General features: G+C 39.0%; 110 protein-coding genes, 1 tRNA gene, 1 other RNA gene, 1 riboswitch and 1 other annotated feature (2 of these 114 cut by a window edge). Of the genes, 63 read left to right on the top strand and 49 right to left on the bottom strand.

Going from position 1 to position 115,343, the window contains the following annotated elements; genetic code table 11:
• The 11 genes from BQ9859_RS11765 to brnQ form a co-directional block, all read left to right on the top strand.
• Window positions 1-994 carry the 3' portion of a YbjQ family protein gene (locus BQ9859_RS11765; protein WP_075878345.1) on the top strand. 128 nt of this gene lie to the left of the window's left edge, so the window shows 994 of its 1,122 coding nt (coding positions 129-1,122); its start codon lies beyond the left edge, outside the window; it ends in the stop codon at window positions 992-994.
• 35 nt (window positions 995-1,029) lie between these two features.
• A complete protein-coding gene (locus tag BQ9859_RS11760) occupies window positions 1,030-1,596 on the top strand; it encodes a DUF1294 domain-containing protein (protein ID WP_202613494.1) in 567 nt (188 codons plus the stop codon).
• Window positions 1,597-1,754: 158 nt separating this feature from the next.
• A complete protein-coding gene (locus tag BQ9859_RS11755; protein WP_075878344.1) occupies window positions 1,755-2,405 on the top strand; it encodes a hypothetical protein in 651 nt (216 codons plus the stop codon).
• A gap of 11 nt (window positions 2,406-2,416) precedes the next feature.
• Window positions 2,417-4,450 (top strand): BglG family transcription antiterminator, encoded by a 2,034-nt coding sequence (locus BQ9859_RS11750; protein WP_235846443.1) that lies wholly within the window; start codon window positions 2,417-2,419, stop codon window positions 4,448-4,450.
• Between the two features lie 83 nt (window positions 4,451-4,533).
• Window positions 4,534-5,007, top strand: coding sequence for a PTS sugar transporter subunit IIA (locus tag BQ9859_RS11745; RefSeq protein ID WP_075878342.1), 474 nt, complete (start codon window positions 4,534-4,536; stop codon window positions 5,005-5,007).
• Between the two features lie 21 nt (window positions 5,008-5,028).
• Window positions 5,029-6,438 carry a PTS ascorbate transporter subunit IIC gene (locus tag BQ9859_RS11740; protein ID WP_075878341.1) on the top strand — a complete coding sequence of 470 codons (1,410 nt, stop codon included), beginning with the start codon at window positions 5,029-5,031 and terminating at the stop codon, window positions 6,436-6,438.
• 18 nt (window positions 6,439-6,456) lie between these two features.
• Window positions 6,457-6,738 carry a PTS sugar transporter subunit IIB gene (locus BQ9859_RS11735; protein WP_075878340.1) on the top strand — a complete coding sequence of 94 codons (282 nt, stop codon included), beginning with the start codon at window positions 6,457-6,459 and terminating at the stop codon, window positions 6,736-6,738.
• Window positions 6,739-6,810: 72 nt separating this feature from the next.
• Window positions 6,811-7,680 carry a transketolase gene (locus tag BQ9859_RS11730; RefSeq protein ID WP_075878339.1) on the top strand — a complete coding sequence of 290 codons (870 nt, stop codon included), beginning with the start codon at window positions 6,811-6,813 and terminating at the stop codon, window positions 7,678-7,680.
• The gene (locus BQ9859_RS11725; RefSeq protein ID WP_075878338.1) at window positions 7,664-8,641 is read left to right on the top strand and encodes a transketolase family protein; all 978 of its coding nucleotides are present in this window, start codon (window positions 7,664-7,666) and stop codon (window positions 8,639-8,641) included. Before BQ9859_RS11730 ends, BQ9859_RS11725 begins: the two co-directional genes overlap by 17 nt.
• The gene (gene deoC / locus BQ9859_RS11720) at window positions 8,631-9,311 is read left to right on the top strand and encodes a deoxyribose-phosphate aldolase (RefSeq protein ID WP_075878337.1); all 681 of its coding nucleotides are present in this window, start codon (window positions 8,631-8,633) and stop codon (window positions 9,309-9,311) included. The genes BQ9859_RS11725 and deoC overlap by 11 nt, the downstream gene beginning before the upstream one ends.
• A gap of 58 nt (window positions 9,312-9,369) precedes the next feature.
• Window positions 9,370-9,602, top strand: a binding site (T-box leader).
• A gap of 32 nt (window positions 9,603-9,634) precedes the next feature.
• Entirely contained in the window at window positions 9,635-10,942 is a 1,308-nt protein-coding gene (gene brnQ, locus BQ9859_RS11715; RefSeq protein WP_075878336.1) for a branched-chain amino acid transport system II carrier protein, read from the top strand.
• A gap of 190 nt (window positions 10,943-11,132) precedes the next feature.
• On the opposite strand, the gene BQ9859_RS11710 is transcribed toward brnQ, so the two are convergent.
• Both BQ9859_RS11710 and BQ9859_RS11705 read right to left on the bottom strand, forming a co-directional pair.
• Window positions 11,133-14,153 (bottom strand): bacterial Ig-like domain-containing protein, encoded by a 3,021-nt coding sequence (locus BQ9859_RS11710; RefSeq protein WP_075878335.1) that lies wholly within the window; start codon window positions 14,151-14,153, stop codon window positions 11,133-11,135.
• Window positions 14,150-14,353 (bottom strand): hypothetical protein, encoded by a 204-nt coding sequence (locus tag BQ9859_RS11705; protein ID WP_075878334.1) that lies wholly within the window; start codon window positions 14,351-14,353, stop codon window positions 14,150-14,152. The genes BQ9859_RS11710 and BQ9859_RS11705 overlap by 4 nt, the downstream gene beginning before the upstream one ends.
• A gap of 251 nt (window positions 14,354-14,604) precedes the next feature.
• Here BQ9859_RS11705 and BQ9859_RS11700 point away from each other — a divergent pair, with 251 nt between their 5' ends.
• The 4 genes from BQ9859_RS11700 to BQ9859_RS11685 all read left to right on the top strand — a co-directional run bounded on the left by BQ9859_RS11700 (window position 14,605) and on the right by BQ9859_RS11685 (window position 19,198).
• Window positions 14,605-15,201 carry a TVP38/TMEM64 family protein gene (locus BQ9859_RS11700; RefSeq protein WP_075878333.1) on the top strand — a complete coding sequence of 199 codons (597 nt, stop codon included), beginning with the start codon at window positions 14,605-14,607 and terminating at the stop codon, window positions 15,199-15,201.
• A gap of 46 nt (window positions 15,202-15,247) precedes the next feature.
• Entirely contained in the window at window positions 15,248-15,952 is a 705-nt protein-coding gene (locus BQ9859_RS11695) for a response regulator transcription factor (RefSeq protein ID WP_075878332.1), read from the top strand.
• A 10-nt stretch (window positions 15,953-15,962) separates the two neighbouring features.
• Window positions 15,963-18,029: a sensor histidine kinase gene (locus BQ9859_RS11690; protein WP_075878331.1), complete on the top strand. Its 2,067-nt coding sequence runs from the start codon at window positions 15,963-15,965 to the stop codon at window positions 18,027-18,029.
• Window positions 18,030-18,145: 116 nt separating this feature from the next.
• Window positions 18,146-19,198 carry a metallophosphoesterase gene (locus tag BQ9859_RS11685; protein WP_075878330.1) on the top strand — a complete coding sequence of 351 codons (1,053 nt, stop codon included), beginning with the start codon at window positions 18,146-18,148 and terminating at the stop codon, window positions 19,196-19,198.
• Here the strand turns inward: BQ9859_RS11685 and BQ9859_RS11680 are convergent.
• Together BQ9859_RS11680 and BQ9859_RS11675 are read right to left on the bottom strand one after the other, a co-directional pair.
• Window positions 19,195-20,604 carry a DHA2 family efflux MFS transporter permease subunit gene (locus BQ9859_RS11680; RefSeq protein ID WP_075878329.1) on the bottom strand — a complete coding sequence of 470 codons (1,410 nt, stop codon included), beginning with the start codon at window positions 20,602-20,604 and terminating at the stop codon, window positions 19,195-19,197. The genes BQ9859_RS11685 and BQ9859_RS11680 overlap by 4 nt on opposite strands.
• Before the next feature lie 186 nt (window positions 20,605-20,790).
• A complete protein-coding gene (locus tag BQ9859_RS11675; protein ID WP_075878328.1) occupies window positions 20,791-21,633 on the bottom strand; it encodes a magnesium transporter CorA family protein in 843 nt (280 codons plus the stop codon).
• Window positions 21,634-21,779: 146 nt separating this feature from the next.
• Here BQ9859_RS11675 and BQ9859_RS12490 point away from each other — a divergent pair, with 146 nt between their 5' ends.
• Both BQ9859_RS12490 and BQ9859_RS11670 read left to right on the top strand, forming a co-directional pair.
• Entirely contained in the window at window positions 21,780-21,941 is a 162-nt protein-coding gene (locus BQ9859_RS12490) for a hypothetical protein (RefSeq protein ID WP_154666067.1), read from the top strand.
• A gap of 73 nt (window positions 21,942-22,014) precedes the next feature.
• Window positions 22,015-22,857, top strand: coding sequence for a polysaccharide deacetylase family protein (locus BQ9859_RS11670; protein ID WP_075878327.1), 843 nt, complete (start codon window positions 22,015-22,017; stop codon window positions 22,855-22,857).
• Window positions 22,858-22,900: 43 nt separating this feature from the next.
• Here BQ9859_RS11670 and BQ9859_RS11665 read toward each other — a convergent pair whose 3' ends face one another.
• From BQ9859_RS11665 to BQ9859_RS12395, 4 genes are all read right to left on the bottom strand, one after another.
• The gene (locus BQ9859_RS11665) at window positions 22,901-24,295 is read right to left on the bottom strand and encodes a 6-phospho-beta-glucosidase (protein WP_075878326.1); all 1,395 of its coding nucleotides are present in this window, start codon (window positions 24,293-24,295) and stop codon (window positions 22,901-22,903) included.
• A gap of 137 nt (window positions 24,296-24,432) precedes the next feature.
• On the bottom strand, window positions 24,433-25,287 hold the full coding sequence (locus BQ9859_RS11660; protein ID WP_075878325.1) for a MurR/RpiR family transcriptional regulator: 855 nt from the start codon (window positions 25,285-25,287) through the stop codon (window positions 24,433-24,435).
• 53 nt (window positions 25,288-25,340) lie between these two features.
• On the bottom strand, window positions 25,341-25,865 hold the full coding sequence (locus tag BQ9859_RS11655) for a GNAT family N-acetyltransferase (RefSeq protein ID WP_075878324.1): 525 nt from the start codon (window positions 25,863-25,865) through the stop codon (window positions 25,341-25,343).
• 273 nt (window positions 25,866-26,138) lie between these two features.
• Window positions 26,139-26,372, bottom strand: coding sequence for a hypothetical protein (locus tag BQ9859_RS12395; RefSeq protein ID WP_143404435.1), 234 nt, complete (start codon window positions 26,370-26,372; stop codon window positions 26,139-26,141).
• 454 nt (window positions 26,373-26,826) lie between these two features.
• On the opposite strand from BQ9859_RS12395, the gene BQ9859_RS11645 reads away from it, so the two are divergent.
• From BQ9859_RS11645 to BQ9859_RS11630, 4 genes are all read left to right on the top strand, one after another.
• Window positions 26,827-27,138 carry an ArsR/SmtB family transcription factor gene (locus BQ9859_RS11645; protein WP_075878322.1) on the top strand — a complete coding sequence of 104 codons (312 nt, stop codon included), beginning with the start codon at window positions 26,827-26,829 and terminating at the stop codon, window positions 27,136-27,138.
• A 74-nt stretch (window positions 27,139-27,212) separates the two neighbouring features.
• Window positions 27,213-28,223: a permease gene (locus BQ9859_RS11640; RefSeq protein ID WP_075878321.1), complete on the top strand. Its 1,011-nt coding sequence runs from the start codon at window positions 27,213-27,215 to the stop codon at window positions 28,221-28,223.
• A 14-nt stretch (window positions 28,224-28,237) separates the two neighbouring features.
• Window positions 28,238-28,582 (top strand): thioredoxin family protein, encoded by a 345-nt coding sequence (locus tag BQ9859_RS11635; RefSeq protein WP_075878320.1) that lies wholly within the window; start codon window positions 28,238-28,240, stop codon window positions 28,580-28,582.
• A complete protein-coding gene (locus BQ9859_RS11630) occupies window positions 28,575-28,988 on the top strand; it encodes an arsenate reductase ArsC (RefSeq protein WP_075878319.1) in 414 nt (137 codons plus the stop codon). Before BQ9859_RS11635 ends, BQ9859_RS11630 begins: the two co-directional genes overlap by 8 nt.
• 34 nt (window positions 28,989-29,022) lie before the next feature.
• Here BQ9859_RS11630 and BQ9859_RS11625 read toward each other — a convergent pair whose 3' ends face one another.
• Window positions 29,023-30,141, bottom strand: coding sequence for an SLC13 family permease (locus BQ9859_RS11625; RefSeq protein WP_075878318.1), 1,119 nt, complete (start codon window positions 30,139-30,141; stop codon window positions 29,023-29,025).
• A gap of 237 nt (window positions 30,142-30,378) precedes the next feature.
• Between BQ9859_RS11625 and BQ9859_RS11620 the strand changes: the two genes are divergently transcribed.
• Both BQ9859_RS11620 and ltrA read left to right on the top strand, forming a co-directional pair.
• Window positions 30,379-31,734, top strand: coding sequence for an NCS2 family permease (locus BQ9859_RS11620; RefSeq protein ID WP_075878317.1), 1,356 nt, complete (start codon window positions 30,379-30,381; stop codon window positions 31,732-31,734).
• Window positions 31,735-32,316: 582 nt separating this feature from the next.
• Entirely contained in the window at window positions 32,317-33,609 is a 1,293-nt protein-coding gene (gene ltrA, locus BQ9859_RS11610) for a group II intron reverse transcriptase/maturase (protein WP_075877859.1), read from the top strand.
• An 84-nt stretch (window positions 33,610-33,693) separates the two neighbouring features.
• Here ltrA and bsh read toward each other — a convergent pair whose 3' ends face one another.
• On the bottom strand, window positions 33,694-34,674 hold the full coding sequence (gene bsh / locus BQ9859_RS11605) for a choloylglycine hydrolase (protein WP_075878316.1): 981 nt from the start codon (window positions 34,672-34,674) through the stop codon (window positions 33,694-33,696).
• An 86-nt stretch (window positions 34,675-34,760) separates the two neighbouring features.
• Window positions 34,761-36,701 (bottom strand): NAD(P)/FAD-dependent oxidoreductase, encoded by a 1,941-nt coding sequence (locus BQ9859_RS11600; RefSeq protein WP_075878315.1) that lies wholly within the window; start codon window positions 36,699-36,701, stop codon window positions 34,761-34,763.
• A gap of 206 nt (window positions 36,702-36,907) precedes the next feature.
• Here BQ9859_RS11600 and BQ9859_RS11595 point away from each other — a divergent pair, with 206 nt between their 5' ends.
• Genes BQ9859_RS11595 through lon form a run of 3 tightly spaced genes read left to right on the top strand, consistent with a single transcriptional unit; the run spans window position 36,908 to window position 41,212 of the window.
• Window positions 36,908-38,125, top strand: a complete 1,218-nt coding sequence (locus BQ9859_RS11595) for a PucR family transcriptional regulator (RefSeq protein ID WP_075878314.1) — start codon at window positions 36,908-36,910, stop codon at window positions 38,123-38,125.
• Window positions 38,126-38,171: 46 nt separating this feature from the next.
• Complete coding sequence (locus BQ9859_RS11590; RefSeq protein WP_075878313.1) at window positions 38,172-38,732, top strand: TetR/AcrR family transcriptional regulator; 561 nt, start codon at window positions 38,172-38,174, stop codon at window positions 38,730-38,732.
• 59 nt (window positions 38,733-38,791) lie between these two features.
• The gene (gene lon, locus BQ9859_RS11585; RefSeq protein ID WP_075878312.1) at window positions 38,792-41,212 is read left to right on the top strand and encodes an endopeptidase La; all 2,421 of its coding nucleotides are present in this window, start codon (window positions 38,792-38,794) and stop codon (window positions 41,210-41,212) included.
• 180 nt (window positions 41,213-41,392) lie between these two features.
• Here lon and BQ9859_RS11580 read toward each other — a convergent pair whose 3' ends face one another.
• From BQ9859_RS11580 to BQ9859_RS11570, 3 genes are all read right to left on the bottom strand, one after another.
• Window positions 41,393-44,815 carry a leucine-rich repeat protein gene (locus BQ9859_RS11580; protein ID WP_075878311.1) on the bottom strand — a complete coding sequence of 1,141 codons (3,423 nt, stop codon included), beginning with the start codon at window positions 44,813-44,815 and terminating at the stop codon, window positions 41,393-41,395.
• 308 nt (window positions 44,816-45,123) lie between these two features.
• Window positions 45,124-45,720, bottom strand: a complete 597-nt coding sequence (locus tag BQ9859_RS11575) for a recombinase family protein (protein ID WP_075878310.1) — start codon at window positions 45,718-45,720, stop codon at window positions 45,124-45,126.
• 390 nt (window positions 45,721-46,110) lie between these two features.
• Window positions 46,111-46,383 (bottom strand): hypothetical protein, encoded by a 273-nt coding sequence (locus BQ9859_RS11570; RefSeq protein WP_075878309.1) that lies wholly within the window; start codon window positions 46,381-46,383, stop codon window positions 46,111-46,113.
• 463 nt (window positions 46,384-46,846) lie between these two features.
• Between BQ9859_RS11570 and BQ9859_RS11565 the strand changes: the two genes are divergently transcribed.
• A complete protein-coding gene (locus BQ9859_RS11565; RefSeq protein ID WP_075878308.1) occupies window positions 46,847-48,184 on the top strand; it encodes an IS4 family transposase in 1,338 nt (445 codons plus the stop codon).
• 171 nt (window positions 48,185-48,355) lie between these two features.
• On the opposite strand, the gene ssrA is transcribed toward BQ9859_RS11565, so the two are convergent.
• Window positions 48,356-48,738: a transfer-messenger RNA gene (gene ssrA / locus BQ9859_RS11560) on the bottom strand.
• 110 nt (window positions 48,739-48,848) lie between these two features.
• Here ssrA and BQ9859_RS11555 point away from each other — a divergent pair.
• Window positions 48,849-49,307 (top strand): Lrp/AsnC family transcriptional regulator, encoded by a 459-nt coding sequence (locus tag BQ9859_RS11555; protein ID WP_075878307.1) that lies wholly within the window; start codon window positions 48,849-48,851, stop codon window positions 49,305-49,307.
• On the opposite strand, the gene BQ9859_RS11550 is transcribed toward BQ9859_RS11555, so the two are convergent.
• Window positions 49,302-50,207: an RluA family pseudouridine synthase gene (locus BQ9859_RS11550; protein ID WP_075878306.1), complete on the bottom strand. Its 906-nt coding sequence runs from the start codon at window positions 50,205-50,207 to the stop codon at window positions 49,302-49,304. The two genes, BQ9859_RS11555 and BQ9859_RS11550, sit on opposite strands and share 6 nt — an antisense overlap.
• A gap of 308 nt (window positions 50,208-50,515) precedes the next feature.
• Between BQ9859_RS11550 and BQ9859_RS11545 the strand changes: the two genes are divergently transcribed.
• Window positions 50,516-50,773: a hypothetical protein gene (locus tag BQ9859_RS11545; protein ID WP_075878305.1), complete on the top strand. Its 258-nt coding sequence runs from the start codon at window positions 50,516-50,518 to the stop codon at window positions 50,771-50,773.
• 111 nt (window positions 50,774-50,884) lie between these two features.
• Entirely contained in the window at window positions 50,885-51,265 is a 381-nt protein-coding gene (locus BQ9859_RS11540) for a desulfoferrodoxin family protein (RefSeq protein ID WP_075878304.1), read from the top strand.
• A 75-nt stretch (window positions 51,266-51,340) separates the two neighbouring features.
• Here BQ9859_RS11540 and BQ9859_RS11535 read toward each other — a convergent pair whose 3' ends face one another.
• The 6 genes from BQ9859_RS11535 to BQ9859_RS11510 form a co-directional block, all read right to left on the bottom strand.
• The gene (locus BQ9859_RS11535; RefSeq protein ID WP_075878303.1) at window positions 51,341-53,212 is read right to left on the bottom strand and encodes a BglG family transcription antiterminator; all 1,872 of its coding nucleotides are present in this window, start codon (window positions 53,210-53,212) and stop codon (window positions 51,341-51,343) included.
• A 147-nt stretch (window positions 53,213-53,359) separates the two neighbouring features.
• Entirely contained in the window at window positions 53,360-54,649 is a 1,290-nt protein-coding gene (locus tag BQ9859_RS11530) for a PTS sugar transporter subunit IIC (protein ID WP_235846442.1), read from the bottom strand.
• A gap of 22 nt (window positions 54,650-54,671) precedes the next feature.
• Window positions 54,672-54,962, bottom strand: a complete 291-nt coding sequence (locus BQ9859_RS11525; protein ID WP_075878302.1) for a PTS sugar transporter subunit IIB — start codon at window positions 54,960-54,962, stop codon at window positions 54,672-54,674.
• On the bottom strand, window positions 54,959-56,374 hold the full coding sequence (locus BQ9859_RS11520; RefSeq protein ID WP_075878301.1) for a glycoside hydrolase family 1 protein: 1,416 nt from the start codon (window positions 56,372-56,374) through the stop codon (window positions 54,959-54,961). The genes BQ9859_RS11525 and BQ9859_RS11520 overlap by 4 nt, the downstream gene beginning before the upstream one ends.
• A gap of 1 nt (window position 56,375) precedes the next feature.
• Entirely contained in the window at window positions 56,376-56,696 is a 321-nt protein-coding gene (locus BQ9859_RS11515; protein ID WP_075878300.1) for a PTS sugar transporter subunit IIA, read from the bottom strand.
• 264 nt (window positions 56,697-56,960) lie between these two features.
• On the bottom strand, window positions 56,961-57,839 hold the full coding sequence (locus BQ9859_RS11510) for a hypothetical protein (RefSeq protein ID WP_075878299.1): 879 nt from the start codon (window positions 57,837-57,839) through the stop codon (window positions 56,961-56,963).
• A gap of 98 nt (window positions 57,840-57,937) precedes the next feature.
• Here BQ9859_RS11510 and BQ9859_RS11505 point away from each other — a divergent pair, with 98 nt between their 5' ends.
• A complete protein-coding gene (locus BQ9859_RS11505) occupies window positions 57,938-59,134 on the top strand; it encodes a cation diffusion facilitator family transporter (protein WP_075878298.1) in 1,197 nt (398 codons plus the stop codon).
• A 130-nt stretch (window positions 59,135-59,264) separates the two neighbouring features.
• On the opposite strand, the gene BQ9859_RS11500 is transcribed toward BQ9859_RS11505, so the two are convergent.
• Window positions 59,265-60,953 (bottom strand): IS1634 family transposase, encoded by a 1,689-nt coding sequence (locus BQ9859_RS11500; RefSeq protein WP_075878297.1) that lies wholly within the window; start codon window positions 60,951-60,953, stop codon window positions 59,265-59,267.
• A gap of 285 nt (window positions 60,954-61,238) precedes the next feature.
• Between BQ9859_RS11500 and pfkB the strand changes: the two genes are divergently transcribed.
• Together pfkB and BQ9859_RS11490 are read left to right on the top strand one after the other, a co-directional pair.
• On the top strand, window positions 61,239-62,171 hold the full coding sequence (pfkB, locus tag BQ9859_RS11495) for a 1-phosphofructokinase (protein ID WP_075878296.1): 933 nt from the start codon (window positions 61,239-61,241) through the stop codon (window positions 62,169-62,171).
• A 211-nt stretch (window positions 62,172-62,382) separates the two neighbouring features.
• Window positions 62,383-63,630, top strand: a complete 1,248-nt coding sequence (locus BQ9859_RS11490; protein ID WP_202613493.1) for a peptidoglycan bridge formation glycyltransferase FemA/FemB family protein — start codon at window positions 62,383-62,385, stop codon at window positions 63,628-63,630.
• A 122-nt stretch (window positions 63,631-63,752) separates the two neighbouring features.
• Here BQ9859_RS11490 and BQ9859_RS11485 read toward each other — a convergent pair.
• Window positions 63,753-63,828 (bottom strand) — tRNA-Thr (locus BQ9859_RS11485).
• Window positions 63,829-64,052: 224 nt separating this feature from the next.
• On the opposite strand from BQ9859_RS11485, the gene BQ9859_RS11480 reads away from it, so the two are divergent.
• The 5 genes from BQ9859_RS11480 (at window position 64,053) to BQ9859_RS11460 (ending at window position 69,660) form a co-directional block, all read left to right on the top strand.
• Window positions 64,053-64,568, top strand: a complete 516-nt coding sequence (locus tag BQ9859_RS11480; protein ID WP_075878294.1) for a TetR/AcrR family transcriptional regulator — start codon at window positions 64,053-64,055, stop codon at window positions 64,566-64,568.
• A 136-nt stretch (window positions 64,569-64,704) separates the two neighbouring features.
• Complete coding sequence (gene nagA, locus BQ9859_RS11475) at window positions 64,705-65,844, top strand: N-acetylglucosamine-6-phosphate deacetylase (protein WP_075878293.1); 1,140 nt, start codon at window positions 64,705-64,707, stop codon at window positions 65,842-65,844.
• A 145-nt stretch (window positions 65,845-65,989) separates the two neighbouring features.
• Window positions 65,990-66,547, top strand: coding sequence for a DUF1836 domain-containing protein (locus BQ9859_RS11470; RefSeq protein ID WP_075878424.1), 558 nt, complete (start codon window positions 65,990-65,992; stop codon window positions 66,545-66,547).
• Between the two features lie 30 nt (window positions 66,548-66,577).
• Complete coding sequence (locus BQ9859_RS11465) at window positions 66,578-67,915, top strand: RsmB/NOP family class I SAM-dependent RNA methyltransferase (RefSeq protein WP_075878292.1); 1,338 nt, start codon at window positions 66,578-66,580, stop codon at window positions 67,913-67,915.
• Window positions 67,909-69,660, top strand: coding sequence for an ABC-F family ATP-binding cassette domain-containing protein (locus BQ9859_RS11460; protein WP_075878291.1), 1,752 nt, complete (start codon window positions 67,909-67,911; stop codon window positions 69,658-69,660). Before BQ9859_RS11465 ends, BQ9859_RS11460 begins: the two co-directional genes overlap by 7 nt.
• A 24-nt stretch (window positions 69,661-69,684) precedes the next feature.
• Here BQ9859_RS11460 and BQ9859_RS11455 read toward each other — a convergent pair whose 3' ends face one another.
• Complete coding sequence (locus tag BQ9859_RS11455; protein WP_075878290.1) at window positions 69,685-70,362, bottom strand: uracil-DNA glycosylase; 678 nt, start codon at window positions 70,360-70,362, stop codon at window positions 69,685-69,687.
• 118 nt (window positions 70,363-70,480) lie between these two features.
• Between BQ9859_RS11455 and BQ9859_RS11450 the strand changes: the two genes are divergently transcribed.
• Window positions 70,481-71,344 carry a YitT family protein gene (locus BQ9859_RS11450; protein WP_075878289.1) on the top strand — a complete coding sequence of 288 codons (864 nt, stop codon included), beginning with the start codon at window positions 70,481-70,483 and terminating at the stop codon, window positions 71,342-71,344.
• 71 nt (window positions 71,345-71,415) lie between these two features.
• Here the strand turns inward: BQ9859_RS11450 and BQ9859_RS11445 are convergent, their stop codons facing one another.
• The 3 genes from BQ9859_RS11445 to BQ9859_RS11435 form a co-directional block, all read right to left on the bottom strand.
• Window positions 71,416-71,928, bottom strand: coding sequence for a YcxB family protein (locus BQ9859_RS11445; protein ID WP_075878288.1), 513 nt, complete (start codon window positions 71,926-71,928; stop codon window positions 71,416-71,418).
• A 115-nt stretch (window positions 71,929-72,043) separates the two neighbouring features.
• Window positions 72,044-73,015, bottom strand: a complete 972-nt coding sequence (locus BQ9859_RS11440) for an L-lactate dehydrogenase (RefSeq protein WP_075878287.1) — start codon at window positions 73,013-73,015, stop codon at window positions 72,044-72,046.
• Between the two features lie 113 nt (window positions 73,016-73,128).
• A complete protein-coding gene (locus BQ9859_RS11435; protein ID WP_075878286.1) occupies window positions 73,129-74,304 on the bottom strand; it encodes a S1C family serine protease in 1,176 nt (391 codons plus the stop codon).
• A gap of 376 nt (window positions 74,305-74,680) precedes the next feature.
• Between BQ9859_RS11435 and BQ9859_RS11430 the strand changes: the two genes are divergently transcribed.
• On the top strand, window positions 74,681-75,901 hold the full coding sequence (locus BQ9859_RS11430; RefSeq protein WP_075878285.1) for a hypothetical protein: 1,221 nt from the start codon (window positions 74,681-74,683) through the stop codon (window positions 75,899-75,901).
• A gap of 45 nt (window positions 75,902-75,946) precedes the next feature.
• Entirely contained in the window at window positions 75,947-76,480 is a 534-nt protein-coding gene (locus tag BQ9859_RS11425) for a metallophosphoesterase family protein (protein ID WP_075878284.1), read from the top strand.
• Between the two features lie 26 nt (window positions 76,481-76,506).
• Here BQ9859_RS11425 and BQ9859_RS11420 read toward each other — a convergent pair whose 3' ends face one another.
• Window positions 76,507-77,511 carry an isocitrate/isopropylmalate dehydrogenase family protein gene (locus BQ9859_RS11420; protein ID WP_075878283.1) on the bottom strand — a complete coding sequence of 335 codons (1,005 nt, stop codon included), beginning with the start codon at window positions 77,509-77,511 and terminating at the stop codon, window positions 76,507-76,509.
• A complete protein-coding gene (locus BQ9859_RS11415) occupies window positions 77,489-78,835 on the bottom strand; it encodes a citrate synthase (protein WP_075878282.1) in 1,347 nt (448 codons plus the stop codon). Before BQ9859_RS11415 ends, BQ9859_RS11420 begins: the two co-directional genes overlap by 23 nt.
• Before the next feature lie 119 nt (window positions 78,836-78,954).
• On the opposite strand from BQ9859_RS11415, the gene BQ9859_RS11410 reads away from it, so the two are divergent.
• Complete coding sequence (locus tag BQ9859_RS11410; protein WP_075878281.1) at window positions 78,955-80,880, top strand: aconitate hydratase; 1,926 nt, start codon at window positions 78,955-78,957, stop codon at window positions 80,878-80,880.
• Window positions 80,881-81,686: 806 nt separating this feature from the next.
• Here the strand turns inward: BQ9859_RS11410 and BQ9859_RS11405 are convergent.
• From BQ9859_RS11405 to BQ9859_RS11380, 6 genes are read right to left on the bottom strand one after another with little or no spacing between them, the layout of a single operon-like run.
• Window positions 81,687-82,364, bottom strand: a complete 678-nt coding sequence (locus tag BQ9859_RS11405) for an HAD family hydrolase (protein ID WP_161941301.1) — start codon at window positions 82,362-82,364, stop codon at window positions 81,687-81,689.
• Complete coding sequence (locus BQ9859_RS11400; RefSeq protein WP_075878279.1) at window positions 82,357-83,154, bottom strand: BtpA family protein; 798 nt, start codon at window positions 83,152-83,154, stop codon at window positions 82,357-82,359. Before BQ9859_RS11400 ends, BQ9859_RS11405 begins: the two co-directional genes overlap by 8 nt.
• 14 nt (window positions 83,155-83,168) lie before the next feature.
• The gene (locus BQ9859_RS11395) at window positions 83,169-83,987 is read right to left on the bottom strand and encodes a PTS system mannose/fructose/sorbose family transporter subunit IID (RefSeq protein WP_235846441.1); all 819 of its coding nucleotides are present in this window, start codon (window positions 83,985-83,987) and stop codon (window positions 83,169-83,171) included.
• Window position 83,988: 1 nt separating this feature from the next.
• Window positions 83,989-84,732, bottom strand: coding sequence for a PTS mannose/fructose/sorbose/N-acetylgalactosamine transporter subunit IIC (locus BQ9859_RS11390; protein WP_075878277.1), 744 nt, complete (start codon window positions 84,730-84,732; stop codon window positions 83,989-83,991).
• Window positions 84,733-84,744: 12 nt separating this feature from the next.
• Window positions 84,745-85,209: a PTS sugar transporter subunit IIB gene (locus tag BQ9859_RS11385; protein WP_075878276.1), complete on the bottom strand. Its 465-nt coding sequence runs from the start codon at window positions 85,207-85,209 to the stop codon at window positions 84,745-84,747.
• A gap of 4 nt (window positions 85,210-85,213) precedes the next feature.
• Complete coding sequence (locus BQ9859_RS11380) at window positions 85,214-85,633, bottom strand: PTS sugar transporter subunit IIA (RefSeq protein WP_075878275.1); 420 nt, start codon at window positions 85,631-85,633, stop codon at window positions 85,214-85,216.
• Between the two features lie 272 nt (window positions 85,634-85,905).
• Between BQ9859_RS11380 and BQ9859_RS11375 the strand changes: the two genes are divergently transcribed.
• From BQ9859_RS11375 to BQ9859_RS12390, 3 genes are all read left to right on the top strand, one after another.
• Window positions 85,906-88,335: a PRD domain-containing protein gene (locus BQ9859_RS11375; protein ID WP_075878274.1), complete on the top strand. Its 2,430-nt coding sequence runs from the start codon at window positions 85,906-85,908 to the stop codon at window positions 88,333-88,335.
• 88 nt (window positions 88,336-88,423) lie between these two features.
• Window positions 88,424-88,558 carry a hypothetical protein gene (locus BQ9859_RS12820; RefSeq protein ID WP_268874605.1) on the top strand — a complete coding sequence of 45 codons (135 nt, stop codon included), beginning with the start codon at window positions 88,424-88,426 and terminating at the stop codon, window positions 88,556-88,558.
• An 81-nt stretch (window positions 88,559-88,639) separates the two neighbouring features.
• Window positions 88,640-88,807 carry a hypothetical protein gene (locus BQ9859_RS12390; RefSeq protein WP_161941300.1) on the top strand — a complete coding sequence of 56 codons (168 nt, stop codon included), beginning with the start codon at window positions 88,640-88,642 and terminating at the stop codon, window positions 88,805-88,807.
• A 290-nt stretch (window positions 88,808-89,097) separates the two neighbouring features.
• Here the strand turns inward: BQ9859_RS12390 and BQ9859_RS12770 are convergent, their stop codons facing one another.
• Window positions 89,098-89,262, bottom strand: coding sequence for a hypothetical protein (locus BQ9859_RS12770; RefSeq protein WP_235846440.1), 165 nt, complete (start codon window positions 89,260-89,262; stop codon window positions 89,098-89,100).
• A gap of 52 nt (window positions 89,263-89,314) precedes the next feature.
• Between BQ9859_RS12770 and BQ9859_RS11365 the strand changes: the two genes are divergently transcribed.
• From BQ9859_RS11365 to BQ9859_RS12875, 5 genes are all read left to right on the top strand, one after another.
• A complete protein-coding gene (locus BQ9859_RS11365; RefSeq protein ID WP_075878272.1) occupies window positions 89,315-89,698 on the top strand; it encodes a hypothetical protein in 384 nt (127 codons plus the stop codon).
• Between the two features lie 147 nt (window positions 89,699-89,845).
• The gene (locus tag BQ9859_RS11360) at window positions 89,846-90,490 is read left to right on the top strand and encodes an ATP-binding protein (protein ID WP_328585274.1); all 645 of its coding nucleotides are present in this window, start codon (window positions 89,846-89,848) and stop codon (window positions 90,488-90,490) included.
• 118 nt (window positions 90,491-90,608) lie between these two features.
• Complete coding sequence (locus BQ9859_RS11355) at window positions 90,609-90,905, top strand: hypothetical protein (RefSeq protein ID WP_075878271.1); 297 nt, start codon at window positions 90,609-90,611, stop codon at window positions 90,903-90,905.
• Between the two features lie 84 nt (window positions 90,906-90,989).
• Window positions 90,990-91,217 carry a helix-turn-helix domain-containing protein gene (locus BQ9859_RS12930; RefSeq protein ID WP_083662889.1) on the top strand — a complete coding sequence of 76 codons (228 nt, stop codon included), beginning with the start codon at window positions 90,990-90,992 and terminating at the stop codon, window positions 91,215-91,217.
• A gap of 542 nt (window positions 91,218-91,759) precedes the next feature.
• Complete coding sequence (locus BQ9859_RS12875) at window positions 91,760-92,161, top strand: DDE-type integrase/transposase/recombinase (RefSeq protein WP_083662888.1); 402 nt, start codon at window positions 91,760-91,762, stop codon at window positions 92,159-92,161.
• Window positions 92,162-92,310: 149 nt separating this feature from the next.
• On the opposite strand, the gene BQ9859_RS11340 is transcribed toward BQ9859_RS12875, so the two are convergent.
• Window positions 92,311-92,763 carry an Rrf2 family transcriptional regulator gene (locus BQ9859_RS11340; RefSeq protein ID WP_075878269.1) on the bottom strand — a complete coding sequence of 151 codons (453 nt, stop codon included), beginning with the start codon at window positions 92,761-92,763 and terminating at the stop codon, window positions 92,311-92,313.
• Between the two features lie 150 nt (window positions 92,764-92,913).
• Between BQ9859_RS11340 and BQ9859_RS12670 the strand changes: the two genes are divergently transcribed.
• The 3 genes from BQ9859_RS12670 to BQ9859_RS11330 are packed head-to-tail and all read left to right on the top strand — an operon-like array spanning window position 92,914 to window position 94,687.
• The gene (locus BQ9859_RS12670; RefSeq protein WP_202613492.1) at window positions 92,914-93,102 is read left to right on the top strand and encodes a zinc-binding alcohol dehydrogenase family protein; all 189 of its coding nucleotides are present in this window, start codon (window positions 92,914-92,916) and stop codon (window positions 93,100-93,102) included.
• A complete protein-coding gene (locus tag BQ9859_RS11335; protein ID WP_202613501.1) occupies window positions 93,087-93,917 on the top strand; it encodes an NADP-dependent oxidoreductase in 831 nt (276 codons plus the stop codon). Before BQ9859_RS12670 ends, BQ9859_RS11335 begins: the two co-directional genes overlap by 16 nt.
• An 11-nt stretch (window positions 93,918-93,928) precedes the next feature.
• A complete protein-coding gene (locus tag BQ9859_RS11330; RefSeq protein WP_075878268.1) occupies window positions 93,929-94,687 on the top strand; it encodes a 4Fe-4S binding protein in 759 nt (252 codons plus the stop codon).
• A 31-nt stretch (window positions 94,688-94,718) separates the two neighbouring features.
• Here BQ9859_RS11330 and BQ9859_RS11325 read toward each other — a convergent pair whose 3' ends face one another.
• Genes BQ9859_RS11325 through BQ9859_RS11285 form a run of 9 tightly spaced genes read right to left on the bottom strand, consistent with a single transcriptional unit; the run spans window position 94,719 to window position 103,280 of the window.
• Window positions 94,719-95,264, bottom strand: coding sequence for a nucleotidyltransferase family protein (locus BQ9859_RS11325; protein ID WP_075878267.1), 546 nt, complete (start codon window positions 95,262-95,264; stop codon window positions 94,719-94,721).
• A complete protein-coding gene (locus tag BQ9859_RS11320; protein WP_075878266.1) occupies window positions 95,254-97,530 on the bottom strand; it encodes a xanthine dehydrogenase family protein molybdopterin-binding subunit in 2,277 nt (758 codons plus the stop codon). The genes BQ9859_RS11325 and BQ9859_RS11320 overlap by 11 nt, the downstream gene beginning before the upstream one ends.
• Window positions 97,514-97,990, bottom strand: a complete 477-nt coding sequence (locus tag BQ9859_RS11315; RefSeq protein WP_075878265.1) for a (2Fe-2S)-binding protein — start codon at window positions 97,988-97,990, stop codon at window positions 97,514-97,516. The genes BQ9859_RS11320 and BQ9859_RS11315 overlap by 17 nt, the downstream gene beginning before the upstream one ends.
• Entirely contained in the window at window positions 97,987-98,754 is a 768-nt protein-coding gene (locus BQ9859_RS11310; RefSeq protein ID WP_075878264.1) for an FAD binding domain-containing protein, read from the bottom strand. Before BQ9859_RS11310 ends, BQ9859_RS11315 begins: the two co-directional genes overlap by 4 nt.
• A gap of 9 nt (window positions 98,755-98,763) precedes the next feature.
• On the bottom strand, window positions 98,764-99,498 hold the full coding sequence (locus BQ9859_RS11305; protein ID WP_075878263.1) for an ABC transporter ATP-binding protein: 735 nt from the start codon (window positions 99,496-99,498) through the stop codon (window positions 98,764-98,766).
• On the bottom strand, window positions 99,495-100,463 hold the full coding sequence (locus BQ9859_RS11300; RefSeq protein ID WP_075878262.1) for a FecCD family ABC transporter permease: 969 nt from the start codon (window positions 100,461-100,463) through the stop codon (window positions 99,495-99,497). The genes BQ9859_RS11305 and BQ9859_RS11300 overlap by 4 nt, the downstream gene beginning before the upstream one ends.
• Entirely contained in the window at window positions 100,460-101,458 is a 999-nt protein-coding gene (locus BQ9859_RS11295; RefSeq protein WP_075878261.1) for an ABC transporter substrate-binding protein, read from the bottom strand. Before BQ9859_RS11295 ends, BQ9859_RS11300 begins: the two co-directional genes overlap by 4 nt.
• Window positions 101,455-101,964, bottom strand: coding sequence for a nucleoside-triphosphatase (locus BQ9859_RS11290; protein WP_075878260.1), 510 nt, complete (start codon window positions 101,962-101,964; stop codon window positions 101,455-101,457). The genes BQ9859_RS11295 and BQ9859_RS11290 overlap by 4 nt, the downstream gene beginning before the upstream one ends.
• Window positions 101,964-103,280: a uracil-xanthine permease family protein gene (locus tag BQ9859_RS11285; RefSeq protein WP_075878259.1), complete on the bottom strand. Its 1,317-nt coding sequence runs from the start codon at window positions 103,278-103,280 to the stop codon at window positions 101,964-101,966. Before BQ9859_RS11285 ends, BQ9859_RS11290 begins: the two co-directional genes overlap by 1 nt.
• 58 nt (window positions 103,281-103,338) lie before the next feature.
• A riboswitch (purine riboswitch) is annotated at window positions 103,339-103,438 on the bottom strand.
• A gap of 229 nt (window positions 103,439-103,667) precedes the next feature.
• On the opposite strand from BQ9859_RS11285, the gene BQ9859_RS11280 reads away from it, so the two are divergent.
• From BQ9859_RS11280 to BQ9859_RS11250, 7 genes are all read left to right on the top strand, one after another.
• Window positions 103,668-105,446 carry an RNA polymerase sigma factor gene (locus BQ9859_RS11280; RefSeq protein WP_075878258.1) on the top strand — a complete coding sequence of 593 codons (1,779 nt, stop codon included), beginning with the start codon at window positions 103,668-103,670 and terminating at the stop codon, window positions 105,444-105,446.
• 12 nt (window positions 105,447-105,458) lie between these two features.
• Window positions 105,459-106,280 (top strand): hypothetical protein, encoded by an 822-nt coding sequence (locus BQ9859_RS11275; RefSeq protein WP_075878257.1) that lies wholly within the window; start codon window positions 105,459-105,461, stop codon window positions 106,278-106,280.
• Window positions 106,281-106,314: 34 nt separating this feature from the next.
• Window positions 106,315-107,301, top strand: a complete 987-nt coding sequence (locus BQ9859_RS11270) for a hypothetical protein (RefSeq protein WP_075878256.1) — start codon at window positions 106,315-106,317, stop codon at window positions 107,299-107,301.
• 399 nt (window positions 107,302-107,700) lie between these two features.
• Window positions 107,701-107,979 carry a hypothetical protein gene (locus BQ9859_RS11265; protein ID WP_075878255.1) on the top strand — a complete coding sequence of 93 codons (279 nt, stop codon included), beginning with the start codon at window positions 107,701-107,703 and terminating at the stop codon, window positions 107,977-107,979.
• A gap of 3 nt (window positions 107,980-107,982) precedes the next feature.
• Window positions 107,983-109,392 (top strand): vWA domain-containing protein, encoded by a 1,410-nt coding sequence (locus BQ9859_RS11260; RefSeq protein ID WP_075878254.1) that lies wholly within the window; start codon window positions 107,983-107,985, stop codon window positions 109,390-109,392.
• Between the two features lie 42 nt (window positions 109,393-109,434).
• Window positions 109,435-109,806 (top strand): helix-turn-helix domain-containing protein, encoded by a 372-nt coding sequence (locus tag BQ9859_RS11255; protein ID WP_075878253.1) that lies wholly within the window; start codon window positions 109,435-109,437, stop codon window positions 109,804-109,806.
• Window positions 109,807-109,887: 81 nt separating this feature from the next.
• Complete coding sequence (locus BQ9859_RS11250) at window positions 109,888-111,456, top strand: hypothetical protein (RefSeq protein WP_075878252.1); 1,569 nt, start codon at window positions 109,888-109,890, stop codon at window positions 111,454-111,456.
• A 34-nt stretch (window positions 111,457-111,490) separates the two neighbouring features.
• Here the strand turns inward: BQ9859_RS11250 and BQ9859_RS11245 are convergent, their stop codons facing one another.
• Entirely contained in the window at window positions 111,491-111,955 is a 465-nt protein-coding gene (locus tag BQ9859_RS11245) for an HD domain-containing protein (RefSeq protein WP_075878251.1), read from the bottom strand.
• A 53-nt stretch (window positions 111,956-112,008) separates the two neighbouring features.
• Complete coding sequence (locus BQ9859_RS11240; RefSeq protein WP_075878250.1) at window positions 112,009-112,212, bottom strand: cold-shock protein; 204 nt, start codon at window positions 112,210-112,212, stop codon at window positions 112,009-112,011.
• Window positions 112,213-112,543: 331 nt separating this feature from the next.
• Here BQ9859_RS11240 and BQ9859_RS11235 point away from each other — a divergent pair, with 331 nt between their 5' ends.
• The 3 genes from BQ9859_RS11235 to asnS form a co-directional block, all read left to right on the top strand.
• Window positions 112,544-113,989 (top strand): leucine-rich repeat domain-containing protein, encoded by a 1,446-nt coding sequence (locus BQ9859_RS11235; RefSeq protein ID WP_075878249.1) that lies wholly within the window; start codon window positions 112,544-112,546, stop codon window positions 113,987-113,989.
• 97 nt (window positions 113,990-114,086) lie between these two features.
• A complete protein-coding gene (locus BQ9859_RS11230; RefSeq protein WP_075878248.1) occupies window positions 114,087-114,716 on the top strand; it encodes a redox-sensing transcriptional repressor Rex in 630 nt (209 codons plus the stop codon).
• Window positions 114,717-114,952: 236 nt separating this feature from the next.
• A protein-coding gene (asnS, locus tag BQ9859_RS11225; protein WP_075878247.1) for an asparagine--tRNA ligase crosses the window boundary here: on the top strand, window positions 114,953-115,343 show its 5' end (the start). 995 nt of this gene lie beyond the right edge of the window; only the first 391 of its 1,386 coding nucleotides appear in the window; it begins with the start codon at window positions 114,953-114,955; the stop codon falls past the right edge of the window.

Genomic DNA, 115,343 nt, shown 5'->3' with positions numbered 1-115,343 from the left:
TTCGGACACATTTGGAACAAATTCAGAAAAATTAGAACGAAAAATTGCTACGGTCAGAAAGCAGGCAGTAGATAAATTAAAAGAGAAAGCAAGATCTGTTGGCAGCAATATCATATTAGGTGTCCATATGGAGGTGAATGAGATCTCATCGAATCAGCGGATGATGTTCATGGTTACCTGTGCAGGGACTGCTGTCTATGGAATCAAACAAAAAGAGAATATAGAACAAAGAGCCGGTCAACAAGTAGATGGAAGCGATGTCTATCGACTGATCGAAACAAAGAAGAAAGCAGTACAGTTGGAACGAATACTGAAAAATACAGATACACATACGGATACTTTGTTAAAATCCGATATATTTGTAGAAGATATGCTGGAACAATTATCGACAGGCGATATCAGCGATGAATTACGCCAATATAGCAATGATGTAGATATGTTGATCCTGCGGTATGCTCTTACGAATGATTTTCGTTTAAGCGAAAAATTGCATCATTATCTTTTTCATCTTCCGATCGATGATTCTTTTTCCAGCGTATTGGAGGAACTGTACGCTTTTTATGTCAATCAGCCAAAAAGATTGCTGCGAATGAAAGAGAATAAGCTTTTTATTGATTTTCTGCATCTGTTAGGAGAATATGCAAAATATCCGGTGATTTTAGAATATATCAAGAAAGACAATATTTATTTTGAAATTTTAGTATTGTACCCTATATTGGAAGGAAAAAAAGCATCTTTTGATAAAGAGGATATTGCAAATATCAAACAAGTGATCGATTTGCTTAAAAAAGCATACTGGTGCGAAGATACAGATGGCTGTTCGGATTATGCTTATATTTGTAAATGCGGAAAAAAGCTGCAGAAAGATGAAATTTGCGGTTGCATGGAAAAAGAACAGAAAATAAATAAAAATAGTTTGCATCTAAAACGCCAGATGATCAGCCAGTTAGAATGGATCTGCAGGGAACTGCAATCGATCTTTCATTATGCGTGAGCAGGTGATCGCTGCATTATAAGAGAGGAAAATAGATGTTGGATCAATGGATCATTTACTTACTGCTCATAAACAGTATCGGCTTTTTGATGGTTGGTTTGCAGAAATGGTTGAAAAAAGAATCCATTTCATATTTGCAGCCGATATTGGCATTGCTGGGAGGAACTTTTGGTGTTGTATTGGGCATCGCATGTTTGGAGCGAAAATTAAAAAAATACAATTTGATGGCATATGTATGGGTTGCATGCATAGGACTTCTACAACTGGTTGTATTGTTTCGATCGTTTTTTGTGCAGAAAAGCGTGCATCTTTCATCGATCATTGAATTATTGTGGGGAAAGGATCGTTTGCTCATTTATCTATTGTTTATCAATGTATTTACTTTTCTGCTTTATGGTGTTGATAAATGGAAGGCAAGAAAACAGCGAATGCGAATTCCTAATGCCGTACTGCTCCTTTTTGCATTTCTTGGCGGATCTCTCGGCGGCTTGTCGGCTATGTATGTATTCAGACATAAAACGCAAAAAAGCTATTTTGTAATTGGCTTGCCGGTCATCTTGTGCACACAAATAATGATATTTGTCCTTTTTGCAATGGGATGATCTTCACAAATTATCCCATTGTTTATTGTTTTTTATCATACATGATTCATGTATGATTTTTTTGTGTGCAATTCTGTGCAAAAATTGCACTGAAATGTGAAAACATTTGGCTTTGCTATTTAGAAAGAAACCATATATTTTAGATTTAGGTGATACAGATGAGCGTGGAATTTATAGTCGTAGTCATTTTATTGATCAGTTTTGCTATTGCGCTGCCTTGGATCTTGCGCAGTGTTTTATGGAATCGTGCAATGCGTGCAATGCAAAAAGGAAATGTAAAAAAAGCAAAGAGTATTTTTGAAAGCAGAGCTTTTCTGCTTTTATTTGGAAAGTTTTCCAGTGAATGGAACTTGTTTCGTATCGCAATCGGAGAAGGAAACAAGAAAGAAATCGGAAAACGTACTCGCCGCATCGTAGATGGTGATTTTTCAAAAAAACAAAAGATCATCATTGCGAAAGCTGCTTATTTTTACTATTTGGACCAGTCGAATGAAGAAATGTGCAAAGAGCTGCTGTCAGTCATCCAAGAAAGCAATGATCAAAAAGAAGTAAGACAAAATGAAATGTTATATCGTGTGCTGATTGAAAAAAAGCATGAGGATATCGAATATGTATTGCAGCTGATTGAAGAAGAAAAAGCCAAAAAAGTGAAAGATCCGATCCAATATGGAATCTTGCAGTATATCTTGGGCATCCAGTATTTGTCCATCGGCCAAAAAGAAATGGCAAAAGATGTCTTAAAGAAGGCAAAACAGAATTTGCGTAACACTCCCTATAGTAAAAGAGTAAAAGCATTGTTAATGAACTAAGGAGGATCCCTATGTATTTGAGTTTAGAAAAACGATGTCAAGATATACTGCAGCGTATCATTTTTGCAGGGGGTTATTTAAAAATTCAAGATCTGGCTGATGAAATGGAAGTTTCCAGACGCAGTGTATATTATGATTTGAACAAGATCAATGAATGGTTATTACAACAGGGAATAGAACCTTTTATTGCAGAAAGAAGCAAGGGAATCTTTGCAAATCCGGAACAAGTGCGTTTGATACAAGAAGTATTTAGTGAACTGAAAAATACCAGTTCCTATGTTTTTACGCCAAAAGAACGCTGTCATTGGATCATTTGTTCGATCATCATACGTGATTGTCCGATGTATATTGAACAATTTATGGAATTGTGCCAAGTTTCACGCAATACGATCATCAATGATCTAAAGAATGTGGTGAGCTTTTTAGAACCATATGCATTGACGCTGTCTTATGACATAAAAGAAGGTTATTGGATTGCTGGTGATTCCATCAAGAAGCGTGCCGTTTTTTTTATGCTGTTTTCTTCCCTTTGGGAGTATGAAAAACAAAATAAAAATCATCTCGGCAACAGTGAAAAATTTTCTAGTATCATGGAGAAGCTGCGCTGTATTGAAAAAGAACTGAATGTGGAGTATGCAGAAGGAACATTGCCGGCTTTAGCTATGTTTTTGACAACGGTAGACAAACATCATGAATATTTAGATTTTCAAGATATGGATCAAGAAGAGATCCAGTCTACAAAAGAATACATACTTGCAGACACGTATTTTTCCCATTTAGGGATGGATGAAAAAATATATGTGACTTTGCACCTGTTAGGATCCAGATTGCAAACGATTCCGATCAATGTCATGAATGAGCAAGGAAAGACATATACCTATGCTTCAGATCTGGTAAAAGAGTTTGAAAAAGTGTCCTGTATATATTTTGCACGGCGTGACGAATTGATCCAGGCAATTAATGCGCATTTAAAGACTTCATTGTATCGTTACCGTTACGGTATTCAGTTAGGGAATCCTTTGTTGAAAAGCATTCAGAATGAATATGCAGAATTATTTGAATTGACTAAAAAATCATGCGAAATATTAGGAGAAGGTTTAGGCTGTTTGATATCGGATGCAGAAGTGGCTTATCTGACATTGCATTTTGGAGCGTTTTTAAACGTAGGACAGACGCATGGGAAACAGAAGGCTTTGCGGATTGCCATCATATGTCCAAATGGAATAGGAACCGGAAATATGCTGCGTTCGGAAGTCGCTGCTTTAGTGCCGCAAGCCACAGAGATTCGCAATATACCATTAAGCCAGTATCATGCAGAACATTGTTACGATGTGGTGATTTCTACAGTCGTTTTGGCCAAAGAAAAACGGCTGATCGTTGTGCATCCGATCTTAACGGATCAAGACCGTGTAACTATTTTACGGCATTGCATGTATTCAGAAACCGTACAGCATGTAGATGTGCAAGAAATCGTGCGTTTAGCTGCACAGTATATGCCGATGGAGTATTTAGAAGAATTTCAAAAAGATTTAAATGAGTATTATACAGGCATGCAGATCCATAAAGTGCCACATCGTAATTTTGGAAGGGAATTTACACATTATTTAAAAAACGGACATATCGTCATCTGCGAACAAGAATGTGATTGGAAAACAGCCATTTCTTTGTCTTGTCAGCCTCTTTTAGCAGACGGTTCTATTGATCAGACATATATAGATTCGATCATTCATGATCAGGCACATAGAGGGCTGTCGATGTTTTTAGCAGACGATATTGTTTTAGCACATTCTGCTATTGAAAATGGAGTCCATCATTTGGATGTCGCTTTGACTTTGTTTCAACATCCGGTGACGTTTGTCAATGGGCAGCAGGCAAGAATTATTTTATCGCTGTGCGCGGAGGATCAGACGAAACATATTCGTCTTTTAAAAGATGTTTTAAATATATTTTCAAAGAAGAAAACAAAAGAACATCTGCTTTCTTTGAAGGATCCGAAGGAAGTGTATGCATATCTGAAATCGTATACATTTTCGCAGGAAAACTAAGAATTGCACAAAAAATGGAAAAAGATTGGTCTCGTTTTTACCAATTAGATAGGGTATCGTAAAGATAGAGGAGGAGATAGTACATGTCAAAATTAAAAGAAATATTACAAGAGAAAAATTGTTCCATTCGCCAAAGGGTGAGTGACTGGCAGGAAGCAATCCACGTGGCTTGTCAGCCGTTGATCGAACAAGGATTTTGTAACGAGGAATATATTGATGCAGTTTTTGAGAACACGCAGCAATATGGTCCGTATTATGTCCTCTGTGAAAATCTGGCATTGATTCATGCCAGTAATAAAAAAGGTGTCTTTGGTACACAGATGGCAGTAACCGTATTAAAAGATCCGATCAAGTTTCAATCAGATGGATATGATGTACGGGTCTTGGTTACTTTGGTTGCCAAAGACAGTAATTCCCACATGGAGGGAATCCAGGCTGTATCCGCTATTTTTTCGGATCCAAAGCAGGTACAGTCAATCTTGGATGCAACCAGTGGAAAAGAAATATACAGTTTATTTCTTTCTGCTGCGAGCAACTGCATGCATGAGACTTTATAAGAAAGAGAGGGAAAGGATATCATGCTAGATTTTATTATCAACATATTATCAACACCGGCTATCTTGGTCGGAATAATGTCCCTTCTTGGATTGGTTCTGCAAGGTAAACCGATTGAAGAAGTAGTAAAAGGAACAGTAAAAACGATTGTAGGATTCTTGGTGCTGTCAGCTGGTGCAGGATTTTTACAAACAGGATCATTAAATGCCTTTGGCGAGATCTTCAATTATGCATTTAACATGCAAGGTGTGGTACCGAATAATGAAGCAATCGTATCTTTAGCATTAAATGACTTTGCGACAGATACAGCGTACATCATGTGTTTGGGAATGATCGCTAATATCGTTTTAGCTCGTTTCTCCCGCTGGCATTATATTTTCTTAACAGGTCATCATACATTGTATATGGCATGTATGTTGGCCGTTATCCTGAATGTAGGCGGTCTGGAAGGTGTCTCTTTATGGATCGCAGGCGGATTATTGTTAGGATTCATCATGGTGCTCTCTCCTGCTTATTGTCAGCCGACGATGCGCAAGATCGTGCATACGGATGAATTGGCGTTTGGACATTTTGGCGGAGCTGGATACTGGTTTGCGGCACAATGTGCAAAATTATTCAAAGGCAGCAAATCCACAGAGGAAGTCAATTTCCCGCAAAGACTGACTTTCTTGCGTGATACAACTGTTGCGATCGGTCTGACGATGGTCATCTTTTTCCTGATCGTGACTGGTGTTGCAGTAGCTAGAGGATTCATGAGCGTGGATCCGACATTATATCCAAACTGTGCTAGTTTATTGGTTCCTGGCGAAACAACCGTGCATTGGGCAGTATGGGCAATCACAAGAGGTCTGAGTTTCTCCGGCGGTGTCTATATCATCTTGAGCGGTGTACGTTTGATCGTTGGCGAGATCGTTCCTGCTTTCCGTGGTATCGCAGAAAAATTAGTGCCTGGTGCTGTTCCGGCGATTGACTGTCCGGTTGTCTTCCCTTATGCGCCAAATGCCGTATTGATCGGTTTCTTAGTATCTTTCGTCGGCGGTATCGTTGGTTTGTTTGTATTAGGAATGATCAACTCCAATCTCATGCCGGTTGCACTGATCCTGCCGGGCGTCATTCCGCATTTCTTCTGCGGAGCATCTGCCGGGGTATTCGCTAATGCAGAAGGCGGTTTAAAAGGATGTGTCTTTGGAAGCTTCATGCATGGTCTATTGATCACGTTCTTGCCTGCGATTTGTATGCCGGTCATGGGTTCATTGAACTTCGCCAACTGTACATTCTCTGATGCCGACTTCTCATGGCTGGGTATCTTAACAGGAAATATTGCGCAATTTGTACAAGGATCGGTTCTATTGATCATTTGTGTCATCGTATTCTTGTTGCCGATCATTTATAATTATGTAGCACCAAAGAAAGCAAAAGCAGAAAATAAATAAGAAAAGGGGTTTTAATAAATGGAAATTCGTAATATCTTGTGCTGCTGTGGACAAGGTCTGGGAAGCAGCATGATCGTCAGCATGAACGTAGAACGTGCATTGAAAAAATTAGGTGTCAGCGGTGTTTCGGTTTCACATACTTCATTATCTGAAGCAAGCGAGAATAGTGCGGATTTATTTGTAGTCGGAAAAGATCTGGCACCGCAAATCGCTGGCTGGAACTGCAAAAAGATCTTTTTGGATCAATTATTGGATATGAATGAATTGGAGACAAAATTAAAAGAAGTATTTGGTCTTTAGCATTTAAGAAAAAGTAGGTTTTTGAATGCCTGCTTTTTCTTTGACCTTTTTTACAATCAGGAGGCATGTAAAATGGAACAACAATATGAAAATCTCAAATTATTAGCAAAAAAAATTCGCCTCGATATCTTGGAAATGCTTTATCACAGAGGCTATGGACACTTAGGCGGATCGATGTCGATCGTAGAACTGATGAGTGTCCTGTATGGGAAACAGTTGCATATTGATCCCGCAAACCCGGCAATGGAAGATCGGGACTATGTAGTGCTGTCAAAAGGACATGCAGGACCCGGCTGGTATGCAGCATTAGCGGAGAGCGGATATTTTGACAAGCAGTTGTTATTTACCTTGAATGAGGGACATACGCAATTGCCAAGCCATCCAGACCGTACAAAGACACCGGGAGTAGACATGACCACTGGTTCTTTAGGGCAGGGTTGCAGCAGTGCTGCAGGAATAGCGACAGGTTTAAAACTGAAAAAATCAGATCGCTATGTGTACTTGATCGTCGGTGACGGCGAGTTAGACGAGGGACAATGCTGGGAAGCGTTTCAGTATATAGCAAATTATCGGTTGAATCATTGCATCGTCATCATTGATGAAAACAAGCGGCAGTTAGACGGGTATACGGATCAGATCATGAAACTTTACAACGTGGAAGAAAAGATGAAAGCCTTCGGCTTTTATACACAAAGGGTAAAAGGAAACGATGTTGCCGCCATCGATCAGGCGATAGAAAATGCCAAACAGTGCCATGATCAGGCAGTATGCATCGTGTTGGATACGATCAAAGGACAAGGAATCCCGTTTTTTGAAGAAATGGAATCAAATCATTCCGTGAAATTTTCTGGAGAGAAAATCATAGAAGAGAGCGAGAAAGCAATTGCAGAATTGAAAGAGCAAATTAGAAAGGAGGAATTGCAAGATGCTATCGTTATGTGAAAACCGGTCTGAAAAAGGAAAAGAACTGCGCAGCGTCGTTGTGGATACGTTGCAAGAACTGATGAAAGAGGATGTACAGATCGTCGCTTTGGAAGCGGACTTAGGCGGTGCAAGCAAATTTACAGATATTCAAAAAAGCCACCCAGATCGATTTATCCAATGCGGGATTGCTGAAGCGAATATGGTAGGTGTAGCAGCCGGTTTATCTGTGACGGGCTTTAAACCATTCTTGCATTCATTTGGCCCCTTTGCTACACGCAGGGTTTTTGATCAGATCTTTTTATCGGGTGCCTATGCAAAAAACACATTGAATATCTATGGTTCGGATCCCGGGTTTACAGTAGGACCTAACGGCGGCACACATACGACATGGGAGGATATTGCTTTGATGAGCAGCATTCCAGGTGCCATCATCTGTGATCCAGCAGATGCCGTCCAGTGTGAATGGATCGTCCGCTCGTTTAGCAAAATGGAAGGTATTCATTACTTGCGCGCAAATCGGAAAAATGTTCGAAACGTGTATGCTCCTGGTTCGACTTTTACGATGGGCAAAGGAAATGTGGTCAAAGAAGGAAAAGACGTATTGATCATTACCAGCGGACAGTTATTGTCGGATGCATTGGATTGTGCAGAGAACTTGCAAAAAGAAGGGATCGAATGTGAAGTGATCGATATGTTTTGTGTCAAACCATTAGACAAAGAATTGATCTTGGCACGGGCAAAAGGAAAAAAGGCAATCATCACTTTTGAGAATCACAACATCCATGGCGGGCTTGGCAGCATGGTTGCTGCATTGTTGGCTGAGAAACAAGTAGGAATCCCATTTTTACGACATGGAGTAGAAGAACGTTTTGGTCAGGTGGGAACACCAGAATTTTTACAGGAAGAATTCCGTTTGACCGCAAAAGATCTGGAAAAAACGATTCATATATTGTTAGGAGAAAAGCAAGATGGAAGATAAGAGAAGAGTAATTGCCGGTTATTTTGATCACACGTTGTTAAAGGCATTTGCGACAGAAGAAGATATTGAAAACTTATGCAGAGAAGCAAAAGAAGTGCATACGTATTCTGTATGCGTAAATCCATCTTATGTGGCATTGTGTCATCGTTTGCTTGCAGACAGCGATGTAAAAGTATGCAGCGTGATCGACTTTCCCTTAGGATGCAGTGATCTGGATTCAAAACAATATGAATGTGAACAAGCAATCGCACATGGTGCTGATGAAATTGATTATGTATTGCATATCGGTCGTGTAAAAATGCATGATTGGGACTACATACGATTGGAAATGGAACGCTTGACCGATCTTTGCCATTCAAAAGGAGCCGGCATCAAGGTCATCTTTGAAACTTGTTATTTAAACACTGATGAGATAACACAGCTGACAAAGATTGCAAAAGAAGTAAAACCGGATTTTATCAAAACGAGTACTGGATTTGGTACAGAAGGAGCCACAGTAGAAAATGTAAAACGCATGGTAGAAGAAGCGGATGGCCAGGTCAAGGTTAAGGCATCTGGAGGTATCCGTGATTGGGCTACTTGCAAGGCAATGCTTGATGCAGGTGCCAGCAGGATCGGAGTAAGCGCATCATTAGCTATTTTAGATGAAATAAATACTGAATTAGTTTAAAAGTTACAATAATGTTAGTTGTATAATTTGTAGTAATTCCATATAATGGAAAAGAAGATATAATTCTATAATTGAGAACAAGTATTGAACTATTGTTGTATCTTAGAGAGGTTACGGCTGGTGGAAGTGATCATACAGGTAGTTAAAGAAATCATCTCATAGAAGCGACCTGAATACATAGTAGGGAAGACGGAGTGAAGCCACGTTATCGGTGAGACGTATTGTTAGATACGAAAAGCGCCAATGAGAATTGGAAAAAAGGTGGTACCGCGGTTTATGATCGTCCTTGCAGGGACGATCTTTTTTTTTGTGAGGAGAAATGTATGCAATTATCAAAAAAACAGCTGATCATGGTCAGTTTCATGTTGTTTTCTATGTTTTTTGGAGCGGGTAATTTGATCTTTCCGCCATTTTTAGGACAGAATGCTGGTTCGAATGCAATTTATGCCATCATTGCATTTTTGATCACAGCAGTCTTGTTGCCGGTATTAGGCATTATTGTGGTCGCAAAGTTTAAAGGATTGGATAACCTTTCATCAAAGGTGGGATTTGGATTTGCTTCTATTTATACTGTTTTGATTTACTTGTCGATTGGTCCGGGATTAGGAATTCCGCGTGCTGCGTCGGTTCCATTTGAAATGGCAATTGCCCCCTATCTGCCGAAAGACGCGTCCTTTACCCTTTGGATGTTGGTGTATTCTTTTGTGTTCTTTTTGATTGCTATGTGGTTGGCTTTGACCCCAAATAAATTAGTGAATCGAATGGGAAAATTTTTAACACCGACATTGTTGTTTTTGATCTGCTTATTGTTTATCTCTTTCCTATTGAATGGCCGTATTGATATAGGCGAACCAGTTGGGAAATATGTAGATAATCCAATGGTTGTTGGTTTCTTGGAAGGGTATAATACAATGGATGCGATCGCTGCATTAAACTTTGGCTTGGTTATTTCGTTAACGATTCAAAGTTTTGGTATGAAAGAAAAGAAAGCAGTATTAAGGACAACGACGCGAGCTGCATTGGTGGCCGGTATCATCTTATCTTTGATTTATATCATGCTTGCTTATTTAGGAATGTCCACATCTGGTTTATATCCGATTCAAGAAAATGGAGCGTGGACCCTCCGTTATATCGTGCATGATGTTTTTGGAGATGTGGGAGCAGTTTTGTTAGCTGCCATCTTTACGATTGCCTGTTTAACTACCTGTGTTGGTCTGATAACTTCTATTTCGGAGTTCTTTTCCCGCAGATATCCGCGATTAAAATACAAACAGTATGTATTGATCATTACTTTTGTTTCTTTTCTGATCTGCAATTTAGGTTTGACAACGATCTTAAGCATTTCTTTGCCAATCTTGAATGCGATCTATCCGATATCGATCGTATTGATGCTAATGGGATTATGTGACCGCTGGTTCGCTAAGAACCCATATTTTTATCCGATTGTGATCTATGCTGTTTTATTAGAGAGTGTGTTATCATCTTTAGAAACAGTTGGATTAAAGTTTGGATTCTTTACAGAACTATTTCATCTGCTGCCTTTCTATGACCTTGGTTTAGGATGGCTGATCATTGTCCCAATTGCCTTTTTTGTAGCCTATGGATGTAACAAACTTTTAAAGAAGGCATGAAAAAATATTTTATTAAATCATAGGATACTTTCTTTTATAGGAATATCCTTTTTACTTGCATTAGCAAGATCTAAAACATCTTTGAATCCTGTCTTATAGACAGAAGTATGCAGATGAATGATAAAATGCAGGGTTGTATCATAAAAAACGGGATCCTTCTATAAATGAAGGATCCCGTCTATCATGAGATTTATACTTGTTTATTCTTTGCTTTAACAGCAAGAGCAATGCTCAAGAAAGCAGCGGAAGCTATTGTTCCTGTCAACAGAAGTATCCAGTTAGTGGTTGTTCCTGTATCAACAGTGTTGGGGCTGTTTGTGTTTGCTGTTTCTTCTTTTTTGGCTGTATCGGTTGAACCTTGATTTGTCGTATTTCCATCTTCTTGTTTTGGATGGGTCACTTGAACCAAAATGGTTGCTTCTTTTCCATAGGCATTCTTTACTTTAATTGTTGCATTTCCAGCTTGTAAGCCATGTACATGGCCTTCTTGATCAATGGAGATGATGCTTGGTGCATCGTTTGTCCATGTCAATCCGCTGTTTGTTTCGTCATGGATCTGTACTTTTTTATGTTCGCCTACCTGTAATGCAATTGTCTTGTCCGCAGTGAGTGAAGGAATTATTGTTGCTTCATAATGTGCAGTAATACGGATCGAGTGATCGTTGATCCATTGTACGTCTGTGTGTTTCGCATCTTTCACAAAGGCATTTACAGCAGGAGAGAAGGCATAACCATCTTTTGCTGTGAATGTGATGACGGCCTGGTATCGTTTTCCAAAATCAAAAGTACCTTCTTTCAACTCTGGATTCCAGCGAATCTCTGCTTTTTGGATACCTTCTTCATTAACCTGCAGTTCTTTGACTGGCTTTTGTCCGCCGGCAGGTATCTGGATATTCATAATGGAAATCTTATCGATGGTTGTGGGAGCAAGCACTGGTTTCTCTTTTACTGTGTATTGGAAAGACGAAGACAGTCCATTAAATGAAATCGTTACTGTTTTGATGCCGGCAGTAGAAGTATCCAATGTTGAGATCTGGTATTCCTGCGGCAGCAGTTCTCGTTTGTTTTTTTCATAGTTTGCAAAAACCTGCAGACCTGTAAAATCTGGCTTTTCATTTACGAAACATGTGTTTTTTGCCGGCGGAGTGATTTCTAAGGATAAAAGGTCATTTTGTACAGATTTGGTTTGAATATAAGCTTTTTGTTCGTTTGTATACGTTACAAACAGCTGATCATGAAAACTGGTGACGGCATGATTGCTGCCTGAACGATGTACTTGTGCACCTTCCTGTTCCAAACCGTTTTTGGTGAGTGCATATACATACAGACCTTCTTTTCCATTATTGGAACTCAAGTTTGTCAACACACACAGTGTGTCTTTGGCAATCGTCAGTTTTGGCTGCAGACTGGCAGTATTTAAAGTTGCCTGCTCATTCCATTTCGTTTTGTCAAATCGTTTGACAACAAGAGCAGAAGAGGTGTCCATTGCACTGTATAAATTTCCTTGATAAGAAATCAGGTCAAAGGAACGAGCTTTGCCGGGAGAAGGGATCTCTTTCACTGATCGATGGTCAGCGCTGACTACATATAATACAATTTGATCTTTTTCATTTGCATCTCGTACACCGATAAAAGTCGTTCCCCCATTGAAAACGATCTTTGCATCGCCGCAGAAGCTGGAATGATAGTTTATTTCTTTCCCTAAATCGGATGCAGTAAAAGTGCGATAGAAAGCATCTGTATTTCCCTGAATGTAAACAAGATGCGCCAGATTTCCATTTGCATCTGTTTGTACATCAAAACTGGATACTTCTTGGATATCACGAGGTCCATTCAATTCCTTTAGACTATTTCCATCCCAGAGGATGATATGCAGAAAACTGTTTTCATCTTTATATGCAAATCCAAGTTTCTGGTCGATCACAAATGGTTTCAGATCAACGATTTGATCAGCAAACTGGAAATTTTTCTTTTCTTTCCACTGCTCAGAATCATACTGAAACAGGGTCACGGTATTCTTTTTATATCCCAGCGCCATCAGTTCCCCGTTCATTTCGATCAAAGAGCTGTTAGTGCTGTTTGTGATCTCTGTGTCTTTCCAGACATCATTTTGAGATGCTTCTGGAATGCTGACATCAAACGTCATCGTATCGCCTTTCGCACTGGAAACATTAGAGATGATGATGCCGGAATTGCTGCCGTCGGCAAATGTGATGGCACCGTCATTGATTCCTTGATCCATATCTGGAGAACCCATTTGTGTTCTTCCTGCTTCTTGAGACAAGAATGCATTGTTTAATGTACCTCTTGCACTGCTTGGATTATGTCCATTTTGTCCAAATTGCGGGCGGAAGACATACACACCTTGTTTTCCAAAGTAATTGCTGAAATTTGGTACAGTGGTATTGATACGATATACGATGATGCCGCTGCCGCCAATTGCTGCATCTAAAGAATCTGGATCTGCCGGATTTCCTTTTTCTCTGCGCTCAACTACAAATACTTCATCCGGATTGTTTGGAGATTTCAATACCACGGCTTGTGTACCGCCATTTTCAAAAGAACGCTGCAAGGATACTTGTTGTTGGCTGGCAGTCAAAGTCGGCATGTTTATCCAGCCGCTAATGGCCATCTTTAAATAGGAAAGCGGGGCAGATACATATTTTGAGGAATATGCCATGATATCCCAGTTATTGACTGGCAAAGAGCTGTCTGTTGTATAAAGATCAGGATAACCAAGGGTATGTAAGAACTCATGGCAGATCACACCAGTTTCATCGGATCCGATACGTTCTGTGCTCAACATGTTATAGGAATGAATTTTTTTGTTATCGATCTGTTCTTTTCCATTAAAGGTAGACATGTGCGGATAAAGAGTTGGAAGCGTGCTTACATTGTTTGCGCCATTTCCCAATAAGATCACGGTCACATTGTCCACCATTCCATCTTGATCATAATCGATCATTTGACCGGAGGCAGTGACATTTTGCGTGCCGATGTATTTTAAGATCTCATAATCGATATCTTTTTTTTGGGCGGTTTCTTTGTGAAAAGGCAGTTCCATTGCATTGACTTTCTTTTCAGCAGCATTATACTGCGGGAAAATGTTATGCACAGATAATTGACCATAAGAAACGGCAGAAACATAATTTGTCAAAGATCTTTTGGATGTACCATCATAATAGTCGATGATCTTTTGCGCATTTGTCATAGCAGGATCTTTTTTACTGGTGTCGTTAAAAAATCCTTTCTCTTCTTCATCTTGAAAATAGCAAACAACACGATATTGGCAATATTGTCATTTTTGCCGGCAAGGTTGCTTGCATTGTCAGCAGCGTGTATATAGCCGATCGGCGACATGCAAAACAAGAATGTCAGAATAGTCAGAAATATCGTTTTGGTCTTTTTCATTCGTCGTTCTCCTTTGATATTCTAAAAAAATAGCAGGTTGCATGCTAGTTAGTAAAATCATATCATGCCCATTATTGGGATACAATGAGAATAATGTACCAATAATGTAAGATTGCTGTTGTTAGTTCGCTGTACAGCATTATTTCAATATGTGTCGATCTGCAAACAGATAGAGACAGTTAAGAAATTGTTTAGAATTTTCAACGTATTTCATTTTTAATTGTATCCTACAATAAAAACGAGGTGAGGATATGATCGAGAAAATTGACTGGGTCAAGACAATAAAATATCTGAGCATTCTTGGGACGATAGCTATCTGTTTATTTATCTTTTATCTGGGATGGCAGGATTTTTTTGTTGGTCCGGATCGTTTAGAAGAAAGATTAAGGCAAATGGGTGCCATTGCACCAGTTGCTTTTCTTGCGGTTCAGATCATACAGACGATCATTCCCATTATTCCAGGCGGTGTATCCAGTGCGATCGGCGTCATCGTATTTGGTCCGTTTTATGGATTTATCTATAATTACATTGGTCTATTGATCGGTTCATATATTGCATTTACACTGGTCAAACGTTATGGTAAAACGTTTATGTTGAAAGTAATGGAGCAAAAAACATATGACAAGTATATAGGATGGTTAGAGAAAGGAAAGAAATTTGATCTTTTCTTTGCATTTGCCATTTTGTTGCCGGGCATGCCCGATGATATCTTATGCATGATCTGCGGTTTGACCAATATGCGCACCCGGCGTTTTCTGCTGATCAACATTGTATGCAAACCTTTTGGCTTGCTTTTATACTCGTTTGCCATGAAGGAAGTCTTATTGTTTATGAGCCGTTTGCTCTGATCGCATTGTAAAAGTATAATAATAGAATAAAAGTGAGGATAGAAGGATGAAGTATCATATTTTAGTAGTAGAAGATGAAGAGGGAATTCAAGAAACTGTAAAGATCTTTTTAGAAAATCAAGGATATGTAGTTTCTTTGGCATCCGACGGCTTGGAAGGATTAGAGATATTAAAGAAGGAATCTATCCAATTAGCTATTGTCGATGTCATGATGCCGGTGATGGACGGCATTACCATGGTCATGAAATTGCGGCAGCATTATGACATACCAGTCATTTTTTTAAGTGCGAAATCAGAGGATATCGATAAGATCACGGGATTGAATATCGGTGCGGATGATTATGTCACAAAGCCCTTTGAACCGTTGGAACTGATTGCAAGAGTGAATTCGAACATTCGCCGGTATACGCAGATTTTAAATCTGAAGAGAGGACAAGAAGAGCAAGATGAACCATTCTTGCGTGTGGGGGATCTGGCGTTGGATCAAAATGCAAAAGAGGCAGTCATACGCGGAGAACGGATCCATTTGACAGCAAAAGAATATCAGATCTTGGAACTCCTGATGAAACAGCCGGGAAGGATCTTCTCATCGGATCAGATATATGAACATGTTTGGGGAGAAGATGCAGTCAATACAGAAACGATCATGGTCCACATACGAAAGCTGCGCAAGAAAATAGAAGCAGATCCTCGCAATCCAAAATATATCAAGGTTGTATGGGGCATTGGTTATAAGATGGAAAAGATGTAGGAGAAAGCGCATGAAGAATAAAGGAAAAGTCTTATTTATCATGATTTATGCTGCGGTATTATTGACAATGGGGGCAGTCACGATCACTCTATATGATAATGCAAAAGCGAGCATGACAAAGCAGGTAGATGCCATACAGCATATCTATCAGGAAGAATTTCAAGTATTTACTTTTGATTTAGCAAAAAAAATAGATCCATCGTATGAAACAATCACTTTTTCAGATACTTTGGATGCAAATACAAGAGAGGATGTGCAGCAAGACTTTGCATCTACAAGTACACAGGTGGAATCTTTTTTCAACAATGACAGTGATTTTTTTTATGTTGCTGAAAATCTGGAAGATGCCTCCAGCATAACCAATATTCCTGCAAATGCAGAGATCGATAAAGATGCTTCTGCTTTTTATGTACATATCCGTTTTGATGAAAAGGGAAACTGTACGATCGACGGCGATTTCCAAGATGATTTTTTTTCATCTATTGAATTCAACAGGATCCTTCCATCGCTTCCTTCCTATCTGTATTCGGATATACAAATACAACTGCCTAAAAACATGGATGTTCAATTCATGTTATCGCCGGCAGTGACCTCTTATGAAGGCGTTTCCGGATATGTCAATTCCTGGCAGAATTACAATGCATTCAGCGGTGTCAGTTTTTGTATAGCGGTTTTATTGCTGTGTATATTCTTTCTTTTCTATCCGATTCGGATCGTGAGTGAGGTTGCCCCTTTTCAAACGATCAAGAATTGGAGCTTTGAGATCAATTTAGTGATCTTAAGCAGTCTGGTATCATTGGGATTTGTCATGTCGCTTCTTTGCAGCGGGTATACGATCAATGGACAGTTTCATGCGATCCTGAATGAATATGGAATCCAAAATGAAGATGTGATCTTATATATTTTCAATTTTATCATCTGGCTGTCTACTTATATATTTTTATCATTGGCTATATTTGAAATCAAATACATTTTATTATATGGACCATTTCGTTTTATAAAAGAGCATTCGCTGTTTGGAAGCATTTGTCGTTTTATCAAGAAACAATGGAATAGTATTTTCCAGATAGATCTTCATTCAGATATGACGCGTCATTTGTTGAAATTGATCATGATCAATTTCTTTGTCATGGTATTGATTGGTTTATTTAATTTTTATCTGATGTGGATTGCAGCCCTATGCTATGCAGTCTGGTTATTGCTGTATCTGGATCGGCACATGAAACATATCCAAAAGGATTATCAAAAATTATTAACAGCCATGCGCGGTATCGTTTCAGAAGACTTCGTCAGAGAAACAGATTATGGGATCTTTACTTCCGGTATAGAGGAATTGGAAAAGTTAAATGCGGATTTTGCGGTAGCTGTACAAGAGAAAGTAAAATCAGAGAAAATGAAGACCGAATTGATTTCCAACGTCTCGCATGATTTGAAAACACCGCTTACCTGCATCAAAAATTATATCGTGGTATTGGCAGACGATACATTAAGCGAAGAGAAGCGTCATGAGTATTTAGATAAAGTACAGAAATATGCTGATCGTTTAAAGAATCTGATTGATGATCTGCTGGAAATCAGCAAAGTGGACAGCGGCAATATCCAGTTGGAACGAACTCGTCTCAATATTGTGGATCTGGTGGAACAAGTCTATCTGCAAAGTGAAGAATTGTGGAAAGAGAAACAACTCACGATCATCCGTCGTTACGCAAAGAAAAAAATGGAGTTATTCCTCGACAGCAACAAAACGTATCGCATCTTCGAAAATTTATTATCGAATATCAGTAAATATGCCATGCCGAACAGCCGGGCATATATCAACATAGAACAAGTGGGAGAAACCGTGATGATCGATATCAGCAACATCTCAGAAGAACCAATGAACTTCACAAGCGAAGAAATTATGGAACGTTTTGTTCGCGGGGACAAGTCGCGTTCGAAACAAGGCAGCGGTCTGGGGCTTGCCATTGCCCGCAGCTTTACGGAAGCACAGAACGGAACCTTTGATTTGTCGATTGACTGTGATTTATTTAAAGTGGTCATTGCTTTTCCGATGCAGGAAACAGATGTTGATGAATAGAATGAAAAGGCGCTGTCTAAGTGCCTTTTTTAAGAATTTGTTTTGATTTTGTTTTAAAACGATACCTGATTTTATTCATTTTTCATCTTTATGATAAAGAGTGAAGGAGGGATAGGATGTTGACCTTCATTCTTTCTATCATCTGTTACTGTTTCTTTACGTTCTTTTTTTATCAGTATTTTTATATGATCGATCATAAGTATCGATGGATAAGGGCTTTGCTGGCAATGGTATTTGCTTTTCCCGCATTGGACGTGCACAGTCTGTGTTTCATATTTGAACTGCATTTTATCTTTTTTTCATTATGTATAAAAGGTATTTCATTATTTCGTAAGCGAAACCATTCTTTTCAGAAAAGAAATGTTGTGCTGATTTCTATTTCCCTGCTCTTGACCTTTGCTTGGATTGGATATGGATCTTATAATATGCTGCATATCCAGCGAACTTCGTATCTTGTAGAGACAAAGAAAGAGCTGACGAAAAATTATCGATTTTTATTTTTATCCGATCTGCATTACCCTACGACAATGCAGGCGAGCGATCTAAAGCAATTGACCTCTAGACTAGAAAAGGAGCCGGCAGATATGCTGTTTTTGGGCGGCGATATCATTGATGAATATACTACGGTGAGTGAAATAGAGGAAGTCTTTTCCATTTTGGGAAAGTTAAGCGAAACTATTCCGGTTTATTATGTGTTTGGAAATCATGACCAAGGAAAATACGGCTGGCAGCAGCAGATGTCAAAGACACAATTTAAAAACTGCATTCGATCTTCCGGCATTCAAGTGTTAGAAGATGATGCAGTTTTGTTCAACCAGGAAATATTGATTTTTGGGAGAAAAGAACTCAGTGATCCAACAAGAAGGCAAACGATTCCTTTGACTCATGACGATTTCTATACGATCGTATTGGATCATCAGCCAAAAGATCTGAAAGTCTGTTCTCAGCAATCAGCTGATTTACATCTTTCCGGCCATACACATGCGGGACAGATCTTTCCGTTGTATTATCTATATGAATGGTTTTCTATCAATGAATTGAATGCTGGCCAGGAGCAGATCGGGATGATGACGGCTATCAATTCATCCGGTGCTGCCGGTTGGGGATTTCCGCTACGCACACAAGGAAGCAGTGAATATGTCGTGATCGATCTTGTTGAAAGATCTTAAGCTTTCTTTTTGATTTGAAAGGAAAGAATGAAACCGATGATTGCTAAAATAAATGCAAATGCAAAGCCATAATGCGCGCCTTGCGTAAATGCACTTGCTAGATCTGATCCGTCAGCTAAATAAGCTTGCTGACCGATTCCTAATAGACTTGTAGCGATTGCGGTACATACAGCCCCTAACACTTGCTGCATCGTATTTAGGATCGTGCTGCCATCCGATGAAAGAGCAGGTGGAAGTGAATTCAGCGCAGCTGATTGTGAAGGGGACATGGCAAGAGGAACGCCGATCATCAATAGGATATGACAAAGGATGATATAGAAAATTGGACTTTCTTTTGTCGTCAGCATCAATAAGAGACTGCCGATGATCGATAATAAAAAACCTAGGCGAGCCGGCAGTTTTGCACCGATCTTGTCATAAAGATTTCCGGCAAGCAGGGAAACAAGCGCGTTGACGATTCCGCCAGGCAGCATGATCATACCGGTCATGGCAACAGGCAGCAGCATGCCGTTTTGGATATATTGCGGCAATAAATACATTGTAGATAAAGTGATGCCAAAGTCGATCATGACCAAGATCGAACCGATACGAAATTGTGAAATTTGAAAAGCGCGCAAGTTCAAGACCGGCGTATCAATCTTGCATTGACGATAGATATAAAACAGAATGCAGATAATGCCGATGATCAACAAGGAGATGACAGGCAGAGACAGCCATCCGTATACGCTGGACAGTCCTACACCAACGACCAAACCGCCAAAACCAACACAGGAAGTCAGAAAAGATAAGAAATCGAAAGGTGTTTTGGTCAATTCATAAGGAGAGATCATACATTTCCATGCAAACAGGAAACCGATCAGCAAAATGATCGCAAAGATGAAGAATAACCATCTCCAAGAAAAAGCACCTAAGATGATACCGGATAATGTAGGACCGATGGCAGGAGCAAACATGATGATCAATGCAGTCAGCCCCATCATTGCCCCGATTTTATGCGGAGGGAAGATTTCCAAAACCATGGCAAACATCATTGGCAATAATAATCCGGTTCCGATTCCCTGCAGCATTCTGCCGAATAACAAGATAGCAAAATTGTTTGCCACACCGCTTACGATGCAGCCTATGAAAAAAGCACCTAAAGCAAATAAAGTTAAAGAACGTACAGGAAACCATTTCATCAAGAAACTGACAAAAGGTAATACAAGCCCGATGACCAGCATATAGCCGATGACCATCCACTGCATCAGTGAAGTATCTACAGCAAATGACTGGCTCAGGATCGGCAAGGCAATGTTCAAAGATGTTTCGCTAAACATACCGATAAAAGTTCCTAAATAAAGTCCCATCATGACTAAAAATGGGTGTGCCACAGTTGTTCTGGCTCTGTCAAAAGTAGTCGTATTCATAAAACCCTTCCTTTCATTCGTATCAAATAAAAAAGTGATGTATATGCAAACATAACTTTCGCTACAATTATGTTCTCATAATCATCACTACCATTTTCATTTGATTCAATTGTCAGATAAAAATATCCGCGCTTTATGATATCAAAAAAATAAGGATCATGTAAGAAGAAATTTTATTTTTTGTTTTTAAAACCATCGTTTCTTTTTAAAGTAAAAGACCAATAAAACACAGACAAGGACGCTGACGATGATAAAGACAGGGTATCCGTAAGGACTGTTCAGCTCATGCATATATCTGAAGTTCATGCCATACCAGCCAACCATCAAAGTAAGAGGCAGGAAGATAGCCGTGATCAAAGTAAAGATCTTCATGATATGGTTTTGCTCAATATCAATCTGCGATTGATAAGCCTCCCGCATCTGTGTAACATAATCACGTAAATTAGAGACACTGAGCTGTAAATGATCGATACGATCATGCAGGATCGTCAGTTTGCGTAACGTTTCATCATCAAAATATTTATTTTCATTTTCTAATAAACCGTCAAAAATGACTTGCAATTGATTGTAGTAATGTTTTAGATGCAGCAGTTGTTTACGGAATTTGATGATCTTGTTTAGATAGTCTTTTCTGCTGTCTTGTAAAGCATGATCTTCTGCATTGGTGATCGATGTTTCGTATGCATCGATATATTCCATGTCATTGCCAAGAAGCTCATTAAAAAATAGGCGCAGCAGTTCCAGATGATCTTTTTTTTGATTTTCTGAAAATAATTGCTGATAATGCTGGAGCTGATGCGTATCTTCGATAAAGAGCAAGAGATCCTGTCCATTAAGAAAAATAGAAATCTTTTTTAATGTTTTAGCTTTGCTTTTTAGGTTATACCAAGTAAAGCTCATGATGACATAGGTATCATAAGCCTCAAATACCGTAGCTGAATGTTTTGATAAATGTTGATTGATGATGGATAAGATCGCAGGGTCAATCTGTGGATCCTTACATGGTTCGTATTTGTATATGCTGTTCATAACAGATCACTTTCCTTTACCTGTAATATAACATAAAAAGATACGCTGTATGGTGTATTTTCGAATAAAAGCGATATCTGGTTTGCAGTAGCAGAAAAAAAGCGTATGCTAGATATAGGAACAATAGAAAGAACTGAAGAAGAATTATGAAATACATCGTTTTGATTGGTTATGTGTTTGCTCTATTATGTTTTGTATCCAGTATATTCATTTTGATGATAGGTGCACAGGATCTGGGAATTGTCTGTTTTTTCATTGGTTTTTGTATTGCAGTCGTTGCACGGATATTAGAGTCCTTGTTGCATTAGAACGCTTCATGAGTGATGAAAGCATTTCAATACGTTATAATAGACATATTAGAAGTACAGGAGAGTGAATAGAATGCGAAAAGTTGATTTATTATTTCCAGGGGGAAAACAGAAGGCCTTAACATTCAGTTTTGATGATGGGGTCACGCAGGATGGCAGACTGATGGATTTATTCAAACGATATCATATGAAAGCAACATTTAATCTAAATTCCGGTTGCTTTGGCGAGAAACATGCACCGACAAAAGAAAAGCCGATTGCACACAACCGTTATGAAGAGGCAGAAATCAAAGAACGATATACAGGTTTTGAAATAGCAGTGCATGGCTATCAGCATATTCGTTTAAGCAGCGTTCCTTCTACTGTGCAAACATATGAATTAGCGTTTGATAAATATCATTTAGAGAAAATACTGGATCAACGGATCTTAGGCGCAGCCTATGCGTATGGTACGTATAATGCGGATACTTTAAAAATCATGGATCTTTTGGATCTAGAGTATGGAAGGACCACCGTATCATCACATACCTTTCTTTTTCCTGAAGATTTCCGCCAATGGCATCCGACCTGTCATTTTTTAGAGACCTCTATAGACGAGCTGATTACAAAATTTTTAGAAAAAAATACGAAGCGGGAACCATTCAAGATCTTTTATATCTGGGGACATTCTTTTGAACTGGATATTGATGATCGCTGGGAATTTTTTGAGAAGAAACTGCAAAGACTGGCAGATCAAGAAGATATATGGTATGCGACGAATGGAGAGATCGTACGATATAAAAAATGTTTTGATCAGTTAAAATATTCGATGGATGGAAGCAAAATCTATAATGAAAGCAATCAGGACATCTGGATCGATGTAGATGGAAAAATATATCGTATAAAAGCTGGCGATGCTGTAATAGCGGCAGATTAGCAACAAAAAAGGCAAGAATGATCTTGTCTTTTTTTAATTTGATTTAGTGTGCTTGTTCTTCTTTGCGCAGTTGATTGACAACCGTATCTTTGATCTGTACGGTTTGCTGCAAGTCTTTAATTTTTTCTGCAAATTGCGGCAAATATCGTTGATGTGCTACTAATAATTCGTCCATTACACGTTTTGCACTTTCTCCCATGGGAATCAACGGATTTAATGCAAATGCTTCCATTAACAGCCCGTAGTTTCCGCTAACTGCAGCTGCAATGGTACATTCTTCCATGGCTTTCATACATTGCAGCCATCCACGCTGTGCACTAGGCAGTTTTCCAAAAGCCAGGGGCGTAGCTCCTTTTCCTGATAGGATACAGCTGACTTCTACGATGGCATCTTCAGGCAGTTCAGGAATGGCTCCGTGATTTTGCGTGCTGACGACCATGGTGATTTTTTTATTATTGTAAATGGCATTGATACACTCGCAGGCCGCATCACTGTAATAGGTTCCTCCGCGTTTTGCAAGTGCTTCTGGTTTGTGATCAAGGTTTGGGTCTTTATATAATTCAAATAGTTGTGCTTCTGTTTCTTTTACCTGTTCGCCTCTGGTGCCTATGGTATGCATTTCTTCCATACAATGTGCCAGCATTTCTTCCTGGCGGTAATAATAGCGATGATATCCGCAAGGAATCATTTTCATTTCTTCTATTTGTTCTTGAAAGAAAGGCACATTATTGATATTCGCCGGCAACCCTACATCTTTTCCATCGAACATTGCATCGATGATCTGCTGTGTCAGTTCAGTTCCATCTTTATCATACACTTTGTGCCAGTGGAAATGATTCAGTCCAGCAAATTGATAGATAAGATCTTCTTTTTTTCGGCCTAAGACTTCCGGTTCTTTCATCATTGAAATGACAGGTACATTGCATAAACCAATGCAGCGGTCCCATTTTCCATAACGAATGACTGCTTCCGTGATCATACCACTTGGATTTGTAAAATTGATCAGCCAGGCATTTGGACACAGTTCTTTCATATCTTTCACAATATCCAACATCACCGGGATCGTACGCAAAGCTTTAAAGATGCCGCCTGCTCCATTTGTTTCTTGTCCTATCATGCCATAGGACAGGGGAATGCGCTCATCTTTGATTCTTGCGTTTAGAAAACCAACGCGAAATTGAGTGGTGACAAAGTCTGCGTCTTTTAATGCTTCTCTGCGGTCGAAAGTTGCATAAATCTCTACATCATGTCCAGCTGCTTTCCACATGCGTCGAGCCATTTGAAGATCGATTTCCACTTTTTCTTTTCCGCCTTCCACATCTACAAGCCAAATTTCACGAATGGGAAGTTCGTCATACCGTTTGATAAATCCTTCCATTAATTCCGGTGTATAACTGCTGCCTCCGCCAATCGTTACGATTTTGATTCCTTTATTCATTTCTGCTCTCCTCTTTTCTTGTTTGACATCACTACCTTAAATCTACATGATCCTCCTGACAAGAAATAACGGGAAGAGAGATACTTTGTTTTAAAAAAAATAAAAAAAGCATCAAATTTTTGACACTTTTTGAAACGCTAAGGCTCGCGGTCATCCATATAGTCAATGAATTGTTCCACAAACGCACGATTTTTCTGCCAGTCGATGCGAAAGATGCAGCTGTACAGGACATCCATCATATATTGCATGGCGATATGGGATGAAAATTGTGAAATGCGATCTCGTAAATTTTCTAGATTGCTGATGCCTAGATGGTAAGAAATAAGCGCGGGATAATGATTGCTGTTGATCTTGCCAATTTGGATGACGGGGATATTTTTTTCTTTTAATTTTTGCAAGATCGTTAAGATCCAGGATGCTTTGCCTGAATAAGACAAGATGATCGCAATATGCCTGCTGTCGCTGGTCAAAACATTGAGGCGCTGGTCATAAAAGTTTTCGATACAATTGACCCGTTTTCCAATCGTTAACATTTTATCTTTAAAATTCTGTGCAATGTGAAAATTATGCGCATGCGCATAAATATCGATGACTTCCGCATCATTCAACAATTTTGCTATTGTTTGCAAAACACTATAATCGATGCAGGAACAGGTGTCCTGGATGGTGATCGTATATAGTTCAATTAATTTGTTTGCTATCTCTTTGGATGAATCATAGATTGAAAAGGGAAAATTGACATTGATCATATGGTTGGATCGTATCTTTTCATTCATTTCTTGTGCCAATTGTACTTTAAGTTCATTGAATCCATTAAAACCTATTTTTTTACAAAATCGTAAGACAGCTGATTTTGAAATGTGCAGCTGTTCAGAAATATCTTGTATGGTCATGTGGATGACTTCATCAGGGCGGGAACAGATAAATTTCGCAATGGTGGCTTCTACAGGTGTTAGATTTTTGCATTGTGCAATAGCTTTTTCTATGGTCATTGGCAGATCCTTTCCTTATGCAGTGACATGTTCTTTGTAAGCATTATAGTATGTCAGTACAATGGGATCCAATATCTTTGGATGACCGCACCATCTTCCGTTACTTCATTCTCTAAAATTCCGCCATTATGAATGATCGATCTTGCTGAACCGATATTATCTTTATCGCAAACGATCAATACCTGATCCATCCCAAGTTTCTTGCATTCTTCTAAAGCCAGCCCGATCATTTTAGTAGCATATCCTTTTCTTCTCTCAGAAGGCCGTATGCCATCACCAATGTGACCGCCATAAGTTGATAAATAATCATTTAAATAGTGTCTGATCTGAATGGCCCCTACGATCACATTTCTTTCTTCATCCAAACAAAAGAAGACAGAGTCAGGAACGAGTCCATCTTTTGAACTCGTTATTTCAAGATGCTTTAAGTAATAGTCAAAATCTTGATAATCATTTTTAAATATGGCCCATGGGGAATGATTGGTGTCATGTGTAGCATTATATGCTTTCCATTCTCTAAGCATGGCAATGATTTGATCTTTATAGAAATAACTGCCTTTTATTAATTTCAATGTCATACATTACCTCCAATCCGATATGCGTACATTTTTATAAATAATGTCAGTTTCCGGTTTTAACATAGATCCTGCTGAATGTATTATAGTATTTCGATCTTTCATAATCAAATGATGAATACGTATTTTCTTCCCCGTCCGCTGTATACCATTCAAAGAAACAAGGAACACTTGATTCCCGAGGCAGATGCATCAGAGCAAATACATCAACGAGGAAAAACTAAAAAGACGATGTTTCAGCATTGATTCTGCCGAAAATCGTCCTTTTGCATAGGATCATTTCTTCGAATTCAATTTGTTTCTTGATAGCTGCATGATAATATCGACAGCAAAAATACCGATATAAAGAAATCCGACGATCCTGGCGGTATCATATAAATAAAAACTAGTGATTGGATTTTGTCCAATTCGCAAAGAAGGGAAGAACCATCCAATGGTAAAAACTGCAAAAATGATGAGATGTATTATTTCTAAAAATAGTTGTTCTCTTTTGCCTAACCTATTTTTCATAAAGATACACCATCCAAAAAGAAGGCCTAAAATAAGATATACGAGAGGTATTGTCCATTCGATTGCTCTATTTCCTTGTGTATATTGTTCAAAAACAAAACTCATTATGTATTGATAGAGCAGTGTGATATAAGGAAAGATAATAAATAATACAGAAAAGGACTTTTTCATCATCATACCCCCTTTAAAAGACTTTTATTTCTATTTAAAGCATAGCACGAAAATTTATTATTTGTGAGTCTAGGATTGGAAGGGAACTATATGCTATTATGAAATAAGGAGATGTTTCTGCAAAAAGAAGTATTATTTTTTTGTAAATTGATCATATGCTATTCTCTGTAGCTAGTGCAGCAAAACAGTTTTTAAGTGTTTAATTGAAAAGATATTGATTGACAAACTTCAGAGGCATGTATATACTAAATACATCAAATAATTTTGATGTGAGGATGCATATATGGACAAGTATGAAAAAGACGCAAAAGTATTTAAAGCTTTTTGTGATACCAAACGACTGCGTATCATTGATTTATTGACGCAAGGAGAGCGCTGTGCCTGTGTTTTGATGGAAGAAATGGGAATGGCGCAATCGGCCTTGTCTTATCATATGAAGATCTTGTGTGAAGCGGGTATCGTAAAAGCAAGACCGGATGGGAAATGGGTCCATTATTCGTTAGATGAGGCGGGTATCCGATCCGCTTCTGATCGCATCTTACAGATTACAGCACCTAAATCAGAAATGAGCTGTCATTGCAATAATAAAAGATAAGTCATCTTCGGATGACTTAAAAAAAGATCATTCATATCAAAATAATTTGATGTATGATGGAAAGGAAGGATCCTATGATACAATCTATCTTATTGTTTTTACAAGATCAGATATTGGGCATGAAATGGCTAAACGCATGTTTAGGAAAGTTATTGACCATACTAGGAGTTGATTTGCAAACCAATATCGGAGGCAGTCTGCAATTTTTCCTCTATGATGTCATTAAAATTACCATTTTATTATGCGTATTAATTTTTATGATCTCTTATATTCAAAGTTATTTTCCACCGGAACGAAGCAGAAAGATATTAGGGAGATTTAACGGCTTGTCCGCTCGCATATTCTCTGCTTTGCTGGGAACCGTGACACCGTTTTGTTCTTGTTCGTCGATTCCTTTATTTATTGGATTTACAAGTGCAGGACTGCCTTTGGGGGTCACCTTCTCCTTTCTAATTTCTTCTCCTATGGTAGATCTTGGAAGCTTATTTCTATTGATAGGAGTATTTGGCTGGAAAGTGGCCGTCATTTATGTGGTCGTTGGATTATTGTTGGCGGTAGCAGGTGGAACACTGATCGAAAAAATGCATTTAGATAAATATATTGAAGATTATATTCAAAAATCAACTTCTTTTGTGATCGATGCACCATCCTTGTCTAAGAAAGAACGTCTCCATTATGCGAAGGAGCAAATGCTGCAAACATTCAAAAAGGTATTTCCTTATATCTTGGTGGGAGTAGGAATCGGCGCTTTGATCCACAATTGGATTCCGCAGGAATGGGTCCAGGCTGTTTTAGGCGGCAATAATCCGTTTGGTGTTTTGCTTGCAACGCTGGTAGGAGTTCCTATGTATGCAGATATTTTTGGAACGATCCCGGTAGCTGAAGCTTTATTATCCAAAGGAGCACAATTGGGAACGATTTTGTCCTTTATGATGGCTGTTACAACATTGAGCTTGCCATCGATGATCATGTTGCGGAAAGCAGTCAAACCGAAACTGCTATTTATATTTATTAGCATATGTACGATTGGTATCATTTTGATTGGTTATTTATTTAATTTTGCACAAGCCTGGTTAATTGGCTGAGGAAGGAGAAGTATATGCGTTTATTTAGGAAAAAAACAGAAACAAAAAATTGCGGTTGCGGTAGTTGCGGGTTGCAGATAGAAGAAAACCGACATGCAGATGAGAAAGGTATCAAAATTTTAGGATCCGGTTGTAAGAAATGTGTTGCTCTGGAAAAGGCGGTACGTGAAGCATTAGCAGAAAATGGAATGGAAACGACAGTGGAACATATTACAGATTTTTCGCGTATTGCTTCCTATGGCGTCATGAGCACACCTGCATTAGTAATCGATGGGGAAGTTGTGTCTTATGGAAAAGTGTTGACAAAAGAAGAAGTGCAGCACATCCTAAATAGAAAAGGACAGGATACGGATGAATAAGAAAAAACCAAAAGTTGCTTTTGTTTGTGTCCATAATTCGTGTAGAAGTCAGATGGCAGAAGTACTAGGCAAATATTTAGCAGAAGACGTATTTGAAAGTTATTCAGCAGGAACCATGTGTCAGTCACATATCAATCCAGATGCTGTGCGTTTGATGAAGCAAACATACGGGATCGATATGGAAGCTGCACAATTTTCAAAAACATTAAAGATGTTGCCAGAGATTGATATATTGGTGACGATGGGATGCAATGTACAATGTCCAACGTTTCCCTGCGGCTATCGCGAAGATTGGGGATTAGAAGACCCGACAGGTAAAGGAGATGAGGCATTTCTTGAGACCATGCAACAAATCGAATGGAAAATAAAAGATCTGGCAAAGCGCATCATGGAAAATCAGATATAAAAAAATGGCAGGAATACTGCCATATTTTTCGTGGCTAATGGATAAGGAAAAACGCTGCAGTCAAAAGAATGAGCAGGAAGATCACATTATATAAAGTAAACACTTTTAAGAACTGACCTTTTTTGGTTCCTTCGGTATTGGCGTAGAATTTAAATGTGATCAAACTGGCAAGCGAGGCAATCAAAGTACCTAAACCTCCCAAGTTGACCCCAGTCAGCAAAGAAGAAAGATCATTCGTAAATCCAGAGAGGAGAATGGCCGCTGGCACATTGCTGATGATCTGGCTCATCAATACACCGCCTATCAACGCGTGACCTTCTAATAAAGAAGATAATAATTCATTGATGAAAGGAATGCGTTTCATATTGCCAATAAAGAGAAAAAAGAATAAGAATGTCAATAATAAGAAATAATCGACATTTTTAAATAAACGGCGTTCAACCAATAAGATGACTGCTACAGTAATAAAGAAAACAACTGTATAAGGCAATACATGGAAAACGACCAATAAAGCCAAGATCAGCAGAATCAGATAGATGGACATCTTTGGCATGGCACTTTTGGTAATTGCCTTCTTTTCTACGACCAGATCTCCTAAGTGTCCGTTTTTTATGGTAGCCAAGGATAAAATTAATAAGAATAAAGAGAGAATGGTATAAGGCAATGTCGCTTTTAGAAATTCCTGCATGGAAAAGTCCGCAACAGAGTACAGATATAAATTTTGCGGATTGCCGATCGGCGTTGCCATGCTGCCTAGATTTGCTGCAATTGTCTCCAATACCAATACTTTTAACATAGCATCCGGTTTATGAACGATACGGAATAACAAGATCGTAAACGGAGCAAAAGTAATCAAAGTGACATCATTGGTAATGATCATGCTGGAGAAAAAGCACAATAAGACCATGGTACAAGCCAGTCCGCGGATACTTTTTGTCTTTTTTAACAAACTGCTGGCAAGTGCTGAAAATAGACCAAGGGAAGAAAGACCTTCAATGATGATCATCAGACAAAACAGCAAAGCAATCGTTCGATAATCTGGATAAGCCAGATATGCCTGATCAGGATGAACGAACCATGCAGAAAGAATTGCCAATAGCATTGCGATGCAACAGACGGGTTCTTTTTTTATGAAATGTTGAATTTTTACCATACTCTCGACCTCGCCATAGTTTATCATGGATGGAAAGGAAATACAATAAGGGAACAAGGATAAACAGATCGTGTAAAAGTATGATGAACATTTAAATTGTAGTTGTGTTTGGATAAAATACATCTTTGTGGAAAACACTGGAAAACCCTTTGTTTCTAGTGGATTCCATTGCAAATTATGTAAAAATATGGTAAAGTCTATTCATTCTTAATGTGAATTAAGAAGAAAGGAGAAAAAATGGAGAAGTTTTTTAAATTAAAAGAAAATAAGACATCTGTTTCTGTTGAGGTAATGGCAGGTATCACGACGTTCTTTGCAATGGCCTATATCATTGCGGTCAACCCAAATACTTTATCACAGGCAGGAATGGAATGGGGAGCTGTTTTCTTAGCTACGATCATTTCTGCAGTCATTGGTACATTGATCATGGGGCTGGTTGCAAACGTGCCATATGCACAAGCACCTGGCATGGGATTAAATGCGTTCTTTGTTTATACAGTTTGTTTCCAGTTAGGCTTTACTTGGCAACAGGCTTTATCCATGGTATTTATCTGTGGTCTGATCAATATTTTTATTACCGTAACAAAAATTCGCAAGATCATCATCAAAGCGATTCCGCAGTTTTTACAGAATGCGATTGGCGGCGGTATCGGTGTTTTCATTGCTTATTTAGGATTCTTAAATGTAGGATTCATTACATTTGACAGCGGTGTTCCTGCAATTGCAACCCTGAATCAGCCAGTGCTTTGGATCTTTTTGATCGGATTGCTGTTAGCGGTCATTTTAACATTAAAAAATGTCAAGGGCGGTATCTTGATCGCTATCATCATCACTACATTGATCGGTATTCCTTTTGGAGTGACCACAACAACAGATACGGTCAGCTTTAATGATGCTTTGGCAGCACTGCCTTCTACATTTGGCGTGATCTTTACATCACAAGGATTGCCATCTTTATTTGCTGATGCTGCACGTATTCCTTTAGTTTTGATTACGATCTTTGCCTTCAGCATGTCGGATACATTTGATACGATCGGTACGTTTATCGGTACAGGCAGACGCAGCGGTATCTTCTCTGAAGAAGATGAGAAAGCATTGGAAGTAGGCAGCGGCTTCAGTTCAAAAATGGACAAAGCATTATTTGCTGATGCTACTGCAACTTCGATCGGTGCCATCTTTGGTACATCTAATACGACAACGTTTGTTGAAAGTGCTGCTGGTATCGGTGCAGGAGGAAGAACAGGTCTGGCATCTGTTGTTACAGCAATCTGCTTTGCATTGAGCGCATTCCTTGCAACTTTTGTATCTGCAATCCCTAGTGCAGCGACTGCACCTGCCTTGATCATTGTCGGCTGCATGATGGTATCTTCTTTCACACAGATCCATTGGGATAATTTGGAGGAAGCAGTTCCTGCTTTCTTTGCAGGATTGTTCATGGCTTTGTGCTACAGCATTTCTTATGGTATCGCTAGTGGATTTATCTTTTACTGCATCATCAAGATCTTTAAGAAAGAAACAAAAGAAATTCATCCGATCATTGCAACGGTCGCATTGTTGTTTATCTTGAACTTTGTGTTGCTGGCAATCATCTAAACTGAAAAAACCGTGCTGGTCATGTGCCGCACGGTTTTTATATGTGTGCCGGGCATGGCACGAATTCAGTTGGAGATAAACCAACCACAGGTAGTTACCGCCAAGTGTAGCGAACCACAAGTCGTTAACAGTGATGTTGAGGATGGAGGAAGTGGTGTAGCGATTCTTTCGAGCGTACGAACAGAAACCGGATATAAGGCTAAATGGTGGATAAGGTTGCATATCAAACCGAAGTCCAAAAGGTAAACGTAAAACCAAGACAGTAAATCAGGACGTTGTGAAAGAAACAGGATTCGTGAATTACCCCGGGAGGTCTTGTGGACGATGAAATCCAATATCTTTAAAATCAGTGATGGTAACATCGGTCGAAAAAGGTTTACCACAAGAAGTCAGCTGAGGTCGTAGTAGGTAGAGACATCTATACCCAAGGACCTAATGTTTATATGGTGCAGCTCACCATGCGCAATGTTTGGATAGTTCGAAATCGAGGATAGTTCCATAAGTGGGAATCGTAATCCCATGGGAATGAAGGTAGAGGGAATGGTTCCAAATATATTTACAAAAGGAAGGAGAAGCAACAACATGAAATTGATCGAAGTGATCTTAAGAGATGAAAATCTCGAAGAGGCAATCAAAAGAGTCAAAAGTAATAAAGGTGTACCTGGCATTGATAAGATGACAGTGGATGAAATTGACGAGTATTTCAAGGCCTATAGGGAACAGATAAAGAAACAGATACTGGCGAAGAAATACAAACCTCAACCTGTAAGAAGAGTCTATATTCCTAAATCAAATGGAAAGAAAAGACCCCTGGGAATTCCGACAGTAGTAGACAGGGTCATCCAACAGGCGATAGCTCAAGTGTTATCAGATATTTATGATAGTAAATTCAGTGAGAATAGTTTTGGATTCCGACCAAACAGGAGTGCACATGATGCCATCCTGCGAACACTGGACTACTTAAATGAAGGATACGAATGGGTCATCGATTTAGATATAGAAGCATACTTCGATACAGTAAATCACGATAAATTAATTTCAATACTTAGAGAGCATGTGAATGATTCGACAACATTGCATTTGATTCGTAAATTCCTGCAGGCAGGAATCATGGAAAATGGTTTTGTCAAAGCAAATGCCATAGGAATGCCACAAGGAGGACCTCTAAGTCCAATTCTATCAAATATTTACTTAGATAAATTTGATAAGGAACTGGAAGAAAGGGGACTATGCTTTGTGAGATATGCAGATGATAGTAATATCTTCGTTAAAAGCGAGATGGCAGCAAATCGAGTGATGAAGTCCGTCACATCATGGCTGGAGAGAAAATTATTCCTAAAAGTCAGTGCAACCAAAACAAAGGTAGTACGACCAACGAATAGTAATTTTCTAGGTTTTACATACTGGAAGAACTCATCAAAATGGGAATGTATTCCTACAAAGAAGAGTAAGAAAAGCCTGTATGATAAATGTCGAAAGGAACTCATTCGAAAGAAATGTGTAGCACAGACCAACGCTAAAACATTCACCAGGATAAACCAAATCGTCAAAGGATGGATAAACTACTTTCGAATCGGAAGGATGAAGAACTTCATCGATGAATTTGGACAATGGTTAAGGCACAAAATAAGGGTCATCATCTTAAAACAGTGGAAAGTACCACCGAGGATATATAAAAATCTACAAAAGTTGAATGAGAAATTGCCATATCACTTCAGTGATGAACAACTCTACTCGGTAGCGAATACAAGGCTTGGCCTATATAAACAAGCAAATGGGAATGTAATTAATTTCTTACTTAATGCGGATATTCTAGCCATAAGAAAAGAGGAAAGACCTGGATTGGTCAATCCTCTAGCATACTATCTAAGATAGGTTGTATTAACATATAAATGTAGCGCCGTATACGAGACCCGTACGTACGGTGCAATGAGAGGGGCGAAGATTAATTTCTTCCCTCTACTCTATTGCTTTTTCTAATTGGAAATTCACATTTTCCTGCATCGGATGGGTGAACAGGCGGGAGGCATTTAAATCGACATCTTCCATGCGGATCATATGGATCTGACTGCAATCATAGGTCTTGTAGTAATACGTCTTTGTTCTCTTTGACAGGGCACAAGAGTAGATGGTGATGTCATAATTTCCATCTTTGGTAATCACGCTGCCTTTGATCATGGCCACCCCATCCAATATGTGGAAAAATTGCTGGATCTGCTGCTCTTCTTCTGCTGCAGGCGCAGCTGTCCATTTTAAGAAAGCAGCTTTGACATAACGGGAAGCTGGTGAAAAATCACCGGGAAGACCGATGGCCCCCATGCCCTCGCCAAATGTTTCCAGGTCTTGCTGTGCAGGAAAGCCAACATGATCTGCATTTGCAGACAGATGGCGATATTGGCGAAGATTATACTGGTGAAAAGGAAATGGCGGATTGTTTGTCAGTACACCGACCGGATCATCGTAAATATGGATCCCATCCTGCATGATTTCTAAAACAATGGTTGCTTTTTCATCTGCAATCTGCCAATGCAATGGCGCCAATGGAATTTGAGGGACAATCGGTTTATTGAGAATCTGAAAGTCTGCAAGCTGTTGTTTTGCCTGCTGTACCGTTTTGCAAGTACCCAAGATCCATGGGATGAGCTCATATGGGGCATAGGCTGGCGCTGCCAGGTTTATATGGGAACTGTAATCGGCATTCCCCGGGAAATTCAATCCGGCCATATACAGACCATATTCATTCATTGCTTCTGCATAAAGCGGATATCCTTGAAAATTTGTTGCTGTACCGATCATTGCCGGATGCTCTTGCAACGGTTCGCCTTGTTGAAACGTAAAAGGGTAGCGGCGAGGGGTAATAATGACCTCTTGACCAAAAGAATGATCCAGATCCAGATTGCGGCCATAGATTCCTTCATACATGGAAATGCTTGTACACATAGGCATACCTTCTTTCTATCTACTCTTATTATAAACAGATTTTAAGCAATAAAAAAGAAAGCTGCATGAGCTTTCTTTTTTAACTTTTATAAAGATGTAGCAGCATAGAATCCATCACGGATTGCTTCGCCAATCTTGCCTAGAGCATTGCTGTCACCAACGACGCGCGTCTTGATATGATATTTTGCTTTGATCTTGTCGACAACGCTGAGATCTGGACGCATGCCAAAGGCATTGACGATCGTATCTGCAGGAATCTTCTTTGTTGTGCCATCTGCACATTCTACTGTCAGACCTTCTGCATCCATTGCAATCACTTTTGTATTGGTCATCAAGGTAACATCGGCTTCTGCTAGTTTATTGAATAATGTGATCTGATTGATAAAGAATACGTCTTTACCGCACTGCGGCTGCATTTCTACAACTGTAACTTTTTTGCCCAATTCGCTTGCCATTTCCAATGCACCGTCTAATCCGGAAGCACCGCCGCCGCAAACAACGATATTTTCACCTTTCAAACGTGTGTGATCACGATGTGCATCCAGCATCGTGACAACATTGTCGTTATCGATGCCGGGAATCTTCGGCATGATTGGTTTGGCACCGCAGCCGATGATGATCTTGTCGCATGTATCTAAGAAATCTTCTTCCCCTGTGATTTCAGTATTTAAATGTACTTCAACATTTAATTTCTGTAATTGTGTTTGATACCATGTTGTTAATTTTTTGATGTTCTGCTTAAAGCTGGCTGTACAAATATCCCCCATGACGCCGCCTAAGCGATCATTTTTTTCATATAATACGACATGATGTCCTTCGATTGCAGCTACGCGTGCGGCTTCCATGCCTGCAGGTCCGCCGCCGATGACAACGACATTCTTTGGTGCATCTGTCTTCTTGATTTCAAAGCGTACTTCTTCCATTGCCTGTGGATTGACTGCACAGCTGAGTTTTGTATGACGGTTCCAGATACGTCCGATACAGTATTCATTGCAGCGCAGACAAGGACGCACATCTTCGGGACGGCCTTCCATCAATTTGTTTGGCAATTGCGGATCGGCAATGAGGGCACGGCCCATATTTGTGAAGTCTACGACTCCGGATTCAATCAGCTCGAGTGCTGAATCAGGTGCTAATGTACCTGCAGTGAATAAAGGAACACTAACTGCTTCACGTGCAGCTTTGCATACATAAGACATGCAGGATTCTCCTAAATAAGAAGGAGGGAAAATGTAATCCAATGTTTCGTAGCATCCTGCATCTACATCGAATGCATCTACTCCGGCTTTTTCCAAGATCTTTAACAGTTTGACGCTGTCTTCGATCGTACGTCCGCCTGGGAAACGATGATCCAGAGAAATACGGAAGATAACAGGCATCGAATCACCTACGACACTTTTGATGGCCTGTACGATCTCGACTGCAAAACGCGCACAGTTTTCTGGACTTCCTCCATATTCATCAGTGCGTTTGTTCCAGACAGGGGACATGAATTGATCGATGAGATAACCTGCATGCGCATGGATCTCAATGGCATCATAACCTGCATCTCTGGCAACACCGGCAGAGAATTTAAATCCTTCCATGATCTGTGCAATTTCTTCTTTTGTCAATGCATGGCATTTGACATCCGGATTAAAGACAGATGGTGTTTCAGAAGAAGAAATAGGCGGATTTCCAAAAGTATCCGGGAATGCATTACGTCCGGTACCCGGGGAAACCTGACAAACGATCTTTGCACCATAACGATGTACGCCGTCACATACGGAAGTCAAAGAAGGCAATACAGTGTAAGAGTCTAAGTAACCTTCCATAGAACCTTGTGCAATTTTCTCATTTAACATTTGACATCCCATGAAGATGATGCCAACGCCGCCTTTTGCACGTTCAATAAAATAATCAATTTCTTGTGCATCTTTTCGACCATTGGTAAATGCAGAGTTTGTACCCATTGGAGACATTCCAATACGGTTTTTCACTTCCATCTTACCAATTTTAAATGGTGTGAAGAGCTTTTCATAACCCATAAGCAAAACCTCCTGTTCATCGCCTTTTGTAAGGCTTTTCTCTAAAATATTATAAAAGAAAAACTGAGAGAATGCATTGTGCTGAAAAAAGAAAACAGGTTCTATAAATTGTGCAGATGCACAAAAAATAAAATAGGAAATATAGAAATCACATCAGCAAGTACGTATAATGTAAGTAAAGATAGTTTTAGAAAAGGGGTGAATCTATGAATTATGTACAGCTCTACCATGATCTATTGGAACATTTGCCGTCCGGCACCATTCAGGAATTGATGGAGACCGCCTATCATCATGTGCATTTGCCAATACTGGCAACGGATGTGACTTATCAGCTCTTGGGCATCTATCCCCGTGTAAAAAGCGGCAAGCCGTATTGGGATCTATTGTTAGAAAAAGGAAAATATGATACACAGACCATCATGGAATTATATGAAGACGGCATCCTGCAGTCAGCTGATCAAAATGAACGGCCATATCTTGTCGATTGGGGAAGAGCTGCCAAGGAGGAACCGAAGATCGTTGCACTGATCAAGGTCAATGGTCATACGGAAGGTTTTATCTCGTTATTATGTGAAAAAGAACAATGGAACGATGACATCTCCGGTGCGGTAGAGATCATTGCCAAGATTTGTTCGATCCTATATCAAGAGAAGCGCTCACAAAGCAATATAGCCAAGCTGCAGCCAAAAGCATTTGCAAATGAATTATTAAGAGGAAAGATCACAACGAAAGAACAGCTTCACCAGTGGCAGCAAAATACCGATTTCTATCCGCAGGCCAGTTATCAATTGCTGGCCATTCAAGGAGAAGGACAAAGCGTAGAGAGAGTCTTTACTAATTTTTGTGCAAAATTAGAAAGGATCGTTCCCTCTCAATTGTCCTTGATCCGCAATCAGATCCTGTATGTGCTTTTCTATGATTTGTCTATGGCTGCTTCTTCACAACATATGCGGGAAATCAAGTCATTATTGACCGGTTTTCATTTAAAGGCAGGCTGCAGTGTTTCTTTTTCGGATTTATTATATTGCAGGGAACATATGGAACAGGCAATTGATGCCTTAAAAGCAGGAAAAAAACGAGATCCGCAGCTCTGCTTGTATGATTATCCTTCATATGCATTATATTCTTTGATTGAAACAGGAAGCAGTCATACCAGCATTTATAATGCAACCCATCCCATGCTACTGATGTTAAAGGAATACGATGCCAAACATCACAGTGAATTGTATGATACGCTTGCCTGCTATATCCGTTTCATGGGACAGAGTGCAAAGATCATTGAAGAATTGCACATACATCGTAATTCTCTGCCTTATCGAATACATAAAATTGAAACGATCACAGGGTATTCATTACAAGATTTTGAGACCGTATTACACGTTTCCATCAACTTTTATTTGATGGAACAGAAGGAAGAAACTTGACAATAAGTGAATGTTCATTTATTATAGAAAACAAAGAGGTGGGCAGATGAGACGAAAAGATGATGAAAAAGAACGGCGTATTCGACATGCTGTGATTGAATTGATGTTGCGAGAAGGATTCAATGGAACCTCCATAGCAAAAATTGCAAAATTAGCAGGTGTATCTCCGGCAACTGTATACATATACTATGAGAATAAGGAGGAAATGCTGCAGGATATTTATTTGGAATATTCAGAGGAAGTATTTGATTATCTATTGACTGGCATCGATCGCAATATGAGCGGTGCACAGATGATCGAAACACTGATTCGTCGTTACTATGACTATGTGACCCATCATCCGGAAGCGTACTGCTTTGTTGAGCAATTTTCAAACTGTCCAGCTTTGTCAAATAAATGCAGCTGTAAGAAAACAGTGCAAAATATCTTTCGATGGATCGAAGAAAAGAATGAACGGCCGTTGGCACGCCGCTACAGTGATGAAAGTGTCTCCGCTATTTTGTTCTATCCGATCAAAGCAATTGCATCCGATCATTATCAAAATGAACGTGAAAAGGAAAATCAATTGGAGGAATTGATTGAAATGATCCAAAAAGCTGTGTTGTAATTTTGTAATTATTTTTATTCTATTATTAAATGAACATTCATTTAAAAGGAGGGGTATTGATGGATACTGTACCATATGTTGAAAAAGGATATGTTTTTCCTGTATATAATATTATGTTATTACCGGGTGTTTCTACCATGATCTATTACAGCAAAGAACCGGTCAATCTGAAAGAAACACTTCGTCAAGATGCTGCCTTTTTGTTGCTGCCGTTACGCAGGGATGTGACAAAAGAAGATATCCAAAAAGAAGATTTTTACAGTTATGGTGTATCTTTTGCAAACGGACAGCTGGCAACAAATGAAAAAGGAACGTATTTTTCCGCCAAACTGATGCATCGTGTCAAAGTGCTTGATTTATATCAAGAAGACGGACAATGGATCGCAGAGTTTACAACAGATATTGAACAAGCAGACCTGGATGAAAAAGCAGCCGGTCAAATGCTGTCTTATATGAAAGAGACTGTTGGCGAGTTGGCATCTCACTTTAAAAATGGTGAGATCTATACGAAGATGTTAGACAATATCGAAGATTTAAATACGATGATTGCTTATCTGAGTCAATTCTTGCCATTATCTGCACAAGAAAAATATGAAATGCTAGAAATGGATTCCATAAAGAAACGCGGTTTGACATTTATGGATATTCTGTTGAAACAAAAAGAAACACTGGAAATAAACTTGGAAATGCGCGAAAAGATTTCGGATAAGACAAGTCGAACGTATCGTAAACAGATCTTGCGCGAGCAGATGAAAGCCATTCAAGAAGAATTAGAGGAAGATGAAGAAAACAGCGAAGAGGAAGAAAGCTATCAAAGCAGGATCCTGCAGGCTCATCTGCCTGAAGATATTGAAAAAGCAGCATTGAAAGAAGCCAAAAAACTGGAATCCATGGGTATGGGAAATTCAGAAGAAAACATCATTCGCAATTATCTGGACTTCTTATTGTCTCTGCCATGGGAGCGTGAAAAATCGAAACCGATCGATCTGAAAAAAGCAAAGAAGATCTTAGATCATGATCACTATGGTTTGGAAAAAGTAAAAGAAAGAATTTTGCAGCATTTAGCTGTGATGAAACTGAAAGAAGACAAGAAAGGATCTATCTTGTTGCTGGTGGGTCCTCCTGGAACCGGCAAGACCAGCTTAGGCAAAAGTATTGCACGTGCACTTGATCGAAAGTATGTACGTCTAAGTTTGGGAGGTGTTCACGATGAAGCAGAGATTCGTGGTCATCGCCGTACGTATGTAGGGGCATTGCCAGGCAGTATTTTAAAAAGCATGCAAAAAGCAAACAGCACCAATCCGGTCATGGTATTGGATGAAGTGGATAAATTACAAGGCGGCGGCTTTAATGGTGATCCGGCCAGTGCTTTGTTGGAAGTATTGGATCCCGAACAGAACAATACGTTTACCGATCATTATTTGGATCTGCCGTATGATTTATCGGATGTATTCTTTATTGCGACTGCAAACTCTCTCGATACGATTCCTCAGCCGTTGCTTGACCGTATGGAAGTGATTTCTATATCTGGTTATACAGATGAAGAAAAATATCATATTGGAAAAGAACATCTGATTCCGCAAGTATTAGATGAAATTGGATTGGATACGAATCAGTTGTCGTATACAGATGGAGCATTAAAGAGCATAATCGAAAACTATACGCGAGAAGCAGGCGTACGTGGTCTGAAAAAACAATTAGCACATGCAGCACGCAGTGTAGCACAAAAATATGTCATGGGTGAGCTTACGCTTCCATACAGCATTAAAAAGAAAGATCTGGAAACAGTATTAGGACAACCACTAGCAAGACACGATCGTGCACAAAAGGAAAATCCTGCAGGTGTAGTAACAGGTTTAGCTTGGACACCGGTCGGCGGAGAGATCTTGTTTATTGAAGCGGTGGATATGCCAGGATCTGGACATCTCAAATTGACTGGAAAATTAGGCGATGTCATGCAAGAATCTGCGATGATCTCAGTCAGTCTGTTGCGTTCTCGCCTGCCGCTGAATACGTCGTATTTTAAAGAACACGATCTGCATATTCATGTGCCAAGCGGAGCTGTTCCAAAAGATGGACCATCTGCGGGTGTTACTTTATTTACCGCTTTGGCATCGTTATTGACCGGAATCAAAGTAAGTCCGCCGCTCGCTATGACCGGTGAGATCACATTGCGCGGTACTGTCTTGCCGATTGGCGGTTTGAAAGAAAAACTATTAGCAGCACGTCAGGCCGGTATCACGAAAGTATTGATTCCAAAAGACAATGAAGGTGATCTTAAAGAATTGCCGCAAGTCATCAAAGATTCAATGGAGATCCAATGCGTAGAGACGGTGGAAGATGTATTGCACCATGCATTAGGTATTTCATTAAAGCAGTTGCAATATTCATTCCAGCGACTTCATCCAGATACAAAAGAGAATCATGGAAAGATTTCAACCGATCTGGAACATGCGACTCATCAGATGCCAATTTTATAGGATAGTAAAATATATTATCTAACCAATGGATACCTTCTAGGATACAGCAGGAGGTTTCCATTTTTTTAACTTTATATGCGTTCTATAAAAAAATTCCTCCCTACTGAATTGTTTAGTAAGAAGGAATTTATGTAGAAATATAAAATTAATCAATAACAGGAACTAAAGTATCAAATTCCTTTATTTTTTCTGTCGTTTTATTGTATATATAGTACTGCATAAGAGTAAACTAATTAAGAATCCAGAAATCCATAGGTTGGTTGCATCCAAAGAATTGGTATCTACATCAGATTCTGCTTTTTCTAATGCTTCTATTTGGTTGTTTTGCTGTGGCTGTTCTATTTCTTCTGGAGGTGTTTGAGGATTGTTCGGATCTGTTGGTTCTTGAGTATCCGTGGTTTTTGGTTTGTAAGATGCTATAATCGTTGCATCATGATTTGGCATTGTGAAAGTAGTATGCGCATTATAAACATCCTCTAAATAAGTGCTATCAGAAGTTATCCATTTATCAAAAATTTTTCCTGTAGGAGCTTTGTCAGCAACAATAGATATTTTTTCTCCTTCTTCATATTGTCCATCTCCACTACCGTTTTCCACAGTTAAATTATACTTATCTGGATTTTTTTCATATAACAATACAAATGGTGAAAATGAAGAAGCTTCAAATTGAATGTACTGTTTTCCGTTGATTTCTTTAATAACATAATCAAGAGATTCTGGTGGATATTTGCCTAACATGTTTTCTAGGCTTTCACTGTGGTTGCGATCAAGTGAAGAAAAATGTAATATCTGTAAATGTCCATTAGGTGAGTAATCTGACGGCAATGGCCAATAAAGCGTTGTTGTCGTATTATTTTCTAATGTTACATAAACATTACCATTTTCGGTGTCTATCAAATCCAAATAAAAATGCTCATAGCCAAAGTGAATATCTTTCATATCATCAAGAATAATGTTATTTTGTATGTACTGTATGAATATATGCGAATTTTGGATATTGTCAACTAATAGATGTAGACCGTCGGTATTTTTAATTTCTACATTACTGTCGTTTATAAAATATGTTGTATCATCTGGTAATACTGCATTAACTGTATCTTTGTCTATTTGTTGCTCATGTGATACGATATTTGTTGTTACTTCTTGATTCAGTTTTCGAACAGTTAGTTTACCAGTATCAAATTGTATAGGTAGAGTATAATGATCACTACCAATTGTGATCACTGCTTTGACAAAGTTTTGATTAATCCCGTCTGAATAAATGGATATGTCATATACTTTGTAGTTTTCAGTACTTGACGGATCAAATTTATCCTCAATGACGGTATTTCCAGTAATTGGATCTGTAACTTCTATGCGAACAGGAATTTTTTCGTCGCTGCTCGGCAGTATGCGGTATAGAAATTTTGACCCTCCTTCTTGTGCGTTTTTGTTTGTGCTATGCGCAGTAGTTCCATATGGCTCGATTTTCCATTCTCGTTTCGTACCTTGTCCATCATCATAATAGAAGGTTATTTGATTGCTTAGGTTTGTAGAACTAGCCTCATCACCCAAAAGTGTATTTATATAATCAGGAAGCGTTAGATAAAATTCAGGCTCAGGAAATCCGTTAGTAGATGAATCTTTTACAAATTCACCATTTTCATCTACAATTCCATCATGTCCTTCTCCGCCAGTATAAATCGTTATATCTGCAGGTGTAATGGTGATTGGTGTCTTGTCTACCACATTTACTTCCATGACATAACCTTTTCCCGCATTTCCATCTTGACCGACGCCTATAAAATTATGATTTGATTTATAAAATTGTTTAGGAGTCCCATTTTTTTCAACATAATATCCATATATCTCAACTAGATAATAATTGCCATTTGTTCGTGCATCAGATGGATCTCGTATTTCGATAGCAGATAAATCTGTATAAACCCGATTTAATTTTGAAGAGGTAGTTGAGGTGGAAAATATATCCGGTTGTTCTTCACTTCGTGGACCATTCACCCCGTTGTTACTTTCATCCCACCAGCAATATTTGAAATATACGTATGTTCCTTTTTCCTTTGCTTCCTTTGTTGCCAATGGATGGGTTACGCGTACTCCTATGCTGCCGGGATTATTTTCATCTACATCTACATTTAAAGTTTGTACACCTTCTACTGGATCTTTTACAACATTTCCATTGACAGTAAAGTCAACAGTCGGTTTAGCTACAATTGAGTCATTAACAGTTTCAATGGTCAGAATATCGTCAATCCAGCCAGTTACTTTTGATGAAGTTGATAACACAAAAGTACTACCATTTATTTGCCATCCAAGATCATAACCAGGTACTGTATTGATTGGATCTATTTCCGGCAAGGTGTATTGATCATCTAAATACCAGATATTATCGCTGTTCAACGTATATTTAATGCTTTGACCATATAATTTTTTTTGAATAATGGTTGTATTATCTGCATTTGTGAATTGTAATGTTACAGGGTAAGTTTTTGATACGCGTGTGAAGCTGCTTGTTGCCTGATAAGCATCAGCATTTGGAAAAATTAATAAACAATCTGAAGAAGAATTCGCTTTAAATCCTGTACTACTGTAACCTGAAAGATCTGATTTTCTTTCAATGTAAATTTGAGAAAAAGCACTGTTGCTATAAAAAGCTTCTGAGCCGACTATTTCTACAGAAGTAGGTAATTTAATAATTAAATTAGATCCTTTTGGAAATGAGTTTCTAAATGTTTGTTTTCCAATGACCTTTAAAGATTGCGGCAATTCAAATTTGACATTTGCTGCACTGCTTGCAGTTTTGACAAATTGTAAACTGGTACAACCATTGAATACGGTACCGCTGTTTCCGCTAACATCACCTAGAACTTCTAAAGTATTTGGCAAAATGATTCCAGTTAATTGATTACAGCCACTAAAAGCACTCTTTCCTATAGTTTTTATCTTAGTATTGGATAAATCTAATACCCCTGATAGCGCACATCCCATAGCGGCTTGATTGTTGATGTTTGTAAGACTAGTAGCTGTCGAAAAATCTATACTTACAATACTGTATCTTCCAATAGCATCATAACTGGTTACAGCATTGTAGTTCTTTTTGTCACTTGTGTAGGAATCACGGAAACCATCATTCGCAATGGTAGTAACAGTGTTAGGAATTTGAATAGAAAGATAGATGGTTTGTTTATTTGGATTTATTGTTTTAAACCAGTCTTTTTCTATTCCATAATACGTCTTATTCTTGATTACCATCCCTTCTTCAGGGACGATGATAGGATCTTCTGCAGATAAACCTAAATTATTTTTTAAAGTAAGTGTATTTTTTGTAGATAAGAAAAGTGGTTGTTCTATTGCATGATTTTGTTCAGATTCATCATTTTCAATATTTTCTATTGATAGTGATGAATTGTTATAGTGGATGGAACCATCTGATTTTTCATTCATATCACCAGATGTATTGTTTTCTTTGTTTGTATCATCAAGTTTTTCATTTTCTTCTATATTGTCAGCTGTTTGAGCATAAACAACTGGAGAAACAATAGAGAATAGTAATAAAATAACTAAAAAAGATGCGAGACGTTTACGACAATCAAATCTATTTTTCATGATGTTCCTCCTAGATCCATAACCATTTTCAATTTGCTAATCCCTTCAATATTTTATAATCGAAAATAAGAATATTTTGCTTTTGCTAGGATGAATGTTTCTATATTTGATTGTTCGATAATGTAGGCTTTTTTTGATACATGCTATATAATGAAAATAGGGGAGGGGTGTATAATTATTGATCAAGATTTTGCCTTTTTTTGTTCGACTGTACCCTTCATATTAGATATTTAATGAGTTAAACAGATTTGACTAATAGTGTTTGATAATTCCTACATTTTCGCACATTTTTTAAAGAACAAATTGTTTTATTTATTCTCAACCCATCGTAAGAAGGTATCTGGTGCTATATGTAGTTTCTTAGCGGCTGATCGAGCTGTTATTTTTTTATTGTACCAATCTATTTTAATTTGTTCGAAATTTTCAGGTATTTTTTTTCGGGGTCTTCCAAATTGAACACCTCGCATTTTCGCAGCAGCGATACCTTCTTTTTGACGCTGACGTATATTTTCACGTTCTGTTTGTGCTACATAAGATAAAATTTGTAATACAAGATCTGCAACAAATGTACCAGTTAGATCTTTTCCGGCATGGCGTGTATCAAGAAGTGGCATATCTAGGACAACAATGTTTGCCTTTTTTTCTCTTGTAATAATTCGCCATTGTTCTAAAATTTCTTCATAATTTCTTCCTAAACGATCAATTGATGTTATGACTAGGATGTCTTGTTCTTCTAATTTATAGAGTAAACGCTGATATTGTGGACGATTAAAATCTTTTCCGCTGAGTTTATCCATAAAAATATCTTTTTCGTTTACAGGAAAAGATTTTAATGCAATTAACTGTCTATCTACACATTGTTCTTTAGTAGAAACTCGTACATATCCATAAATATTTTTTTTCATTTACAATACCTCCTAATGTATCTATTGGATTTGTTTTATAAGAATGTCGAGATTTTTTTATAGATAAACTTACAGTGATTAAATAAATTATAGGTCATTTGATTTATCATAAGTAAATATTTCAAAAGGTGTTTTTAAACGAAAAAGGTTATTTATTATTCAAGCTGTTAAATTATATTGGCTCTTATCAGAGTTTATTTCTGAAAGGTATATATAGGTTTCAATTTTCAATTGGTAATTTATTTTAGGGAAGCATAGACAAAAAAAAGTGACAAAATAGAATATTGCTTTTGTCACTTAGACATACTTTATATATTCATGATGTATATCATCAAATATAAATGAATATGGAATTATATCTTAAAAAAATGAAAAATTTGATTTTTCATATCAAGTTCTGTTATTAGAAATTTTTTTCTGATTGATGCCTTTAATAAGATGTATATAATAACTGGTGATAATCACCATAAAGATTGCATATAAAATACGCTCTGAAATGTGAATGTCTTCTCCAAACACAATGTAAGCAGCAATGACAGTAAATACACTAACAAATAAGATGGATACAAGGATTGCAATAACTAGTTTGATCCATCGTGTAACATGTTTGCTTTTCATTGTTTCTATTAATCCTAAAAAAATCATTTCATATAAAAAATCCATCCTTTTCCTCCCAAGCTATATTCATTTTTGTTTCTATCACTAGTCTATCGAATTCGGCAATTATTAGTATACAGGGTATAGGATGTAATGTATATGTTGTTTTATAACTATGACAAAACTGTAATAGAATGGTTACTAATATAAAATATGAAATGTATCCCCTATAATTTTTTTAACTCATTAGCAAAAACATTAGCAGACACCTTTAAAAACACAAAAAAAGCCTTTAAATAAACAATGTCATTAAGTTAAATATGAGGGCTTTTAATTAGTAGAGCAGAAATCTTTTTTTGCTCTACTTTTTTATTTTATTCTTGACAAAAATGAAAATATGCGGCGTGGAGCTATGCTCCACGCTTTCGTAGGAAGTGTTAGGAGGTATCAATTATGTTCCTTATCTATACTTTCTTATTTGTTTCTATTATTTATTTCTGTAGGATTTTTGTTTTGGAGGTGATATCTTATGAGTTCTTTTTCTTCTAATGTCATCTCTGATTTAAACAAAATCATTGAGTCCCTGGCTGATAAATCCATTCATCGTTCTTTGGTGCTTGATCCTCAGAAAAATTTTATTCGTTCTTCTAAACTTGGAATCGTAGAAACCGTCCGATTCATTTTAGGTTCCGGTCCTTCTACTTTAAAAAATGAATTGCGTAACTTTTGTAAAGATACGAAAATTTCTGTATCAAGCAGCGCTATGGTCCAATCCAGAGCGAAACTTAAAGAAAATCTATTCTATTTCTTATTAGACTCATTAAATCAAAAGTATCCTTATAAGAAAACCTTTAAAGGCTATAAACTCATTGCGGTGGATGGAAGTAAGATCAATATCCCTTATAATCCAGACGATGTTTCTACTTTTCATAATGGCAAAAGAAAAACAGACAATACACAAGGGAAAGGTTATAACCAAGTGCATTTGAGTGCTGCTTACGATGTCCTGAATTCTAGATTTATAGATGCCATGATCAAAGGTATTAGGCAATATGATGAACGTATACAAATGATGCAGCTCGTTAGCTGCAATGAAAATGATAAAACCATTTGGATCGCTGATCGAGGCTATGAAGGAGCTAATCTGATTGAAAATTTAAAACAGAAAACAAAATTTATCATTCGCGCAAAAGATATTAATGGAGGGAATGGAATTATTACCGGTTTAGATATACCTGAAAGTGAACTTGATAAAGATATAGACCTGATATTTACTAATTACAATCGAAAGGAATATCAAAAACAGAAGTCAAAATATAAGATCATCCAAAAATCACAGGAATTTGATTTTTTAAATGAAGATACACATTTTTATAACACAACATGGAGGATTCTTAGATTCAAATTAAAGAACAATTATGAAGTGCTGATTACAAATTTAGAACGTGATGTGTTTTCTTGTGAAGATATAAAATATATTTACGGATTAAGATGGAACATCGAAATTGCCTTTAATTATTTAAAACACGATATAAACGTAATCAATTTTAAAAGTAGAAAAAAAGAATTCATCATACAGGAGATTTTGGCTAAACTTGTCATGTACAATCTATGTTCTATCATTAATACATATCTAGAGAGTCAAAGGAAACAAAAGATGAAGAAGAAGTTATTACATAAGATAAATTTTTCTAATGCCATCCATCTTATAATGGATGTCTTCTTCAAAACAAAAAGAAAAGGCGGAATTCCACCTAATCTCGATATACAAATAATTAGTGATACATCCCCAATTAGAAAAGGAAGAAGTTTTGTGAGATCTCCACATCCACAAAACTATACTGCATCTAATTATCGTATCTATTAACCACTACTACTATAACATATTTTTTAAAACTTTTGATAAAAGTTGTTTTTATCATGCCAAAAAAGCAAATTAATTCTCCTAAATAATAAAAGCCACAGGAAAATTTAACCCGTGACTTTTTAAGCCTTCTTAACTTAATGACATTGTTATTTAAAGGCTTTTTACGTATACTGGTGGAGGTGAGGGGAATCGAACCCCTGTCCAGAAACAGTCCCCCATACAGACATCTACAGCTTATCTCATGGCTGGATAATTTAACAGTTTGTGCATGAGCAAACATCTGTTAAATGTGTTTCTAAATTTTTGTGCAGAGAATCGAAACAAGTTCTCTGCCTTGAGTTCCACTAGATTAAGCTCACCAAGACAGCGCAGAACACTCTGTCAGTGGGAGGCTGCGAACCTATCGTCGGTTATTAAGCAGCGAAAGCAACGGCACGGTTTACACCGAACACGTTAGCTAATTTAGTTTTTGCGTTTAATTTAAGTTGATTATTACGTAATCACTCGGCTGCAGTCCATATCAGACATATCCCTGTCGAAACCAGAACACCCCCTGCTTTCGATAGGCATTCTCAGTGTATCACAAAACCGGGTATCCTTCAATGTTTTTGTTTGCTCAAAGCATGGCGACAGGCTATAATAACAGAGAAAGGGCGGATGTCAGATGTTTTTGGATGGTTTGGATGAACTTGATCAGAAAATCGTTCAGTTATTGATTCAAAATGCTCGAATGACATATTCACAGATAGGTGAACAGATCGGTATTTCACGTGTTGCGGTCAAGATGCGTGTGCAGGCCTTAGAAAAAAGAGGGGTGATCGAAGAATATACAACGATCATCAATCCGCAAAAGATTAGTGGAGCTATTTCTTGTTACTTTGAAATAATTACGGAGCCGGATCAACTGATGCACGTAGCTGAATTGTTAAATGCACAAGAAACAATTACGCAGATTTACCGCGTATCTGGAAAAAGCCGCTTGCATGTACATGCAGTGGCTTCATCGAATGAGGAATTAGAACGGCTGATGAAGGAAACGATCGATCGATTACCCGGTGTTTTAGAATGCAGCTGTCACATTATTTTATCCAGGATCAAAGATATCAAGGGACTTCGCTTATAGTCCCTTTTTTGTTAGATGCATCAATTGTGTCAAATCCTTTGGCAGCGGACAAGAAATGGTCAGCATTTGCTGCGTCAATGGATGGAAAAGTGAAATCGTTGCTGAATGCAAAGCTAATCGGCCGCTTCTTTTTTTCTTTCTGCCATATAATGGGTCATTGACCAAAGGATAGCCGTGTGCGCTCAGATGGACACGTATCTGATGGGTACGTCCTGTTTCCAGCGTACAGCGGATCAAAGAACGATTTGTTCTCTCATCATATTGCAGCAATGCTGCTTTGGTACAAGCAGGTTTTCCTTTCGGATAGGTGATATAACGACGAGCATCATGGCGGTCTCTGCCGATCGGATCTGTATACACTTGTTTCTTGTTTGGAAATTTTCCTTCGACGACTGCAAGATAACTGCGGTGGATCTGTTTGCTTTCCATCCAATGATCCAGCAGAGGCTGCAATAGTGGATATTTACAAAAAAGCAGGATGCCGCTGGTCTCTTGATCTAAACGATGCAAGGGACGAACAGGACACGTTTGTTGGCTTTGCATAAAGTAATACTGCACACAATTGCAAACTGTATGATCTGTGTTGATGCCATCGCTATGTACCAGCATATGAGGTTCTTTATTGATGACGAGGAATATATCGTCCTCATATAAGATATCAATGGCGTGTGCATAAGAAGGAATCGATTCAGATGGGAAAACAGATTGGATCATGAGAAGATCGCCGTTTTGCAAAGACTTATTTTGTTTTTGTATGTTGCCATTGACCGTGATCAAAGCATTTTGATATAACAAATAACGTGTCTTTTTAGAAAGAAAAAGATCTTGCAGTATCTGATCGATACTGGTCTTTTGTGAAATAGGAATGGAAAGCTGTTGATCAGTAATTGTAAATTTCATATTGTTCCTCGCTTTTCTTCATCTTAACGAATTGTACATTTGATGTCAACGCCAGATATTTCATAACGAATTGATATTTTTTAACCGTATATTTACATAAAAGGTGATAAGATAAAAATGGATAAGGAAAGAGGATGAGAGGATGAAAATAGCTGCGATTGTAGTTGTCATCATCATGGTGACAGCAGCTAAAGAATTGTACATGCAGTGTAAGGAAGAAGCACAAATGCATTCGAAACACTAATGTACTTTTTTATTGTAAAGCGATGAGTTGATTTCGTATAATAAAGATGAAGAGAGGTGGCAACATGAAAAAGTTTATGATTTCTTTTGCTGGCGTGCTATGCTTTCTCATTATTTTTATGCTTTGTTATGGATTCATAGCAAAGATCAATAATGAATTGTTTGGTATATTAGCATGGCAAAGCACAATGATGGTTGGCATCATCAGCTGGTTTCTTCTTTTGTTTTTCATTGTTCCACTGGATTATCTGATCAGCAAGGCAATCGTGCATAAAATACAAAAAGCTTTAGAACACCGTTTCACAGACACTTATTATCCATAATAAGTTAATGCATATTTTTCTGATCAAATAAATGCATCTAGCATGACGACAGTATAGAGTTATGTTATACTGACGATGTAAAGAAAAGAATAATGACAGGAGGAAAGAGAAATGAAAGTATTTAAGTGTGAGATTTGTGGAAATATCATTGAAAAAGTTGTCGATAAAGGTGTACCGGTTATGTGCTGTGGAAAGCCGATGGTTGAATTAACAGCAAATACGACAGATGGTGCATTAGAGAAACACGTGCCAGCTGCAGAAGTAAAAGATGGCAAGCTGGAAGTAGTCGTTGGTTCTGTTGAACATCCAATGCTGCCAGAGCACTACATTACTAATATTTGGGCAGTAGCAGGCAATCAGGTATTGCGTGCAGATCTGCAGCCGGGTGCTGCACCTAAAGCAGTATTTGCATTAGGTGATTATAAAGGCAAAGTGGAAGTTTACGAGTACTGCAACCTGCATGGTTTGTGGAAAACAGAAGTAGAAGCATAATTTGATAAACAGAAATAAAGGTTTTTGAATAGAAAAGGACCAGGGTCATTGTCTAAAAACAATGTCTTGGTCCTTTTAATTGTTCAAAAATAAATGAAGAAATTCTTCCAAATCATTTGATTTCATCAGTTTCTTCGCTTTTTCTTCATCGTCCAGGATTTCGGAAATGCGGCCAAACAGATCGTCAAATTCATCCGCATGCTGTTCATTGCGGCTCAAACAAATCAATAAGACAATTTTTACTTTCTTGTCATTCCATTCGATTGCATTATTCAGCGTACAAACCGCAATCTTGTTAAAAAGGCCTTCTTTTTTGATTGGATGAGGAAGAGCAAGAAAATTTCCATAGGCTGTAGGGGCTACTTTTTCTCTTTCTAAAACCAGCTTTTCATAATTTGCTTCCACATAGCCTTTGCTTTTTAATTTTTCGCATAGAAAATCGATGACTTGTTCTTTTGTAGAAAAGTCCATTCTCGGATAAAACAAATCAGCCTCAAAAAAGTTTGCACAGGGAGAATCCTTTTTGTGATGATTGAGAAAAAAGAAGATATTTTCGATATCCTTGTCATTTAGAAGATTTCTAACGATATAGACAGGATAGTCAGACAGGGAGATCTTATCATCAAAACTGATGATCAGATCCGGTTTGATTTCCTTTACTCTATCGAGGTCAAAAGCAGAAAGCACACCTTTGATCTCGATTTCATACTGATGAATACGGGCAAGTCTTTTTTTAAAATATTGTACGCCTGAGTTTCCCACAGGAGATACGATGACAACATATTTCTTATGGGAACTGTCTGCACGTTCCAAAGAACCCATTAAATGCAGTGTTAAGTAGCTGATTTCATCTTCGTACAAACTGATATGAAAATAGTTTTGTATCTGATCGGCCATGTATACGCTGATATCATACAAAATAGGAAATCGCTTTTTGATGTCTTCTAACATTGGATTGCGTAGATACGTGCTGTACTTGATCCTGTTTTGCAGATTTACCAGATGGCTTAATAAATTATCCTTTAACTTTTCATCTTTTTGAAAATCAAAACCATAGATTTCATTGACATCTTTCAATATCAGATTGATCAGCATCGATAACTTCTTTGATTCATCTTCCGATCGTATATTTATTTTCCCGGCAAATAAGGAAGCCAGATACATTAATTCATTATTGTCTAAAGTGATATCGATCATTGTATGCAGCATCGCATAGTAACGTTTTCCCAATTCTAAATAATATGGATTGATTTCCATATCATTTTCATATAGGATACTGTGATCATGCAGGATACGGTCAATCATGATCGTCACATGAAGGATGAAAGAGATAAACTGGATATCTTTTATCTTGATCTTATTTTCGCGAAAAAAAGCAATCGTGTTTTTTTCTAATTCTTTCAGATCGATCGATTTGCTGAAAAAGTTTTGATAATCATTGATATTCAGCGTATTCGAGCTAAATTCATGTAAAAGATAGTATGACATTACTTTGCGTTTATCTTCTTCTGTTCCAATCAGTATCAAATGATTTTTCCGCCGTACGATATCGACATGGATATTGCTGTTTTCCAGCTTCTGGTTAATTCTTTTGACGATGCGCAGCAGGGAAGTAGAACTCATGAACAATTCATCGCTCAGATTTTCAATATCGTTTTCTGAAGCAGACAAGATCTTTTTCAATACTTTGAAATCTTGGGTATCTCCATCTTCATCTCTGGAGAGATGATAATGGATCTTTTGTAAAAACTGTTTATTATTCAATCTGTATCCGCTGGATTGCAGTATGGAAATACTGTCTGGATATATTTTGTTGATAGTGTGAATATCATTTCGTATGGTTCTGGAAGATACATGTAAGATACTAGCCAGCTGCTGTGAAGTAAGAATATCATTTTTGCTTAATTCTTTCACAATTTCTGCTTGTCGATTGGTAATAGTATTCATGCTGCCTCTACTTTCTATACACCCTTCCTAACAATTGACAGTTTCATAGGGGATGTCAAAATGTTTATGTGGGATATGCAATAAGCAGGCAATCCCTAATGACTGAAGGGCGCACATGGCGCCGCTTCATCATTATATTAGAATCATTTAATCATTTGCATTTTCTTCTTTTAACAATGCTTTTTCTTGAACCTTAAAGAATGGGAAATAGATAACTGCATCTATGATAATCAGAATAACGACTAAAATCAAGGCACGGATATCCATTGTAGATAAGAAACTTCCGAAGATGGAAGGCATGTTCCATGATAACATGGCGAATGATTTTCCAATCAAGCCGATGCTTGTGCAGATATAAGCGATAAAGCAGTTCAAAGTAGATGTCAAGATAAATGGAATGAAAAAGATCGGGTTTAACATCAGTGGTACTCCAAAGATGATCGGTTCAGAGATATTAAAGAAAGCTGGAATGATACCAACGCGGCCAACGGTTTTTAACTGTTTTGATTTGGAACGGCAAAGCAGGATCGCAAGCGCCAGTACGGATCCGCATCCGCCAATGATGACAAAGTATACCCAGAATGGAGTCGTAAAGATACGAGGCATTGTTTCTCCAGCCAACTTAGCTGCAGCATTCACAGAAAGTCCGCTTTCGCGAATAGGAGCAAGGATTCCGGAAAAAGCAGCATCGTGGACACCAAAGAACCAGAACAATTGCACGAATGCGGTCATGATGACAGTTGCTGGAAGGCTGTCTGCAATCGTAAAGGCCGGTGCCAGCGTTGTATAGATCCATCCCGGCATCGTTGTCTGCATGTTGTAGAAAATAATGAATAAAACAGAATATAAAGCGATGATGACAACACCTGGGCAAAGAGAAGCAAATGTCTCAGACAGAGAAGCTGGTACAGAATCAGGAAGTTTGATTCGTCCAAAATTTTTGCTTCGCATGATGCGGTACAATTCAACAGTTACGATGGAAATGAAAATAGCGGCAAGGATCCCTTTTCCATCCATATAAGAAATCTCTGCACTCTTAGAATCAAATCCCAGTTCAATGGGAGCGACAGAAGTTAAGATAAACCCGCAAAGAGACAATAGGATCGGTAATAAATTGTCCAGTTTATAAGATTTTGCTAAAAAGCTGGTCAGTGCAATCACAATATAAAGCGACATGGCTCCCATCGTGATCGTATTGATCCAGGAGAGGATCGTGCTGTTGCTGGTAGCAAAATTTGACCATGCTAATAAAAATCCATTGGTTGTGTTTTCTGTCACAGGTGCTGCAGAAATAACGGAAACGATACCGCCGGCTAATGTGATCGGCATGATACAGATAAAAGCATCACGTATCGCTTTTAAATGTCGCTGTGTGGAAAACTTCGTCGCAAAAGGCATCAATTTTCTTTCTAGAAACGATGTAAAAGTATTCATCATAATATCCCTCTCTTTTTAACTACTAAATGTTATATTTTTTTTGAATCTCCTGAAAGATTGCTTTTCCGTTCATGATTCCATAATACTGCGGAGGAATCGTATCGACCGGAATATCGACTGATTCTTCAATCTGTCCTTTTAGATGACGGATTTGCGGACCGATCAAAATCAGCTGATATCCTTCATCCATGTGATCAAGATATTCTGCTTCTCCATAAGCTTTGCATTCCAGTTTGCCTTCACTGGCTTCTTCGATCTTCTTAGCCAGTATTCCTGTAGACATACCTGCATTGCAGACTAACATTACTTTCATAAATTCCATTCCTTTCTTTTTATTTTTTCGCCGTTGCTTTCTATGATTTCTTTGAACCAATCATAACTTTTTTTAGGCTTGCGGGTTAATTGCGGATCATCAAAATCAATTGCAACCAATCCATAACGTTTTTCAACACCGTTTTTCCATGAATACAGGTCAAAACTGCTCCATGCATAGTAACCTCGGATATCGACTCCCTTATCCGCTGCATTCATCATGGAATTGATGTGGTCATTCATGAAAGAAATACGATAATCATCCTGTACCTGATCAACTTTGACATCTTCCCGCACACCGACGCCATTTTCCGTGATGAAGATCGGTAAATGATATCGTTCATATACATCGATCAATCCTTTTTCCAGACCTTGCGGATAAATTTCAGTGTCCCATTCTGTGTAGATGGCATCCGGATTTTTCATAATTTGTTCAAACCATCCTTTGATGACGATCTTGCTTTCTCCTTTGAAATTTTTCCCTTGGTTATTGACTACAAAAGTGGTCTCCCCGCTTTTATATGGACGAACGAGAATGCGTGAATAATAGTTCAGTCCAAGAAAATCCACGGTATTTTCCTTTATGACTTTCAGTTCTTCATCTTTTATGAAGGAAAGATCATATTTCTGTGATAACACACATAACAGATCAAAAGGAATTTCTCCTTTGGCAGCCGTATCCAATATCCAATTGTTTGCATAATTATCGGCATAGCGCATAGCGATCCGCGTTTGCAAGCTGTCATCGACGCCGTCCACTGGACCAAAACTGTGAACGATTCCGATTTGACCTGGATAATGACCTTGGCGGAAAGCCCTGACACCCAGCGCACTTGCGTACATAACATGATAAGCAGCTGTGATCATTTCCTGTACGCTTTGGTGTCCCGGCGGATAGTTTCCAACCAGATAACCACTGAACGTGAACCATTTAGGTTCGTTAAAAGTAACCCAGTGCTCGACAAGATCATGAAAATGATCAAAGCAGACTTTTGCATAGTGTTCATAGGCGTAACAAGTCTGTTTGTTGAGCCAACCGCCTTCTTCTTCCCAATATTGCGGAAGATCCCAGTGGTAAATTGTAACAAAAGGAACGATGTTGTTCTTTTTGCAGGTCAGCAGAAGATCTCGATAAAAAGCAATTCCTTTTTCATTGACATTTCCTTCTTTGTCTTTGATAATGCGCGGCCATGACAAGGATAAGCGATATGTATTCTGTCCACCTTTGGCCATCATTTCAATATCTTCTTTGTAGTGATGATAGTGATCGCTGGCAATATCTCCATTTTCATAATTTCCATCATGAAGATAAACGTCCCACATGCTTGGTGCACGATCATCAACGTTCCAGGCTCCTTCACACTGATAAGAAGCAGTTGCGCTTCCCCATAAAAAATCTTTTCTAAGCGGCACTTTAATACTCCTTTCTTTTTGCTAAAATTTCATAGACAGCAAATAGTTCTTTTGCCATATCACAAACGACTTCCGAACTGGCTACATGGTCTTCAGCGTGAATCAACAGCAAATTCGCTGGTACATCATTTTGAGAAGCCATTTCTCTCAGCAGCTGAGCATGTGTCTTTTGTGAAAGCAGCAGTTCTTGTTTCGCATCATCTAATAAGGAAACAGCATGATCAAAATTCTTTTTTTTGATTTCATCGATTGCTTCATAGGCGTTGCCTCGTGCATTTCCACTATGCAATATCATTTGCATGCAGCTCACTTCAATATCCATTCATTATCTCCTTTCTGTCTTACATTTTATTGTAAATATTTATGAATCATTTGAAAAAACAGAATTTTCCACTTTAAAGTGGAAATGGTTGATTTTCTTTGCCTATGTATGAAATAAGGAATGAAAAAAGTCCAAGATCGTTCTGCAAAAATAAAAGATCTTAGACTGTTCTGTGTTGAGCATTCTTATGTTGTTTCCATGAGCAAGCAGAGGGTGACATGGATAAGACAGGAAAGAATTCTTAAAGAGGGAGGAACTGTATCTTTAGATGATGATACAAGCAATCAAAACAGCAAAACATGCATGAAGGAGTCGATAGCGAAGAAATGTCAGATAAGAAAAAGGGTGATGCTGCAAAGAAGAGAGAATTTGTAAGTGCACGCATAAGCCGCCAAATGCAAGCAAAGCCACTGTAATGAGCAGTTTTATCTTTATAGGAAGAGAAAGGGTTGCACAAAGCAGCACACCGCTGCTGAACTCGGCAATCAATTGAAAAGGAAGGATGAGAAAAGAGGGCAGAAAAAATTGCAGGATGGAGGCAATGGAAAGAAATAATAACAAATAGACACCGATCAGCAGCATGGATCGAACACTATACCAGATCGAATCAGACAAAGCAGAAAAAAGGGATGGAACATGCGAAGAAGACAAAGAGGGAATGACGATTTGTTTCCTGGTCATAAATAATAAAATACATCCGCCAATGATGATACAGAAATAGAGTTTCCAGCCAACAGCGATGTCTTGATATAGGGTACCTAGGGTCAGGATAACAAAGCCTGGTGTTGGAAAACAACAACAGAGCAATAACCGGCGCATTCCTTCTGCATTGAGATGATGTTCTTCATAAGCTTGGTCAATAAACAAAGATCCTGCTGGAAATCCTAACAGCATGGGGCAAACCACATAAGCGATCCCATTGTTTTTCATATGAAAGATCCGATTGAAAAAGGAGGAACCCAGGGCATCAAAACCTTGACGTAGATAGAGAAAGCGAATAAGGATCATGGGAACCAGCATGCCGGGAATCAAAGTGTTCCACCAGATTTTTAAAGACATGACGACGCTGGAACTGACCGCATTGCCAAAAAAGAAAAGCAGCAGGATCAGCAGATAAAGACAAGCATATTCGAATCGACGCATTTCCATCACCATTGTATTGTATGTAGAAACAGTGCAAATTTTGCGTTTTGAATCAAAATGTGATAGATTATAGGGATGAATAAAAGGGGGAGTGCAATATGATGCGTTTATTGGTCCGCTTTTTTGTAAAAGATCATGAACAAACAGAAAATGAACATGTCCGCAAGGCAATCGGGAATGTAACAGCTACTGTTGGAGTGATCAATAATGTTTTTTTGTGCATTTTTAAATTTGTTGCGGGTACTTTAGCAAACAGTGTATCTATTACAGCAGATGCAATCAATAACTTATCAGATGCAGGAAGTTCCATCATCTCTTTAATCAGTTTTCGTTTGTCCAGCCGTCCGGCAGATGCCAAACATCCCTTTGGTCATGCACGATATGAATGTCTTGCTTCTTTATTGGTCGCTGTATTGATCTTATATTTAGGAGTAGAGATGGTTCAGCAGAGTTTTCAAAAAATCTTGCATCCGGAAGAAATTATATTCTCATGGGTAGCGATCATCGTGCTGCTGGCATCGATCTTGGTAAAGGTCTGGATGTATACCTATAATCATGCTTATGGAAAACGTCTGCATTCTTCACTGTTGGAAGCAACAGCTGCAGACTCTCTTTCGGATGTGTTAGGAACCAGTGCGGTGTTGTTATCTACAATCTTATCACCGGTTCTAAAATTTAATCTGGACGGCTATATGGGCATGATCGTAGCCGCATTTATCCTTTATACAGGGATCTCGCTTATCCGCAGCGCATTAGATGATTTATTAGGAAAGGCGCCTGATCCGGAACTGGTACAGGAAATCTATGAGCGTATAAAGAAATATGACGGGGTCTTAGGTGTCCATGATATGATCGTGCATGATTATGGACCGAATCGCCTGTTTGTCAGTGTCCATGTGGAGGTCGATTATCGCAGGGATATTTTTGAAAGCCATGACATGGTGGATAATATCGAAAAAGAGATCAAAGAAGAAATGGGTATTGAAACAGTCGTCCATATGGATCCGATCCGTACGGATGATGCACTTACAAATGAGCTGAAAGAAATGGTACGCAAGATCTTGGATAAAGTGGATGGCCGTTTGACTTTTCATGATTTTCGAGTAGTGCCGGGGACCACGCATACAAATATGATATTTGATGTGGTCGTTCCTTTTGGCATCGCGAGCTCAGATGAACAATTGATGAAACAGATCACAGATCTGGTTCATGAACAGCGACCGGAATGTTATGCAGTGATCACTTTCGATCACGCCTATACGAGTGATGAAAAAAGAGAAGAAGGAGACAAATAAAACGATGGGATTTTCATCGTTTTTTCTATATTTTGTCGATGAAATGGCGCTTGACGGTGAACTGGTGCATAGTATAATACCTGACTTTAGAGGTTGAATAGTAAAAAATGGTGCAACACTCGATATTTGATTATCGAGTATGCATCATTTTTATTTGTTTATCTGTTAGATAATAATTTGTTATTGGTTGATTTAATTTTTTGGATAGATCTGTTACGAATTCTTTGCTGGTTAATAGATTTATGAATCTTGTTGAGTTGATTCTTACAACTCGAAATTTTCTCATGAAATCGTATATTGTACTTGCTGAGTATTTATTTTCCAGAATCTTGAATTGAAGGATTCGTGATAATAACACGGCTGTGTAACAGATGAAGAAATGACCTTTGATCCGATTTTCTTTTTGTAGATAGACCGGACGTGTATCAAGTTCGGACTTCATGATGCGGAAGGATTCTTCGATTTGCCAAAGCTGATGATAAGCATTGTATATGTCTTTTGATGACATATTGATTTCAGATGTTACGAGCATATTATATCCGGCTAGTTCTTTGTCTTTGTCTATAGCTTTTTGATTTAGCTGGGGTTTTATACTTTTCCCCTGATCATCTAGAAACTGCATATATTTTGATGATTCACCATATTCTTCTTTTTTGGCCTGGCATGCACGGTGTGCCTTGGCTTTTTCAATCATTCTATTGATTTCCATCAGTTTCTTCTTTGCGAGACTGAAGTTATAGGTAACTGTTCTTTTTTCTTTTATATTACGAGTTATTACATTCCCATATTCATCCTTGTATGAATAAGTAAACGTATCGATGCATTCCTTGATTTTATAAACGGGTTCTCCGTTCTGATCAAACACTGTTTCGAATCCGTCATCAAGAAGAACCCATTGTCTTTCTCTTTCAGGAAGGGTTTTTACAGATTTCGAAAACAGATAGCCATCTCCATTATCAATAGCTTCAATAATATTTTTAGCACAGTTAAGGCCTTTATCAGCTATTTGGATGGTACGGCCCTTGATATTGTTTCTTGATTTCAAATCGTGGATTAGATCACGCATGACCGGCTTTTCAGATTCATTGCCTGGGAATATCTTCATGCCGATTGGTAACATCTGTGCGTCTAAAAGAAGGCCCATTCCCACAATAGGGTCTCTTCGATTTTCTTTGGAAGGCCCTCTTTTTTGAAGAGTAGATTCCTTATCGATTTCAAAATAATAGTTTGTACAATCAAAATAAGAACGGCTGGAATCCAGAATAAAATTGTCATCAGTCGCAACGGTCAGTATTTCAACCAGTTTCTCATATTCTTCGCCCATGAATTCCAAGCCCTCTAGGAGTTGATCATAACTGAAGTTTTTTTGAACAGATAGCTTTGGAAGAATATCATGAAAAGTCTGATGTTTAGATAAAGGCGCAACAACACGAGCATATACAAGAGCGGAAAAGACATCATATACATCGAACTCGAATTTCCTTGAAGAACTTAAATACCCAAAATGTTCTTTTACATCCAGCATGTTCAAGATTTTCGCAATTGGCACATAACCCAGACACAGTTCTGGTGAAATGTCGGAAATCTGTTGAAAGTTGATGCGACACTTTTCTGTCTCCCGTTTAGAATTCAGTTCATTGACTTCTTTCTGAAAATGAGAGATTGGATCATCTATACCCTGTTCGATAAGAGCATCAACGAAACCGATTTTACGAAAACTTTTATGTCGAGTGTTTTTAGTTTCTGGAGAATAAAAACTCTCATAGATGGAAAGATAAAGTCTGTCATTTCGTTTTGTTTTTTTAAGAAAATAGGCCATAGAAAGTGTCCTCCAAGCATTACACATTTACACCATAATTATATCAAATAAATAAAAAAAATAAAATAAATTTAAAGTACAAAAAACAACGATAAATACTGGATAATCTCGACTTTTTCTCAGAATAGCCTCTAAACATTCATGGTGCAAACCTCTAAAGACGGGTATATTTTGTCGATGAAATGGCGCTTGACGGTGAACTGGTGCATAGTATAATAATATTGAAATATGCTGTAAATATAGTCAGTGAAGCTCAGAATTTGCAATGTGCAAAAGGAGGAAACTATGATCTATACATTAACAGTCAATCCGTCATTGGATTACATGATCAAACTAGAGTCATTAACTTTGGGCGCGATGCAGCGTACAAAAGATGAAAAACTGATTTATGGGGGAAAAGGCATCAATGTATCTCTTATGTTAAAAGAGTTAGGATTGGATTCGATCGCTTATGGATTTATTGGCGGCGAGACCGCACAGATGTATGAGGCCGGTGTCCAAGCGATGGGTTTGCGGACAGCATTTCTGCCGGTGAAGAATGGATTTACCCGAATCAATATTAAAATCAATGCAGAAGAAGAAACCGAGATCAACGGACAGGGGACGCAGCCGGATCAGGAAGAATTAACGAAAATGATTGAATCTCTGTCTTCTTTAGGACAAGGCGATATCCTGATCTTATCCGGGAGCGTTCAAAAAAGCATACCGGCAACTTTTTATGCACAATTGATGCAAGTGGTTTCAGCAAACGGCGCATTGTGCGTCGTGGATACGAATGGGGAAAGCCTGCTGCATGCCATCAAGGAAAAACCATTTCTGATAAAACCCAATATTCATGAACTTGAAGAAGTATTTCAATGTCCGATGAAAGAGGGCATCTTATTTTCCAGCATGCAGGCCCTTCAGCAAAAAGGTGTAAAAAATGTATTGGTTTCCTGTGGAGGGGACGGGGCTTATCTGCTTGATGAACAGGGAGCTATCTATTATGGAAAAAGTGCACACGGCATTGTCGTCAGCACGATTGGCTGCGGTGATTCGATGACTGCCGGCTTCTTGTATGGATGGCTGCAACATGGTGATTATAAAGAAGCTTTCCGGATGGGATTGGCAGCTGGAAGTGCAAGTGCTTTTACCTATGGCATTGCGAAAGGAGAAGCTGTAAAACAATTGGCAGACCAGATCGAAATTGAAATTTTACGTGAATCGGATAAAAATTGAGTGAGCAAAGAGCGAAGGATATCTGAAAAAAGATTTCCTTCTTTTTATGTTGCAGAATGAAAAAGTTCTGAATCATAAAAGAAGTCAGATGACCTTGTTGGATTATTGGTGAGACAATGATATAATACTGCTTGCTGATAATGCTGATGAAAAATCAGCAGCTGAAAAGATTCGTTTATCAAAAAGACGAATAAACAAGGCGGAAGGAGTTATGCAGATGTATTGCTTTCTAGAACAAGTAGATCCTGGCCAACATGATGCATTTGTGCAAACAAACGCGATGTGTAATCTTTTGCAGTCTGCAAGCTGGGCAAAAGTCAAAGAAAATTGGGATCATGCGATCGTAGCTGTAAAAGAGGGAGATCACTTGGTGGCAAGTGCTTTGGTTTTGATCAAACGATTGCCATTGCATTTTACGATGTTCTATATACCTAGAGGTCCCGTCATGGATTATCAAAATAAAGAATTGGTCTGCTTTTTTATGAAGCATTTGCAGCGGTGGGCAAAAAAGCATCATTGCTTATTCATCAAAATGGATCCGGGCATCCATTACCGTGATTATTTGCTAGAAGAGAAAGAAGAGGCACAAGTTCATGAAGAGATCGCGCAGATCTTGGAAAATATGAAAGAAGCGGGAGCCATCCACCAGGGACTTTCACTCTCGATCAAAGACAGCATTCAACCTCGCTTTCAGGCAAATGTGTATAAAGAAGAAAATATTCGCGAATTATTTTCTAAACATGCTCGCAAAGGTTTGTCAATTGCCGAAAAGAAACATGTACAGATCCGTTTATGCGGTGAAGAAGCGGTTGCACGCTTTGCCCAAGTGCTGCATTGTACAGAAGAACGAAAAGGGATTTCTTTACGTGATCAGGAATATTTCAAAAAGTTACTGGAAGCATATCCCAATGATTCGATCATCTGTTTAGCTGTTTTGCCGGTTCGTAAGCTATACGAAGAAAGTGTGCAAAAATTGAATGCCAATGAACAGGAGCTCGCCGCTTGTCCCGAAAATGCAAAGAAAAAACGTTTTACGTTGGAAGAACAACACAGTTCCTATACGCGAGAAGTGAGCGAGCTAAAAGAATTGTTAGAAAAAAATGGAGAAGAAATTACCATTGCGGGTGGTTTATGCATCAAATATGGGCATACTGCTGAACTGCTGTATGCTGGTATGGATGAGCGATTTAAGCGTTATATGCCATCCTATGCTGTTTTCACTGCCTGTATGGAATGGGGATTTGAAAGCGGATGTGATTACTACAATATGGGCGGCATCGAAGGAAGCCTGCAAGATGGATTGACCAAATTCAAAGCCAATTTTCATCCGCATATCAATGAATTTATTGGCGAGTTTGATCTTCCGGTCAGTCATCTTCTTTACCATGCTTCACAGAAAGCCTATACGATCCGCAAACGTCGAATGCTGCAACACAATGAAGAAGAAACAAATGAATGAATCGCTTGCGGTTGTATCCATTAGATAGGAAGCTGAAAATCAAGCTTCCTATTATTGCACAATGCACAAAATCATGCAAAAAAAGAAGCAGGTACCTGTACTTGCTTCTTTCCTTTTTTAGATGGTGCCGACTAAGGGACTCGAACCCCCGACCTACGCGTTACGAGTGCGTTGCACTACCAGCTGTGCTAAGTCGGCATAAGTCATGAACGTATATATTATACCTCAAATTTTAAAAGAAGCAAATCTTTTTTATTGGATTTTCAAGAGTGTTTTATTGGATTTTTCAAGAGTGAAAATCATAGATGCTGGTAAAATCAACAGCCTGTTCCTACAGATGCTGTTGGTTTTACTGTTTATTCCATGCGTTGTCATTTGTGAATACATTCGTTATAATAGGTGAAAGAAGGGAGAACAGAGCTGTGAAAAAAACATATCAGTGTTCGATTGAGACGCATCAAAAGATCTTGAAACAATTGCATGATACAATCATGAAAGAGGGAATCCCGCCATCCATCAAAGAGTTATGTCAGGATCTATCAATTACGCGTGGAACTTTTTATCTGCATTTTTCATCAATGGAAGAAGCTTATGAAGACTTATATGCTCAAATTTTAGATGATTTGAAAAAAAGAGTCACTCAGTTTCAACAAGATCCATTAAATCAAAAGCTGCTCCCTAAAACATTTGTATTATTTGAATGGGCAAAAGAAGATCGATCTTTTTATTTACGATCCTCTTTTCTGCAACAAACACATGTAAAACAGGCATTTAAAATGCTGTTTTATAAGGAGGCAAAGAATCTGGATCCTTTAACGGTTTCTTTTTTAGCAGAAGGCATCAGCGGTTTTCTGCAATCTTGGCTAGTTGAAAAAGAAAGAATAGGGGCATATGAAGCGGCCAAAAAATTAGATTTCATTTTATCAAAGTTAAAATAGGAATCGATATCATTTGGATTTTTCACCAGAATGTTTGCATTATTTGATAGACAGAAAGCGTTTCCTTTGGCATCTACCAAAAAGGGAGTATAATAAGAGTAAAGAGATCATTTATTGATACGGGAGGTAATTCTATATGATCATTCAAAGTAAAAAGGTCTGGGTTCTTGGCAATTGGCTGGAGGCACAGGTTGAAGTAGAAGATGGAAAGATTACGGCAATTTTACCTTATGGGGAAAAAACACCAGATGAAGATTATGGAGAGAAACGTGTTGTACCTGGATTCATTGATATTCATACACATGGAGCATATGGATTTGATACCAATGATGCAAACGAAGAAGGTTTGCGTAAATGGATGAAGAACATTCCGCAGGAAGGAGTCACCGGCATCCTGCCAACAACGATTACGCAAAGTGAAGAAGTATTGACAAAAGCAGTTGCCAATGTTGCAAAAGTCGTTGATGAAGGTTATGAAGGAGCAGAGATCCTGGGTATTCATTTTGAAGGACCGTATTTGGATCAAAAATACAAAGGTGCACAGCCGGAACAATACTGTGTAAAGGGTACGATCGAACAATTTGAACGTTATCAGAAAGCAGCAAACGGATTGATCAAGATCATAACGATGGCAACAGAACATGATGATGATTTCACATTGACTCGTTATTTAGCACAACACGGAGTGATTGTCAGCATTGGACATTCCGGGGCAACATTTGAACAAGCACAAATGGCTATTGCCAATGGTGCAAGAAGCATGACACATATCTTTAATGGTATGACGCCATTCCATCATCGTAATCCAGGTTTGATCGGTGCAGCTATGCGTTTCCGTGATACATATGGAGAAGTTATTTGTGATGGAAATCACTCAAACGTTAATTCATTAAATACATTGTTCATGTCAAAAGGACGCGACTATACGATCATGATAACAGATGCATTGATGGTAAAAGGTTTGCCAGTCGGTACAAAGGTTCTCTTTGGCGGAAATGAAATCGAACTGTATCCAGATGGCAGTGCGCATTTGACCAGCACAAAGGGCTTGGCAGGATCTACATTGAAAGTAAATGAAGGACTGCGTGTTTTAGTTGAAAAAGCACAAGTACCTTGGGACTATGCCATCAATTCATGTACATTGAACCCTGCACGTCTGCTGGGCATCGACAATCGCAAAGGTGCGATCCGTGTAGGTTGTGATGCAGATATCGTTGTATTGAATGATGACTATTCTGTAGAGATGACATACGTAAGAGGTCAAAAGGCGTTTTAATCAAAGTATTTAAAAAGCTTCTTAGGAAGCTTTTTTATTGCTGTTTCATCACAATTATTAGTAATTTAAACGATTATTGACGAATACTGAGTATGAGAATATAATAATTAAAACGAGATGTCACAGAAGGAGAGGTTTTTTGGGAATGGAGAATGAGAAGCTGAAGGAATTTTGTCAGCAAATGATTGCCTATCGTTTACCCCGCTGGGAAGATCTGCCAACGTTTGATATTTATATGGATCAGTTGATCACACTGGTCAAACAGTATTTGAAAAATTTGTTTGATGAAGAAGATGTGATCATCACCAATTCAATGATCAATAATTATGTGAAGATGGAACTGATACCAAAACCAGTGAAAAAACGTTATAATAGAGAACATATTGCTTATTTGCTGGCAATCACTTTGATGAAACAAGTATTAACAATTTCTCAAGTAAAAGACGGTATTGACTTTCAGATCGCACAACTGGGACCGAAAGGCGCTTTCAATTTATTTTGTGATGAACAGGAAAATGCTCTGCAGATGATTGCAACACAGGTTTTGGAGAAGCAAGAAGGCAAAGTCAGTGAATACCTGATGAATTTTCATGGTGATAATGTACCGATTCGATTGATCACACTTGCTTTTGCTTCCAGAATGGTAGCAAAGAAGATCGTGAATCTGGCAAAAGATAAAAAAGGAGAGGAACGGGGTGAATAAGCCCTGTTCTTTTGCAGAGAGGAGAATACGATGAAAGAGGCTTTTTTGAACCGGATGAAACTGTATTTGAAGGACGAATATGATGCCTATGTAGAATCTTTGCAGCAGCCGCGGTTTCGCGGATTGCGTATCAATGAAACACGCTGCAGCATTGAACATTTTCTTTCGATCTCGCCATGGGAATGCACGCCTAGTGTGATCTGTCCCCAATCCTTCTATATCAAAGAAGAACATATCGGTAATCATCCATTGCATCTTTCCGGTGTGTTTTATCTGCAGGAACCTAGTGCCAGCAGTGCAGTGGAAGTATTGGATGTGCAAGAAGGAGAATGGATCTTGGATCTGTGTGCAGCACCTGGCGGAAAAAGTACTCAGATTGCTTCCAAACTCCGTCATACCGGCTTTTTATTAAGCAATGAAATTGAATTTAAACGTGCGATGATCCTTTTGTCCAATATGGAACGATTAGGTTTTAGTGAATATGCCATCACCAATGAACGTCCGCAAAAGATCGCAGCCGCTTTACCGGCATGTTTCGATAAAGTATTGGTCGATGCACCTTGCAGCGGAGAAGGAATGTTTAAAAAGCATGAGCAGGCAATCGAAGATTGGAGCGAAGAACAAGTGGCGTTTTGTGCACAGCGGCAAAGAGAGATCCTGCGCAGTGCCTATGAGACGTTGCGGCCGGGCGGGATCATGGTCTATTCGACATGTACATATGCAAAGGAAGAAAATGAAGAAACCATTGCGGCATTTTTACAAGAATTTCCAGATATGGAATTGATCGACTGCGGTGTTTCTTTTGGCAGGATCGGTTTTTCAGGTTGCGGAATCGATGCAGCAAAGGTCCGCCGTATCTTTCCAATGGATGGAGGGGAAGGCCATTTTATCGCCAAACTGCAAAAACGAGGGGATCAGCAGCGAACATCGATCAAAACAATGAAATCGTCAACGATCGATCCTCTGGCACTTCATTTTTTCAAAGATCAATTGACACAGCAGGATCCTTATCTGTTACAGCAGAAAGAAAAAGTATTTGCACGAAGGCAGCCGTTTCTATCATTAGGGAAGCTGAATGTGATCAGACAAGGAATATTGTGTGGAGAAATCGTAAAAAAACGGTTCGAACCGCATCAGCACTTTTATATGGCGTCGATCCACCAGGAAGGATTGCGTCATACTTATGATATGGATATAGCGAAATGCGAACAGTTTTTAAAGGGACATCCGATCATGGCAGAGGCAAAAGGCTTTTTATGCATGCGTTATGAAGGCTTTCCATTAGGCTATGGAAAAGGGGATGGAACATGGATCAAAAATCGATATCCAAAAGGAATGCGTATGAGTGAGCAGGTGAAATTATGTTGATCAGTGCAGAACATGTATCAAAAAAATATGCATTAAAATCAATCTTGCAGGATGTGAGCTTTTCAATTGAAGAAAGGGACAAGATCGCATTGGTGGGAATCAATGGAACCGGCAAAAGCACCTTGTTAAAAATCTTGAGCGGAAAAGAACAGTGCGATGATGGCACCTTGTTGAAAAAACGCGATCTGCGCATATCCGTGTTGGAACAGGATCCAATTCTGGACGATGAGGCTACGATCTTGCAAGAAGTGCTGCAGCATGGAAAAGATGTTGCGGAATATGAAGCAAAGAGTATCTTGACACGTTTGGGAATGAAAGATCTTTCACTGATATGCAAACATCTTTCCGGCGGCCAGAAAAAGCGTGTGGCATTGGCTAAAGCGCTCTTACAGCCATGTGATCTCTTGCTGTTGGATGAGCCGACCAACCATTTGGATGTTGAGATGATAGCCTGGCTGGAACAATATTTACAAAAGAGTACGGCTGCTGTTTTTATGGTCACCCATGACCGTTATTTTATGGAACGCATCTGTCAGCGCATGTTTGAACTGTCCCAAGGCTCTCTTTATGTTTATGAAGCCAATTATTCGACGTATATCGAAGAAAAAGAAAAACGATTGGAGTTGGCACGGACCAAAGAACAAAAGCGGCAGCAGATCTTGAAAAAGGAATTAGAATGGGTACGGGCCGGCGTACAGGCGCGGACGACCAAAAGCCGCTCTCGTCTGGAACGTTTCGAAAAGATGAGTGAGCAGAAATATGAAGAAGTGGAAGAAAAGATCGCATTGTCATTTGCCAATGCGCGCTTAGGTAAAAAGACGATCGAATGTAGCAATATTGCAAAAAGCTTTGGCGATCATCTGTTATTTGCACATTTCAATTATCCTTTCAAACGGCATGACCGTATCGGCATCATCGGGCAGAATGGCTGCGGCAAAACGACCTTATTGCGTATCCTCTCTGGTGAATTGCAGCCGGATGAAGGAGAAGTCATTTATGGAGAAACGGTAAGGATCGGTTACTTTCATCAGGGACATGAAGAAATGGATCCGCAGCAAAGAGTCATCGATTATATCCGGGAACAAAGAGATGCCGTGGATACTGGAGACGGGATCCTCAATGCATCTCAGATGTTGGAGCGTTTTCTATTTGACCGATCGATGCAGTATCTGCCGATCAAGTTTCTCTCTGGCGGTGAAAAACGAAGATTATATTTATTAAAAGTATTGATGGAAAAGCCAAATGTTTTATTATTGGATGAACCGACCAATGATTTGGATATTACGACTCTAGCGATCCTGGAAGATTATATGGATACTTTTCCAGGAATCGTGGTGACCGTATCACATGATCGTTACTTTTTGGACCGCATCTGTGATGCACTATTTATTTTCCAAAATGGACAGATCATGCACCATATCGGCGGTTACAGTGCCAATCAAGAATACTTTGTGACACAGAAGACAAGTCCGGAAAGCAAAAAGGAACATGTAAAGACAACTGCGGTTCCAAAGATGTCAAGCAAGGAAAAACAAGAACTGAATCATATGGAAGAAACGATCGATGCTATTGAAAAACAAATGGCTGCGGTTGATCAGCAAATGGGGGAAACCAGTGATTTTCAATCTTTAGACATGCTTTCCAAGCAGCGGGAAGCATTGCAGCAGGAATTAGAAGCAAAGATGGAGCGCTGGATGGAACTCAGTGAGCGCAAAGCACAGATCGATGCATTGACAAAACGATAAAAAAGTTCACGATGTGAACTTTTTTTATATCTGCAGCGGCAGTTGCCATTGGATCTCTTCTAAGCCATGTTCTCTTAAATATGCATTTGTCTTTGAGAAGTGTGCGCATCCGTCAAATCCGTAATGGACCGAATAAGGACTTGGATGAGAGGTGGTCAGTACTAAATGATCAGGATTGTGCAGCAGAGCTTGTTTTGCTTTTGCATTTTTTCCCCATAACAAGAAAACAAGGGGTTCTTTCTTTTGATCCAGCAAAGTGATGATACGATCGGTCAACTGTTCCCATCCTTTATTTGCATGGGAGTTTGGCTGGTTGGCCCTTACGGTCAAAACGGTGTTCAGTAAGAGCACGCCTTGTTTTGTCCAAGAAGATAAATTGCCATGGGAGGGAATCATAAAACCAACATCGCGATGTAATTCCTGATAGATGTTCTGCAAAGAAGGCGGAGGCGCCACGCCTTTTTGTACAGAAAAGCATAAGCCGTGTGCCTGACCTTTTCCATGATAAGGATCTTGTCCTAATAATACCACTTTCACTTTCGCATAAGGTGTATATTTCAATGCGTTGAAGATGTCGTACATATCCGGATAAACCGTTGTATGACGATATTCATAGGCTAGAAATTGCCGCAATTTTAAGTAATATGTTTTTTGAAATTCTTCTTTTAACAGATCGTCCCAATCATTGCCAATATGTACCATTTCATTTCCTCTTTTCTCATATGCAGTCATTATACTCGCTTTTTACTTTTCGGTAAACATCCCTTTCCACAAAGCAGAAAGTATGCTACAATCCTTTTGTTTAGGGGGAGTATGTGTTATGAAAAAACTGGACAGCTGGAAACAATATCTCTATGTGATCTTAGGCAGTGCTTTATTTGCGGCCAGCGTGAATTTACTGATCGTACCAGTCAGTCTTTATAGTGCTGGAATCGTTGGTATTGCGCAGATCCTTCGTACGTTATTGTCGCCGTTTTTACCATTTGCCAGTCAATTCGATATTGCAGGTATCATCAATTTATTGTTGAATATTCCTTTGTTCCTGCTCGCTTTTCGTTCTATTTCCCGCAGTTTTTTCTTTAAAACGATCTTGAGCATCATCATTCAGACATTGGTGATGTCATTGGTCATGATTCCCAAAACACCGATCTTGGACGATGTGCTGGCTTCTTGTTTGATCGGTGGGATCCTTTCCGGTTTTGGTGTCGGAATCACATTGCGTGCAAGCGGCAGCTGCGGAGGTACCGATATCATCGGTTTTTATCTTTCAAATAAGAATTTTCCAATTACGGTAGGACAATTGTCGATCATTATCAATATCGGCGTGTTTGGTATCTGTGCACTTTTATTTAATGTACAAACAGCAATTTATTCTATTATCTATATGGTTGTCATGTACAGTGTCTGTGATCATATCCATTATCAAAATATCAATATGACAGCCATGATCTTTACCAAAAATATCGATGTACAGTATGCCATCATGTATGAAACAGGCCGCGGGGTTACATACTGGAAAGGTGCCGGCGCCTATACGGATGATGAAACATTGATCTTGGTTTGCGCAATCAACAAATATGAGGAAAATCAATTGAAAAAGATCATTTATACTTTGGATGAACATGCTTTTGTCATCTTTAGCGAAGGAATGAGCATCAGCGGCAACTTTGAAAAAAGATTATAATAACAATGAAAAGATAGGAAATGAAGCCGGGCATTCAAGCCATAGAAATTTGCTTCCTTTTCCTATCTTTTTTATTTTTCTATTTGCTTTTTGATGGCTGGCATCTTCTTATCGATCAGTTGTAAAAATTGTTTCTTTGTCTGTACAGTGAACTGCTGCTTGTCGATCAGAGTCATTTGATGTTCTTTGGTAAATAAAGCATAGTAGTTCTTTGTTTCGACAAGTGTCTTCATTACGCTGTAAGACAAACACAATTCACCTTTGGTTTTCTGATTAAATATCTTTAGATCGTCATCATCAAAAATGATCTTTCCTTCTACGGCAGTGCTGCCATATGTTTCGCTTATTTGCCGCATGACTTTCTTGATCAATTTTTTTGAAATCATAGTTAATTCGCAGTATAAAATGACGGCACCGATCAAAAATATCATAGCCAGGTAGTAGATGCTTAAAATGAAACTGCATATGCTAAGAAACAGAAACAATACGCATATGATGTAAATTACTTTCTTATTACCGGGATTGATGAGATGCTTTCGCAATTCATGCAGGGCATCTTCATTCAGCAAGGTATGTATTTCCATAGGATCTCCTTTCCAGACAGCTTAGTTCACTGATCATTTACTATAATCATAGACCTCTTTGTTGCAGGAAGCAAGGTACAAAAAAGTGTCCTGATGGAATTCAGGACACTAGCTATTATAGATCGGCTAAGATTTCTTTTAGATTTTCTTCGATTGTTTTCTGCAATGTATCAAAGGAATGATTGAATTTATCTTGATCCATTTCATTCAATGGCAGTTTGATGATCTTTTCAACACCATTGCTTCCGACGATGGCAGGCGTACCGATGTAATAACCGTTTCGGCCATATTCCCCATTCTGGAATGCAGATACGGTCAAGATTGCTTTTTCATCATTCAGCAAGCAGGAAACGAGACGTTTCAATGCCAGACCGATTCCATAATACGTTGCTTTCTTTCGATCGATGATCTCATAAGCAGCATTGCGTACTTCCATGTAGATCGTCTGCAGATCTTCCATTGTTAGATTGTCTTCTTCATCAATATATTCTAATAAATGTTTGCATCCTAAGTAGCAGTGGATCCACGGAACAAAGCTGGAGTCTCCATGTTCCCCCATGATATATGCATGGACATTGCTTGGCGCAATACCCAAATGTTTAGAGATATTGTAACGTAAACGAGCAGTATCCAGGATCGTTCCGGAACCAATAACATGTTCTTTTGGTAAACCACTTGCTTTATAAGCAACATAAGTCATGATATCGACTGGGTTATTTGCAACGACCATGATACCGTTAAATCCTGAATTTTTGATCTGTGTCGCTACATCTTTCGTGATCTTTGCATTGATCGTAACTAACTCCAAGCGAGTCTGCCCCGGCTTTTGTGCAGCACCGGCTGTAATGACGACGATATCTGCATCTTTGCATTCTTCATAATCCCCTGCACGAATGGTCATCTTTGAATCTGCATAAGGAAGCCCGTCACTCAGATCCATTTGTTCCCCTACCGCTTTTTCTTTATTCATATCGATAAGGATCAATTCGTTGATTCCCTTTTCTGAAAGCAATGAATAGGCAAAGCTCATACCTACAAAGCCGGTACCGACTAGAACGATTTTCCGCTTTCTAATTTTTAGTTCCATAAAACTTGTTACCTCCATATACTATCATTATACCGTATTATGCAAGAAAAAACACACAAGAAGCTCCAAGAAAAGAGAAAACCCGTGTGTTTTACATTATTTGGCAAAGTTTGCTAGAGAGAAACTTTAAAGTCCATGGATCTGCCGTCTCGATCGACAGTGATCGTGATCGTTTCACCAACCTTATGTTTGTTCAAGGCTGTTTTTACATCCGATGCGCTGCTTACAACACTGTCATCTACTGCAGTGATGCGGTCACCGGTCTTTAAGCCGGCTTTATCTGCGCAACCTCCATCTACGATCTGCACGATATAGACGCCAGTGTTGTCTACACCTAATTGTGCAGCTGCTGTTTCACTGTCTACATTGTAAAGGGAAACACCTAATGTAGGGCGAGAAGTGATCTCTCCATTGTCGATCAATTCATCGATGATGTCTTTTGCGGTAGAAATTGGAATAGCAAATCCGATACCTTCCACATTCTCTCCGCTGGATTTCGCATTGACGATACCGATCAGATCGCCGTTTGCATCAAATAAGCCTCCGCCAGAGTTGCCTGGATTGACCGCAGCATCTGTCTGTAACAAGGTCATGGTCTGACCGTCAATGTTCATTTCACGATCCAATGCAGAAATGATACCGCTGGTGACAGAACCGCCGAGTTCACCTAATGGATTGCCGATGGCAATGGCCAGATCGCCAACTTCCAATTTTGTAGAATCGCCAAGAACAGCAGTTGTTAATCCGGTAGCATCGATTTTCAACACTGCGAGATCGCTTTGTTCATCCGAACCGATCAGTGTGGCTTTGTACTCATCACCGCTGCGTGTACGTACGACGATGGAGTTTGCACCTTCGATCACATGATGGTTGGTAACGATATAGCCGTCTTGTGTCAAGATCACGCCGCTGCCGGCACCGCTGCTTACGTATTGCTGGAATGGATTGCTGCCGTTTGTAACGGATTCTGTCTGGATCTCAACTACGGCGTTTGCACATTGTTCTACTACAGATTTGATCGTACTGGAATCTTTTGTGCCTGTATTGACTACCTTCGAAGTATCTTGATAAATGACACTGGAAGAATTGTTTTGGGCAATCAAATAGGCGCCTCCGATACCGCATCCTAATGAGAGTGCCATGCAGCAGCAAATGATCACGGCGAGCTTGCCCCATGTCAACTGGATCACTTTTTTTGCTTTTTTCTTTGGATTTTCCACTATTGGACTTTCCACTATTTCTGATGCAGGTTCACTCACATTTTCTTCTAATCTATTGTCTTCATCCATAAAAAAGACCTCCTTTTGTTTGCCCTGTCTATAATGAAAAAGAAATATAACAGGAACCAGGGTAGATATCTCGTCTACGACTCATAATATACTCAAAAGAGAAAGATTTGTAAAGCAAGGGAATGTGTATAAAAGATGAAATTGAAGTGAAATGACATTCACATAAACAACATATTCTGTCATTGGTGTGAAAATACGCGGTAGAGAGTATCTTTGATGCTTTTGTCGAATCAGGAACAAATAAGGAAGAAAATGTAAAAAATGAAAGTGCTTTCGAAAATACTGTCGGAAATCTTTTGTTCATTTTCAAACTGTGTTATAATGGCAATAGAACAGATCCTCATAATCGAGGAGAAAGTATTGGAGGGGTTACTCAATGGCAGAAAAGAAAACAGCAGCGAAACCTTCAGCAAAGGCAGTAAAGACAACGACTGCAAGCAAGGTAAAAAAGGCTGATCAGGAAAAAGAAACAGCAGCAGTAAATGAGAAAGAATTGACTGCGAAAGCAACAGATAAAAAAACGGACACAGCGGATAAGAAGAGCACGGCTGCAAAAAAGACAGCAGCAAAGAAGACGACAGCGAAAAAAACCACTGCGAAGAAAGAAACGATTGCCAAAGCATCTTCTTCTAAAACAGCTGCGGCCAGCAAGAGCGTAAAAGAAACGAAAAAAACAACAGCAAAGAAGACAACGAGCAAAGCAACAGCAAAGAAACCAGCTGCTGCCAAGAGTACAAACTCTGCAAAGACAAGTGCTCCAAAAACAACAAGCAAGAAAGCAAAATTGGAACAATATCAAAGCCACAGCATGGACACTTGCATTGCCATGATGCAGGCGATGGGCGTTCGCTACGCGTATGACGATTATGCTGCTTTGCTGATGAATGAAGCAGATCTAAAGAAAATAGAGGAAAAGATCATCAATGATTTTAAGCTCACAAAAGAGGCATTCCATTATGACGACGATGGCTATGATCTGGATCTGGTTCCTGTTGTATTGGAAAAAATTGCAGAGACAATCGATTTTAAAGCAAGCGATTATCCGCAGATGGAGAAAGATGTGGCGGATGCAGTCACTTATATCATCGCAGGCGATACAGAAAAAAACGGGGAAGAATATTTGTTGGAATTCCATTTGTGGGAACGTTTATTGATGATTGCGCAGCGTCAGGGCTATCGTAGTGAAGAAGAACTTGGTACGGTGATCAAAGCGGATCTGCATGCCTTCCTGTCTCATTTCCTGCAATTGGCACGCAGTGTACTGGCAAACTGGCAGTATGATGATGTGAAGTATTTTGAAAACTTTGCTTATGCCGTTTTGTCGCAATTTACGGACCTGTTTGCAGATTATAATAATGAACTGATGATGGATGTGGCTGATCTTTATATCTTGCATGAAGATTATGGACAAGGCGATGCGGATTATGGTTATCTCATTCGTGAGAACCAGATCAAAGACTATGTCTATTATCGCTTTGCTCATGTATATGAAGATATTGATCTGGATAAAGCAAAGAGCATTGCTTATGATGCTTTGCAATATGTAGATGGAAGGTATGATTACTATCAACCGATCATTGATATCTTGAATCGTTAAGAAAAAGCGCAGGGAACTGCGCTTCTTTTAAAAAGAGGTGAGTATATGCATAAAATCTTGTTGATCAGCGACAGTCATGGTGAAAGAAAACGTATTCAGCAAGTGTGTAAACAGCATCCGCACATGGATGAATATATTCATTTAGGCGATCTGGGTTTTGCTCCTGGCTGTCTTGCTCACTTTACGATCATACGCGGCAATCACGATGATGCATCTGATCACTTGCCGAATGAGCAAATCTTAGACATAGAGGACTGCAAGATCTTATTGCTGCATGGTCACCAGTTGGAGATGCGTGCAGCCTATCGATTGCGCAGCGATGATAAGATCCAAAGCTATGAAACATTCATGGAATGGATGGAAGAAGAAGCAGCACAACTAGCAAAACAGCACGGCTGCAATGTTGTCTTTCATGGCCATACACATTTATATCTGGACAAGGTGATCGATGGTGTACGAATCATCAATCCGGGTTCTTTATTCTTTAATCGTGATGGAAAGTCTATTTCTTATGCATGTGTTACGATTGAAAAGGATGTATTACAGTGTGATTTTACGCTGCTGCCAATGGGACAATAAAAAAATGGCATCCAGCCATTTTTTATTTATTCTTTTGAAAGCAGATGAATGATTGCTTCAGTGTATTGTTTTGTCGTTGCTTTTCCGCCAAGATCCGGCGTCAGCATTTCCGGATCATACAATACTTGGTTGACCGCTTTGCGAATTCGATCGGCACAGGCTTGTTCTTGAAGATGATCCAGCATCATGCAGGCAGACCACAACAAGGCAGTAGGGTTTGCGATTCCTTTGTTTGCAATATCAGGAGCGCTGCCGTGCACTGCTTCAAACATGGCGTAGTTGTCGCCGATGTTGGCGCTTGGCATCAATCCCAATCCGCCGATCAGCCCGCTGGTCAGATCCGATAAGATATCGCCGTAAAGATTAGGCATGACAAGTACATCATAATCCTGTGGATGCTGTACCAGCTGCATGCACATGTTGTCAACGATCCGATCATCACTTTGGATCGTTGGATACTGTTTGGCAATTTCTTTAAAACAGGAAAAGAACAGTCCATCACTCATTTTTAAGATGTTGGCCTTATGCACGCAAGTGACCCGTTTTCTTTGATTTTGCATGGCATATTGGAATGCTGCATGAATGATGCGTTCACTTGCTTTTCGTGTAATGATCTTGGTGGCATGTACAGTGTCTGCATCGATCTGTTCTTCCACTCCAACGTAAAGATCTTCAGTATTTTCACGGAATGTAACGATATCGACATTTTGGAAAGGCGTATGGATCGCCGGGTTGCTTTTGGCTGGCCGTACATTCGCATATAAATCGTATTTTTTCCGAAGCAATACGTTGATCGAACGGAAACCAGAGCCGATCGGTGTCGTGATCGGTGATTTTAACAAGACCTTGTTTTTCTCAAAAGAAGCAAATGCTTCTTCACTGATCAATTGCTGACATTGTTCATACAAAGGGATGCCTACTTGAAATATTTCATATTCCAATGGTGCTTTGGCTGCTTCTAAGATCTGCAAGACGGCATCCGTAATTTCCGGTCCGATGCCATCGCCTTTAAATACAGTAATCGTCTTCATTTTTTCGATCCTCCATTTCTACATACGTGCGTAGATCTCCTACATAGCGGGTAGCTGGACGCATGATCCGTCCATCATATAATTTATTTTCGATATTGTGTGCCAGCCAGCCAACCAAGCGGCTGCAGACAAACAGCGGGGTATACAGATCTCTTGGAATATTGAGCATCGTATAGGCAAAACCGCTGTACAGATCAACGTTGGCACAGGCATCGATACCCTTGATTTCTTTCATTAATTGTTTTGCGATGCGTTCATAGCGAAGATAAAAAGCAAAGATATTTTCTTTTCCTTTTTCTTTCGCTAATTGTTCACAATACGAACGGATGATCTCGGCACGCGGATCGGATAATGTATAGATCGCATGTCCGATTCCATATAGCAGGCCGCTGTGGTCATAAAAATCACGCTGCAAGATCTTGCAAAGAACTGCTCTCATCTGTTCATCGCTTGCATCCAATGATATTTCTTTTTCGATCGCCTGCATCATTTCTACGACACGCAGGTTTGCACCGCCGTGAAGTGGGCCTTTTAAAGATCCAATCGATGCGCTGATCGTTGAATAGAGATCAGAACCTGTGGAAGCAACCACGACATTGGTAAATGTGGAATTGTTTCCTCCTCCATGGTCCGCATGCAGCATCAATAACACATCCAGTGTCTGTGCTTCTACTTCTGTATAATGATGATCTTCGCGTAATAAATATAAGATGTTTTCGGCAATTGATAATTCTTCTTTTGGATAATGGATCGTTAAAGAACGACGATCCACATGGTGCTGCTTCACTTGGTATAACGATGTAATGAGTGCCGGCATACGGGCAATCAGTTCCAGCCCTTGACGTAGGATATTTTGTGCAGAGGTATCTTCTGGCGTAGCATCATAATCAAACAGTGCTAAGACCATCTGCTGTAAACGATTCATTAAATGAGAAGAAGGGGTCAGTAAGATATTGGTCTCCATGAAATGAGACGGCAATTCATATGAAGCGGCCAGTACCGCATGAAAATTATCTAATTGCTGCTGGGTCGGCAGCCATCCAAATAACAATAAAAAACAGACTTCTTCAAATCCTCGATGTGCTTTATGCTTGACCAGATCTTTGATCTCGTATCCCCGATAGATCAGCTTTCCTTCGCAAGGTGTTTTGATACTATGATCATAAGTATAGCCGACAACATCCGCAATACGGGTCAAACCAATTCGCACACCAGTCCCATCTTCGTTTCTCAGTCCTTTTTTTACATTATAGCAACGATACAGTTCATTATCGATCTGGTTTTCTTTTAAAGACTGTTGAAAATACGCCTCCACCGTATGCATGCATTCCACTCCCTTTTCATTTGTTTCACAATTATATCATATTTTTCATAATTTATGAAACTTTTTTCTGTAATATGTTATAATAACAACGTTACAGTCCGAGGAAAGGAGAAACGGATATGCCGAATTTAACACAAAAGATTATTCATCAGCATCTAAAAGAAGGAAAAGAGAATGCAGGAGAACCCATTGCGATCTTGATTGATCAAACATTGACCCAAGATGCCACGGGTACGATGGCGTATCTGCAGCTGGAAGCAATGGGGGTCGACCAGGTGCAGACAGAACTCAGTGTCAGCTATGTCGATCACAATACTTTGCAAAGCGGTTTTGAAAATGCAGATGATCATAAATATTTACAGACAGTTGCACAAAAACATGGCGTTTTGTTTTCGCGTCCGGGGAATGGTATCTGTCATCAGGTCCATTTGGAACGGTTTGCGAAACCCGGCAAGACATTGCTTGGTTCAGATTCTCATACGCCGACGGCCGGAGGAATAGGGTCATTAGCGATCGGTGCCGGCGGTTTGGATGTTGCCTGTGCAATGGCCGGCATGCCTTTTCATCTGCGCATGCCGAAAGTGATCGGGGTCGAATTGAAAAATGATCTGCGCAAAGGAGTCAGTTCAAAAGACATCATACTTAAAGTCCTGCAGCAGCTTACAGTAAAAGGCGGCGTCGGCTGTGTGATGGAATATTTTGGTGACGGTGTGAAGCATTTAAGTGTTCCGCAGCGTGCGACCATTACGAATATGGGGGCGGAATTAGGTGCGACTTCATCTATTTTTCCAAGTGATGAGCAGACGCTGGCATTTTTGAAACAGCAGGGAAGAGAACAAGATTTTGTGGAATTGCATGCAGATGAGGATGCGCGATACGATTCTGTGATCACGATCGATCTGGCACAGCTGGAACCGATGATCGCATTGCCGCATTCGCCAGATCATGTATGCAGTGTCAAGGAAATGGAAGGGATGAAGATCGATCAGGTATGTATTGGCAGCTGCACGAACTCCAGCTATCATGATCTGATGTCCGTGGCCAGTCTGTTGAAAGGAAAACATGTCCATCCGGATGTTTCATTAACCATTTCTCCAGGGTCCAGAGGGATCTTTATGGAACTCTCGCGCAATGGTGCATTGGCCGATCTGATCGCAGCCGGTGCGCGTATCTTGGAATGTACATGCGGTCCTTGCATCGGGATGGGACAATCACCGATTTCAAATGCGGTGTCGCTGCGTACATTTAACCGTAACTTCTATGGCAGAAGCGGAACATTGACGGCGAAAGTCTGCCTGGTATCTCCTGAAACAGCAGCTTACAGTGCAATTTACGGTGAATTGCGTTCGCCGCTGCTTGCAGATTACACAGTGCCAGAAGAACTGGAGAAAATGCCGGTAGATGATTCCATGTTCATTTTGCCAAAGCCTGCTCAAGAAGCAAAAGAGGTAGAAGTGGTACGCGGTCCGAACATTCGTCCGCTGCCGATCAATACGCCATTAGCGGATACGATCGATAAGAAAGTCATGATCAAAGTCGGGGATAACATCACAACCGATCATATCGCTCCGGCAGGTGCAAAGGTACTTCCTTATCGTTCGAATATCGAAAAGATCTCTACTTTTGTCTTTATGAACAATAAAGCGGACTTCTATGATTGTTGCAAAGAAAACGGCGGCGGTTTTATCATTGCCGGACAAAACTATGGACAAGGATCCAGCCGCGAACATGCAGCTTTGGCGCCAATGTATCTGGGAATCAAAGCCGTGATTGCAAAAAGTTTTGCACGTATCCATAAAGCGAATCTGATCAATTTCGGTATCTTGCCGTTAACATTTGCCAATGAAGAAGATTATGAGCGGATAGAGGAAATGGATGAGCTGTTGATCAAAGATGTTTGTGCGATCCAGCCGGGCGGCACATTGACGATCGAAGATCGAAGCAAACAATTTACCTTTACGGTCACTTATGATCTCAGTGATTTGGATATCGAAACCTTGCGTGCGGGCGGCACATTGAACCTGATTCGTCAAAAACAGCAATAAAAAATATTATTTTGTGAAGTTATAAATGTATATGTACTAGCTTTAATTTTAAGTATATACTATTGAATTAAAGTATAGATAAATGATCTTTTGGATTAAAAGCAGATATTAATAATTATAAATCACAATTTGTTGATAAGCTCTATATTTTTATAATATAGAGAATTCATTTATCAGGTAATCTTGGGCAAATGTTGGGCTTAAGATTACCTTTTTAAAGTGAGAATTATAAAAGAGTGATTAAAAAAGTAGACCTTTAAGCAGTACTTGTTAATTGGTCTAAAAAATTACTATTCTTAATGGCGATAATTTAAAAAAGCACCTTAACATTTGGGTAAAATTTATAGATTAAACAATCTAATTCTAAAGAGGAAGATAGTACTAATCAAAATAAATATAAAATCCAGAAAGAAATATATTATAGGAAGTTAACAGTCTTTTCTATTAGTTAAAAAATATACGTTTTATGAATCTTTAGAAATCTGTATCATAATAGTATCATCTTATTTATTTTAGAAGAACTAATTTTATAAATTATGGGATAAGTAAACTTAATGTGTTAGTTTATCAAGTTATTCATTAGACAATGAAAGTAATACGCTTCTTGTATTTACTTTTACGTTAGTTTTATAACAAAAAATACATCCTATAATATCTCTTCAAGTTATAGGATGTATTGCAATTATAGGAAATAGGGATTTGTGTTATATGTCATAATAGTGAATTGTTTCAAAACATAGGAGAGTGTTATTATTAGTTCATTTTTAATTATGATATTTCCTATAAAATAACTGTTGGCTTATACTTCATAGGTCATGTGGAAAAAGTATTTCTTTAAGCTGAGAAAAATGATAGATTTCTAAATCTGCTTGTGTAGTATCTTGAATTAAAGCGGATCCTTTATATCCAATGGTGTATAACCCAGCAGCCTTTGCGGCTTTAATACCATTAGGTGAATCTTCAATAGCAATTATTTCTTCTGTTAACAAATTCAAGGTATGGATTGCTGCTAAATATATATCGGGACAGGGTTTGCTTTTAAAGTTAATAGAAGAAGATAATATATAGTGGAAATAATGATCAATTTCTAATTTTTGCATAATAGTTTTTACATAAGAAAGAGGTGAAGAAGATGCAATTGCTATTTTGAAGTTATTTCTTTTGAGAACTTCTAATGTAGAAATGAGATCTGGCATAGTATAAATATTATTTAAATCAAAATTCATTTCATATAACTTACGTATATCAGTTGATATAGTTTGAGTATCTTCTTTCATTGTGAACATTATTTTAATATCTTCTGCTATTTTGTCAAGTGATTGACCAACTAATGATTGAATCTTGCTTTGTTCCAAAAATATTTTTTTATTATTAAGATATGTTTGGACACTCTTAATAAAGATTAGCTCACTATCAACAATAACACCATCAAAATCAAAAATAATACCTTTAATCTTTTCTATATTCAATTTATTATTATTCATAATTCTTTGCATTATTCATTAACGATTTAACACGATTTATATCTACTTGTTGATAAAAATTCCCATTATATTTTACGCCAGTACCAACAATGCAACCGTCAACGTATTGTAGGATTTTACCTATGGTTTCTGGTGTGACTCCATTTGAAGCAAATACTGGAGTTGTAGTAACGCTTTTTACTTTTTTAACTTGATTGATGTCAATGGCAGATCCAGGGGTCGAACTATAAATAAGCAAAGCATCTGGATTTATGTTAAACGTGAGAGTTTTAGTAACTTCTTCTAAAGATCTTTCTGCAATTTGACGCGTACCTTCTTGAATGACAGCTGTTAATACTTTTACATTGCCACATCCTATATAGTATCGATATCGTTCAATATCTCCTGGATCATAATCATTAATTCCATAGACCCCAGCATTAGCTCCATGATAATGCGCTCTCACAAAATCAGCTCCAGTAGCACATGCAATGTCAAATGTTGCTTTAACACTAGAAGCACATGTAATTCCAAAAGGTAATTTTATATCTTTTTTTAATTCACCTATAATTTCAGCAAATGCAGCAATTACAGCTCCATTTATTTTCTTTGTATAGGGGATGCTAAACTCATTACAAAATAATATCCCATTAACACCGCCATTTTGGAGGGAGTTTAAATCCTCTCTGGCCATCTTGATTATTTTTTTCATGCCACCTTTACTATCGTATTTTGGATCAGTAGGTAATGCCTGTAAATGAACCATTCCAATTACAGGTTTGTTTGCATGAAACATTTCTTGATACCACATGTAAGAACACCTCCTTATAAGATTCCAAGTAAGGATCCAATTAATCCAATAAAGAAGATGCCTACTATTATTTTGTTAATAGAAATTTTTTTTCTTAATAAAGAAAATACAATTGCTACTGTTAGTACACCTAATATATTTGGTGCTATAGAAGTTAGAATATCGTTTAAAACTATAGATGATTCATTGGTAGTGATTACTAATGGAGTTGTGATATTAACATTGGATACTATCATGCTTCCTGCTATAGTCATTCCCAGAACAGACATACATTCAGTAAGTTTTTGTAAAATGGATTTATCCATTATTTTACTAAGAACATTGCGTCCTAAAGAATAGCCTTGTGTGAAAGTAAAATAACCGACTCCTAAAATATAAGCAGTGTAAATGATTACGTAAATGATAGGGGCAAATAAATTTCCATTTAAGGTCATATTGACAATTACTGATAAAAGAACAACATTTACCAAACTTTGTGTGATTGTATCTCCCATGCCTGCCAAAGGCCCCATTAGTCCTACTTTAATTCCGTTAATTGCTTCATCTGAGATATCTTTGGAATTTGCTCTTTCTTCTTCTAAAGAACAAACTATGCCTGGAATGAATGCTCCCCAATTATTTTCGGTATTGAAAAAAACTAAGTGTCTGTTTAGAGCAGCTACTCTTTCTTCTTTCGTGTCATATAATTTTTTTATGATTGGTACCATAGACCAACAAAAACCAAGTGACATTAAGCGTTCATAGCTATTACATGCTTCAGTTCCTGTTTCCCATCGAATAAAAACTTTAAGTAGATCTTTTTTCGTCAATTTTTTTTCGACTGAATTAGACATATTAAATTTCCTCCTTTTTTGCATTTAAACTATTAAAATATACCAATGTACATGCAATTCCGACTAAAGCAACACCTAATGTTGGAACATGGAGATAGCCAGATAATACATAGCCTACAATTGCAAACGCAATTAATTTTTTGTTGTAAACGGCTTTAAGCATCATACCAATACCTAATGCAGGAAGGAGCTTTCCTATAGCTGTGATTGCGTTAGAAATCCAGAGTGGCAAAGAATTCATTAAATCAGAAAGATAGTTTGCTCCTAACATAATACCTATGACCGCAGGTAAACCATAAATTAGACAATATAGTAGGAAAGGGAGAATAATGTTATAAATCCAAAGTTTACTTGTTTCTCCGTTTTGTACATATTTATCAGCCATATGAACCCAAATTCCATTTACGGTCATGCGAATATTATCTGCAATAACTCCGAGAGCTCCAACTGTAACACAAACTGTTGCTGATTCAATAGGATCCAAACCTGATACAATACAGATAGCTGGTCCAATTACTCCTGCCCATATATAACTATATGAAGAAACACCACCAACAACTAATGCTCCCATATAAACAAGCTGTAATTGTGCTCCTATTTCTACTCCTAAGGTTGGATTTCCTAAAATGGTGCCAACAATACTACTACAAACTAAAGGAGAACAATATATGACCCAAGTCGCAAGCTCAAAAGTACGAATAAAAGCAGCAAATAGTCCAATTAAAATTGATTGAATAAATAACATTTTCTTACCTCCTTATTCAAATTCTGTTTCAATGTCGTCTGGTGTTACACGGAAATAAACATGTATACCCATGTTTTTAATATCGTGTAATAATTCTAATTCCTTTTTATTTGCAGATATTTGTTTAAATAATTTTGTTCTATCAGGTCTAGCACACATTCCACCTAAATTTAATTCCTTATGACTTATTCCTGTCATAAAGATTTTCTTCATAACTTCTGGACCTTTGGATAAAATTAGAGTATTTTTATTATCTTCATCAAAATCTTTTGCTAACTCTTTTATGCGATTTTCATCAGTAATGACTAATTCAACATGCGGTGGAGCAACAAGACGCATTACACCAGATAGAAATTCATCTTTTGCTGTATTATCATCTATAACCCAAATCCGATTGATATTTAAAACTTTGGACCATGCAGCAACAACTTGTCCATGTATTAAACGATCGTCAATACGTATCATCTTAATTGACATAAACTTAATCACCCCTTATTTCTTTAGTTTTATTTCTAAAATCAACAATACCTGCTTTGCCAATATCAACAACTATTTTTCTTAATTCTTTTAATGGCATTGTCTTTGCTAATACAGCAATTTCAAGCAACATAGGTAGATTCACTCCAGCAAACAGTTCAATGTTATCTGAAAAATGATGTTCCATAAATACTTTCGACGCTTGCATAAATGGACTTCCTGAAAATAAATCTGCTAAAATTAAAATTTCATTCTCATTTCTTACAATTTGTTCGATTTGGTTTTTATATAAGTCTAAATCTTGTCCATTTGGAAACTCTAGATAGCATAAATTAGATACATCACCTAAAATCATTTTTGCGGTTTCATATAATTCTTTAGCTAGTTTTCCATGACTAATTAATATGATACGAATAGTAAACATCTCCCTTCATTGTTGTTATTCTGAATACATGTATTTCAGTTAATTTAGATTTAACGCATTAATAAAAGAAAGTCAAAATATTAGAATTAATTACACACTAGATTATCCATGTAATACTATTTATAAAATGTATAAATGGTGTTAAACTAAAGTTAATAATTAATAATTAGTAAATGTGTATATATAAATATTTATTAATACACAGTTTATAAGTAGCTTTACACAGAAAATATAATTATCTTTGATATGATAGGAGGAAATTACACCAATTTATGAAAAAAATAGAGGAAGATGTTTTAAAATATATTAAAAACAAAACTAAAATGATAACTAATTCTAGGGAGTTGGATAATTTTGGAATTGATGCAGAAGAAATCTCTATATTATTTAAAAAGGATCGCGCCAACGTTTCACGTATCATGAATGATTTGTGGAAAAGAAATTATTTGGTAAAAATTTTTGGTAGACCTGTTTTTTATTTGGATTATGGCGTTTTAAGACGAGCTTTTCCTAATGCTGATATTCCATCTTTTATTAAGAAAGGTGAGAAAATATCAAAATATCTCATAGTAGAGGATTCTAATGAAAACGATATTAAGAAAAATCTATTGCTTGATGAATTGATTGGTGAAAATGGGTCATTAAGCAAACAAATAGAAAAAGCAAAAGCAGCAATATCTTATCCACCACATGGGTTACATACAATTATTTGTGGGTCTACGGGGACGGAAAAAGCAGAAATTGCATATGGTATGGTGGAGTATGCTAAAAATATACATGGATGTGCATTTCAATTTCATATTATTGACTGTAAGCGTTATTCTGAGCTAGATATGCTTGAAAAATTATTGTTTGGTGATGAACAGACAAAGGGTGTTCTTGATAGATTACGTATACATTTTTTGATTTTTGAGAACGTTGAATCTATGAGCAGTCAATGTATTCAATTATTAAGTGGTATATTAGAAAAGAATGCATATTTTAAACAAAATAAAAAAAATGATCTAAAATGTATGTTTATTATAACAACAGAGCTTCAGTTTCAAGAATACCCTATTTCTATTATTTCAAAATATTGTCCTGTAAAAATAGAACTGAATGATATTGATCAACGAGGTGCGTATGAAAAAATGGAGATAATTATGCATTTATTTGCATTAGAAGCTACAAATATCAATAAAAAAATTAGAATATCAAAAGATGTATTATATATTCTTTTGAAAACACAACATAAATTAAATATAATAGACTTAAAAAATCAAATTAAATTAATATGTTCAGATGCTTATTTACAGCAGAATAAAACTCAGATGGAAATTGTCACTATACATTTGCATAATTTGCCACAGGAAATGCTTCAAATGAAATCAAGTAGTTTTATAAAATTAAATGATTCCGGCAGGATTCTAAATATGATTCAAGAAGAATATATAACTTTTGATGAAACTGGACACTCAAAAGAGTATATCTTTTTTAAAGAATTTCCAAAAAAATCTGCAACACATCTATTGTCGCAATTTATCAATGAATTTAATTTTGATTTGAATAATTTATCTAGTATAGAAAATTATGCAAGTGAGAACATAACTTGTTTAAAAAATCTAAATAAATTGCAGCTTATCTCTTTAAAAAAAAATATTGATCCATTAATCTATCAAATTGTTATGACAATACTCTATAAATATTCAATATTTAACAAACTTAGAGAGCATGAGGAATTATTATATGGGATCTTACTTCATATTACCAATGGTATACATCGTAAAGATTTGAGTGAAAATAATATGGTTAATATTAATGATTTACAGCAAATATATCCTACAGAATATAAAGCAACTATTGAAATATTCGATGAGATATACCACTATTTTCATGTAAAAAGGGATAGAAGAGAGATAATCTTTTTAATTAATTATTTGGTTATTGCAAATCAATGGGCTAATCAGACGAAAGTTGCAATTCTTGTTATTGCTCATGGAGATAGTGTAGCAACACAAATGGTAAAATATATTAAAGAGAATATTCAAGGGGAATATTATTTAGATTCTATCGATTTTAATGAGCAACTGCAATTAAACGATTGCTTAGAACTAGCATGTGTAAAATCAATAGAATTAAATAAAGGAGCAGGCATATTAGTGGTAAGTGACAAGGAGCCTTTAAATAGTATTGGTGATTACATTACTTCACAAACAAATATCCCTACTAGAAGCATTAATAATTTATCACTAAATCTTTTGATTTTATTGGTAGAAAAGACAATGACATCCATATGTGATTTAAGTGCATTAATTGATTCTAATGAAAAACAAGAAAATCAAGAAATATTAAATAATAGTGATCGTTTTATAAAAAAAATAACAAAAAGAGTAATTGCAAAAACTTTAACATTTTTGGATGCAAATAAAGCAGTTGATACTTTAATGCAATGTTTGGAACTAATATTACAAAAAATAAATGTCCCATATAGTGATGAAATAGCAACCAAATATTTATGCCATTGTTCAAATATGATTGAAAGAGTAATCAAAAATGAAACTTGGGAAAATTCAAGGGCTAATAAATATGTACGTTTACATACAGATTTGATTCAAATAATAGATGACTCAATGAAATTAGTAAATAATTCATTCGGAATTAAAATACCTAAAAATGAATTAGTCTATATTTCAGAAATCTTTTCTTCTTATATTGAAGAATAAAAAGGGTTCTTGATATAGACTGATATGATCCCACTAAAGTAGACACATGAAATAAACAAATGTGTATCTATGGAGGTGGGCTTTTTCTATGAGAAGAAAACCAAAATTATCAACTAAACAAAAAGTAGATATTTGTGAACAGTATTTTAATACTGCTAATCTTAAAGTAACCAAAAATGCTGAAAATAAATTCACCAATATTGGTAAATTTATATCAGCTTAGGGTTACTTTTTATATACTGTTTTTGAAAGGTATATAAAGGGTAATATTATGAACAGAAATCTGTTAGGAGAATTACGAATTATGAAAGATTACGGTATCAAGCCCAACTATTCTGCACTTCAAAGAGAATACGGAATTGATCGGCACACCATAAAAAATACTATGACAATGATGGCATTCCTAAAAGAAAAAGTAGAAAAGGAATATCCAAATGGGACCGGTATTCACAAGAGTGTGATCAGCTTTTAAGATCAGGACATGTCTCTTACAAGGCTCTTTGGCTGTTCCTCTCCCATCAGTATGGCGAGGACAAACTGCCTGGTGATTACAACTCGCTGAGAAACTATTTCTACCACAAAAGAGGACGGATCAGAAAAAACAACAGGCCTCATGTCCTTTATGAAACACCTCCCGGCAAACAGGCACAGTTTGACTGGAAAGAAGATCTGCAGTTTACGCTTGAAAACGGTCAGGTCATTCATTTTAATGTCTTTTCCCTGACTTTGGGCTATTCAAGAGAGCATGTATTTATTTATTCATCACACAAGGAAACGGATGACTTTCTTCACTGCTTTATCAAGGCCGTCAACAAGATCGGTGGAATCTGCGATGAATATCTGACGGACAACATGTCTGCCATCGTTTCCTGCAGAGATGCCAACAAAAAAAATCAATCCAAAAGTCTCTGCGCTTTTTAAAGACATAGGTGCCACTTTAAAGCTGTGTAAGGCAAAGACACCACAGACGAAGGGAAAGGTGGAAAATTCCAACAAGTTTATCAGCTGGATATTTCCGTACAACGGCAAGCTGAAAACTGAAAATGATCTTATTGAACTGATCGAAGATACAGTAACGGCCGATGCCAACAGACAGATCAATACAGGAACAAACATGCCGCCATCGGTACTGTTTGAAAAAGAAAAAGAATATTTAAGACCACTTGCCAGCAAGGTACTCCTTGATTCATATCTGACCGAACATATAAAACAGACAGTACCTGATACTCTGCTGATCAGCTATCGTGGAAATAAATATTCTGTTGGCTCTGAATATATCAATAGAACCGTTGATATATATATCCTGTTTCCGAAGAACTGTATATCTACTGTAATTCTAAACTCATCGCCAAACATAATATAACACATAATAAGGTCAATTACGATACCGATCATTACTTAAGAGCACTATCTGACAATATTCGCGGAATCAGTGATGCGGATATCAGAAAAATGTCCGATGAAAATCTGAAAAGACTGAGCATACTGGGAAAAGGAGAAAAAATGACCAATGACAAACTATAACAAACTTATCAACAACCTGGAAGAACTCAAGCTGCTGTCAATAAAAAGCAATCTGTCAGTCTATACCGATATGGTTGCCAGCAAAGAAAAAAGCTTCATCGATGCGCTTTATGAACTGACCGAAAAAGAAAGAACAATGCGCAATGAAAGGCTCATGAACAACAGCGTCAAGACAGCCGGCTTTCCGTTTCTAAAAAGAATCAATGACTATGATTTTGCATTTCAGCCTTCTCTGGACAGGGAAGAAATTGACGATCTGGCTACCTTGAGATTCATCGAAAACAAAGAAAACATTCTGTTTGTAGGATCACCTGGGACTGGAAAGACTCATTTGGCAACCTCAATTGGGATTGAAGCGGCACTCAAAAGGTACAGTGTACATTTCATATCATGCCAGAACCTGATTTCCGATCTGATGGCTGCGGCAGAAGAGAACCGACTGGAAAAGAGACTGAAACTGTATATGAGATATAGGGTGCTGATCATTGATGAAATCGGATACCTTAATCTAGATGAAAAAGCAGCCAATCTTTTTTTCAGCTCATATCCAGAAGATACGAAAAAAGATCAACAATCATCACCACCAATAAAGCACTATCCAAATGGGCAGAAATATTCAATGATCCAGTGATAACAAATGCAATACTAGATCGTTTACTGCATCATAGTCACATCATCAATATTGTTGGCCCCTCTTACAGAGTCAAGGATATACTGTCCCAGCTAGAAGAGAAAGACTAGCAAAACTGGTGAAATTAAAAACAGCATTTTTAGTAAAATATAGATTGACAATATTAATTTTAATGGAGATAAGAAATACAAGTAAGTTTTCTCACAATTTTGATATCAGTGACAAGGCGATACGAAAATGGGCAAGGGTATATCAGTCATTAGGATCAGGTTATTTCAATATAAAACCACATAACGCAAAATATACGAAAAAATTTAAACAACAAGTGGTTGAAGCCTATTTAACAGAAGAATTTTCTCTTGTAGATATTGCCATTAGATATGAAATTCCTTCAGCTGATACTGTCCAAATTTGAATCAAGAAGTATAATAACCTCTAAGTACTTAAGAATTATGATCCTAAGCCGGAGGTTTTATATGAAAGAGTGTAGCAGAAAGACATCACAGGAAGAACGTATAAAATCGTAAATTATTGTTTGGAACATAATAGGAATTATAAGGAGAGTGCTGAACGATTTGATATCTATTACATACAAGTATATCGATGGGATAAAAAATATCTGGCATCTGGAAAGAAAGATCTCATTGATCGTCATAGACAGCATAAGAGCGAGGAACAATTAAGCGAAACAGAGAAACTACAGCGCAGGATAAAAATCTTTGAATGACAACTAAAAGAAAAGGAGATGGAGAATAGACTCTTAAAAAGTGCAGGAAAACGAAAGGAGATTATATTCTCCAAATCGAAAAACGAAACAAAATACGTAGCAATCAAAGAACTTCATGAAGAAGAGAAATATAGTATCAGCTGGATGAGTAAACAATAAGATCTTGGACGTTCATCATACTATAAATGGTTGAATCGACCTATTCCCGAATGAACAAGAAAATATGAAATGATCAGAAACCGTTATGATTATCATCAAAAATATGGCGAAATTTTAGGTTGTCATAGAATGCGTCTCTTTATTAATCGGAATAACAATAAACACTATAATACGAAACGCATTCATAGAATAATAAATATCTTAGGGATTCATTCTATGTTTAGAAGAACAAGAACCTGTTGTAATGTTACAAGCAAGATAGATTATAAAGTTGTAAATGTAGTTCATCGAGAATTTGAAGCGTTGAAGCCAAATGCAAAGAGGACAACAGATGTAATGGAGTTCAGAGTTCCTCGTTCAACAGAAAAAATATATATTAATGTATTTTTGATTTATACGAGCGTTCTATCATTATACGACCGATCAGTAACAAGAATGATAATGTGCTTGTATTGGATACCTTTCATCAAGCAATCAAGGATAATTCAAATACATATCCTCTATTCCACTCAGATCGGGGTTTTCAATATACAAGTTTAGTGTTTCTGAATAAGTTGAGGGAACAGGGGATGACACAATTGATGTCCAGAATAGCCTGTTGTTTAGATAATAATCCAACAGAAGGACTATGTGGAATCATCAAAACAAAGATGTATGAGATTCAAAATAATGAGGACTTGATCGAAGCAATCCACAAATATATCAAATTCTGTAATTATCAGTGCTACCAATCAAGATTTGGTTCGAGAACACTGATAAAGGTAAGAGAAAGAAGCTATCAATAAAGAAGATCCGAATCATTGTTCAATTGCCTTTATTCTGAGAAAAAAATATAGAATCTTTAAAAGTAAAAAACCAATCAGCATGATGTAATTGGGTAATACTTTTTATTTACTTAACGTGTCCATTTGACAGGAATCAGATCAATATACAGTCATGTTTTATTTTGGACTTTTTCCTGAATGATCGTATGAAAATCGTCGAGCATATCTGCTAAGGTGATGGATTCCATCGTTTGTTGAATGGCTTCTTCTATTTTTTGATATGGTTTCTGTAAGACAGATCGAATATTTTGGGCAACGGGACAAGCACGGTGCTCGCATGGATGAATGCCGATCAAAGAAGAAAGCCCGTGGGGCTCCAATGCGTCATAGATGGCATACAAAGTGATTTCTTTCGGATCTTTGCATAAACAGGCACCTCCGCTTCCACGTTTCACTTCGATCAATCCTGCTTTTTTCAAAGCACTCAAGGTATTGCGGATGATGACCGGGTTGCTGCCAGTGCTTTCCGCTAACAAGCTGCTTGTTACTTTTGCGATGCCTTTTGCCTCGTGAATGAAGATGAGACAATGCACAGCAATGGAACATTTCATACTTAGTTGCATGCGATCCTTCCTTTCTCATGTCGTTTAGATGTAAATGTTGACATTACATCATAACGGTGTTATATTGGTGTCAGATGTAATCTGATGATTTACATTTATTATAAGAAAGTATAGAAAAAAATGCAAGGAAGCAAGAAAGGGAGAATATCATTGAAAGTAATGCAGATCCAACGATACAGCAAGCAGATTGCACTAGAGGCAAGCGAGCGTGAGATGCCCAAACCGGGCAAGCGAGAGGTGTTGATCCAGGTACAGGCAGCAGCAGTGAATCCGCTCGATTTATTGATCCTTCATGGAGACATTCGTTTGTTCATTCTTACCGGATGCCTCTTGTCTTAGGCAATGAATGCAGCGGCATTATTCGAGAAGCAGGGGAAGATGTAACTTCCTTTCAGCCTGGGGATCACGTATATGCACGTCTTCCAATCCAGCAAATCGGAGCATTTGCCCAATTCGTTGCAGTGGACTCATCAGCAGTAGCAAAGATGCCAAAAGGATATCCATTTGCGATCGCCGCGGCGATACCGTTGGCAGCGTTGACTTCTTATCAGGCAATAATGGAAGGTCTGCAGGCAAAGAAGGGAGAAACGATCTTGGTTACGGGCGGTTCTGGCAGTTTGGGACAGATGCTGGTTCCCATTGCAAAAGCATTGGGCATGCATGTGATCGTGACGGGAAATGACCGGGCAAGGGATATCATCTGTTCATTAGGGGCAGATCGTTATCTGGATTATCGAAAAGAGAACTATTGGGAATGTATAGAACATGTAGATCATGTCATTGACACGTTAGGCGTCAAAGAGTTTGAAAAAGAGCTGTCGATCTTGAAGCCGGGCGGTACCTTGCTGAGCCTAAAGGGGATCCCTAATAAGGAATTTGCCCAAAGCATGCACTATCCTTGGTTTCAGCGCTGTTTATTTACGATAGCCGGAGCTAAATATGATCGCTTGGCTAAAAAGAAGGGCTGTCGGTATCGCTTTTTATTTGTCCGCAGCGATGGGGAACAATTAAGCACCCTCACAGAAATCATTGAAAAACAAAAGATCCAGCCGCAAATTGATGATCGTGTTTTTACGCTTGAGCAGGCACAAGAAGCATTAGCATATGCAGAAAATGGACATACCAATGGAAAAGTGATCTTAAAAGTAGAATAGGGGGAGTCAAGATGGTATATACATTTGTTTTTAGTCCATGCGGATCAACAAAAAAAGTAGCAGACGTCTTAGCAGAGGAATTTTCATCTGCTAAACAAGAGGTAGATCTGACAGATCCAAATAAAAATTTCGCATCTATTTCACTGCAGGCACAGGATCTGGCAATCGTTGCTGTTCCATCTTATGCAGGACGTGTGCCTGCTGTTGCCATTGAGCGTATCCAAAAAATCCAAGGAAATGGAGCTAAAGCAGTAGCTGTGGTCGTGTATGGCAATCGCGCATATGAAGATACACTGATGGAATTAAAGGATACTCTAAAAGAAGGCGGATTTCAGATCTTGGCGGCAGTCAGTGCAATTGCCCGTCATTCGATCGTTCATACAATAGCCGCAGATCGTCCAGATATGAATGATGCAGAAACATTAAAACGATTTGCACAGCAGATCCTTCAAAAGTATACAGAAGGTCAGATGTTGGAAGTGAAGGTCCCGGGAAATCATCCATATAAAAAAGCGGGAGGAACCCCAATGATTCCAAAACCGACAAAGGATTGCAATCAGTGCGGAGAATGTGCAAAGCTCTGCCCGGTGCAGGCCATTGATCCACACAATGTGAAAAAAGTAGATAAACAGCGCTGTATCTCCTGCATGCGCTGTGTGGAAATATGTCCGAAACATGCTCGCAAGATCAATGAGCTTTTGTATTTTGCAGCCGAAAAAATGTTAAGCAAAAGCTGTGCAGAACGAAAAGAGAATGAATTATTTATATAAAAAGACGTTTGCTTTTGAAGCGAACGTCTTTTCAGATGTCTTCTCTTTGATCGATATCCTGCAGCTCTTGTTGAATACAGGAAACACAAAGTACTTGATCGATATGCTGCAGGGCAATTTTTTTGGCTCCATGATCACCTGTTAATGTCTGCAGCTGAGGAAAGTAGCGTTTGGGAAAGAGCATCGGATTTTTTATTTCTTGGTCATATGCACTGATGATCTGTTGCGGATTTGCCAGTTGTACCATTTTTGCCAATGTTTGTTTGCGGATATGAGGCTGATCGGCTACCAGGAACAAGATGGCTTCGCTCTTTGTCAGGGCATGCATCCCGCAAAGGATGGAAGAGGAGATGCCGCGGGAGGGATCTTCATTATATACACATGAAAAATGATAAGTTTGGGCAAGCTGCATGACTTTTGGATATTGTGTGACAACGATGATGCGATGAAACAGTGCAGGATTGATCTGATCAAAAGTATGCTGGATCAAAGGCTTGCCTGCATAAGGATATAACAGTTTATTTCCTTGGAAACGGCGACTGTAGCCGGCAGCCAGGATCATTAGATCAATCTTCATCTTTTCTCAACAGCACTTTCTCTGCAGTGATCGGCAAGGTGCGGACCTGGAAACCTGTCGCATGGGCAACAGCGCTGGCAATTGCGGGAGACGGCGTGTTGATGACAACTTCACCGATCGATTTTGCGCCGAAGGGACCATTGTTTTCATAACTGCTTTCAAAGGCAACGCGAATGTTTCCTACATCCAGACGAGTAGGAATCTTATATTGCAGGAAAGAACGATTGCGCATCTTGCCGTCTTCGGCATAAGAAATATCCTCAAACAGTGCCATGCCGATTCCCTGGGCAATACCGCCTTCTGCCTGAATGCGAACGAGATTTGGGTTGATGATCGTACCGCAGTCTACGACGGCGACATAGTCATGGATCGAAATTTCACCTGTTAATTTATCTACATCGACTTCCGCAATACCGGCCATGAATGGCGGAGGGGAAGTCGGGGATACATGAGAAGCACTGGCAATCAATGCTTTCCCTTTTCCGCCGGCAAAGCAGCGGTTGGCAAATTCCCGCAGCAGCATTTCTTTTTGATCTTCGATTGCTTCGATCTTGTCTCCATCAAATGTGATGTGAGAAGGATCGACTTCCATCAGGATGCTGGCTTCTTCGATGATCTGTTTTCGCAAGATCTCACAGGCTTTTACCACTGCCATACCGGTTACATAAGTCGTAGCGCTGGCATAGGAACCTGTATCATAAGGAGAATAATCTGTATCAACACCTTGGGTCACTACTTGATCGACGCTGCAATCCAGACATTCGGCTGCCATCTGTGCCAAGATCGTATCACAGCCGGTTCCCATATCGGTTGCGCCGATCGATAGTGTATAAAAGCCGTCATCCTGCAGTTTGATCTCTACAGCAGCAAGATCGACATTGGCGATACCGGAACCTTGCATAGATAATGCGACGCCAAGCCCGCGCACTTTGTCTCCTAGATCTAAACAAAGCGGTTTATTTTGATAATCGATCATTTCCATGGCTTTGCGCAGACAGCGGTCCAGTGCGCAGCTGTTGAGATATTCGCCATAATACATATGTAAAGTTTCATTTTCTTTTACCATATTTTTAAAACGCAGTTCACAAGGATCCATATGCAGGGCATCCGCCAGTTCATTCACGATCGATTCAACGGCAAAAAGACCTTGTGTGGCTCCATAACCGCGATAAGCACCGGCAGTCATGGTATTGCTGTAAACAACATCGCTGGTAAAACGTGCGGCTTCTACATGGTTATATAATGGCAATGACTTGTGGCCGGAAAGACCGACAGTCGTTGAACCATGCTCTCCATAGGCCCCCGTATTCGACAATGTGTACAGATCGATTGCTTTGATGATGCCTTCTTTGCTGGCACCGATCTTTACCCGCATCTGCATTTCGTGCCTAGAATTGCTGGCAGTGAGCGTTTCTTCCCGGGTATAGACGATCTTGCTTGGCTTTTTTAGCTTCCATGTGACAAAACCGCTGAAGATCTCGGTACAGCCGGTTTGCTTGGCGCCAAACCCTCCGCCGATCCTTGGTTTGACGACCCGGATCTTGCTTTTGGGGATCTCCAGTGCATTGCTCAAGATACGCCGGATATGGAAAGGCACTTGTGTGGAACTGACACAGTTTAATCTTCCATAAGCATCGATATAGGCATAAGAACGCATGGTTTCCATCATTGCCTGTGCATTGGCTTTGGTATGATAGGTTCTTTCCAATACGACATCGCAAGCAGGGAATACGGCATCCACATCCTGATAATTGCTTTCATCATGTGCACACAGATTGCGCATGCGGTCATTGCCGATATCGCATAGCGTGCGATAGTCTTCTTCCGGATGGATGATGCTGGAAGAATCTAATGCATTGCGAAAATCTAAGACAGGCGGATATACTTCATATTGTACTTTGATCAGCTTCATAGCTTTTAATGCGGTTTCTTCATCAACCGCCACGACCAAGGCAACTTCGTCTCCTACATAGCGCACGATCTGATCTAAGATCTTTCGATCATAAGGAGAAGGTTCGGGATAGGTTTGGCCAGCCAAGGTGAAGCGGGAAGAAGGAACATCTTCATAAGTAAAGACAGCTTCCACTCCCGGAATCTTTTTTGCCATGGAGGTATCGATGGACAAAATCTTGGCAAACGCATGGGGCGAGTGCAGGATCTTGATGATCAGGCAATCTTTCATTGCCAGATCGTCTGTAAAAAGCGGCTTTCCGCTGAGCAATGCGTAGGCGTCCTTTTTTACGACAGCTTTATTGATCTGTTTCATGTGCGGCCTCCTTGTTTCGATGCAGATATTTTTGAATGGCCCGCATCTGTCCCATATAACCTGTGCAGCGGCACAGATTGCCTGCTAAATAAGAGCGGATCTCATCCATGGTAGGTGCTTGTAATTCTTGTTCCATGGCTAATACGTTCATGATCAGTCCCGGTGAACAAAAACCGCATTGCTCAGCCCCTTCATGAGCCATGAAATAAGCAAATGCTTCTGCCTGTTTTTGTACGCCTTCCAAGGTCGTGATGCTGTGACCATCACATTTCGCACATAACAGGGAACAGGATAATACCGGCTTTTGATCCATCCAGACCGTACAAAGCCCGCAGTTGCTTGTTTCGCAGCCGCGTTTGACGCTGTAACAGCCGTGAGCCCGTAAAAAGTCGATCAACAATACATCATTTGCAATTTCTTCCTGAATCCTTTTTCCATTAAGTGTGATCGTTATCTTCATGCGGTTTCCTCCAATTTTTTCAATGCTTTTCTGCATAAAGCTTCTACTAAAGCTTCTCTATATTCTTTGCTGGCACGCATATTTCCTTCACATGGGACTAGAGAACGCAGCTTTTTGGCAACGATCGTATCTTCTTCTACAGGCAACTGGATACAAATAGCTTTCTGCGGACGTCCTCCGACAGCAAATTGATACTGCTCCTTTTTCTTGACCACGCTCAAATTTAAAGTTGAAATGTCGGTTGCGCTTTTGCGCATGCAGACAAAACTGCGCGGCAGAGATTGTTTCGGTATGACGATATGGGTGAGGATATCGCGTTGATAAGGACTTTGAACAAACTCTTCCAACGGCATCTCTCCGCCTTTGTATAAAATGATTGTTGCATCACAGGCCAGAAGTGCACAAATGACATCAGAGAACCCGAAACGGGCATAAACGCTGCCGCCGACGGTAGCTAGATTGCGAAATTGGACACCGACGATATCTTTTACACTATCCCTGCATACATGATGCATCCATTGATTCAATGCCGGATGTGTTTCAAACATGCGTAATGTCACATTGGCACCGATTATAAAGCGATCATCGCTTTCTTCGATCTGGTCGGATACAAGGTGCTGCAGATCGATGGCAGTTGGGATGCTGCGATCTTCCATCTTTAACCACAGCATGCCTGCAATGATCTGGTTATTTCGATTTTTTTGCAACAGCTCATAAGCTTCTTGTAATGACTTTGGTTGCACAAATTGTTGGATATTGAGCATGATAACCTCCTAAAATAGTATTTCCCTTTGATAGGTTTTTTGATACAGATCACGCAATGCTTGCCGCATATCGGTTTCTTCTTTTTTTATATCGGCAAGAAGCTTTCCCTGGTGCATGAAAAGGATCTCATCTCCGTAAGCAAGCGCCAGGTTTGGATCATGTATGCTGATGACAACGCTGTGTCCTTGCTTTGTCAAGTTTCTGGTATGTTCCAAAAATGCATGCTGCTTGATGAAATCCAGATAAGTACAAGGTTCATCCATCAAGATGCAAGAGGCATCTTGAAGAAACGCCCGGCAAAGATAGACAAGCTGCAATTGACCGCCGCTGATCTGATCGATTCGCTGATCAAATACTTCTTCGATCTGAAATTGTTGCAGGATCTGTTTTGCTTTTGCATATTCAGGGGGACCAGGGATCTGCAAGAAATGAAGGAAACGATCCAAGCCGCTGACGATCACATCTTTGCATGTCATTTGATCGGCCATTTCCTTGATCTGCGGAATGTAAGAGAAGATAGCAGCCCGCTGTTTATAGGATAGTGTTTGTACATTGCTACCGTTGAATGTGACAGATCCTTTCGCAAGGGGATATTCCTGTAACAAGCCTTTGATCAAGGTCGTCTTGCCGCAGCCGTTTTCACCTAATAACATGAGGATCTTTCCTTGCGGAATCTGAAAAGAAACATCCTGTACGATCGTTTTATCACCCAATGTAATGCGGATATCATTTACTGTAATCATATGTTGATCTTTCCCTTGATAAATAAGAAAACCAAAAATGCTGCGCCAAACAAACTGGTAATGATGCTGATCGGAATTTCAATCGTGAACAGACAGCGTGCAAGCGTGTCCGCGATCAGCAGAAAGATGGCACCAACCAATAGATTATAAACATAACTTTGCATAAAATTCTGGTGAAAAGCAATACGGACCATATGCGGAACGAGCAGAGAAACCCAGCTGACAATCCCGGCAGAGGCAATGATGGCGCTGATCAGCAGCGAAGACAGGGTCAATACGCTGACAGTCAGGAAGACAGGTGCATTCCCCAACGTTTCTCCGTCTTTTCCAAAAGCCAGCAGCTGGATCTTCCAGCGCAGCCGGTATAAGATCCAAAGCAGGATAAGCGCACAAGGCGCTAACAATGCGACATTATTCCAGCTGATATTGGCAAAACCGCCCATCAGCCAGAATTCGATCGAACCAAGCTGCTGGTAAGGATCAGCGGTCAACTTGATCATCATCAAGGCTGAAGTTGCGATTGCCTGAATGATCAAACCGCTTACTACATAATTCAAGATACGGTTTCCATGCATTCGATGAGCAAGCAGCAGACAGCCAAAGATCGCACTCATTCCTCCAAGAAAAGCGGAGAACCAGGTTCCCCATGCATCTGCAAAACATAAGATGGCAATTGCAGCACCTAATGAACATCCGCTGCTGGCACCGATGATATCGCCGCTGGCAAGCGGATTTTTGAAGATCGTTTGAAAAATGGAACCGCATACGGATAAACCGGCACCGGCCAAGACCACAAACAAGATCCTCGGCAGGCGAATTTGAAATAAGATCTTGCCAAGGGGAGAACTGCTTCCATGCACGAAAGCGCTAGCTGCTTCCCAGGCACTAGCGCTGTATCTTCCACAAATCAGCGAGATCAGTAATAGGATCAGCAAACTGCCCGCCAATAGCAATTGCTTTTTCATGATGCAAAGGTCATGTCCGCATCAAAACCGTAATATGTTTGATAGAAGGCATTGGCTTCATTTGCGACATCTTCCATGGACAGCGCATCCGGATACAAGATGGCATACATCCACAACACACCTAAACAAGAAGACAGATTCGGTGTATCCCAAGTTTCATATTCACTAGGGAAGATATATACGTGATGATTCTTCACTGCAGAGATATCGCTGAGAGCACTGTTGTTGAGCACATCGTCTACGGAAATGCCGCCCTGTTCGATAAAGATATAGTCAGGATCCGCTTGTATCAATTCCTCAACATTGATCTTTTGCCAAGTGCTGACCCCTTTTAACTGCTCATTCAGCACATAACTTCCTTGGGCATCCTGAATCAGCTCATTTTGAAACATATCGCTGCCGCAGGCTTCTAAAATATCGCTTCCGGCAAAATAGACAGTTTTCTTTTCTTCTTGTTCTTTCACATATTTTTCAAACAGATCTTTTCGATAGGTGAAGTACTGTTCGCTGATATCCTCTTTTCCCATGATTCTTGCGATGATCTCAACTGCTTCATCATAGGTCTCTTCTGTTTCCGGGTTCAATAAAATCACTTTCATGTCCAGATCTTCCAGTTGTTCAACATAGTCTTTTAAACTGACCGGCAGGAAAACGACATCTGGATCTGCTGCGGCACACTCTTCTACATTAAAGCTTTTCTTATTGCCTAATGCAGGCAGTGTTAGTATTTGCTTAGCGGCAGCAGCGTAGATCTTTCGCGTGTCTGCTTTCATTTCTACACCGACCAAAGCATCTTCACATCCTAATCCGATCAAAGTTGTCGTCGCGATGTAATAGCCGCTGGCTGCAGTTTTGGCAGGTTCATCAAAAGTTACGCTTCTTCCTGCCTGATCTTCAATCGTAAAACTACCTGTGTTTTCTTGTGTGGCCGATCCGCAAGCCACAAGGGATAGGCACATGCAAAGTGCCAAAAAAAATTTCATCATCTTCTTCATTTTTTTCTTTCCTCTTCTATCTGTTTGTTGATCATTGCTTTGGCATCCATAAAGGATATCGTATCCAGATCGATCAAAAGGATATCCTTCCGCTGCCGTATCTGACATATATATTGTATATCGCATTTTCGTAAAACACCAATGATATTTGGGTTTTTATCAATGGTTTGTGTTAAGGATGAAAGATAGCTGTTTTCATCATGTTCAAGATAGCCGATTTCATCCATGACGATATAAGCATTCCCCTGACTGTTTGTTAAACACTCCACGCCCAGATGATCAAAGATGCCGGCGATGGTCCGGTTGCTGGTTGTTTCTTGAATCGAAAAGCGCTGATCATTTTGTTGTACAGGTATTAAAGAATGAAAATAGAAACCGATCCGGTTTCCATTTTCATATAAAGGAAGCGTCAAGAAGCCGCTCACTTGCAATTGCTGTTCTTGTATGATGGTCTGTACCAAAGTAGATTTACCGCTTCCCTTGGCTCCAGTGATGAATATTTTCATTATTCTTTCTCTTTGGGCAGGATCAGATTCAATACAGTAGCGATCACAAAGGTCATGATGATCCCGTTTTGGGCAAAGATATTGCCGACCCATTGCGGCATTTGGGCAAGCACGGTTGGTACATTGCCGATTCCTACTCCCAAACCGATTGCTAATGCAACGATCAATCCATCACGTTCTGTCAGCGGCTTTCTTGTCAATGATTGAATACCGCTGACCAAGATCATGGAAAACATGATGACTGCTGCCCCGCCTAAGACCGATTGCGGCATAACAGAGAACAGTGCACTTAATTTAGGACAGAAGCCGCAAAGGATCAAGAAGATCGCACCGGTAAAGATGACAAAACGGTTGACTACTTTTGTTACGGCAACCAGACCGACATTCTGCGAAAAGCTGGTATTCGGCAATACGCCAAACAAGGATCCCAATAAGCTTCCTAATCCATCCGCCATGACGCCGCCTTGTAATTCGCTGTCACTTGCTTCCCGGTCCAGTCCGCCGTTGGCAACGCCGCTGACATCGCCGATCGTTTCTACGGTTGTCGCAATAAACATGATGCCCATGGCGATGATTGCCTGTAAATTAAATTCAAAAGCAACCGGCATGAAGACAGGCAAAGAGAACCAGGCTGCCTGTTGTACTTGGGTAAAATCGACCATTCCTAACAGGATTGCCAAAAGATAACCGGCAACGATGCCGATCAGGATGGAAGCATTGCTGATAAATCCTTTGAATTGTTTTGCAATCAGGATGACCAAGATGACAAAGCTGCCCACCATCAAATGGTTAGGAGAACCAAAATCAGCTGCTCCAGATCCGCCGCCGAAATAATTGATCCCTACCGGCAGCAAAGACAGACCGATGGAAATGATCACCAAGCTGGTTACGACAGGCGGAAATAATTTACGAAGCGGTTTGATAAAATAACCAAGCACCATCTCGAAGATTCCGCCGATGAAGCTCGCACCCATCAAGGCACCATAACCAAACAACGCGCCCATGGCTTTTGCTGTACCGATAAAACCCGAACTGGTTCCCATGACGATCGGTAATCCGCTGCCGATCTTCCAAAACGGATACAATTGAATCAACGTAGCCACACCAGCAACAAACATCGCATTCTGGATCAAGACGGTTTTTAATCCTGTTTCCATTGCCAACATTCCGCATACGATCAATAATGGTGAAATGTTGCCTAAGAACATGGCCAAAATGTGCTGAATTCCAAGCGGCAGCGCCTTGCGCAGAGGCACTCTGCCGTCTAATTCATAAATAGAAGCTTCTGTTTCCAATTCTTTCTTTTCTTTTTTCATCACGACATCCCTTTCAAATAAAAAATTCTCGACCCCGCCGAGAATCAACAATGCATAATAAAAAATACTGTTGATTCATAGTCTCAATTTTACGGTCTGAGGTAGAAACGTCTGCACCATATCTGCAGACATATATGAAACACCTTACCATATTAGCATATTCAATGAATAAGTAAAATCATTTTCATCAGAAATTGCTACATTTTATCGTTTCCTGTCCCTTTTTTATCTATTTGATATACAATAATATCAGAGTTGAACAAAAAAAATAAAAATTTTTTAAAACTTTTAAAACCTTTTCTTTCTTTTCCCTGTCTAAGTAGTGAAAAGAGAGGAGAGTGAGCATGATGAGAAAGAACTTTAATAGGAATCGGGAAGGTGATATCAATGGAGCTGGCAGAGGCGGTCGCATTAGCAAAGCAGGGGAAAGAAGAAGGATATGTTTTCCTTTACGAAAATACTTATAAAAGCAAATATTATCTTGCTCTTCAATATATGAGAGAGGAAGAAACAGCAAAGGATGTCATACAGGAAGCATATGTCCGTGCATTTGCTAAAATATCCACATTGGAAAAACCAGAAGCGTTTTCTTCCTGGCTTGGCATGATCGTGGCAAATACAGCAAAAAACCATTTGGCCAAACAGAATCCATCCGTTCTATTTTCTGATCTTGCAAAGGAAAAAGATGAGGAATGTCCTTTGCAGCTGGAAGATGAACGCAGGGATCATCAGCCGCAGTTAGCTTTTTCACAAAAGGAAACAAACGAATTGCTGCGGGCATTGATCGATACGCTATCAGAAGAACAGCGAATGTGCATCTTACTATATTATATAGAAGAAGCTTCGATCAAAGAGATCGCACAGACGCTGGAATGCTCTGAAAATACAGTGAAATCCAGATTGCGTTATGGCAAAGAAAAATTAAAAGAAAAAGTGGAGGCATTACAAAAAAAGGGTTATACATTCTATGGAATGGCGCCTATTCCGCTGCTGTTGTCGTTGTTCCATACGCAGGAAGCCAATTTTATACAAAGCAGGCAATGTCTGCTGGCTGGAAAAGAAATCGGACAGGCAATCTTACAGGGCATGCATAAAACGGCTGCTGCCGGAAAAACAGCAGCTGCCGGCAAAGCACTGGTAAAAAGCGGTTTCCTCCATACGACGGCCGCTAAAGCGACTGCAGTCATTGTCAGTCTGGCTGTGGCAGGAGGCGCAACGTATGGTGCTGTAAAAATGTGGATGGATCCGGCTCCGGCAGAAAGAAAACAGCAAGAAACGGTGCAAGAGGTACAAGATGCACAATATCCTTCTTTGATCGAAGGACAATTGACCAAAGACGAATTCACATTTGTCCTTGCCTATGGACCGCAAGAAATGCAAGAAGAGGGCCTTACACAGGAAGAGAGGATCCAGACATTATTTACGCTTTGCAATAATGCGGATGGCCATATCCGGGAAATGGGCACAGACAGCAGTGGACGAAAGGAGTATGCATTGCAAGATGTCAATCGCTATTTCTCCTCTTTCACAGACCAGTTATTTTCCAAAGATACATCGGAAGAAGGAGCTGTGATCCGTGAGGATACGATTGCACTGTATCCGGCTTCTACTTATCAGGTGCAGGCAGAGATTCAATCTGCTATGATCCGGGAGGGTCAAATGGAGGTCGTTTACTCATATCAGTACACCAGCAATGATGGCAGAACACAATATACCGTCAACAAAAAAGCAACATTGCTTCCGGATGATGAGGGCTATTATCGCATTCAAACGATTGAGAATGTCGAGGAACCGGAAGAACAAACACAGTCCGGCTCGATTCCTTCTTCCATGGCGAAGGAATACAGCTATGTAGCGCCTGCCGGCGGTGCAAGAAGCACTATGCAGATCGACACTTCCGGTGAAGTACGCATGATCGAAGGCATGTCAACTTCTCCAGAGACAACGACAAAACTGTATCAAATGCAGGAAGACACGACGATCACGGCACCGCAAGGGGCAACGGCTTACCTGTTGCGTGCAGAAGATGAAAGCCTGACTCGATGCTTCTTCTACTATCCGCAGCAGGATATATTTAAAGAACCGCTGGACTTCGATCCAACGACCAATACATACACGACCCTGCCAGAAGATGGATTTGAATGGATCGCAACCAATGAAAACTAGGAGGACAAGAAAATGAAAACAAGCAAAATGAAAATGATCACTATGGGAATGGCCATGTTGATGGCATTTTCCTTGACAGGATGCGGCAGCAGTGACACAAGCACTGTACAGGAAGATACACAAAAAGAAGAAACACAAGAACAAAACGAACCAGTGACAGAAACTTCACTGATGGAAAAGTTATCCTTAAAGGATGTTGCTTATGACGTTGATACGGCGACCATCACGGGAACGATCGTAAACGATAATGATACGCATATCAACTACGTGATATTAGGCGGAACCGTAGCCTATGCCGGAGATGAGATCGAAAGCGGAGAATGCAGTATTGACGGAAGCACTCCGCAAGACATCAACTTTATCTCAGATTCAGGAAATGCACAAGAAGTTCCTGATATCGATGCAAACAGTGAAAAACAATTTACTTTGACCCTGTCCGAAAATGGAAATTTCGGAGCTCTTCGACCAGATCCAGCTTTGATTTCACAACCGCAGCTGAAGTTTATCGATGCTTTCAGTGATGAACTGGCCGCAAACCCTGATCGAGGATTCGGCAGCATGTATGTGATGCCAAAAGATTATGAGGTCAACTTCAATTATGATGCAGAGCAGGGAAGCTTAACGATCCAGCTGAGCAATAACAGTGATTATGTCTGGACGGATCCTGCCGTATGGGTACGATACACATACGATGGCAGCGAGCAGAAAGTTGAGGAAATCTATTTTGATGAAGTCGATAAAGGTTCTTCGACAGAGACTGTTGCATCCAGACTTTACAAAGGATCAGATTTTAATGTGAAATGCGTATATACTCGTGTAGAAGCAAATGAATAAACCTTGCGGCATTCATAAATAAGGAAAGGATTTTATGAAGATAAGGAAAAAACAGCTGGCCGTTGCAACTGTCTTGGTGTTGCTGGTGTCAGGATCCTGCCTTCTGGCACAAGGGAAGAGTGAACCTGCTGTTCAACCCAAAACAGTGGTCAAAGAGACAGCGGATGATGCTTATCCCACGCTGACACAAGAAGATCTGGATCTGCTTTCAAAAGAGAACATCTTGAGCGGGATAAAGGATCGGGAAGTGAAACAGGGAGAAGACATCAATTTATCGAAAGATGTCCAATATGATGCGAACATCGTCCAAGATCTGCAGGTACAGGGGAATGTCGATACCAGTCAAGCAGGTACGTATGATGCTGGCTATCTCATTACGATCAACGTACCGGCATTGCAAGAAAAACTGCAAGAACAAAAAGTTTCGTTCGATCTGAGCGGCACTACTTGCAAAGTGCAGGCCGATATCAAGGTCAATGTAACACAAGAGGACAAGAAAAATACTTCTGCAGTTAAAAAGGACAAGGAGACAACAAACACGCAGTCCAAGACTTCAGCTGCTTCCTCCAATAATACGGCCGGCACGCAAAGCAAGACATCTTCCTCATCCGGCAAAGGAACCATTTCTTCTTCCCACGTCCATGATTACCAGCCTCATTACGCCAAACGGTGGGTATCGAATATCGTGAGCGTTGATGATTATGAAACACAAACGATCTACGGGGCTCAGTTCTATACATTAGGAGGTTATGATGCGTCCGGACAGCCGATCTACTATAGCAATGGACCAGTCTACTGGTTTGAAGACGGGTTCACGATGGATGATCTAAAAGCAATCATTTATACCGGTTTGGCCAATATGGATGAAAATGGGCTCTACCAAGGTGTCTATTACGGCAATTATGTCAACCGCACCAAAACCGAAAAAAAGAAAGTAGGCTCGCATACAGAAGATCATGGTCATTATGAAACATACATCGATTGTTGGCAATGTGCCTGTGGAGCAAAAAAATCAGCCTGAATAAGAAGAAAAAAGCGAACATAAGAATGTTCGTTTTTTTATATATATAAAATATATGCAATTTGCAGATCATTTTAAAAACAGGTCGGGTAAAGTGATGTGAACAGAGGTGTCCATTGTAAAAAATATGTAAAATAGCAATTAAAAAATAACATGATATTAATCAATTATGTAATATTTTTTTAAAAATAATATAATCAATTAAAATGTTTAGCTTTTGATAGTAGGCAAAAAAGAGCATAAAAAAAGCTTTTTCTTGTCTAAAAAAGCAAAATGTTCACGAAAAAAGCGGTGGATGTTTCTTGCAATTATCACTTTACAGGTATAAAATTATTATTAGAAAAACTATCAAAATGTAAAGCTTTTGATAGGAAAGAGCACGTAAAGGAGAGTGTAAGTATGAAATCAGTGCTGAAAAAATTTCTGGCGTTTGTTGTAAGCGTTGGTATGCTCTTTGCATTATCGCCGTCTGCTGCACACGCAGAGAATACAGGGGAATCGTCTACAGATTGGGAAATCTCAAAATCAAAAACAGCAACCAATTTGGATGCTGACTACACATCCGAAGTGACATTGTCTTTGCCTTCTGCTCAGGAAGAATTAGTAAGCGATGTCGTATTTGTACTGGATAAATCTTCTAGTGCAAGGGTCGAAAATCAGATCTTAGAAATGCTGTAAGAATTGAATACGCAGATTCAATCAACAGATGCAACAGTCAAGGTCGGTATCGTTATTTTCAATAAGCAAGCCAACCGCGTCTTGGAATTGACCGAATTAAATGACGAGAACATGGCGGCTATTGAAACTGCTATCAAAACAGAAATCAGCAGCGGTACAAATACGCATGCTGGTCTGTTAGCAGGCAAGGCAATGCTGGATGAAGATCAGAGCGTGGAAGCAAGTCGCAAATATCTCATTTTTGCCAGTGATGGAAATACCTATATGTATGGAGCACAGCCAACAGTTACGGCTTATTACTGGATGAGTGATGGATCGCCTTATTTCTCCTTTGATAACTATGCATGGAGCTTTAAATATGGAAGCGATGATGCGCCAGCTGACTGGAATGCATGGATGAGCAATGTCCAAACCGCTATTGAAAACAGCAATGCGATCGAAATTCCATATGAAGGAGAAGCAAGAGATATCTTAAATGGGTATCGAGCTTCTAAAGAAGAAATTCCAGAAAATTTAGCTACAGCTGCTGACGGCTTACAGCAGAATGTATATGCAACGAATGTCGACCGTGCTTTGTATTACACCTACCAGGTATATAACGAAGCCAAAAATGAAGGTTACCACTGCTATGCGGTAAATTCAAAAGACACAGTCTCTTCGGCTGCGTGGGCTAAAGGCTTTATGGATTACTTGAATGGCGGAAATGAGGAAGTTTCCTTCAGTGAAATTCAAAAAGATATCTATTATCTCTTAGATGCCGGTTCTACGGTAACCGATTATATGGGATATGCAGAAGGGGAATATGATTTTGATTTTGTCAATGATCCATCTACACTGCGCTTGATGGTGGGAGATGAAGTATATGAAGCTGTAGAAATAGCTGAAAATACCTATGGATTCAAACCATCTGTTGTTGCCAAATCCACAGCGGATTATGCGTATGTAGTGGAATATGTACCTGGTGAAGGAGGACAAGAACACTTCGTATGGCACATTAATGAAGCTGTATCGAATTTTGCGCCGGTTCAATTGACTTATAAGGTCGTATTGACAAATCCATCCACACAGCCAGGCACTTATGGTAGCTATGATGCAGACGGCAGCAAAGGCATGGATGGTTTATATACAAATTTATCAGCCGTTTTAACACCGGTAGATACCAATGGCAATATGGGAAAAGAAGAAGCATTTGCCAGACCTACTGTTTCTTATACAGTAGAAAGTCCTGTTCAACCAAGTGATGATCCAACAGAAACTCCACAAGAACCAGCAACACCAAGTGACGAAAAACCTGTGGCAGAGACAACTCCAGACACAGATACAGCCAATAATCTTGCATTATGGTTCGTATTGTTTACTTCTTGTGCTGCTTTGAGCGCTGCTTTGTATATGAAACGCCGAATGAGCAAGTAAAAGAAATTCTTTTGTGAAAGATTAGGAGAATGAAGCGGATTCATGAGAAAACTGACAAGAGAACAAAAGATTGAATTATACGAAAAGCGTTTAGCAGGAGCAACAATTAGTGAACTATCCAAGGAGTTTGCGTTGCGTAAAGAAGGTGTCAAGTATTTGTTGCGCTTGATCAATATGCATGGATACAGCATTCTTCGCGATGGACACTGCCGTCATTACACAAAAGAAATGAAAGAACAGGCAATCTTAGAAGTATTAAATGATAAAAAAAGCATTGGAGAGACTGCAATCAAATACGGTCTCTCCAGCAAAACGGCCTTAACGAATTGGGTCAAAGATTATCAGAATAACGGCGATCGTGTCGTGGAACGCAAAAGAGGGCGTCCACGCACGAAAGTCTTGCAGGAAGCGTAATCAAAAAATATGTATTAAACGCATAAAATGATAAAACCTGACAAGACATTTTCCCTATTATTGGGATGAAGGAGTGAAAAAGTGCATAAAGCAAAGAAATTAGCAGCTGTTGCAGCTGCAAGTATGATGGCATTCTCGATGGTCGCAAGCAATGTCTTTGCTAAAGAACCATCCGAAGATCCAGTACGCTTCGATGCGGAACGATCTGGTTATAACGCTGAAACAAAACGGTATGAGATGTATTATATCATCGATGAAAACACGGATGCAGATGCAGTCACAGTGAACTTCGGCGATGATTGGATGCGTCTGGTCAGTGCAAATGAGAGGTATTTATCTCCGGGAGGGAAATATCAGGCAGACATCCATATCGAAAATGATTCTACGCATACATATGCCTATCAAAGCGGCGGCTTATCTGTCAATACACCAGCCTTGGCATCTGATCATTTATCTCCATTCTTTGGTTTTGATGGAAAACAGATACCGTTTGATTCTGTGATCGTGATGACACCGGATGATAAGGTGTTGCGTGATTTATATGGCAAGAAAAGTTTTACAGTAGAAGATTTGTTAGGGATCTATGATGTATTGGCCGCAAAAGGTTATACCGGAGATGAAGCGCTGACGGAGTATACATTGGATTATTATCGTCAAAAAGACGGTGTCAATTATACTGACTGGAATGACTTCATGGCTCAGAAAGGTCCATCTTATGCAAATGATTTTGGCGTAAGTTACAATGGCATCTATACGGTTGATAAAACCACGTTGGATGCTTTGCTTGCAAAATATCCAAAAATGGCTCCGTTTGTACGGATGGGCGATGAAACAAATGGAAAAGTAGAAATTCAGATCGTTTATCCGGAAGAAGCATTAGCGGTTACTCATTATGCTTATTTCTATAAAGATCTCTTTGCCCTTGGTTTTTCTCCGGAAGTATGTGATCAGATGAATCCAAATGGTACAGGTGTCAATTTCACCCGCACTTTAGGATTAGGTGATTATTTGGATCATTCAACAGATCCATACATGCAGGCGGATGCTTACATTTCTGGATTAAAGAATGCTGATGGTTTGTCAAAGGGTGAATCTCTTGGCGATGATGGAATCCGTACAGCATTTACTTTAGATGGACCTGGCATGGGCAATGGATATCAGAATTATGCATTTGGATTTGATTTGTCGATCACGCTGTCTAGGATCGATACGACTTATACGATCGAACATCAGTACTATACGAAAACAGATGATGGTGAATATGAATATGATGGTTCTGTCACATTAGATCCAGTAGAGGCAGTGATTGGTGATCAGATCGATCTGGATACGATCGAGCGCTTATTAAGCTACAATGGCAATACCTATGCTTGTGTAACAAATGGCGGTACGTTGACACTGACCAATGATGCGCAGGCAAATCATATCGTGATCGAATATCGTAGAGAAGTGAAGAGCGAAACACCGCAAGATCCGCAGGAGCAGCCGCAGGATCCGCAAACGCCACCTAAAGATGATGGTACAGATCAGAAGCCGACTGTACAAGAACAAGTAGAAACGGCAGCTGGAAACATGCAGATCATCTGGGAACTGGCTGTTGCATTTGGCGGTATTGGATTGATCGGTATTTGGCTTCGTCGTCGTGCATAAGAAAAGCAGTTGAATCCTCAACTGCTTTTCCTTATTATAAGATGGATAATTCCTTGCAGATCTGAATCAAGCGGTGCCGGCGGTTTGCTTCTGCAGGAATCTGCAAGTCTTGTAAATAACGTGCCAGAATGTCTGCATCTTTCAAACACTCGCTGATGGGATCTCCTTTTTTCTCCTTATCCGAGTGAGACTGGATCGCTTTTAAGATTGTTTGGCATTCATTGGCTGAAAAATCAGTGCTTTGTAAATAAGCTTTTGCATATTTCGCACTCTTTTCAGCATGTCCTAAATGAGGACAATTATAGATGAAGATTGCAATATCATGCAGCAAAGCAGCAACTGCACACAATTCGCCATCTAGATGGCGGTGCTTTGCCAATATGATGCACGCATCACAAACGGCTAGCGTGTGAGTGATTGCTTCTTCCCGCAGAGCGGGTAATTGAATGGATGTAAATTGCGACAAGATGTTTGTCCGCAAAGAAAGATAACGTTTCATCCATGCACCTCCATAAAGATCATAGCAGAAAAAAACACGCTGTGCGTGTTTTTTTAAGCAACAACTTTTACGTTGGCAGCTTGTTGTCCGCGATCCCCTTCAACAACGTCGAATGTCACGGTCTGTCCTTCTTCCAAAGAACGGAAACCTTCTGCCTGAATAGAAGAATAATGTACGAATACATCTTTTCCTTCATCAGTAGTGATGAATCCATATCCTTTTTCTGCATTAAACCATTTTACTTTACCAGTGTTCATAATCATACCTCCTGTTATTTCTGAAATAAGTAATAGTAAATAAAAAATTCATGTGTACATTCCCAGAAATCAAACATTCAACTCGCTATAATGATTTCTAGAAAACACATGAAATTATACTTAAAGTTGCTTATGTTCATCACTATCATAGCGAATGTGATATAAAAAGTCAATCAAATCTTTTGGAAATAAAAGTATTGGAAAAAAGTAGCAGATATGAAAATATATGTTTAGGGTTGGATTTGAAGCAAGATGTATGTTTTCATTTTCCTATTTTCAGATTTAGAGTATAATAAGGATGTCAGAAATGACTGCTGGGAGGATTTGAATTATGCTCATTAAAGATGATATGCTTCGTGAGGCCATCGCACGTACCTTGCGTATTCGTGAAGATGAAATCAGTGAAGAAAAAATGTTGGAACTGCGTAACTTATCTGTCCGTTATTCAGGTATTACTTCTTTGGAAGGATTGGAATATGCAGAGAATCTAGAATCATTGGATCTATGCGGAAATGATATCGAGATCTTGGATCCTATCCGTAATTTACGTAATATCGAACGTTTAAATGTGTCCAAAAACCGTTTGCGTGATCTTCAGGCACTGCATGGCTTTCGTCAATTAAAAAAATTAGATATATCACGCAATAACTTATATACAATGGATATTTCAGCTGTTGCCGGTATGATCGATCTGGAAGAACTGAATCTGGAACGCAGCAAGATTGATAACATCATTTATTTGGAAAACACTAAAAAATTGCGTGTCCTTTATATCGGTATTGAAAATGGCCCTTTCCCTGTAAGTATCTTAGGTACCCTGAAAAATTTGAAAGAACTGCATATGAATAAGATGTGGTTGTATAATATCGATGATCTGACGTATCTGACAAGTGTGGAGGTCTTGGATCTGTCGACAAACTTGTTCAGCGATCTTTCACCGATCACATCAATGAAAAATCTGCGCTCTTTAGATGTATCGAATTGTCCGTATCTGAAAGATTATACATTATTAAAGGATATGGAACATCTGGAAGTTTTAAACTTATCTTATAATCATCCGGACAGTTTTTCTTTCTTGAGAGATCTAACATCGTTGAAAGAACTGCGCATGGTGCAGACCGGTATCCATGATGTGAGCGTGCTCAGCAATTTGCGAATGCTTTGCAAAGTAGATCTTTCTGAAAATAAATTGGATCGCTGCGGTACATTGAAACATTTGGAAAACCTGGTTTTCTTTAAAGCAAGTCATTGCCAGCTGCGTAATGTGGAGTTCTTAAAAAATTCGAAGAACTTAGTAGAACTAAATCTGTATACGAATCTGATAGAGGATATCGAAGTGCTGCAGTCTTGCAAAAGCATGACGGTATTAAATGTAGGAAATAATGCAATCAAAGATATCACATGTTTACAAAATATGAAACAATTGGAAATCTTAGGTCTTGAAAATAACAATGTATCGGATATTTCTCCTTTATCGCAGTTACATGATCTATGCAAGATCGATCTTTACAACAATATCATCACGGATCTGCGTCCATTATCTAAACTGGAGTATCTGTCTTATTTGCGTTTGGATCACAATGCGATCGTTGATCTGAAACCTCTATCTTCTTTGAAGTATCTGCGTTCCTTAACTTTAAAAGCAAACTACATTACTGATGTTTCGCCATTGAAAGATCTGACGTTGCTGCAGGAATTGCGCTTGGATGACAATCCGATCGAAGATACAAGTGTATTGGAAGAAATGGAATTTTATGATCGTTTCTCAATGAAATAAAAGAAAGCAAGGAGCCCCTTGCTTTTTTCATAAGTTAAATATATTAAAAAGTTCACAAATTAGATGGATTGTGCTATACTTTGGATGGTGATGAAGGATGGTACAAAAAAGTGTCCCCAAAGCTACATTGCAGCGTTATCCAGTTTATTTGAAGGCGCTGCGCAAGCTAAAAAGAAATGGTGTTGAGAGGATCATGTCAAAGGAATTGGCCAGCGTGGTCAATATCGAACCTACGACCATACGCCGTGATTTTTCTTTTTTAGGCAATTTAGGGAAACAAGGCTATGGTTATGATGTGAACTTATTGATCGACATTTTCAATCAAGAGCTGGGAATGGATTTTGATGAAAAGATCATCTTGGTCGGAGCCGGCAACATGGGACGTGCCTTGATGAAATACAACCGTTGGGACTATGTGGTTGGCGAGATCACTTGTGCTTTTGATATCGATCCATCCAGACGGGGAGAAACATTCGGTATCCCTGTGTATTCGATGGATGAATTGGAAGAGAAGATCCCGGAAGGATGCCGTATTGCTATCTTGGCTATTTCTATGGATATTCAAGCAACGGTCGATCGGCTGATTGCTTGCGGGATCATTGGTCTGGTCGATTTTACGCATGAGCACATTCAAGTTCCAAAAGGGGTTGTCTTAAAGACCGTGGATGTGGTATCATCTATTCAAGAACTTGTTTTTGAAACAAATTCTTTAAATGAAAGACGATGAAACAGAACATGGCAGATATGCCCGATCAAGCGATTCTGTGTGGGTGGAAGACAGAAATGCGGCAGTCTGTACGATGAACAGCTGTGGAGTTGGATCGGAGAAAACAAGTAGACGGTCCCGTGGAAGAGCGTTAATCAAAAGAGATGCACATGGCAGCATGTGAATCAGGATGGCACCGCGTAGGTTATTTACGTTCCTGTTATACAGGAACTTTTTTTATATAAGGAGGAAATGTTATGTTTGAATTTATGACGATTCGCGAATTGTATGAAATCGTCTTGGCAGGATCACATGTAGAAATCGATTCGATCGAATATGTATCTTTGCAAGGGTGGATCCGTACCAACCGTTCAAGCGGAAAGATCGGTTTTATTGAATTGAATGATGGAACGTATTTCCGCAATGCCCAATTGGTCTATGATTCTGATCTGAAAGATTTTGAACAGGTAGAAAAATATACGACAGGTTCCGCTTTGACCGTGATGGGAAAATTCGTATATACCCCGCAGGGGAAACAGCCTTTTGAAATTCAAGTGAAAGAAGTGACTTTGGAAGGGGCTTGCGATCACGATTATCCGCTGCAGAAGAAACGCCACAGCTTCGAATTTATGCGCGAGATCCCGCATC

Origin of the sequence: Merdibacter massiliensis (assembly GCF_900155395.1) — a bacterium.
Taxonomy (GTDB): domain Bacteria; phylum Bacillota_I; class Bacilli_A; order Erysipelotrichales; family Erysipelotrichaceae; genus Merdibacter; species Merdibacter massiliensis.
Note: the sequence above shows the minus strand (reverse complement) of the source record. Positions and strands in the feature narration are given on the sequence as shown.

Excerpts from the sequence above, each read along its gene's own strand:
- BQ9859_RS11270 (WP_075878256.1), top strand. The coding sequence starts at position 106,315 with ATGAAGATAAGGAAAAAACAGCTGGCCGTTGCAACTGTCTTGGTGTTG.
- BQ9859_RS11320 (WP_075878266.1), bottom strand. The coding sequence starts at position 97,530 with ATGAAACAGATCAATAAAGCTGTCGTAAAAAAGGACGCCTACGCATTG.
- BQ9859_RS11705 (WP_075878334.1), bottom strand. The coding sequence starts at position 14,353 with ATGAAAAAGACCAAAACGATATTTCTGACTATTCTGACATTCTTGTTT.
- BQ9859_RS11760 (WP_202613494.1), top strand. The coding sequence starts at position 1,030 with ATGTTGGATCAATGGATCATTTACTTACTGCTCATAAACAGTATCGGC.
- BQ9859_RS11570 (WP_075878309.1), bottom strand. The coding sequence starts at position 46,383 with ATGGATTTTTTATATGAAATGATTTTTTTAGGATTAATAGAAACAATG.
- BQ9859_RS11515 (WP_075878300.1), bottom strand. The coding sequence starts at position 56,696 with ATGGATATTGAAGTGAGCTGCATGCAAATGATATTGCATAGTGGAAAT.
- BQ9859_RS11690 (WP_075878331.1), top strand. The coding sequence starts at position 15,963 with ATGAAGAATAAAGGAAAAGTCTTATTTATCATGATTTATGCTGCGGTA.
- BQ9859_RS11725 (WP_075878338.1), top strand. The coding sequence starts at position 7,664 with ATGCTATCGTTATGTGAAAACCGGTCTGAAAAAGGAAAAGAACTGCGC.
- BQ9859_RS11310 (WP_075878264.1), bottom strand. The coding sequence starts at position 98,754 with ATGCTCAATATCCAACAATTTGTGCAACCAAAGTCATTACAAGAAGCT.
- BQ9859_RS11665 (WP_075878326.1), bottom strand. The coding sequence starts at position 24,295 with ATGAATAAAGGAATCAAAATCGTAACGATTGGCGGAGGCAGCAGTTAT.
- BQ9859_RS11530 (WP_235846442.1), bottom strand. The coding sequence starts at position 54,649 with ATGATGAATACTTTTACATCGTTTCTAGAAAGAAAATTGATGCCTTTT.
- BQ9859_RS11375 (WP_075878274.1), top strand. The coding sequence starts at position 85,906 with ATGAAAAAAATAGAGGAAGATGTTTTAAAATATATTAAAAACAAAACT.
- BQ9859_RS11430 (WP_075878285.1), top strand. The coding sequence starts at position 74,681 with ATGGCAGAAAAGAAAACAGCAGCGAAACCTTCAGCAAAGGCAGTAAAG.
- BQ9859_RS12395 (WP_143404435.1), bottom strand. The coding sequence starts at position 26,372 with ATGAAAAATAGGTTAGGCAAAAGAGAACAACTATTTTTAGAAATAATA.
- BQ9859_RS11410 (WP_075878281.1), top strand. The coding sequence starts at position 78,955 with ATGCCGAATTTAACACAAAAGATTATTCATCAGCATCTAAAAGAAGGA.
- BQ9859_RS11445 (WP_075878288.1), bottom strand. The coding sequence starts at position 71,928 with ATGGAAATACATACCTTGCTGAATGAAGATGCCCTGCATGAATTGCGA.
- BQ9859_RS11750 (WP_235846443.1), top strand. The coding sequence starts at position 2,417 with ATGTATTTGAGTTTAGAAAAACGATGTCAAGATATACTGCAGCGTATC.
- BQ9859_RS11240 (WP_075878250.1), bottom strand. The coding sequence starts at position 112,212 with ATGAACACTGGTAAAGTAAAATGGTTTAATGCAGAAAAAGGATATGGA.
- BQ9859_RS11595 (WP_075878314.1), top strand. The coding sequence starts at position 36,908 with ATGAATTATGTACAGCTCTACCATGATCTATTGGAACATTTGCCGTCC.
- BQ9859_RS11230 (WP_075878248.1), top strand. The coding sequence starts at position 114,087 with ATGGTACAAAAAAGTGTCCCCAAAGCTACATTGCAGCGTTATCCAGTT.
- BQ9859_RS11450 (WP_075878289.1), top strand. The coding sequence starts at position 70,481 with ATGAAAAAACTGGACAGCTGGAAACAATATCTCTATGTGATCTTAGGC.
- BQ9859_RS11255 (WP_075878253.1), top strand. The coding sequence starts at position 109,435 with ATGAGAAAACTGACAAGAGAACAAAAGATTGAATTATACGAAAAGCGT.
- BQ9859_RS11540 (WP_075878304.1), top strand. The coding sequence starts at position 50,885 with ATGAAAGTATTTAAGTGTGAGATTTGTGGAAATATCATTGAAAAAGTT.
- BQ9859_RS11420 (WP_075878283.1), bottom strand. The coding sequence starts at position 77,511 with ATGAAGACGATTACTGTATTTAAAGGCGATGGCATCGGACCGGAAATT.
- BQ9859_RS11265 (WP_075878255.1), top strand. The coding sequence starts at position 107,701 with ATGAAATCAGTGCTGAAAAAATTTCTGGCGTTTGTTGTAAGCGTTGGT.
- BQ9859_RS11460 (WP_075878291.1), top strand. The coding sequence starts at position 67,909 with ATGTTGATCAGTGCAGAACATGTATCAAAAAAATATGCATTAAAATCA.
- BQ9859_RS11565 (WP_075878308.1), top strand. The coding sequence starts at position 46,847 with ATGAGTTCTTTTTCTTCTAATGTCATCTCTGATTTAAACAAAATCATT.
- BQ9859_RS11545 (WP_075878305.1), top strand. The coding sequence starts at position 50,516 with ATGAAAAAGTTTATGATTTCTTTTGCTGGCGTGCTATGCTTTCTCATT.
- BQ9859_RS11380 (WP_075878275.1), bottom strand. The coding sequence starts at position 85,633 with ATGTTTACTATTCGTATCATATTAATTAGTCATGGAAAACTAGCTAAA.
- deoC (WP_075878337.1), top strand. The coding sequence starts at position 8,631 with ATGGAAGATAAGAGAAGAGTAATTGCCGGTTATTTTGATCACACGTTG.
- BQ9859_RS11455 (WP_075878290.1), bottom strand. The coding sequence starts at position 70,362 with ATGGTACATATTGGCAATGATTGGGACGATCTGTTAAAAGAAGAATTT.
- BQ9859_RS11700 (WP_075878333.1), top strand. The coding sequence starts at position 14,605 with ATGATCGAGAAAATTGACTGGGTCAAGACAATAAAATATCTGAGCATT.
- BQ9859_RS12490 (WP_154666067.1), top strand. The coding sequence starts at position 21,780 with ATGAAATACATCGTTTTGATTGGTTATGTGTTTGCTCTATTATGTTTT.
- BQ9859_RS11405 (WP_161941301.1), bottom strand. The coding sequence starts at position 82,364 with ATGAATAATAATAAATTGAATATAGAAAAGATTAAAGGTATTATTTTT.
- BQ9859_RS11435 (WP_075878286.1), bottom strand. The coding sequence starts at position 74,304 with ATGGATGAAGACAATAGATTAGAAGAAAATGTGAGTGAACCTGCATCA.
- BQ9859_RS11525 (WP_075878302.1), bottom strand. The coding sequence starts at position 54,962 with ATGAAAGTAATGTTAGTCTGCAATGCAGGTATGTCTACAGGAATACTG.
- ltrA (WP_075877859.1), top strand. The coding sequence starts at position 32,317 with ATGAAATTGATCGAAGTGATCTTAAGAGATGAAAATCTCGAAGAGGCA.
- BQ9859_RS11755 (WP_075878344.1), top strand. The coding sequence starts at position 1,755 with ATGAGCGTGGAATTTATAGTCGTAGTCATTTTATTGATCAGTTTTGCT.
- BQ9859_RS11730 (WP_075878339.1), top strand. The coding sequence starts at position 6,811 with ATGGAACAACAATATGAAAATCTCAAATTATTAGCAAAAAAAATTCGC.
- BQ9859_RS11625 (WP_075878318.1), bottom strand. The coding sequence starts at position 30,141 with ATGGTAAAAATTCAACATTTCATAAAAAAAGAACCCGTCTGTTGCATC.
- BQ9859_RS11330 (WP_075878268.1), top strand. The coding sequence starts at position 93,929 with ATGGTATATACATTTGTTTTTAGTCCATGCGGATCAACAAAAAAAGTA.
- BQ9859_RS11740 (WP_075878341.1), top strand. The coding sequence starts at position 5,029 with ATGCTAGATTTTATTATCAACATATTATCAACACCGGCTATCTTGGTC.
- brnQ (WP_075878336.1), top strand. The coding sequence starts at position 9,635 with ATGCAATTATCAAAAAAACAGCTGATCATGGTCAGTTTCATGTTGTTT.
- BQ9859_RS11660 (WP_075878325.1), bottom strand. The coding sequence starts at position 25,287 with ATGACCATAGAAAAAGCTATTGCACAATGCAAAAATCTAACACCTGTA.
- BQ9859_RS11295 (WP_075878261.1), bottom strand. The coding sequence starts at position 101,458 with ATGAAGAAGATGATGAAATTTTTTTTGGCACTTTGCATGTGCCTATCC.
- BQ9859_RS11395 (WP_235846441.1), bottom strand. The coding sequence starts at position 83,987 with ATGTCTAATTCAGTCGAAAAAAAATTGACGAAAAAAGATCTACTTAAA.
- BQ9859_RS11280 (WP_075878258.1), top strand. The coding sequence starts at position 103,668 with ATGGAGCTGGCAGAGGCGGTCGCATTAGCAAAGCAGGGGAAAGAAGAA.
- BQ9859_RS11440 (WP_075878287.1), bottom strand. The coding sequence starts at position 73,015 with ATGGAACTAAAAATTAGAAAGCGGAAAATCGTTCTAGTCGGTACCGGC.
- BQ9859_RS11710 (WP_075878335.1), bottom strand. The coding sequence starts at position 14,153 with ATGACAAATGCGCAAAAGATCATCGACTATTATGATGGTACATCCAAA.
- BQ9859_RS11490 (WP_202613493.1), top strand. The coding sequence starts at position 62,383 with ATGCAGATGTATTGCTTTCTAGAACAAGTAGATCCTGGCCAACATGAT.
- BQ9859_RS11685 (WP_075878330.1), top strand. The coding sequence starts at position 18,146 with ATGTTGACCTTCATTCTTTCTATCATCTGTTACTGTTTCTTTACGTTC.
- BQ9859_RS11555 (WP_075878307.1), top strand. The coding sequence starts at position 48,849 with ATGTTTTTGGATGGTTTGGATGAACTTGATCAGAAAATCGTTCAGTTA.
- BQ9859_RS11325 (WP_075878267.1), bottom strand. The coding sequence starts at position 95,264 with ATGAAGATTGATCTAATGATCCTGGCTGCCGGCTACAGTCGCCGTTTC.
- BQ9859_RS11335 (WP_202613501.1), top strand. The coding sequence starts at position 93,087 with ATGCCTCTTGTCTTAGGCAATGAATGCAGCGGCATTATTCGAGAAGCA.
- BQ9859_RS11305 (WP_075878263.1), bottom strand. The coding sequence starts at position 99,498 with ATGATTACAGTAAATGATATCCGCATTACATTGGGTGATAAAACGATC.
- BQ9859_RS11315 (WP_075878265.1), bottom strand. The coding sequence starts at position 97,990 with ATGAAGATAACGATCACACTTAATGGAAAAAGGATTCAGGAAGAAATT.
- lon (WP_075878312.1), top strand. The coding sequence starts at position 38,792 with ATGGATACTGTACCATATGTTGAAAAAGGATATGTTTTTCCTGTATAT.
- BQ9859_RS11680 (WP_075878329.1), bottom strand. The coding sequence starts at position 20,604 with ATGAATACGACTACTTTTGACAGAGCCAGAACAACTGTGGCACACCCA.
- BQ9859_RS11300 (WP_075878262.1), bottom strand. The coding sequence starts at position 100,463 with ATGAAAAAGCAATTGCTATTGGCGGGCAGTTTGCTGATCCTATTACTG.
- BQ9859_RS12770 (WP_235846440.1), bottom strand. The coding sequence starts at position 89,262 with ATGTCTTTAAAAAGCGCAGAGACTTTTGGATTGATTTTTTTTGTTGGC.
- BQ9859_RS11285 (WP_075878259.1), bottom strand. The coding sequence starts at position 103,280 with ATGAAAAAAGAAAAGAAAGAATTGGAAACAGAAGCTTCTATTTATGAA.
- BQ9859_RS11340 (WP_075878269.1), bottom strand. The coding sequence starts at position 92,763 with ATGCAACTAAGTATGAAATGTTCCATTGCTGTGCATTGTCTCATCTTC.
- BQ9859_RS11550 (WP_075878306.1), bottom strand. The coding sequence starts at position 50,207 with ATGAAATTTACAATTACTGATCAACAGCTTTCCATTCCTATTTCACAA.
- BQ9859_RS11600 (WP_075878315.1), bottom strand. The coding sequence starts at position 36,701 with ATGGGTTATGAAAAGCTCTTCACACCATTTAAAATTGGTAAGATGGAA.
- BQ9859_RS11620 (WP_075878317.1), top strand. The coding sequence starts at position 30,379 with ATGGAGAAGTTTTTTAAATTAAAAGAAAATAAGACATCTGTTTCTGTT.
- BQ9859_RS11695 (WP_075878332.1), top strand. The coding sequence starts at position 15,248 with ATGAAGTATCATATTTTAGTAGTAGAAGATGAAGAGGGAATTCAAGAA.
- BQ9859_RS11575 (WP_075878310.1), bottom strand. The coding sequence starts at position 45,720 with ATGAAAAAAAATATTTATGGATATGTACGAGTTTCTACTAAAGAACAA.
- BQ9859_RS11425 (WP_075878284.1), top strand. The coding sequence starts at position 75,947 with ATGCATAAAATCTTGTTGATCAGCGACAGTCATGGTGAAAGAAAACGT.
- BQ9859_RS11590 (WP_075878313.1), top strand. The coding sequence starts at position 38,172 with ATGAGACGAAAAGATGATGAAAAAGAACGGCGTATTCGACATGCTGTG.
- BQ9859_RS11645 (WP_075878322.1), top strand. The coding sequence starts at position 26,827 with ATGGACAAGTATGAAAAAGACGCAAAAGTATTTAAAGCTTTTTGTGAT.
- BQ9859_RS11505 (WP_075878298.1), top strand. The coding sequence starts at position 57,938 with ATGATGCGTTTATTGGTCCGCTTTTTTGTAAAAGATCATGAACAAACA.
- BQ9859_RS11385 (WP_075878276.1), bottom strand. The coding sequence starts at position 85,209 with ATGTCAATTAAGATGATACGTATTGACGATCGTTTAATACATGGACAA.
- BQ9859_RS11415 (WP_075878282.1), bottom strand. The coding sequence starts at position 78,835 with ATGCATACGGTGGAGGCGTATTTTCAACAGTCTTTAAAAGAAAACCAG.
- BQ9859_RS11275 (WP_075878257.1), top strand. The coding sequence starts at position 105,459 with ATGAAAACAAGCAAAATGAAAATGATCACTATGGGAATGGCCATGTTG.
- BQ9859_RS12820 (WP_268874605.1), top strand. The coding sequence starts at position 88,424 with ATGAGAAGAAAACCAAAATTATCAACTAAACAAAAAGTAGATATTTGT.
- pfkB (WP_075878296.1), top strand. The coding sequence starts at position 61,239 with ATGATCTATACATTAACAGTCAATCCGTCATTGGATTACATGATCAAA.
- BQ9859_RS11535 (WP_075878303.1), bottom strand. The coding sequence starts at position 53,212 with ATGAATACTATTACCAATCGACAAGCAGAAATTGTGAAAGAATTAAGC.
- BQ9859_RS11675 (WP_075878328.1), bottom strand. The coding sequence starts at position 21,633 with ATGAACAGCATATACAAATACGAACCATGTAAGGATCCACAGATTGAC.
- BQ9859_RS11360 (WP_328585274.1), top strand. The coding sequence starts at position 89,846 with ATGACAAACTATAACAAACTTATCAACAACCTGGAAGAACTCAAGCTG.
- BQ9859_RS11735 (WP_075878340.1), top strand. The coding sequence starts at position 6,457 with ATGGAAATTCGTAATATCTTGTGCTGCTGTGGACAAGGTCTGGGAAGC.
- BQ9859_RS11290 (WP_075878260.1), bottom strand. The coding sequence starts at position 101,964 with ATGAAAATATTCATCACTGGAGCCAAGGGAAGCGGTAAATCTACTTTG.
- BQ9859_RS11245 (WP_075878251.1), bottom strand. The coding sequence starts at position 111,955 with ATGAAACGTTATCTTTCTTTGCGGACAAACATCTTGTCGCAATTTACA.
- BQ9859_RS12390 (WP_161941300.1), top strand. The coding sequence starts at position 88,640 with ATGAAAGATTACGGTATCAAGCCCAACTATTCTGCACTTCAAAGAGAA.
- BQ9859_RS11500 (WP_075878297.1), bottom strand. The coding sequence starts at position 60,953 with ATGGCCTATTTTCTTAAAAAAACAAAACGAAATGACAGACTTTATCTT.
- BQ9859_RS11670 (WP_075878327.1), top strand. The coding sequence starts at position 22,015 with ATGCGAAAAGTTGATTTATTATTTCCAGGGGGAAAACAGAAGGCCTTA.
- BQ9859_RS11400 (WP_075878279.1), bottom strand. The coding sequence starts at position 83,154 with ATGTGGTATCAAGAAATGTTTCATGCAAACAAACCTGTAATTGGAATG.
- nagA (WP_075878293.1), top strand. The coding sequence starts at position 64,705 with ATGATCATTCAAAGTAAAAAGGTCTGGGTTCTTGGCAATTGGCTGGAG.
- BQ9859_RS11640 (WP_075878321.1), top strand. The coding sequence starts at position 27,213 with ATGATACAATCTATCTTATTGTTTTTACAAGATCAGATATTGGGCATG.
- BQ9859_RS11655 (WP_075878324.1), bottom strand. The coding sequence starts at position 25,865 with ATGACATTGAAATTAATAAAAGGCAGTTATTTCTATAAAGATCAAATC.
- BQ9859_RS11580 (WP_075878311.1), bottom strand. The coding sequence starts at position 44,815 with ATGAAAAATAGATTTGATTGTCGTAAACGTCTCGCATCTTTTTTAGTT.
- BQ9859_RS11630 (WP_075878319.1), top strand. The coding sequence starts at position 28,575 with ATGAATAAGAAAAAACCAAAAGTTGCTTTTGTTTGTGTCCATAATTCG.
- BQ9859_RS11510 (WP_075878299.1), bottom strand. The coding sequence starts at position 57,839 with ATGCGTCGATTCGAATATGCTTGTCTTTATCTGCTGATCCTGCTGCTT.
- BQ9859_RS11390 (WP_075878277.1), bottom strand. The coding sequence starts at position 84,732 with ATGTTATTTATTCAATCAATTTTAATTGGACTATTTGCTGCTTTTATT.
- bsh (WP_075878316.1), bottom strand. The coding sequence starts at position 34,674 with ATGTGTACAAGCATTTCCATGTATGAAGGAATCTATGGCCGCAATCTG.
- BQ9859_RS11745 (WP_075878342.1), top strand. The coding sequence starts at position 4,534 with ATGTCAAAATTAAAAGAAATATTACAAGAGAAAAATTGTTCCATTCGC.
- BQ9859_RS11465 (WP_075878292.1), top strand. The coding sequence starts at position 66,578 with ATGAAAGAGGCTTTTTTGAACCGGATGAAACTGTATTTGAAGGACGAA.
- BQ9859_RS11470 (WP_075878424.1), top strand. The coding sequence starts at position 65,990 with ATGGAGAATGAGAAGCTGAAGGAATTTTGTCAGCAAATGATTGCCTAT.
- BQ9859_RS11635 (WP_075878320.1), top strand. The coding sequence starts at position 28,238 with ATGCGTTTATTTAGGAAAAAAACAGAAACAAAAAATTGCGGTTGCGGT.
- BQ9859_RS11235 (WP_075878249.1), top strand. The coding sequence starts at position 112,544 with ATGCTCATTAAAGATGATATGCTTCGTGAGGCCATCGCACGTACCTTG.